Below are 115,343 nucleotides of genomic sequence, written 5' to 3' on the forward strand. Positions count from 1 at the left end.
ACGCATCATCATCCAGAAATCATCTTCCGAGGTATGTACCGCTACCTGGTTCAATACCGCAACAGGCGCCAGCACATGCCGGTAGAAAGAGAGCCTTTCGGTATGAGAGCGCTGCCGGTACTGGAGCCATATTTCCCGGAAACTGTTCCGGTGCTGGATAAATGTATGCGGCAATGATTGTTGCAGGAACTGAATGGTATCCTGCTCGGCATAACGCTGTAACTGTTCCCTGATATTTTCTTCCAGCGGCGTGACCGGTTTGTCGAACAGCTCATGTACATGCAGTCTTGCCTGCAAGACCGGCAATGGCTGCTCCCACATACCCGCCAGCAACATCGGTCGTTTCCTGAACAGGAGTATCACCGCCTGCTTCATCAGCACGTCCTGCCGTTGTTGCTGCAGGCGGCTGAACCAGGACGGTAAAGGCTGTCCGGTGATGAATGCCCGGAACAGGGTCACTGCCTGCTGCCACACCTCTTCCCTGTCTTCCCTGACGGGTATCGTGTCATAGTTGATCCATAACAGGGGAAGCGGTATATCTGTATGGGGTACGCCATTCAGCGGTAACAGCCTGGGTACATTGACATGGTCATTGCCGTCATAAGGCAATACGGCATACGCCGAACCACTATCCGCATGGATGCCTGCAGCCGCATTTTCTTCATACAATACCTGGATGAAGGTGACGAAAGAATCAGAGGGGATGTATTGCCGGTAAAGGTCTATAGCTTTACGGAAAATGTACAGCAGATGGATATAGTCCGCATTGAAGTGGCGGGCCAGCCGTTCCAGGTGCCGGCGGATGAACTGCTTACGGTTGAACTGTCCGCTGTTGTCTGTGACCAGGTAGGTCAGTACAAACAGCCATACCGCCCTTTCAAATTCATTCTGTGCATGCGCGACGAGCGCCTGTTTGTTGTGTAGGGTAATGACGCCTGTTATATAGCCTAATATAAAAGTCGCCTGCTCTTCTTCCAGGGAAGTGATGATCTGCTGCACGGCATGTTTGGAGAAATGCCAGGCAATCCTCCTCAATACATATTCCTGCCGGGCCACATCTACAATGAAGACAGCAAACTGTGAAGGAGATGCTGCAATCAGTTTTAGCAGGATCGCTTCCAGGGAACTTCCTTCTTCCGCGCTCGCCCACCAGGGCATACTGCCCGTCAGCAGGTAATGGGAAAGCAGGGCGTAATGCCGTTGTTCAGTGGTGTTGAAACGCAGTACACCATTATTACTATCCGGTGTTTGTCCTGATTTAGCGATCCGGTCACACAATGCCTTTTCCAGTGCCTCCGGCAAGATACGCAACAGGTCCTGCTCGAAATTGCTGTAGTGTATAGTGCCCAGGTCCAGCTCCAGCTCGGGTATCCAGCAGCTTTCTCCCGGCAGTAATACCTTATCAATAACCTCTTCTGCGGCAGCAGACAAATGATGATTAAAAAGCACACTGAATTTATCCTGTAACTCCTTTGCGCGGTCCTTGTCCGCATACCGGATATCAAACATCCATCGCCGGATCATATGTGGCGTCTCACTCATCTAGGGCTTTTTCGGCTTTGACAGGAAATCGAGCATGCTCAAACGTTGCGGCGGAATGATATTCTGCAGATACAGATCAGGCAATGCCTTGAGCCACGGAAAGTAGATACCTTCAAACTGGCGCATCTCTGCAATTCCCAGCCAGCGGAAGGATACTTTAAAATATACCGGTGTCTGCTCCCGGATGAGGTCTTCTGTAAACTTCCTGAATTCTGCATACTGAAATCTGGCAGGCCAGGATGGTAACACGATCGTCAGGGAGGGTTTATAGAAGGTATCCGGCAGCGCCTGACCATTACCTGAATCTACATAACATTCCAGCCTTGGATAGGCCGCATAATGCCCTGTGGCTATCAGACCAATAGCATATGCCAGCTCCTCCATATCCGCGTCTAACGTGGACGGCTGCGTGTGTACATAATAGTCCCTGATCAGCTGCTGGTACATATCCGCAGGGGCTAGTTGTGCCCAGTCGGTTTCCATCAGCTGTTTCAACAGCTGCTCCCGTTCATCAAAGGAGCACATGGTACGTTGTTCCAGCAATGCTCTTTTTCCGTATGACAACAACCGGAAACCATAACTACGCATACGCAGGGTTGGCTTCAGCAGGGCATGTTCCACAATATAAAACCCTTCGGAAGCGGTACTGATGTCCTGCAGATGTCTGATCATATGGTGCAGTGCTTCCACGGCCGCCGGACGGTCAAAGTGTTTGGCCACCGCATGCCAGGTATGCTGGCCGGGGGCCTTGTACAGCACAATGAAATGACCCTTTGCTTCATCCTCAATGATCCGGTAATGCGTAGTGTCAGTGCCATACTTCAGTAAGGAAACCGGTTGATGACCGAAGTAGAACTTTTTCGTACCTGCGGCATCGTCGGTGATATCATCATTGAACCAGATATGCTCTCCATTGATATGAAGGTTCCTGGCTATAGGCACCGGATGCCAGTTGCCCGTCACCCGCATATCCAGATACTCCTGGTCGAATACAGCTGTTAAAGGCTGTGTAGTCTCACGTTTGATATGCAGCAACCGGTACAACCATTGCTGGTACCCGGAGAACGCGCCGGTGGCCTGCGGGTCCTGTAAATAATTGAAAGACTGGATCTTTCCCCTCAGTAATACAGGCATTTGTTGCAGGAGCTCCGCTTTCCAGTGTAGCTCACAATTGATACGTTCCTTCTCATCAGGAGGATGATACAGCATATCATACAGGTTCACCGGATACCTGGGCGCCACGATATTAAAACGTGCCAGCAGGTGATCGAAAATGCGGATCTTGCGCTGTTGGTATAAAGCATCTCCTTCAGAGATCCGTTGTAAGGTCGTTATGTATTCATTGCTTTTATCTTTCTTAAACGCCTCCCAGCTTTGTCCGCTTTCTGTGAATGCTTTCAGCAGCTGACTAACATGCGGCACATCGTACAGGGGTTGCGAAAAGTAGGTCGTTGCAGGAATATTCTTTACATCCGGTGAGAACAGGTTAGACAGATTGCCCAGCTGGGCGAGATAGTCCGCCAGTAGCTGCTCGAAGAACAATAGATAGGCCTTCAGCTGCTTCGCCTGTGCCTGCCGTTGCGGGGTTTCCCGGTGCGAGATCTCCTCCTCCCCTGTTCCGTATATCATGGGGAGGAAATGTTGCAGAGAATAATACTGGCTGGAATTGCGGTATGCCGCTTCCAGGGAATGGTCCGCAAGCCCTCTTTCCTGCGCGGTATAGTGCCGCTGCCGCATCTCCCTGATCTTGCGAAATACGTTCCAGAACACCGCATCTCTTGAATGCTGTTCAAACTGATCACTATAGATGCCAATGTCATTACTGCCATCCGTAATATCTACATAGGGATAATAGCCGGGTTGTATGATGACAGGGCGGTTGCTGAAGTTTACCCCATCAGCCGATACATGCAGGTATTTTACCTGGATCACACCCGCTACCTGCGAGATGGCCTTGACCATTTCTGAAGGATCGATCTGCTGTTTTCTTTCCCGCAGGTCTTCATCGGGTATAAAGCCCCTGGTGAGCAGCGGCCCCTGATACACCTCTTCGGTGGTGTAACCGGCTTCCAGCAGTTCACTTTCCGAGATAAAACGCACCGGTGGATGTACCACCTCTTCAATCGCATTACAGATATAGGCCAGCGTCTCCTTGACGGGATGCTGGGCATCCACAATGACAGAGGCTTTGATAGAGATATGCTGCGCCTTGAGAATAGTGATCTCTTCGAAGTTCTCTCCCAGGTTACGGTTACGCATCAGGCAGTTCCTGACCGTGGCTATCAGTTTCTCTCCCGCCACCCTGTTCGTCTCCAGCTCTTTCGTAAGCATATCATCCGGTTGTACATATACCCTGTACATCCCTTTGGATACGCCTGGTGTATATTTCGATAATACGGGTTCTATCCATACATTCCCAAGATGTTCTATCTGATCAAGCAACAGCTTTCGAAAATCGGCCACTGTCACCGCACCGCCATTCAGGATCTCCGCCTTACTGAAAAACACGTTATGCCTGGCACTGATGCGCCCATGTTCATCTGCCAGGATTTCGTTAACGGGAAAGTCGGTTTTATAAGCCAGGTCTGTCAATGCAAAGCAAAGCTGCTCCAGCAGTGTCACACCGGGATCATGCAGGTTGTAGTCCGTCCAGACATGACCAGAGAGCTCCTGCACAATGCTCAGTGCTTCTGCCCGCAGGGTAGAAAACTCCAGTGAGGTGTCTCTGTTCTTATCACGCGCGATCTGTAAAGGAACCTTCATGAGAATCAGGAATTAAGCATTAGGAATTGAGCATTAATTGTTTGAAAAGAGGTCAGGGAGCTTTCCACAGATAAGGCTTTACCTGGAAGACTCCTTATGGAACAGAAGCAGGAAGCATCGCTAACATCATTCACACTTCCTGATTTACTAGTGATAGTATTCTTTCGGCATAAACGCCGTATCATCCCATAAACGGGTGATCCTGTAATATATCTCCACATCCGGACCGTAGTTACTGTTCGTACGCAGCTGCAATGCATAATGATGGTTCCCGCCCTTCCAACGCAGGCGCAGACGGTTCCAGAAGAAGCCATAGTGAGAGGATGCTTTCCGGATGCTACCGCAGGACCTGCCAAAGGCGCTGACAGCAAATGCGTGCAGGATAGCAAACCGACCGGAATTACGTTTACCTGTACGTGCGATGACTTCAAATGCCTGACAGTTATCCAATCCGCTGATGATGGGATACCAGTTGCCATCTGCTGGTACCTTCCCAATCAAGTAAGTCCCTACGCGACCTTCCATGGCCACAAACCCTGAGACTTCCAGCTTATAACAGGGATTACATCTTGTGCCTACTCCCATATTTCCATTCATATGAAAGAAGAAACTCTTGTCGTCATTCCTCGCAACATCAGCTGTATCAATATGCGGCTGCATCCGCAGCCCCGGATACTCACGCTCGTCTTTCTCCATCAGGAAAAAAGGTTCCAGGTCATCGTTGGTACGATAGAAGGAGACCAGCCGTTTAGAAGTCCCCAGTGCAGCGACGACCATACCATTCTCCTCATCTTTCGAAAATCCGTCCTCCTGTTTATTGATCGTGGAATCGATCAGGTGTGCGAAGTGATGTTCTGTTGGCAGCTTCCCGTTCCTGAAATGCTCTTTCAGTTCCTCCCTGCCGTATATCTTGGTGTTATTTTTCGTCCCCATCAGCTGTTATTTAGGGTGTATGGTGAGTGAAATAATTTCTCCGTCTGTATAATATGAGTCATCATCGCCTTTGTATTCCGTTCTTTCATGTTGCCCAACGATCATTTCCTCGCCGGCAATGACTCCACTGATACCAATAGGCGCCGGCTCACGGTAATCCCATTCGCGCACCACCTGAATCGAGTGATGTGGCGCAGGTATCAGTACGGCTTCTGCGGATGAAGCCCTGACGTATTCTACATTGCTGGCGGCCGTATCCAGCATACAGTTAATATAGTTACCGTCTTCGTCCATCTCTTCAAAGAAGTGTACCATAGAGAACCCTGTCACATAAGAGACATAAGGCAGCTTCTTGATGAAACTAAGCATGTCGGCTGTATACATCGCTCCTCCCATCGTCACCTCAGGTGTCGTATCAAACAGCCAGGGGGAGAGATACTGACTGATGTCCTGTTGTAACCGGTTCAGGTAGTAACTGGTGTCAATGTTACTGATGTCTTCCACAAAACATACGTCACATACGATCTTCACCTTTTCATACACCGGATGATGTATATGCACGTTGATGAAAGGCGGCAGCAGTTTTTTCAGGAACTTGTTGATCCGGTACAGGGTAGCGATATCCACATGCGGTTCCATATTCTCATACCGCCCGTTGTTCGCAGGTTTAGGTACGGCCACCAGCAGCACGTCTGCATAGGATATGTTGCTGACGCATTTCACGATCAGTATTTCCGGAAATGCCTCCAGTATCAGCTGAATGATATCCATGCTGGTCAGCGGGCGGTTCTTATGCCGCAACCGTTCACTGACGCGTACATAGTATTCTTCCTTTGTCTCTGCCGGCCGGCCGCCGAACGAAGGGAACAGTTGCCACACGCGCTGCACACCTTTCATTTCCTGTTGGAAGGCTTTGATAGACATCGCAGGTAATGTGGTAGAGACGATCGTATCCGACTGCTCCCGGCAGGCGATCCCTGCATTGACAAAAATGCCTTTTACCATTGGCCGGAATTCCATTTCCTCTACGGAAGACAGCCGGATCCATTGCAGACGCTGATCCAGCCGGGTGTTACCATAGGAATTCGCGGACGGCATCTTCAGGGTGATGATACCACTGTTGATAAACAACTGGGTGGTATCTGCCAGCATTTGCGATTTATTAAATGGTTCCCAGCGGTCGTTAGCCAGGTAACTCCAGTGTAACTTCGGCGCCTTCGTGATACGGGTATGATTCCGGTGCTTTTCTTCCAGCTGAAAGAGGATAGAGATCTCCTCCTGTGGCCGCATACCGTCCAGCCCAATATACATGCTCGCTTTATCATCAAATGTTGGCAACAACGAAAAGTCACCTTGCACAGAAGAGGGATAAACTTTCCTATGCCCGAATGGATACAGGTGAAACAGCTGTAACGAAGGAGACGGATCTTCAGCTTTCTCCGGCTTCAGGATCTCCGCCTGTTCCAGTACATAATCGATCGAGATCGACTTCACCAGTGGCGTATACGGCATATTCGGGATCGGCTTCTTTTTCACCCAGCGGCCGGCATTATGTGTCAGTATTTCGGGAAATAACCGCACGTAGGTCCGGTGCCCAAACGCGTCCTTCGGCCCCGCCAGTTCCAGCCTGACTGCGCCGTCATTATAAAACCCATCCGCTATAAAAGGTTCTTTATCCAGCAACGGCCTGTTATGAAAGTTTATCTTTTTCAGATCGATGTTCGTCAGCGTGGACTTATCAGACAACCTGATCCTGCCTTCTTCATCCCGGTAGGTGCTGAACAACTGCAACTGCTGCTGCTGATTGCGTTCCGGTTGTAATTGTCCGCCGTCAAATGCACTGATGCCTGCCACAAATGACTCATTCGTCATGCCCGCTTCATATGCTGCATAGTATTCATCGAACCCATTCTCGACATGCGGCAGTTCCAGCCATTCCAGGTTCACACGGAATGTCCTGGTATAGATATTAAACACATTGCTATCCCGCATATCGAGGAATGAACCGGTGGACGGCTGCGGACCAAACAACTGAAAAGGGTTGGCCGGACTGAGTGGTCCGGCATTATTAAATAGTTTGACAGAGCGGTAACCTTTTACCTTCGCGCGGATACTGATCCTCTCCAGCCATAACAGCGGCAGGAAAGAATACGGGTGATGCGCACTGTTATTGTTCAATAGCAGCCGCAATAAAGGATAGTTCGTCTGATACGCGCCCCCATGTAACGCCGGATCATAAATAGCTGCCGCAGGCGCATTGACATCATATACGATCGTGATATAAAATGCATTGGTACCTCCGGCAGTCGTACTACTGCGAATACTATGCTTAGGCAATGTATTCCATCCTTCCGCTGTCGTATAAGAGATGATAAATGCAGACGAGAGCAGTTCATTCATCACCAGCGTGTCACGCTTCCCTGTTACCTGGGAAAAGTTACTGATATAGTCAAGCAGCTGTTTAAAGGAAGCAGGTTCAAAGAACAGCGACAGTTCTATTGTGCGCTTTCCTTCCGTCAGATACAGCAGTGGAGATGCCAGCAGTACGCCCATATCTACTTCCTGCATGGTACGTTGCTCCCTGGCCAGTTCATGCTGCGGTTCTCCGAATATCGACCAGGAATCGACGGTTAACGTACCCGGTGCATAGTCACCCGGCGAATGTACCGGATGTGTCGCCGCATATACCTGCGATTCTATAATATCATTGACGTGTGCTCCCTGCGCTGAGATCTGTTTATAGGAGTTCACATAGACTGACTTCAGCGTCTTTATCTGTGCGTGACTCACACGCAGGTCATTATTCAGCTTATATGTCACCGGTGGTGCGCCATTGCCTGTTTCTACCATCATCGCTGTTCCCCGGGGTACCGTGAAGGGCATACTTTGTGGTTGAGCATCTATGAAGATGTGTACCTGATCAGGCACTGCGGGCTTCTGTTGTAGTCCAAGCACATGCCGGTAGTAGTAGTCAAGATGCTGCCCTGTCAGTCTGTTCAGTTTATCCTGCAGGTGACTGTACAACCGCGTAAAAGCCATCATCAAACCGATATGCGGATGGTGCTGCAGCTCATCCGGCCGCCTGCGCAGGTAAAACTGTGCTGCGCTGGTGATCTGATAGAACTGCTTCCGCAGGCGATTATATACCTCATTCAGCGACTGATAGCCAAGGAAGACAGGTGGTGTGTGCGCCCTCTTTTTAGCCAGTGAAGGGAAGTTAGCTGCCAGCTCGTCCGTCACCTGAATGGTACGGAAATGTGTCACCGGTGTGAAGAGCTGCATGGCCTGTTCCTCATACTGCAGCATCTGCAGTACGTCTTCTGTGATCCCCTCTATCAGCTGATCGGTGTAGGTCCATGTCAGGCCCTGCTGATCGGCCTTCCTCAGCTGATGCAGGTGTGAAGCGATCTGGTTGGCGATGTTGAAGATCAGGTTAAACAGTGCTGCGAGCAAGGCATGTAATCCGGCATCTCCTGCTACCGATTCCAGGGCAGTCTGTATACGTGAATGCTGTTCCTGCCAGCGGGTGAAATCCAGCCGCGAGATGGCTGTTACCATGATCAGCACATCCGCCTGCAGGAATTCGCTCCAGTCGCCTTCTATCTCGTGTTGGAAATTATAATAGTTAAATTGTGTGGCCAGTTCAGACAGGAATAGCAACAGGTCTTCCTGACTGCGTTCATCAATCTTCACATAGGAAGGCAGCAGCGCGTCCAGCTTTCGCTCAGACTGGCTGACACCATCCCTCATATAGTCGAATAGTTTGTTCATCGAGTATACACGCTATGGCAACAGGTTGGGGGAATCAATGTTAGTCCCTTCCAGGAAATAAAAAGGATAGACCATGTTATGCCGGGTGTTGGTGGCAATGATGCGATAATTGATCTGGATATGTACCAGTCCTTCCAGCTCTTTGCGGAGGAGCAGTTCCGCACCCATGAAATCTATCCGGGGTTCAAAGTCCAGCAGGGCATGCGCAATCAGATCGTTCATCTCCGTGATCATCGCAGTATCTGCCGACTCAAATACAAACCGGCGCAGGTTACAACCAAAGGTAGGTTGCATGAGCCGTTCGCCTGGACTCGTGCCCAGTATGATGCGTATACTCTCTTCTATGTCAGCGACAGCATGGCTCATGAGCGCACTGCTGCCGGCTTTATCGAATGACGGCGGGAATGACCAGCCGGTACCGAGGAATGAATCTATTGCCATTATAAACACGTTTAACCGCCAATCAATACTGTTGGACAACCAATCACAATCGAGCCGCCATGTGCGGTCGTATCGCCCATACGGGCGGCCGGCTTGCCCCCTATCATCACAGTGGCAGAACCTTTAACGATGGAGTCGGGCGGCCCTACGCAGACACACATATCACCCACCACGGCTGCCGGCAGCATGCCGATGAGCACAGTCGGTACGCCGGGGCCGGCTACCGGTCCGCCGACATGTGGTATAGGTGGTAAACCCGGCGTCTGCATCGGGCAGGTATGCATATCAGTTAGTCTTGCTGCGGGTGTTCCCATGATAAGCTGTTTTTAGTTGATCATTACCATACCTCCCTTGACAACGGTTTGTCCGGAGGCCGATAACTCCGCCGTGGCTGTACCTTTCGCAGTAAAGCCGATCTGGGCGGTCTGTTTAATGTTCATACCAGTCAGCTCCATATCCTGCGTAGCTTTGAAGGTGGCTTTACCTGTCGCCTGCAAACTGATATTGCCGGTTGCTTTCAGGGTGATATCCTTCGGACTGTTCATCACAATACCACTGTCGTCCAGTTTAATGGAGTTGCTGTTCTGGTCTTTTATTTCGATAGATTTACCATCGTCGCTCAGGGTGATCATATTATTACCCGGCGTGGTGATCTTAATGATCTTTTTGTCGTCGTCGAAGTTGATCTGCAGCAGACTACGACTATAGAATGCCTTGGTATTGTTCTTCTCATCGGCCTGTGTCACGGGTGGCACTTTAGCCTTGCTGAAGAGTGAGCCCAGTACGACAGGGTAACGTGGATCACTTTCCAGGAATCCGAGTATGACCTCGTCGCCCACCTCAGGATAGAACACTGCTCCGGCATTACCAGTTGCGTACAAACTGGCCAGTCTGGCCCATATGCCTGACTGTTCCGCGGCGTTGGACGCCGGCTTTACCTGTATACGGTATTGCGATCCCGGGTCTTCTGAGATCTTCATCACTGTAGCCAGCTGCAGACCGTGAACGGCTGGCATCTGCCCATTGGCAGGCGCATAGGAAAAGTTCTCTTTTTCGAAGATGGGTTTATCGGGTACGCCGAATTGTACGGAGGTCGTCCACCTGCCGTCTTCCAGCTGGTGACGTACCTGACTGATAAAAGCGTTGCCGTTAAAGCGGGGTCCTACTCCTTTTAGTTCGAGTATTTTACCAGGCCTGGGCAGGGCGTTACCGATAAAGGATACCCTTCCACGGATGGCATTCATACGCATGCGTAAGAGCGTACTATCTGCCCAGACTTTCAGGTCGCTCTGTGCGAGTGGCGTACTGGAGATCAGTTTCAGTTGCTGCTGTCCCAGTTTCGCCGGCAGGTCTTTCACCTTTACATCTCCCTGCACATTCAGCGACGGTTCTGCTGCTGAAGCATTGATCAGTGCCAGCGTCTGCGGGTCCCAGGCATAGGCGTCCAGGGAAGTAGGCTGTTTTTCTGCATTGATCTCTGCATCAAAAGAGATGATCGATTCCCCATATACAACAGACAACACTGCTGCTTCATCAAACTTAGGTTGACCAATAACGATCTGGTCGTCTTCCAGTGTTACAAGATGCCCGTTAAAGGCTGCTCTCGCCAGCACGAAATCCCAGTCGGTGGACATGCGCTGAAACAGTACTTCCATCTGTGGTGTGGTGGCATCTGCAGTGACGGACAATCCGTGGGCCCTGACGAGTTGCTGGATAACGTCACTGTCCTTCGCGGAGAAGAACTGATCTTCCTTCTGCCCCATCGTCATTTTCACGGCATTATGCTTACAGGTGAGCAGCATTTCGAAGCCTGCATTGCCGGTACGTAATGACTGTTTGACGATGACACCGGAAAAGATGGACACTTCTGTATCATCGCCATACCCTGCGGTAATACTAACCGTACCGCCCGGCTTCATATCCGGGCTGGTGGATTCACTGGCCGGGAAACTTCCAGCGTCACCATCCTGGCCAATATCACCCGTACCTTCCACAAACAGGATCTCCGCATAAGAGATCTTGTTGACTTCGTGTACAACATTGACAGAGATGACCGCTATTTTCTCCTGAACGGCGCTGCCATTCACACTTACCGTGAATTTAAGTGTAGGATCGCTGATATTTAAAGGACCTGTTACTGGCATTATGCTTTCTTTAGAGGTGGGAAATAAAGCTCATCTCCCGGACGGATCGCATGAATGCTACTGAGTCCATTGAGTCTGGCCACTTCCATATAGTAAGAAGAGTCCCCATAGATACGGTAGGCCATCATCGGCAATGTATCACCGGCTTTGACGGTCCTGATATGTGTCAGGTCGGGCGAACTCTTTTTCGATTTCTGTTTTTTGGTCTTGAAATCCAGCGACTGGGCAATCACCAGTTTTACTTCCGCGCGCAGCGCCGTACCGTCCGCATTAAAGAGTTTATAGTTGGTCGTCAGACTGGTACATACGCCTCTGTATACCAGGTTTCCCCAGGTGATCTTCAGAAAGTTGGGCCTGTGTACATTTCCCTGGTAGGAGAAGATCAGGTTTGTGAGCAGTGTGATATAACCATCCACGGTTGCGGCGTTTGGAATGGTAATAATACCCGTACCATCTACCAGCAGGTCGAGGTTAAAATCGGAATGCCCCATGCCCTTGAAGATCTGGGTGGGTTCGCTGGCAGCGCTTTCCTCGGAAAGCCCATATTCCGCCTTGTAGCTCAGTGAATAGCTGGCAGGATTGATCATGGCCGTAATGGAGCCCAGCTCCTGATTTACGCAGGCAGCATCTCCATAGGCGGTGATCAGTAATTTCTTTATCTCTCCCATAAGCTATCGGTCTGCCTCGGTTTTCATAGTACGCAACACTTTCTCCACACACTCCCTGATAATACCTTCTTTCAGCCTCCTGAGCGTCTTCTCATCAGGCAGCGCAGTCGTTGTGCTGGCAGCATCGGAAGAAATGGTCACCTTGATGACGAGTTCTCTTATTTCAAGCGGCATCGTGTAGCTTTATACTTTTTCAAAATATTTATAAGCCAGTTCCAGCGTCTCTACGACGATCTCCCCGGGCCAATTGGCTTTTAGTCCGGAGACCTCCAGTTTGACCGGATATGCATCGTAAAACTTCCAGGAATAGAGTACTTCACCCGACAGGTCCAGCAGCATTACAATGATGGTGGTCGGCGTAAAGGTGAAAGAGGACAGACTGGTAGTGACCCAGTCTGTCACCGTCGACCCGATCAGCATGCCCCTCCGCAATACGAGGTTACTGTATTTGGGAGGGGAAGGGAGTTTATAAACAAATTGGTTTTCTCCCCCTTCCCTGACCTCTTCCGGTGTGATGGTGACAGATATGCCACTGACATCCTGAAAACTGCCTTCCTGCTTACCTGTATAATTGATGAAGTTCACTTTATAGTAAAACCCCACCGGTGGGTATGCGGAATCCATATAAGATACTATTCAGTCAATGTTAAACCTTCGTGTGCTACTTCCATCGTCTCAACGGCGATCTCGTTAGCATCCGACTTCATATCTGTTACTGTGATCTTGGCCGGGAATGCGTTCTTCAGCGTCCAGCTCATAGCGATGTCCTGCTTTTCATCGAGCAGGCTGATCACGATATTGATACGTTTGTAGGTGTTCATGGTGATACCCTTGTATTTGTCCCACAGCGCCTTGTCGCCTTTGAAGATCCCCTTCTTCAGCGTCACGTTAGAGAACTTCTGTATACCGGGCATTTTCACAGTAGAATACACCGGGCTGCTACCGCCGCGGTATTCAATGATCTGTGTTTCTGATGATAATCCGGTTACTTCCTGGAATATCAGTTCTGCACCGTCCCACATGACCTTAAAGGAAAATTTCACTAAAGGCCACGTGGACTGGGCCTGGGTAGAGCCGTCATCTGCCATTTTTATAAGCTTTTAAGAGTAAACAATAAGAGGTTCCGTTGTATCGGTTTATGATTGCTGCATCATCTGCTGGAATGTGATCACAATGAATTCAGCAGGTCTTACCACCGCTACTTTCACATTGATCAGCATCTTACCTTCCAGGATGTCCTGTGGGGTCATGGTAGTGCCCAGCCCGAGCTGTACATCGTACGCCTGTTCCGGTGCGGCTCCTGCCAGTGCACCCTGTTTCCAGAGGTTATTCAGGAAGTTGTCTATCATGGCTTTTACAGTCACCCAGGTGGTCGCATCATTCGGCTCAAACACATAGGTACGTGCCGCCAGTTTGATAGACTGTTCTATCATGATGAGGGTACGGCGTACGTTTACATAACACCAGTCCAGACTGTTACCGTCCAGTGTTCTGCCACCCCATACCAGTGTACCTACGCCCGGGAAAGGGCGGATCACGTTGATGGACTTACCGGCGAGAACATCCACGTTCAGTTGTTTCTGCTCATCCGCAGAAATATTCACGGAAGGAGCGTTCACCATGCTGACAGATACGTTAGCCGGTGCCTTCCATACACCACGGCTGCTATCCACCAGGGTATAGATACCTGCCATTGCACCACTTGGCGGCAGTTCGTTCAGTTTGGAGCGGATCTCTTCCAGGATACTCACATATACCGGGCTGGATGCTCTGAGTGACTGATGATAGTTCTTCTTGGCGTTGGCGTCCGGTGCAGCTATGGCCTTATAGGCAGTCACTACTTTCTTCGCCAGTTCTTCCGGCAGCAGGGTACCCAGGTCAACGCTGGCGTCGAGGTTTTCAAAGTCGATCTCATTTGCCTGTACGATCGCCGTTTTCAACCACGGATAATAGGCCGCACCGTAGTTAAGTGCATTGATACCGATCTTGTCTCTGAAAGCAGCTACGATCGCATCGGTTGTGTCGGTAGGACCCTGTTGTGCCAGGTCGAAGATGCCGAAGCGGCTCTGTGTTTTCGCACAATGCGCCAATACTTTTGTGTAAACAGTATTGTAGGCATTTTCACCCAGGGCGATCACGTCAGGGATCACCACGAGCGTAGGTTCAAATTCCTTTTCGAGCAGCAACAGGATGTCGGGTTTAGTGTCCGATCCGATGAAGTCGTCCAGCGATACTTCCAGCCCGTCTGGTTTATCACCATAGGTACCTACGGAAACGATGTAACAGTTACTGCCACCGTTCGCGTAGAACAGGCGGATACTGTTGTACAGATAGAAAGTGTTCTTTTCCTTGATCTGTACAGTCTTTGGAGCGCCATTGACAATAAAGGTCTCTCCTTTGTAGTCAGCAGCGGGATCAGCGATGCTGAATTTGGGATGAAAGCCCGCGCCGAACATTTCCACAAATTCCGCGAAGGAAGTCACACGGGTCGGCTTCTGCAGAAGCGATTTACCGAACCGTTCGGCTTTGTGTGTGTAGCCGATAAAGACGGGAACTGCTGTTTCGACGGCGACGGCAGAACTGGGGAAGGCGTTTTTTTCTTCTATGTAAACGCCCGGAGTCATGAGTGTTGAAGCCATAGCTGTGCGGATTTGATTTAATATAAAAAGATCTCCGAGTATGCCTGTGTACGGTCATATACAGGCATTGCTGCGGCAGATAGTCTTGTAATATCAGGTGAAGGCAATGCGTGAATGATGGTATGGAATTGTTCACTATCCCCGATCCTGTCTATGAGCTGGAAGGTATAAGCCGGCCGCTGTGATAACGTCAATGCCTGTCCGGAGATAAGTGCGGGAACACGTCTTCCGTCGGGCAGATCTATCAGCTGCGGTGCAGTGAATTGTACACTGCCCCTTGCATCAACAATGGATGGGTTTGTGAGCGACAACAGGTTGCTGCTCATCAGGAAGTAGCACCACCTGGTGGCCTTTGCGGTAAAGCAGATGTCGTATACGGGTAGCAGCGCAGGTGTAAAGGCAAGTACGATCCTGGCAAACGGGCGGGCAGCTATACCCGCGCTTTCTGCAGGGATGAGATCATCCGCAGATACAGTTGCCTGTCTGTGTAATGTACCTGGTGCACATGCGTGCTGATTGCTGAACAGTAACATGGTTCCTGTCACATCCGTCTGTTCCAGTGCGGTATAGTTATAGAAATGCGCATCCTGCAGCTGCATATCAAACACGAGTGTAATACCCTGTTGCAATAATGCGGACCGGTCAGTACTGCCGTCATTACTGAGTATGGCAATCCTGTCCGGCAATCTGCGGAAAAGCAATTCGTAACGTCGCATCTCTGTTGCTGTTTGTTGTGGCAGGAGCAGACGTATGTTTCTGAAACAGTTATCAGCATAGAACCCGTGACGGAAATAAATTTCCGTCAGCAAAGTGAATCCCATTACTGTAATGTTGTTTACAGAAGTTTATCGTTTGTAGTGATGTCCGATACAGCCGGCCTGTATTCTCTGATAATGCTGTCATCGAATGTGAGCATGCGCATCTTGTATATGACGGATGGCATATACTTGGCGCCAAGCGTTGCCCACACGTTGTTTAAACGTTCGGGCCCCATACTTTCCATTTCAAAAACCAGCTTGTCTATACGTCGGTCCAGCGATGGCGTGTTGTCTGGTGTAAGCACATTGCGCGACTGAAAAAAAGCCATGACAAAGGAAATAAACCGCAATGCTTCCGCATAGTTATTCGCGGTAAAATATGCCGAGAACAATACATACAGGTTAATGCATACAGGCGGCGTTGTCTTCGCCTGTACCATGCCTGCGTTATAACCGGGCACACCTTTCCCCATCGCTTCTTTCTCAATGTTTATCAGCGTTACAAGTACCTTGTTCTCACCTTGTACAGCTACACTTCCATCCTGGTTTACGATACCGGACAATATCACTTTATCCTCATTGACATGCAGTTGCCTGATGAAATGACTATTGATCACTTCAGTGACGCATGATAAGGTTTCGTAAATCATATGGCTATTATTTTATCAGGAAGTACTCAGTTGATCTGAGGCTCACAATGTGCTACCAGAGGCAGTTCACAGTGTCGTGCTTTATAATGACATAACGGTTGTAGTTAGTCTTCATAGTCCCGTTCTACCGGGTGGAATGTCAGGGTGTTAGGATCTTTTAACGGATTTATTTTTTTGGTTATCCGGCACAAGATAGCAGTTAAATGAAACTAATAAAAATTTTATTTAAATGAATAATTACCTATTTTTTGTTAAATATTATTGTTACACTTGCTCCTGCGTTGTCGGTAAATTTCATCTTTTATGTATTCCATTTACAAAAGTATACCCGGTATATTTTTGTTCCTTTTTCTATTCTTTCTGAACGGAACGAAAACATACGGTGGAGTATATACGTATACTTACGACACCACGCAATACCAGCAAACGATCACACTACCGGCCTTTCAGAAGGATACTACCGGAAAGGTGAAGCTGTTACAGCGGATCCTCTCCTCCCTTCAGTTCAGGCGTAACGCCCGGGCCAGGGAACAGCAACGTGTCATTACCATTATCCGGTCTGTGATGGCCGATTCCCTCGTGGCCACTGCTGCCGATATCAAAGCGCTGAACGAACAGTTATCCCTCCAGCAGAATCAGCATTTCGACTCCCTGCGCGCACTGATCGATAAGATCATGGCGAAACAGGACATTACGCCTGCAACATCCGAAGAAACGGCAGAGGAAGAGCCTGCAGCTCCCGTCACTGAAACAGATATCGCGGCACTGATCAGTAAGATCGTGCCTATCCTGCAACAGAAGGAAGTGGAGGAAAGGAACAGTGCCGCGCAACAGCAACGCCTGCAGAAAATACGGGCGCTGTATGGCCGTTCTCCCCTGCAGATAGACACCCTCAGTTTCAATGACAGCACCGGCAGGCAATTCACTGTTCAGCTGGGACATAAGGCGGTGGTGATGGGCATACATCCCTACTGGATGGGCGACCGGTATCTGCATTACAACTTTACCACGCTCAGCGAGGCTAACTATTACGGCTACTCTACTTCGGAGAAAGCGCCTCGTGTACCCGACTCAGTCTCGTTATTTAACTTCGCAGGAAGCCGCACCTTCACCTTCTACGAAACAGATGTAACACGTGTGGAAGCACTGCTAAGAGATGAAGCATCGCAGCTACACTGCATAGACTCATTAACGGCATTACTGCGAAAACACAACGCCGATGGTATCAATATATGGCTGGCCACGCTGAACGGTACACACCGGAAAGCATTTACTGACTTTGCTACCTTGCTGTACAATCACCTTAGCAGTGGCAGCAAGCCATACCGCATTGCCATTACCATTCCTCCATACGATGAAAGCGCTGCCTATGACCTGCGGGCACTGCATCCGGTATGTCATTATTTCCTGGTTGATTTCACAAAGGCTGGTGGCGCTGCTGCGGGTCCGTTGTCTCCTATGAAAGGCGACGCCAGGAGAGCGATAGAACCCGTTGTATCCCGGTTGCTGAATCAGCAAATTGCACCAGCTAAGTTTATCCTTCTGTTATCTTATTACGGTACTGAATGGAAAAAAGGCAAGGATGGCAGAGATCTCTTTACCCGGTATATCTCTTATGCGGATATTAAGAACAGGTTCCCTTCTGATACCTCCGTTAGCTATGATGAAGATGCGGTAGCAGCTGTCATCAGACAAAGAGATGCCCTGGGCAATCTCACGTCGGAGATCTGGTTTGATGATGCGAATACACTGGATGTAAAGTATGACTACATCCTGAACACCGGACTGGGAGGCGTGGCCATCTGGCCACTGGGCGCAGACGATGGTTATGGGGAATTATGGGACGTGCTCACTGATAAGTTTGTCCGCATAGATACCACCTTCCTGGATACAATCGCGCTGATACCGCGTACAACGCCCAGACCGGGCTGGTGGGCCAGGATGGTGCAACGCCTCGAACATGAAGCGTTTATCCTGAAACTTATGTTCAGCGATCCGTGCGAACTGGTAAAGGACCGTGAAGAAGATGATGACGATTTCTTTGCTTATGTTGCGCTGTTCTTCCTGATCATCACCCTGCTGATAGCATTTTACTATGCGTATCATCTGCGGATGAGCGGTACGATATGGAAATGGCGGAAGACGGTATTACGGGTGTTACTGGGGTCGATATTTGTCACTGCCTTCTTCGCCATAGTGGCAGGTTTCCTGAACCGGGAAGTACCTTTCGGGATGACGCCGAAAATGCAGACGGGCGCTACCTGTGTCACTATTCCTTTGCAGGATGCATTACTGATATTCGCGGTGGGGATTGTACTGGGGCTGCTGATCAGCAGGTTCCTGATCCGCCCGATGATCACACATGAAGATAAGCCGTAGGCTTAGAGACGAAAGTTGGGCTAAAGAGGATCCTCAGGCAAGAGTCCTGGGGAGAACAGTTGAAGATCTTCGACGACTCGTTCAAATGCCGGATATATATTTCGTCCTACATTTACTATTCTAAACATTCGAAGCAACGCTATCTGCGATCCGCGGATGTTGGGATAGATCTGTCTGTTTAGACCAGGCTTCTTCCCGTCGTTTCTTCACCTTTATATAACGTAGATACCTATTATCCGGGGCATGAGGGCTTATTTTCCATTAGTGTTTCGGAAATGCCATTATTATTGGTCATAATAGCATCAGCTTCCCAACCCTACACTCTTCTGTCCCATCACATCTGCTTCAGCCTCCAGTCCCGCATCATCATTCACCGGTACATTCTCCTTCAGCTGTGTAGTGGCCTGCACCCTCCCCTGTTTCTGTTGCACAACATGCCACGCTTCATGCGGCAGGTGTTGTTCCTGTCCGGGTGCGACATGTATATCAGTGCCCTGCGCATAGGCATGCGCATTCAGTTGCGCTGGCTGAGATGAGTTATAGTGAACTTTCACATCAGACATGTCCATCCCCGAGAGTGATTCCACACCCGACTTCAGGTTGTCCGGCATGCCTGTATTATTTGCTTTGCGCTGTATGGCAGATTTCGCCTGTACCGGCAGTTCTTCTTCTTCCAGCGCAGCCATCTGCACAGGTTCCTCTTCTTCTATGGCCGCTAACTGAGCAGGGATTTCCTCTTCTGGCAAAGCCTGTTTCTGCACAGGAGTAGTATGCAGAAAGCCGGTTACAGCTTTGCGTTGCAGTCCCTGGGAAGATAGGTTACTGGCGTTGGCGCGACTGGCGGATTGCTCGCGCTCACTATACTGATGTTGTGTCATAGATCAAAGGGTTAAGAAAGGATAAAAGGTACAGCTTTTTTACTGTATTGTCCCTGGTCAGGGAAATAAATCTTTGCTCTTATCAATTATTTGCGTCAGCCGGCGGGTAAAGGTGTCGCAGCAGCTTTTGCTATAGTGATAGAGCACTATGTCTCCATCTTCTGACCTGGATTCTATGTTCATTTCCACTCTGTGATCCGGATGCGATTTACAGCATTCGTCACTGAACTGGTGGGTCAGATAGGCGGCTATTCTCTCTGCTTTGGAATTGTTATAACGGGCAGGAAGATTGTTAATATAGTCGGCCATCGTGTTATCAGGTACCAGGGACCTTTTAATTGCGCGGAATTGTATCATAAACAGGTGTTTATGTGGGGAGAAAATACGATACTATGAAGTTACGGATTAAGAATCAGGAATCAGTAATAATAATTGGTTGTCGCAAAGTGAATAGTCCCGTCATTCCAGCCAGGATGATCATCTTTATAAATCTGGCTGCTTTGATCTGCTCAATTCCCGATCCCTCATCAAATTTGCTTTCCCAATTAGCGGTTTCTGTTGTCTATCTGGTGCTTTATTTTTCCGTATGCTGATTCTTTCCTTAATTTTGCCTGTTAAATAAAAAACGTATTCATGAAGCATCTTATTTTATTACTTCTCCTGGGAACCGGTTTTTCTTCCTATGCGCAGAAAAGCGACAAAGAGCCGGTGAATGTTCCTGCAGCCGTTACCAAGAGTTTTCAGCAGCAGTTTCCCAAGGCCACAGGTGTTAAATGGAAATTAAAGGACAACCAGTATAAAGCTGAATTTGAAAAGCATGATGTATGGTATGACGCCACGGGTAAACTCGTGAAGCAGAAAGAAGACGTCAAAGACGCCGATCTGCCTGCTGCAGTTAAACAGGCCGTACAGCAACAGTTCGCTGGTTACACCATCCATGATGTAGATAAGCATACTGCGGGTAGCACCGTTACCTATAAGGTAGAACTGAAAAAGAAACCGGAAGAGAGAAACGTGACTTTCAGCGCTGATGGTAAGGTGATTAAAAACGAACTTGATAAGAAAGATAAAAAAGACAAGAAAGATAAAAAAGACGGCGCACAGTAGATCCGTTCTCCATATGACCCCGGCCCATCCGGGTAGTCCCGTACAGCAAAAAGAATCTTATATGGCTCGCTAACGCGGGCCATTTTTTATAGCAGCTATCAGTCACTATATCAGGGAAAAATCTATTAATCGCACTTTTCGGTCAGACTAACAGCAATTCCTTCACCGTGTCCCTGCCGGGCAGGTCCTCAGCTATTACGATGATCTTCCCACCGGCAGGCAGCGTCTTCGCCTTATAACGCCATTCTATGCCATTCCAGCTCAATTCCGCCTTGCCGCTCTCCTTAATGACACCTGCTGCATCAACGACCTTCACTTCCACTGCCGCTACGCGGAATTCGTCGATCGCTGTCACGACCACTTCCGTGTCTTCCAAACGGATATTCTGCACTTCCGGAGAACGATAGGCATCCTTCACTGCCATATTATAGGCATTCTGGCCAGGTCCGGCCTTCGATTTATAATACGCCTTTATTGCCGGATCAGCGATCATCTCTTTAGCTAATTCACTGGCTATCAGCATCCTATGCCTAGCTTCCAGCTGTTTTTGTGTTGGTTTTTTATTGGAAGGACCGCGCTTCTTCGCCATAATGATCTGCCCGTTCCGTTCGTATATAGTGATTTGCCTGCCGATGGTGCCCCGGACAAGCTGTAACAGGATGTTATCCTTAACAATGGCCATACAAGTTATTTTGAGGTTACAGTAATGCTTACAAAGTTAAGCAGTTAGTTTCAAACCGGCAATACAAATTGTTACAAATTAGTCAGTTAGAGGTCACTTCAATATCCAGTGGATATATAAATAACAAGTAGCTGATACATTGGTAACGAATAGCATTCATCTCTTCAAGCTGTTTCAATACCCTGTTCACCGGAACTGTGACCTGACAGGATAAAACCGGCTTCGGGCCCTTCTTTCTATCTTCGTTCGGACAAGGGCTTTCGGGTAGTTTTCATAGCAGCTGATGTTTTATTGCTAAAAAAGGCATAACTTAATAGTAGAATGCATCCTTAAATCTTTTGTCATGGATAAGGTTAGAGATATCCTGCAGATAAAAGGAAACATGATTTACACAATCTGCATCACCTGCACTGTGTACGAAGCATTGGAAGTTCTTGAAGAAAAAAATCTTGGCGCACTAGTAGTTGTGGACGAAAGTGGAAAATTGATAGGCATATTCACTGAACGGGATTACGCACGCAAAGTCGTCCTGAAAGGTCGGTCCTCCAAAGAGACACATGTAAGCGACATCATGACCGATGATCCTGTATTTGTATCTCCAGACACCGAAATTGAATATTGCATGCAACTGATGACGAATAAGTTCATCCGCCATCTCCCCGTTATTGAAAACAATGAACTGACCGGCATTATCTCCATCGGTGACATCGTCAAGCATGTCATCAACAGCAAAGACTTCATCATTCAACACCTGGAACATTACATCGTTAGCTAAGCACGTTAGGGCAAACAGCACCATTTAGCGCCATCAACAGTTTTACTTTAGGGATTGGAAAATCATCTTTCTTTTTAATTAAAAGATAGAATACGCCCGTATTCATCTTCAGGGAAAACTTATTGTTTATGGGAAACGAATCACTCAGTGTTCCCTTATGGCCCCTGTTGCTATATGCATGCCTGGTAGTCGTACTGCTTGCGGCCATACTAACGTTGTCCTATATACTGGGACAGCATCATAAAGAGCGTGCCACCGGACTGCCCTATGAAGGCGGTATCGAACAAACCGGCAATGCACGCATCCGCTTCTCCGCACAGTTTTATCTTGTCGCCATGCTTTTCGTCATCTTTGACGTTGAAGCTGTATTTATCATGCTGTGGGCGCTCGGCTTCTACGAACTGGGATGGCCCGGGTATATTGGTGCAGCTATATTCATTGCCCAGCTGGTAGTTGTACTGGTCTATGAATGGGGCATTGGCGCTTTAGATATAGGTGCTGACGCGAAGAAGATCTTAAAAATTCACAAACAAAAACAACTGCAGCATGAAATGGTGGTTAAGCAAACCGGGTGAACCCTCCGGGCACACATCAGGCAATGGCAGCATGGAAGAAGCCGTCAGCAGAAGCATCATGCTCACCTCTGTCCAGGACCTGCTGGCCTGGGGCCGGAAGAACTCCATGTGGCCCTTTCACTTTGGTCTTAGCTGCTGCTTTGTAGAAATGGCTACCAGCATTACCAGCAAGTACGATGTAGCCCGCTTCGGTGCTGAAGTGATCCGTGGCACGCCCCGCGAGGCCGATGTGATGGTGATCGCCGGCACCGTATTCATCAAAATGGTACCTATCATCAAACGGCTACACGAACAGATGATGGAACCCCGCTGGGTAATATCTATGGGTAGCTGCGCCAACAGTGGTGGCATGTATGATATCTATAGTGTCGTACAGGGTGTAGACAAATTCCTGCCTGTGGATGTATACGTTCCCGGTTGTCCGCCCAGACCTGATGCGTTTATGCAGGGCCTTGTACTACTCGCCGATTCCGTTGGCAAAGAAGTCAGACCCCTTAGCTGGGTCATCGGGGAACAAGGCGTTATCAAACCTGCACAACCATCCATGAAAGAGCAGAAAAGGGAAGAACGTGCAAAGATGACCACCTTCAGAAGCATAGACGAAATTTAAACGCCGCGACTTTATGGAGACTGCCATACATGACATATTAACCGATCTGCAGCAACGCTTTGGCGCTGATGCCCTTCAGCAACAGCGTACGGTTGACGGCATATTGACCTTATGGATCAGTAAAGCCAACATTGTCGCTGCCGTCAGCTTCCTGCAGCTGCAGGGCTACTCGTCGCTATACGACCTTTGTGGTATTGATGAACGCGACAGGGCCCGCAAAGAGCAGCTCCCCGTCGCAGACTTCTCGGTAGTCTACCTGCTCTTATCCTATAAAGAAAATAATTTCATCCGCCTCAAAGTGCCGCTGACCGGTGAATACCCTACCCTCCCCTCCATCACTTCCGTCTTCCTCAATGCAAACTGGTACGAACGCGAAATCTATGATATGTTTGGCATCCGGTTCGATGGCCATCCTCACCTGCAACGGCTGTTAATGCCCCTCTCCTGGCCAGGACATCCTTTACGCAAGGAACACCCTGCCAGGGCAACTGAAATGGGGCCATTCCGCCTGTGGGATGAAAAGCAGGATGCTGAGCAGGAAGCATTACGCTTCAAACCAGCAGAATGGGGGCTGCAGTCACATAGTGAAGACGCCGATTTCATGTTCCTGAATATCGGTCCGCAACACCCCGGTACACACGGTGTACTACGCATCATATTACAACTGGAAGGCGAAGAGATCGTAGATGCTGTGCCTGAAATAGGCTTCCATCACCGCGGGGCGGAGAAAATGGGAGAACGGCAAAGCTGGCATACCTATATTCCCTATACCGACCGCATTGACTATCTCGGTGGTGTCATGAACAACCTCTCCTATCTGCTGGCGGTAGAACAGCTGGCGGGAATCACTATACCTGACCGTGCAAAGGTGATCCGGGTGATGCTGTGTGAGCTGTTCCGGATCAACAGTCACCTGGTATGGTTCGGCACCTTTGCGCAGGACCTCGGGCAACTATCACCTGTTTTCTACATGTTCACCGAACGGGAGAAGATATTTGATGTGATAGAGGCAGTGTGTGGTGGCAGAATGCACCCCAACTGGTTCCGCATCGGCGGCGTAGCTCAGGACCTGCCAAATGGATGGGACCAGCTCGTACGTGACTTCGTCAAACGCTTTCCGGCAAAGCTCAAGGAGTTTAATGATATGGTGATGCGCAATAGCCTGATAAAGGCCCGCACGAAAGGCATTGGTGTGTACACCCTGGAAGAGGCCATAGAATGGGGGGTAACCGGCCCGGGTATCCGCGCCTGCGGATTCGACTGGGACTTCCGCAAGAAACGTCCCTACTCCGGTTATGAAATGTTTGACTTTGACATCCCCATTGCCCAGCACGGCGACTGCTATGACCGGTCTGTCGTAAGGGTCGCCGAAATGCGGGAGAGCCTGCGCATCATTGAACAGTGCCTGGATAATATGCCTGCAGGCCATTATAAGGCGGACCATCCGCTCACTACGCCGCCCATCAAGAAACATACGATGGAAGATATAGAAACGCTGATCACCCATTTCCTGAATGTGAGCTGGGGACCGGTCATCCCGCCGGGAGAAGCGATGAGCTGTGTGGAAGCGACCAAGGGAGCCACCAGCTACTACCTGATCAGCGATGGTAATACCTCTTCCTACAGAACGCGTATACGAACGCCGTCGTTCCCACATATGCAGATGGTGCCATTGATCAGCAGAGGATACACAGTGGCCGACCTGCTCTCAATTTTAGGAAGTGTTGATTATGTGCTGGCAGATATTGACAGATAGTCAAAACAGATCATTATGCTAAGTATTACTGAAAAGGAAGCGATTGATCACGAAATCGGCCTGGTGCCTCATAAGCGGGCGACCGTGATAGAGGCCCTGAAAATAGTACAGCAACATCGTGGATGGATCAGCGATGAAAGCGTAGCCGAAATAGCGGAATACCTGGAGATCAGTCCGGCGGAAGTAGACAGTGTGGCTACCTTCTACAACCTCATCTTCCGCAGGCCCGTTGGCCGGCACGTTATTCTGCTCTGCGACAGCATCTCCTGTTATGTGATGGGATACAAACAATTATATACTGCCCTGCAAAGCAAACTGCAGATCAGTTTCGGACAAACAGGTCCCGATAACCGTTTCACACTTTTACCCAATGCCTGCCTGGGTTGCTGTGACCATGCACCGGCATTGATGATCGATAAAGACCTGTACAGGGATGTAACGATCGAACAGCTGGATGATATCCTTCAACAATATACATGATCATGGAACGCCCGCTTACACGTAATATCCATCCGGACCGTCCGCCGCTCAACCTGAAAGAATACGAGCGGACAGGTGGCTATGTCGCATTACGCAAGGTATGCAGCAGTATGAATCCTGCTGCTGTCCAGGAACTCGTAAAGGATAGTAACCTCAAGGGACGTGGTGGCGCAGGTTTCAGTACAGGCATGAAGTGGGGCCTTATACCGATGGGTGATAAAGCCGCCCATCCGACATATCTGATCGCTAACGCGGATGAAATGGAACCCGGTACATTCAAAGACCGGCTGTTACTCGAAGGAAATCCGCATCAGCTCATAGAAGGGATGATACTCGCTGCCTATGCCATACAGGCCGATATCGCCTATGTCTTCCTTCGCTGGGCCTATCATAAGGCCGCCGGTCTGATACGGAAAAGTATCCAGGAAGCGTATGATGCCGGCTATCTCGGAAAGGATATACTTGGCAGTGGCTTTCACCTGGAGATGCACCTGCACACGGGTGTAGGCCGTTACATGTGTGGTGAGGAAACTGCGTTGTTAAATGCGCTGGAAGGTAAGCGTGCCACACCAAGGGCGAAACCGCCCTTTCCACAGATCAGCGGACTGTTTGGCAAGCCCACTATCGTCAATAATGTTGAGACACTTTGCTGCGTACCGCATATTGTCAATAATGGTGCGGACTGGTTCAAAGGGCTGAGCTATAGTGATGATGGCGGTACCAAAGTGTATGGTGTGAGTGGTAAGGTAAAGCGCCCGGGCGCCTGGGAACTGCCCATGGGGGTGACGATGCGGGAGCTGATAGAAGAGCATGCAGGAGGTATGAAAGCCGGCTGTTCGCTGAGAGGGGTCTTACCCGGAGGGGCATCGACTGACTTTCTCACTACGCAGCACCTGGATATTAAGATGGATTATAAGTCCGTAGCAGCTGCCGGCAGCAGACTAGGTACCGGCACTATGATCGTATTAGACGATTCGACATGTCCCGTTGGGTTCGTACATAACCTGCAGCACTTCTTCGCACAGGAGAGCTGCGGATGGTGCACACCATGCCGGGAAGGCCTGCCATGGGTAGAGAAAATACTGCTGTCGCTGGAAAAGGGCGAAGGGAAACCGGAAGACCTTGAACTGTTACAGCTGCATACGCAGTATCTCGGTCCCGGTAATACGTTCTGCGCACTGGCGCCGGGAGCGATGGAACCATTACAGAGTGCGCTGAAGTATTTCAGGGAAGATTTTGAAAAGCATGTGGAGCACAAAAAATGTCCGTATGACTAAATCACTGAGCAATGCCACGCATCTACCTAGATAATGTGCCGTATGAAGTCAAGGCAGGTAAGAACCTGCTGGAAGCCTGCCTGAGCCTGGGCATGGACCTTCCCTACTTCTGCTGGCATCCGGCCATGGGCAGTATCGGCGCCTGCCGGCAGTGCGCTGTAAAGGTATTTAAGGACGAAGAAGACACCAGGGGGCGTATTGTGATGAGCTGCATGGAAGGGATCAGAGACGGCCTGCGTGCTTCCGTCAGCGATCCTTTTGCGAAAGCCTTCCGCGCACAGGTCATTGAATGGCTGATGACCAATCACCCGCACGACTGTCCCGTCTGCGATGAAGGAGGCAGTTGTCACCTGCAGGATGTAACAGTCATGACAGGCCATGAATACCGGCGTTACCATTTCAGGAAAAGGACTTACCCGAACCAGTATCTCGGTCCGCTGATCAATCATGAGATGAACCGCTGTATACAATGTTATCGTTGTGTGAGATACTACAGGGACTATGCAGGTGGCAAAGATCTGAATGTGTTCTCGGCACATAATCATGTGTATTTTGGCAGAGAAAAAGATGGCGTACTGGAAAGTCCTTTCAGTGGTAACCTCGCCGAAGTATGTCCTACAGGCGTATTCACCGATAAAACATTAAAAGAGCATTATACCCGCAAATGGGATCTGACGAATGCACCGGCCATCTGTCAGCATTGTAGCCTGGGATGTAATGTGATAGCCGGCGAGCGGTATGGAAAACTACGCAGCATCATCAACCGGTATAACAGTGAAGTGAACGGCTACTTCCTTTGTGACAAGGGCCGTTTCGGCTATGAGTTCGTGAACAGTGAGAACCGCATCCGGCAGCTGCTGATACGTAAGCGTGCCGCGGAAGCTGTCGATGAAAGGACCCTGGTCGCACACCTGCCGAATATACTATTGGGGCATACTGTTATCGGCATCGGATCGCCCAGGGCATCTATTGAAAGTAACTATGCATTAATGGAACTGGCGGGTAAGGATTACTTCTATCAGGGGCTGCCGGACAACCAGGTATTTCTAGGACAGAAGATCGTGAGCATCCTTCAATCCGGCAGCATACATACCCCCTCACTCAAAGAAATAGAACAGGCAGATGCCGTGCTGATATTGGGAGAAGACATCTGGAACACTGCGCCGATCATGGCATTAGCAGTACGGCAATCCGTGATCAGAACAGCAGCCGCGCACGTACAGGAGCAGGTACCCCTGCCCTCGTGGCATGACGCCGCCCTGAAAGAATTAGTACAGGAAGAGAAAGGGTTTCTTGTGAATACGGGGGTACTGCCTTCCCCCCTCGATGAGATCGCAGCATGTAATATACACTGTGCCCCCGACGATATCGCCCGACTGGGATTCCAGATAGCGCATCTGCTGAATAATGCATTGCCTGCTGTGACGCAGCTTTCCAGAGGACAGGCAGCACATGCCACGATGATCGCGCAACGGCTGCAGCAGGCAAAACATCCGGTGATTATCACAGGTACTGCTGCGTGCAGTGAAGCGCTGATCAGGGCCGCATATGATATCGCCTGCGCGTTGCAAACAGCGGAAAAGGCAGGGCTTGCCTTTGTAGTACCGGAATGTAACAGCCTGGGGCTGGCGATGACCGGGGCCGCGTCTTTCGAAAAAGCATTGGAAGTAGTGCAACGGCATAGCGATGTAACAGCAGTGATCCTCGAAAATGATCTGTACAGAAATATTCCCACTGCACAGGCAGATGCCTTCTTTAAAGCCTGCCGGCAGATAGTGGTGCTTGATATACTTCATAACCCCACCACAGAAAAAGCGGATGTACTGATACCGGTTGCCAGTTTTGCAGAAGGCGATGGTACATTCATCAACAATGAAGGCAGGGCACAACGTAGTTACCAGGTATTCATGCCGCAGGATGCACCGCTGAAGGAAAGTTTCAAATGGCTGTTTGAAATGAAGACGATCCGCAGGGCGATCTCCAACGGCCATGACGTACATCCGGATGAAATGCTGTCAGGACTGGAAAAGGCCTGTCCGCAGTTCAGGGGTATCTCCACTGTTGTGCCGTCACACGATTTCCGTATACATGGCGCACGTATACCACGGGAGTCACAACGGTACAGTGGTCGTACAGCTATGCAGGCCAATCAGGCGGTGAGTGAGCCGAAACCACTACAGGATGATGATTCCCCCTTATCATTCACCATGGAAGGATACAGGGGCATGCCACCGGCACCGCTGATACCTTACTTCTGGGCGCCAGGATGGAACTCGGCCCAGGCAGTGAATAAATACCAGCAGGAAACAGGCGGCGCACTGAAAGGAGGCGATCCGGGAGTACGGTTGTTCGAGCAGACAGGCGCTGCCCCGGTATTCTTCCAGGATATACCGGAGGCCTTTATCCCCCGGCAGGGGAAGTGGTACCTGCTACCACAATATCAGTTGTTTGGTTCCGGAGAACTGAGCATGTATACAAAAGGTATTGCGGCACTGTCACGCCCACCGGCCATCCTGCTGTCACAAAAAGATGCGGCAGCGCTGCAGGTCAATGCCGGAGACACCGTATCGTTACAAACCAACAATAACGTATATACATTTCCGCTGGAGATACCCGGACACATGCCCGATGGCATTGTGATACTCAGGGCAGCGCTCAATCATATGGAAGCCTTCAACTGGGGCACATGGGTAAACGTTTTTAAATAACAAGATATGACAGTCATGCAACATATCTGGATCGTACTGGGTGTACTCTTCGTACTGCTGAATATTGCAGCGGGCCTGATATGGGTGGAACGAAGGCTGCTGGCCGTATGGCAGGACAGGCTGGGTCCGAATAGAGCGGGGCCGTTAGGACTGTTCATTGTATTGGCAGATACGCTGAAACTGTTCTTTAAAGAAGACTGGATACCACCGTTTGCAGACAAGTGGGTGTTCATCCTTGCGCCTGCTATCGTCGTGGCCAGTGTGCTGATGAGCTTTGTGATCGTGCCCTTTGCACCGGGCATCGTCGTAGCCGATCTGAACGTAGGGCTGCTGTTCTTCCTCGCCATGTCTTCATTGGGCGTGTACAGTATAGTACTGGGTGGATGGGCGTCTAACAATAAGTACTCGTTACTGGGTGCATTGCGCGGCGCTTCGCAGATGATCGCGTATGAAGTATTTATGGGCCTGTCATTAATGGGTGTGGTGATGCTGAGCAGGTCTTTCAACCTGGCAGAGATTGTCGCCGCGCAGGAAAAGATGTGGTTTGTTGTATTGCAACCGGTGGGGTTCGTGATCTTCTTTATTGCCGGACTGGCGGAGACGCACCGTTTGCCCTTTGATATACCGGAAGCAGAAAGCGAGCTGGTAGCAGGGTTTCACGCGGAATACTCGGGCATGAAGTTCGGCATGTTCTTCATAGGAGAATACCTTGGCATCACCCTGATCTCTGCGATGACGGTAACACTTTTCTTTGGCGGATGGCTGGGACCTTCATTCCTGCCACCGGTAGTCTGGTTCTTTGGCAAGACGTTTTTATTTATCGCGCTGTTCATCCTGTTACGGGCGTCACTGCCACGTCCACGGTACGACCAGTTGCTGACATATGGCTGGAAGCTGTTATTACCACTGGTATTACTGAATTTACTGGTAACCGGTGCGATCGCGCTTTCATTGAAACACTAACAGATCCATTTAGCAATCATCAGGAATCGGGCATCAGGAGCCAGGAACTGAACGCCCTTCCCGTTATGAAGCGTCAAAACTGAACACAATGATTAGTCATCTGCGTACAATGTGGCTGGTATTTCTGCATCTTTTCCAGAAGAGGGCCACGATTCAATATCCGGAGGAAAAGGTGCCGCTACGGCCCCGCTGGCGTGGACGGATCGTACTCACGAAAGATCCGGATGGCGGAGAACGCTGTGTGGGTTGTTACCTGTGTGCGGCTGCCTGTCCGGTGGACTGTATCGCGTTACAGGCTACGGAAGATGCGAATGGCCGGCGGTACCCGGAGTTCTTCCGTATCAACTTCTCCCGTTGTATCTTCTGTGGGTATTGTGAAGAGGCTTGTCCGACGTATGCTATTCAGCTGACGCCGGACTTTGAAATGGGCGAGTACCGGCGGCAGGACCTGGTGTACGAAAAAGAAGACCTGCTGATAGATAGTCAGGGCAAATACCCTGGTTATAACTTCTATAAAATGGCAGGGCTGAGTGCCGGCGTGAAAGAGAAAGGAAAGGGAGATAATGAGGAAGCCCCGGTAGACATCAAAAGTTTATTACCCTGAAAACTATAAACTATGGCCCTCCTGTTCTATATATCGTCCGGTGTAGCCGTCGTGTCTACCATTATGGTCATCACACGCTATCACCCGATACATGCATTGATATACCTGGTGGTGTCATTCCTGGCTATTTCCATGGTTTTCCTTTCACTGGGAGCGCCCTTTGCGGCAGCGCTGGAAGTGATCATCTATGCAGGTGCTATCATGGTACTGTTCATCTTTGTTGTGATGATGCTGAACCTGGGTAGGGAGACCGCGCAACAGGAAAAGCAATGGTTACGGCCGGCCGTATGGATAGGCCCGGGTATACTCACACTGGTGTTACTGATGGAGATGGCGATCCTGTTGTTACAGCAATCGCAGCAGGAAGTAGCGACAGCTGTGGTGACACCCCGGGAGATTGCCGTGTCCCTCTATGGAGAATACATGATTGCCGTTGAACTGATCGGCTTTCTTTTAACAACCGGTATTGTAGGCGCGGCACATATAGGGAAGCATAAGAAAAAGAACCTGCACCGGTATTTACAAGCATAGACCATGGTACCTGTATCAGCACATACTGTCCTGATCGTAGCCGCCATCCTGTTTACACTGGGATTGGCGGGTGCACTGACGAGAAAGAACATCATCTTTATGCTGATCTCCATCGAGATCATGCTGAATGCAGCCGGGCTGGCGTTCATTGCTGCAGGCTCCCGCTGGCACCAGCCAGACGGACAGATCATGTACCTGTTCATACTGGCGATGGCGGCAGCAGAAGTATCCGTTGCACTCGCCATGGTATTGCAGATCCACCATCAGCATAAAACGCTGGACGTGGAAGATCTACGGGAATTAAAAGACTGAATTATGCAACAGTATCTGTACCTGATTCCGGCCCTGCCGTTGGTAGGTTTCCTGTTGTTAGCAGCAGGTGGCGGGCAATTCCGGCGGCATATCACAGCCATCATTGGCGCGGGCAGTGTATGCCTGTCTGCAGTGATCGCCATCACGCTCGGCGCACAGTTCCTGCTATACCCACCGGTGGAAGGCGCGTATCATCAGCTATTGTGGCATTGGTTCGATACCGGGAAACTACACGCTGATATTGGTCTGCGGATGGATGCGCTGTCACTCGTATTCATCTGTATCATCACTTTCATTGGCGCGCTGATACATATTTACGCCACCGCCTTCATGCGTCATGACCGGGATTATGCCCGTTTCTTTGCGTGTATGAACCTGTTTGTATGTTCGATGCTGCTGCTGGTCATGGCGGATAATCTTGTTTTATTATACCTCGGCTGGGAAGGCGTTGGGCTATGCAGCTTCCTGCTGATCGGTTTCTGGTATGAGAGCCCGGCTAACTGCCAGGCAGCGAGAAAAGCGTTTATCGTCACACGTATAGCCGATACTGCTATGATCGTCGGGTTGTTCCTGCTGTTCCGGGAACTGGGGACATTGCATATCCGGGAGATCCTGCAACAGGCGCCGCAACATTTTACCACCGGAGATCATGCTGTTACCTGGATCGCATTATTACTACTGCTGGGAGGAATGGGCAAATCGGCGCAGCTACCATTCCAGACGTGGCTGCCGGACGCCATGGCAGGGCCATCACCCGTCAGCGCATTGATACATGCAGCAACCATGGTGACAGCAGGCGTATACCTTATCGCCAGGATGCATACATTGTTTGAGCTGGCGCCGGTTATCATGGAGCTGACCGCAGTTACCGGAGCGTTGACGCTATTGGTAGCAGGTTGCAGTGCACTGGTGCAAACAGATATAAAACGGATACTGGCCTATTCCACTATCAGCCAGATCGGCTATATGTTCCTGGCACTGGGCGTAGGCGCCTGGGAAGCAGGCATCTTTCATTTCTTCACACATGCATTCTTTAAGGCGCTGCTGTTCCTGGCAGCAGGCAGTGTGATAGAGATACTGCATCACGAGCATAATATTTTTAAGATGGGCGGATTGCGCAAGCAGCTGCCACTTATCTTCCGCACATTCACTATCGGAGCCGCCGCATTGGCAGCGTTACCTTTTTTGACGGCGGGATTTTACAGTAAGGATGAGATCCTGTGGTATGCCTGGAGCGCGGCCGGCGGGCATCCATTGTTATGGGCAGTGGGTTTGCTGGGCGCTTTCATCACCGCATTATATTCCACCCGGCTGATTCTCGTGGTGTTCTGGGGAGAGATGAAAACCACGCCCGGCGCATTGCCACCACCCGCGATGAATGTACCGCTGGTAATACTGGCGTTGTTCTCTGTGGCCGCAGGCTGGATGCATTTACCACAGCTGCATGACGTATTGCCGGAGACGGCGTTACGTGCAGTGCATCCGCCGGAGATCATCTTACAGGGCGTCGCCATATTGATCACATTGCTGGGTATACTGACCGGGTATATGTTGTACTACCGGTATCCACATACGATCAGGGAGTGGCAGCAATCGGCAGGGCTGATGTCTGTCCGGAATTTCTTGTTCGCAGGCTGGCAGTTTGACCGGTTGTATGATGCGTTATTTGTACAACCATTTGTCTTTATCACGCAGCTTAACCGGAATGACGTTACAGATCAGCTCTATACAGGTATAGCAGGATTGCATATGCGTTTAAGCAAGCTGTTCTCCGTTTCACAGAATGGTTCCCTGCGCTGGTATGTAGCCGGCTTGCTGATGGGGATCTTATTTATCATCACCTTAGCATTACTACGATGATACTGATATGGATGATCATACTATTACTCGCGGGAGGTGTATTGTGCTGGCTGGCAGGCAGCAAGGCACCTGCTTTGGGCAGATGGATAGCGTTACTGACAGTCACCGCGGATCTGTTACTCGCATGCTGGCTATGCTGGTGCTATCATAAGTTTCCTGATCAGTCTTCCTGGTTCATCAACTATCAGACCACCTGGATCCCTTCAATGGGTGTGAGCTTCCATGTGGCACTGGATGGTTTGGGGATGGTGTTATTGCTGCTTACTTTTTTTCTTGGCATCCTGGCGGTGGCGTGTTCATGGAATGAGATAAAAGAGAAGACCGGGTTTTATTTCTTTAACCTGTTATGGACACTGGCAGGCATCAGTGGTGTATTTGTAGCGATGGACCTTTTCCTGTTTTATTTCTGCTGGGAAGTGATGCTGATACCGATGTATCTGCTGATCATCATCTGGGGAGACAGTCGCCGGCAGTATGCAGCGTACAAGTTTTTCCTGTTCACGCAGGCAGGTAGTTTGCTGATGTTGTTATCTATACTGGCATTGTATTTTATACACGGGCAACAAACCGGTCAATACACCTTCGATTATTTCGAGCTGTTACGTACGACGATCAGTCCGCAGGCAGCTGGCTGGATCATGGCAGGTTTTATGATCGCGTTCCTGATCAAGCTGCCGATGGTACCTTTTCATAACTGGTTACCGGATGCGCATAGCGAAGCGCCGACAGCGGGGAGTTTGTTGCTGGCGGGGTTGTTACTGAAAACGGGCGCCTATGGGATGATCAGGTTTGTGCTGCCTTTATTTCCGGAGGCGGCGGTATCTGTTTCGTGGTGGGCCATGCTGCTGGGAGTGGCCGGTATACTGTATGGCGCATTTCTGGCATTCTCACAAACGGATATTAAACGGCTGATCGCTTATACTTCGGTGAGTCATATGGGGTTTGTACTGCTGGGCATTTTCTCGTTCAGCCAGATTGCCATGCAGGGAGTGGTGATGCAGCTGCTGACACATGGACTGAGCACAGGCGCGTTGTTTGTGATGGCGGGCATGTTAAAGGAAAGGCTGCATACCAGGGATATCACCAGGATGGGCGGGTTGTGGACGTCCATGCCGGCAATGGGAGGCGCCGCGATCCTGTTTACGATGGCGTCTTCGGGACTACCGATGCTGGGTAATTTTATTGCGGAGCTGTTCATTCTGCTCGGTACATTCAATGTGAATGTGTTGTTCAGTGTACTGGGTGCTACCGGACTGATACTATCAGCACTCTATGGATTACGGTTGCTGCAAAAGGTCTTTATGGGGGCGCTCGTCGTCACGGACCCGGTGCGCGACCTGAGTATGCGGGAGATGGTGATCATGGCCGCGTTAAGTATCTGTATTGTGGCGCTGGGATTATATCCGCAGCCAGTAATAGATACCGTACATCATTTATCGTTCACCCTTCAGCCGTTACACCATGAATGAACTGCAATTATTATCGCTACTGCCTTTTATGGTACTGGCGGCGGCATCAGTCGTGGTGATCCTGCTGATCGCGTTTAAGGCCGGTCATACCGTCATACAGGTCACGGGGTTCATCATGATGTGTCTTGTCGTATTGGCTATGTGGTATGTGAAGGATACGCTGCCGATGCTGGTGCCACCGTTGTTTATTGTGGACGGGCAGGCAGCGCTGTTCACAGGACTGATCATATGCTGTGTACTGGTGGTGGGGTTACTTTCCTATATCTATTTTGAGGAGCGGGAAGAGAATCCGAAGGAGTATTATATCCTGTTGTTCCTGGCAACGCTGGGGGGCGCGATCTTAACGATCAGCCAGCATTTCATCTCGCTGTTCATCGGGCTGGAGCTACTGAGTGTGAGCCTGTATGGCCTGATAGCCTATCTGCGTACCCGCAATCATGCAGTGGAAGCCGGGATGAAGTACCTGGTGCTGGCGGCGATGTCTTCAGCTTTCCTGTTGTTTGGGATGGCACTGATCTATATGGAAACGGGCAGCATGACATTTGCGGGTCTAAGCGCTAAAATGGCGGGGCAAACAGGTACGCCGGTATTTTTACTGGGAATGGGTATGATGATCGTCGCAATCGGCTTTAAAATGGCATTAGTGCCATTCCATTTGTGGGTGGCAGATGTATACCAGGGAGCGCCGTCGCCGGTGACGGCATTTATTGCGACGAGTTCCAAGATCGGGACGTTTGCGGTGTTACTGCGGTTTGCGCACTCAGTGGATCTGCAGCAGTACCCGCTGATGATCACCGTCTTTTCGGTGCTGGCGATTGCATCGATGGTATCGGGGAATATACTGGCATTGCGGCAGAACAACCTGAAGCGGTTGCTGGCTTATTCGTCAATAGCGCATTTCGGCTATCTGCTGGTGGCATTTCTGCCAGGGACGGAAGCAGGTACGGAGGCGACTATTTTTTACCTGGTGGCCTATGCCGTGACATTACTGGCCGCATTTGGGGTAATCGTATTATTGTCTAACGGAGAGGACGAGGCGGACCAGCTGGAGGGATACAAGGGGTTGATATGGCGCCGGCCGGTTTTAGGTGCGGTGCTGACCATTGCGCTTTTCTCGCTGGCGGGCATACCATTGACGGCGGGATTCCTTGCGAAATTCATGGTGTTGTCAGCAGGTGTAGAGCGGTCATTGTGGCCGTTACTGATCGTGCTGGTGCTAACCAGTGTGATCGGGTTGTATTATTACCTGCGGGTGATCAGTACATTATTTGCGCGTCCGGAGCCGGCCATCCAGACACCGGGGCCAAGACATCCGTTCTTTTATTTCTCTACCTATGCAGCGCTGATCATCATGGTGGGGGCGCTTTGCTGGCTGGGGGTCTTTCCGGGATTGATATTACAGGGCATTCGCAGCTTTTTACTGTTGCATTAATGCTGTACCGGGGCATAATAACGACAGCCGTCGCGCCTATGGCGGACGGCTGTCTCAATATATGGCTGGCTGTATGTCAGAATTTGGTATTACTATTTGTGTGATCGTTGGTAAGTATCTTCTCCGCTGTGTTCCAGTGTTCAGCTACCCTGCCATTTTCCAGTCTGAAGAGATCGTAGAAAGCAGTATGCGTATCGGCGCGGCGTCCTTCACTGACGACCAGTACGAAGTTTCCTTCACCCAGTACCCGGTGTATCTTATTATATTTAATGTTGCTGTCATTACCGGTGCTGTTTGTGTGCCGGCAGGTATAATGCTGAAATTGCACGTTATCGCGGAAGTAGTACGGGCATCGGGAGTTATCGCCGTTCAGCAGGATATCTTCAACAGTATATCTGGCGAGTTGTTTGTTAGCGGCTGTCCTGTTTCTTTCCTGAATGGTTACGGATCCGGCGGTCAGGGAGCTGATAGGGTGATGAGCAGGTAATAGCTGAAGGTTATCCCAGTGCTCGACTATTCTATCATCCTGAAACCGGAAGATGTTAAATCCGGCAGCGACAGAGGCGGAGAAATGATATTCTGCATGTGCGAATACATAGTCACCATCTTCCATGAGGCGGACGAGTTTAACGGTCAGTTTTTCGGAGAATTGTTTCAGGTACAATTTAAAGCCCCGAAGGCCTTTACCTATATGCTGACTATGCTGGATGTAGTGATGCGCATCAATGAATGTCAATGGCATTCTGAGGCCGGTGCCCAGGCTGGTCAGCAGGGAGGCGACTATTTCTTTTCTTGATAATTCAATATGCATTTTACAGGGTTATTAAAGAGGCGGCGAATGAATGCGTGCGCCTGCAGCTAAAACCGATCTTGTTATGCTAATCCTGCATTCGTTGCTATCGTTGTCTGCTGTATGTGATGTATTACAACTTATCAGTGTTACCCTTCGCTTACAATAGACTATTCAGTCTTTTTTCAGACATTTAAAAAACAGCGATACTGCTGTTCATCCTATAAAGATCGATAGATCGAATAATATCGAACAAATGTAGACCATCTGGTCTATCTCACCAAATAAATCTTCGTTAAGTGTTAACATGTCGTTTAAAAATTCTTTAACCATGCATTAACAGTTCAGAATAGGACATTTTGTATTATGCAGTCTCAAACAACAGTAATATTTTTTGTCAGGGCGAAGTCGGGGGACGGCTTCTAATTACTAGCTAAGATTGAGCGATCAACCAATCAGATAAGCACTATTTGCGGTCATTTCGGATATCAAAAACCTACCACTCTATGAAAGCCAGGGACATTATTCTGCTTGCGTGTTACTATTTGTTCACGAGTATGTTTCTTTATGCAGCAGTGACAAAGCTAATGACGTTCCAGGTCTTTGTGGGGCAAATGCAACGTCAGCCTTTTTCTGATGCCTACGGCCGTTTTCTAAGCTGGGCAATTCCTTCAGTGGAGATACTATTGGCGCTGATGATGGTAACAAATGCGTTTCGTAAACTGGGGCTATATCTTGCTACGTCGCTAATGATCTGTTTTACGGGTTACATTATACTCGTGCAGCTTAAATTCTATGGTACGATACCTTGTAGCTGTGGGGGTGTTATCTCAAAACTTTCATGGACGCAGCATCTTATTTTTAATCTATTTTTTGTCGCAATCGGTTTTGCCGGAATATATCTCGAAAAACGTGCAGATTCATACTATGCAATGTAGAACTAGCTAAATAAATACTTTAACGTAAACAGACATCATGGGACAATTAAAGTTATGTCTTGCCGGGGGCGGGACACGGGAATGCTCATGTCCTTCCAGGGCGGGTTAACGGGCATCTACTTCATCAATCTTTAGTAATTACAACAGTCACACTTTTTCTTCCTGACATTTTTCCTGACACTTTCTTTAATCACCTAACTACTAACTACTTCTTATGAAAAGAATCAAAATCGCATTGGCACTGGCAGCTGTGCTGACAGGCGTTGGCACTGCCATTGGTACTACCGGAAAACCTGCAGCTAAAGCGGAAATCTATCGCAACTGGATTGACTGGAACAACCAGCTTGTTTTGGTGAATGTGCCACAATCAACAGCACAGGCATACTGTATTTCCTCCATAGAAGTATGTCTACGGGCGCAGGATAACGTGTACATCTACACGACAGGATTTATATGGGAATAACATAAGTAACGCATGTGCATCAGGGAGCTGATCATCCCCTGATGTATGTAATTTTTTATATCTTTTTCATATAGTGTATTTACGCCGATATGCAAATTTACTCAGAGAATTATCTAAACGATAAAACAGTCTCCTTAACATTGAGAAGAAATATATCTGCACGAACAGTTTTCTGTTCGATGGCGGCTTGTGTTTCGATGTACACACTGTCATTTATAGCCTTTATTTTGCAATAACAAAGGGTTTAACATAATCTCAGAAGCAGGTATCGGCCATAGTGTATCTGTTTCTACCCAGTGATCAGGCTTTGTAGTCTTCATGACTTCATTGATCCTGTCTGTTCGTTTAAGATCATATAGCCGATATCCGAATTCTGCGAATAACTCTACCCTTCTTTCATGTTGAATTTTCTCCGCCAATTCGTTTGCCGGAATAGAAGGATATTCCACTGCGATCAGCGGTAGGCCAGCTCTTTGCCGCACCATATCCAGGTCGTTTATGGCATCTGGTAGTTGTCCCAAAGCGGTTCTGGCTTCTGCCCTCGCAAGATATATCGCTGCTAGTCTTAGTACAGCTGAAAATTCAGTCAATTTGAAATTGGAAGAAAAGTCCAGCCGCTGCCTGTATTTGAATACATACTCATAGATACCTGAGCTGACAGTCTTTGAACCAATCCATCCTTTTTTACGTTTATCACCACTTTCAAATGCAGCCGACAAGGAGGTTGTCAGCGCGAAAACAGGTCTACCTGTGCCTGAAGGCACAAGCCAATTAGCTTCCATTGTATTATGTCCAATCAGTACAGGCTGTAGCTGGAATATGGCCTCTTTGCTACCTGAGAGAAAAACTTTCTCAATGTCTTCCAGGTGGTAATATCCAGCATTGATCACCTCAGAAGCCTCTTTATCGGCCAATGCCCACTCCTTCCTGTACAGGTAGAATTCCGCCAGTAATGCCCCGGCACACCATCTGTTTGCCCGTACCCGGTCAGCCGACGGATACGCAGAAGAAAGTAGTGATTTAGCCGCTTTAAGATCTTCTATGATGAAATTTTCAACTTGCCCTACACTAGTCCTTGGCATCTGCTCATTTTCCATGTACAAAGTGCTCTGGACTAATGGCACGTCCCCGAAACAGCGGATCAAGTTGAAGTATAACAGTGCTCTGAGAAACTTACATTCACCGGTCAGCTGATTTTTCAGTTCTGAAGTAAGTTCATCACTTTCCGCTAATCCCTTGATGCAGGCATTCGTGCTATATATATACTTATATACCGGCGCCCAGAAGATTGTTTGTAAAAGGGTATTATCTGTGGCGATATTGGATACGTAAAAATCGTTGATCTGCCGCTGCGATCCTGTATAGATCAAATCATCCACATAAACACTATTAAATACAGATGCCGCACCAGAAAGGGGATTATTCGTTGAGGAGATCGCTGCGTAAATACCGAGGACTGCTGCTGTTGCAGAGTCTTTATTATTGAACACCTCCCGGCCGGTGGTCTTCCCGTCCGGCACAGGTACGTCCAGCAGTTTAGCGCATCCTGTCCAGCAGCTAGCCGGCAGGATCATCAACAACAAATATTTCAGGATGATTTTCATTCTGTTCATAATATCAGTGTTAAAATGTAGCCTGTAATCCGAGTGTGATCGTTCTTAATGACGCCAGAGAAAGCGGGCTGGCGGTTTCCGGATCGCCTCCTTTATATTTCGTCATTGTGAACAGGTTCTGCCCCTTACAGTAAATTCTCAGGTTCTCTACTTTTATCCGTACTAGTCCGGGACTGTTCAATGTATAGTAGACATAGAGGTTCCTGAGTTTAAAGAAGCTGGCGTCGGAGTATGCCCTGTCTGAATTAACCATCAGTCTTCTGTCGGCGTATACTTCTCCTCCCGGGGATGTGGAATATCTTGGATACTGTGCGATATCGCCCGGTTTCTGCCAGCGGTCGAGGACTTCTACCGACTGATTGAATGCCGTGCCAGGCATCACATTATTGATGTAGATGGCGTGCAGGTAATTGGGCGCCATCTGCTTTCTGAAATCGCCCAGCATAGTAACAGACAGTGCTTTCCAGGTAAGTCCGAGACGCACACTTCCGTAAAAGGAAGGATCCAGGTGACCGATCACCTCATAGTCTGTTGCGTTATATGTGTCGTTGTTGTCTTTATCTCTCAGCGTGAAAATGCCTGTTTGCGGATTGACACCTTCCGAGCGCAAACGGTTCAGTACTTCCACTGACTGACCTATGACATAGGTACCGTAATAGGAAGTGGTGGCCAGTTTATCGAAACGAAGTAAGGTATTCTGTGGTAAGGTAAAGTTAAACCCTCCTGATAATCGGAAATCACGGGTGGTATATAGGGAGGCATCCATTGTAAACTCCCATCCGCGATTGCGTATAACCGCGTCTATGTTCTTAAGGATGCTGTTGAAGCCCGTTTGTGATGCCAGATTATATTTCACGAGCTGATTGGAACTGCGGTTATTAAAGTAACTAACAGACAGCAACATGTCGGCCGGCTTCAACTCGAGGTCCAGTCCCATTTCGATCTTACGGCACGTCTCCCAGGAGTACGCGGGATTATACAATGCGTCCGGCGACAGGCCGGGGATACCCTGATAAGGCCCGCCCGGAACAGGCGACCAGGTGTCCAGGTATTTATAATTGGCGATCTTGTCATTGCCGGTTACGCCGATGCTGCTACGTAGCTTGGCATAGCTCAGCACAGATCTCCAAGAATCAAAGAATTTTTCATTGGAGAATACCCAGGCGCCGCCGGCTGCCCAGAAATTGCCGAAGCGACGTTCCGGGCTGAATTTACTGCTACCATCCCTTCGGAATGTCAGGTCAACGATATATCGACCTTTGTATTGATAGTTCAGCTGCGTGAAAAAGGCACCATACTTATATACATTGTGGTCGGGGACTGTTGCTATTTTGTAGGTGGCACTATCGATAATCCGTAGATAGTTGTCATTCATATATCCAAGGCCGGTTTCTGAAGTGGTGACAGAATTAGCATACTGGAAGGAATACCCAGCTAACATGACAATGTCACCAATGCGGGTCTTTCTGGTATACTCAGCTACCGGATCGATCAGTACGCTTCTGTATTTACCTGTTGCGAAAAACGAGCTACCCGTGCGGGTGCTGTCAGCGTCGGGATTCTGCGCAGCAATAGGTATTCTGCTGTTTTCATACACGTTGATACCTGTGCATCCGATACTGGTTTTTAATTTAAAGCCCGCAAACAGTTCATATGACGGCGAGACGTTCACGATAAGATTGTTCTTTACGATAGCGTACTGTTTTAGCCGCTCTGCCATTGGATTGGCGATCTGTTCTCCCCCCTCCTGCCATACGAGGTTATTATGTTCATCGTATGGGCCTGCCGTATTTGGCGGCAGCAGTTCGCCGGGCGAGGATGGATTAAAGAGCTGGTTATTATCTACGGAGTAGTTGGCATACACGCCCATTTTGAACTTACTGTTCTTAGAGCGGTGATCAACGGCCAGGTTGATCGTACTACGGAGGTAGGCCATATCTTTCGAGTAAACGGTTTGCTCGTTGTAGACACCGGTACTCAGCAGGAGTCTTGTGTATTCGGTACCACCGGAGACGCCGATGTTCAGGTCACTCAGGGAGGCATTCCTGCCGGTGAGTAGTTTGGGCCAGTTTGTGTACCGGGTAGTGTCCCACAGTAAGATGTCGGGAGCGTACCCGGGAGTACCGGGCGTCTTATTGAGCGTAATGCCATCGTTCCGGAAAGCTTCTTTTCTCATGGCCACGTATTCCCGTGTGTTCAGGAGGGATAATTTCCGGGAGACATTACTGATGCCCCTCATATAGTTGACAGTTACCCGGAGTTTACCCGGCAGGCCTTTTTTTGTATTGATGATAACAACACCATTGGCACCCCGGCTGCCATATGCAGCGGTGGCAACCGCGTCTTTCAGGATGTCGATGGATTCAATGTCGTTCAGACCGAACATGCTAAAGGGCGTAATGCCCCCATTTTCATTCTGGGAGGCCACAGAGGACAGCTGATTGATCTGCTCGCCGTATATAGGCAACTGTACACCATTGACAATATAAAGGGGCTGAGAGCCATTAAACAGAGAATTGACACCTCTGAGGTTCACCCTGATGGAAGCGCCCGCCACTCCGCTGGACTGGGTGAGGATAAGACCGGGGACTTTCCCCTGCAGTGAGAGTAACGGATTGCCTACGGGGCTGCCTTCTATATCGGCCGCGGAGATCCGGTACACGGAGCCGGTTGTATTTCGTTTAGAGGTCCCCATATACCCGACGATGGTCACCTCGTCGAGCCTTCTATTGGACTTCCTCAATACGATATCAATGGGCTTACCCGCCAGCACGGCTACTTCGATGTTCTCGTATCCAATGTAAGTACTGATCAATACCAGCTGGTTTTCGGGGACAGAGAAAGCGAAATGTCCGGTCGAGTCTGCACCGATACCGATAGTAGTTCCTTTCACCTGAAGGGTGGCCCCGGGTAAGCCATTGCCTTCCTCGTCCATCACGCGGCCGGAGATACGATACCTATGACCGGGAGATTCACTCCGGGCAACAGAATTTTTTGCGGAGTCAGCACCTTGGCGGGGTACGACCTTGATGATGCTAAGGTGATCCAGGACGATGTAATCGGCCTGCTGTTTTCCGAAAAGTTTGTCGAGGGCTACACGCAGCGTGATATTTTCACCTTCGAGCGTGGAAAGTTGTTTTCCATCTCTTGGGGTGTTGATCAGCCAGTGTGTTTGTCTTTCCAGTTCTTCCAGAATGTGGTAAAGTGGTGCATTCTTCTTCGAAATTGTCACTCGTTTTGTGTCCAGTACGGAGTTTCCAGGTTGTGCCTGCGTTCTTTCAGCACTGAACAATGACAAGTAAAGCAGCAAGAGATATAGGATGCTGGCATGTTTCTTCAGAAGTAGCGATAAGTACATGTCGTTCATCTAAAAAAATCTTCCCCTTTAATAAAAGACAAAGCTGATGAGGTCAAAGGATCTGGTTGTGTCGAAAAAAAACACGCTGGGGATACAATTTGTTGTTGAATTCTAATGGTTCAAATATTACAATTCTTTGGACAGCGTTTTCCGGTTCAACCTGTCAGCATTGCATATTAATATGAGTGTCATAATGAACATAAGCCATTTAGTTTGAATAAAAAAATATTTTCCTGACACTCTCTCATCGAAAAGCTACTTTTGTTTTGTCTTATTATTAAAGTCCCCTCACAGTAACCGTATTGTTACTGCCTATGAAACCCCTATTAATAATAAGAAGTAGCTAAAAATTAAAGAAGTAGCCAAACAAGTAAATACAAATGAATAGTACATGTTGGGAAACGAATAGTACACGTTGGAAAATGACTAGCAGAATAACGGTAAGAAAGGACCGGTTGGATTTCAGTTGATGATCGAAATGCCAATTTGAGGGCCATAGGAAGAGTATTCTACCTCATGCTGACCTATCAAATGCCAATTCCGGACCGGACCTGTAAAAACGCCCCGGAGCGGTGTGTTTTTCTTAAACCAACAAAAACATTCTGTAAACATATGGAGCACATCGAGGATGACCTATTACTGCTGGAACTACGTGAAGGCAGTGAAAGCGCACTGAATACGTTTTATAAGAGATACTCAAAGGATGTATATCTTCACGCGTACCGCAGGCTGCAAAACGCCGACGACGCAAAAGATGTGCAACAGGATGTCTTTGTCACTATCTGGCGTAAACGGTCTGACCTGGAGGATATCAGAAACTTCAGGAACTTCTTTGTAAAAGTTGCCATTAATCTTGCGCAGAATAAACTCGAAAAGAAACATACAGACATTATCAGGGAAAAAAAGTACATGATGGGTGGACCATTTATGGAAGACCCACGGCATGAAGACAGTTCAAAAATGGATGAACTCCTGGTCGCGATTGACACACATTTACCGCCAATACGTGCGGCGGCCATGAAGAAGGTCTATTTTGACCGGGAGAAACAACAAAAGGTCGCGAGCGAATTTGGCATCACGGTACCTATCTTAAGAGGCTGGATTGTCTCGTCAATTAAGATACTCCGCGAAAAGTTTAAAAAATAATCGCGCTCCTTCGTCAATTTCGAATTTTAGTTCTGTCTTTTAATTACACAACCATGGAAAATATGCCCTTGGAAATTGAGATCCTCATCATAGCAGAGATAGCGCAAACTATCACACCAGATGAGCAGAAGCGGCTGAATCAAATCAGAGATAGCGATCCTGCCGTCAGGCAATTCTCCGCAGAACTGTATCAATCACTCGGAGATGTGCAGACTGAAACCGAAGAACAAATGGATATCTCTGTGAAGAAAATAATTGCGCTTGCTGACGCACCACAAAGACGCAAAAGAAATATACTGGTGAAAGTCCGCTATATTCCTTTACTGCTGGCAACAGCAGCCTGTGTAGTGATTGCCGTAGTGATCTACGCAGTGATCAACATGAATGACAAAAAACAGGTACCTGTCTTCGCTGAACAGCAAACAGGGGAAGGTTATCTGTTTGATGGTGTTAAAAGAACAGCATTACAAAATAAAAAACTTACGCTCACCGGGGATGGCCATGTCTATCTTGACGGAGTGTTACAACAAATATCTACAGATAATAACAGCGTACAGCAGTTTGAAATCAATACCGGGAGAAAGAAAATTTTCTCCATTGAGTTGGCCGATGGAAGCTTCATCATTGCCAACGCAGGCTCCACTGTGAGAATACCCAGACAGTTCGACAGTAAGGAAAGAGCTGTCTTCATAAATGGGGAAGCCTATTGCACAATAGCACCCAAAGCCGGCCATCCATTCATTGTTAATTACCCAACAGGAAAGGTAGAGGTACTAGGTACTGAATTTAACATCAATACCTATGGATCGGAAAAGCCCAGCGTTGCTGTAGTTACAGGCAGCGTAAGAATGAACAACGAAGGAATAAGCAGACAGCTGAACAAAGGAGAAAAAGGTACATTTTCTAATGGTGGTTATGCCGTCAATACATTTGACGTAGAAGAAACCACCTCCTGGCAAAAGAACAAACTAGTATTCCAGAACGCCACTAAAAAGAATGTGGAAGACGCATTCGAAACTTTCTACGGGAAGAAGTTGTCTTTCGACAATTCCGTTCCTGATGGTCTGGGCAGGATCAATATTGTGCGGACAGACAGAGAAGAGGATTTCATCCTGCAGATTCCTTATCAACTCGACATCAGCGTCTCTAACGATGTATACTATGTCAAAATGAAATGATATTAGTTCCCATGATGTACATATTCACCTGATGAAAACGCTGTTTCCCTAGAAAGAGCTATCTAATTTGTAATGATTTTTCATCAACTCCATTGTCGCGTTAGCCTCAGATATTTAATATTTAGCTAGTAATCTCAGAGCTGGTAAGTTTCTTACCGGCTTTTTTTTGTTTGTCAGGCAGCCGTGCATTGCTGGAAGACCGCTCATTTTTTTGTAGGTTGCACAGCTTAAATAGCTGTTATGGAATATCTGACACCCGCTCAAGACGCACTGTTTGAGGAATTTAATTATACAGGATATCTGTTCTCTTCCGACAAGTCAAAGTTACAGCCAGCGGTGATCCATCACTTTCTTGATCATGATAGTTACTGGGCAAAGGGAATACCTCTTGATACAGTACTGACTTCCATCAAACATTCCATCTGTATAGGTATTTATGCCCCCAATGGTGAACAAGCCGGCTTTGGCCGCATGATCACAGACAGGGCCACCTATGGCTATCTGTGCGATATTTTCGTGCTGGAAGCACATCGCGGAAAAGGACTGTCCAAAGAACTGATGAAAGTCTTCTGCAGCCTGGCAGACCAGTTTGGTCTCAGAAGATTCACGTTAACGACCCAGACCGCTCATGATCTCTACAGGCAGACGGGATTCGAGGTATTCCCGCATCCTGAAAGGCTGATGAGCAGACCCGGTGTCGTCTATAAGCAGCATAGCTAAACGAACAGCTCATTCACGCTTACATCCACGGTTCGTATGCAGTAACGGTATATCCGGCCTCTTCCAGCAGCTCCAGGAGCTGCTGGAAGAGCTGTTCGTCCTTCTTCCCTCCTGTTATATGCAACCAGAAATGAGGTACCTTATCCGTCGTCTCTGTTTCTTCGCCGTCGTAATACTGTATCATCTTACGCTCGACCAGTTTGCTGGTGTTAAAAAGCAGCATACCATCTTTACCTAACGATCTCAGTAGCCGAAGGGGAACTGCCTGTTCTTCGACCCAATAGCCTTCTGAGCCGGGCGTCACCCCCTTTATAGTGACCGTCAGCGTACTGTCCTTAATCGCGAAAGGCCGGATGAGCGTCAGTGTGTCGTCGCTGCTGCCACGGGTACGCAGGTGTTCCTTCATTTCCTGACGGATCTGCTTGTTGAGTAACCGTTCCAGCTTCTGCAGGGATTGTGCTGAAGTCGTCTGCATGCCGGCACATGCGATCAGTAGCAAAAAGAGGCGGATAAACTGCTGTTTCATATTCATACAGGTAACAGGGTAAAAATGTAAAAATAGCAGCTGCAGGAGGATATACAATAGTCTTTTAGGGGCATTTCATATAGGCATGGTGACCGGTCGTCCCGGGTATCTTGATTTTGAATAAAAAACCTGTATTTTGTTTCACATATCACCCTTACTAATATATTCCACGATGAGAACATGCACTTGCCTGCTTTTGTTGAGCGTCCTACTGATTCACAGCGTCTTTATACAACAATCTGTCGCCCAGGAGGCCAAATTACCCACACAATGGACAAAGGAGGCGATGACATCAGTTGTGCCTTTCCCTGAATATCCCCGTCCGCAGCTGGAAAGGAAGGAATGGCTTTGCCTGAACGGCACGTGGGATTATATGGGAGGCAAACAGGTGGCCAGTGCCCTCCATCCTGTTAAGCCGGTTACTTTCAATGCACAGCCAGAGAAGATACGGGTGCCTTACTGTCCGGAGTCGGTGCTGTCAGGGATTGAGCGCAAACAGGAGATCAATATGTGGTATCGCCGGACGTTTGAGCTCCCCGCTGCCTGGAAAGGGAAGCAGGTACTTATGCACTTTGATGCGGTGGACCATGATGCGACACTATTTGTCAACGGAGAAAAAGCCGGATCACATGCCGGAGGCTATAGTTCCTTTCAGCTGAATATTACTCCCTTCCTGAAGGCAGGTACCAATACCCTGGTTGTCGCCGCGCATGATGCGAATGATGGCAGAACTCCTTCCGGAAAAAATGGTCCCCGTGGTGACTATACCTTTACGTCGGGGATCTGGCAAAGCGTATGGCTGGAACCCGTTAATGCGCATTACATTAAAAATATCCGGTTGTTACCTGACCTGGAGAACAGCCGGCTGGAAGTATTTGTAGATGCGGCTCCCGGACAGGTAACAGCTACCGCCACGGAAGGTAAAAAAGTCGTATCAGCAACGACAGGACGCGCCGGTACCAGGTTGTATATCCCCATAAAAGAACCCAACCTATGGTCTCCTGATGCGCCGTTCCTGTACGATCTGCAGATCACCCTGGCAGACAGCAAAGGACATATCACCGATGAGATCAGCAGTTATTTTGGCATGCGTGATATTAAGCTGGGGAAAGTGGATGGCGTCATCAGACCGCTACTCAACGGTCAGTTCGTCATGCAGGTAGGATTACTGGACCAGGGTTATTGGCCGGACGGTATCCTGACAGCTCCGACAGAGGAAGCATTAAAATACGACATTGAATTTACCAAGAAGGCTGGCTTCAATTTAATCAGAAAACATATGAAGACTGAGCCCAAACGGTTTTATTACTGGGCGGATAAAGTCGGGCTGCTGGTATGGCAGGATATGCCCGCCATCTGGTACCAGCATGAAGATACCGCCAGGAACAGAAGCGTTTTCCGGAAAGAGCTGCATGAACTGATCGACGATCTTTACAACGCGCCTTCTATCATTACCTGGGTGCCTTTCAACGAAAACTGGGGCGCCTTCGATGTAAAAGAGATCACCGACTGGGTGAAGCAGCTCGATCCGTCAAGACTGGTCAACGGTAACTCCGGCTTTAACAATAACCCTGACTATCAGCAACCAGCCGGTGATCCCGGAAATGGTGATTTTGTAGACACGCATATTTACGTTGGTCCGTATGGGGCCTCAAAACCTGACGGGAAACGTGCTGCGTCATTGGGAGAGTTTGGTGGTGTAGGTTTGTTCGTACGGGGCCATATGTGGCCGGTAGAGAACAATGCGTATGCATATGAACCTACTAAAGACCGGCTAACGGACAGGTACATACTCCTGATGGACCAGGTGGAACAATTGATGAAATATCAGGGCCTGAGTATCGCGATATACACGCAAACGACTGATGTTGAACATGAGGTGAACGGTATACTCACGTATGACCGGGCTGTTGAAAAAATGGATATCAAACGGGTGCGGGCAGTGAATGAAGCAGTAATTAAAGCTGCAAAAGATACAGGTGTTTTTTCAGGTGGTTCCCGCTCCGTAAGCAATTGATGGATGACCGGACCGGGGTTTATATAAACGACAGAAGCAAAACGGGGTTCTGCCAGTTTACAACAAGGGTGATGTGAGAAGATGTTTTATGCCATTCGCATCACAAATGCAATTTCGTCATCTCCTGGTCCGGTAATCGCTTCATTTGGTTATAAATGTGATTGTGTCCTTGCGTTATTCGGCGCATAATATGCCAAAAAACAAAAAAGGATCACATCTTACGATATGATCCTTTTAATTTTGTGACCTCGTCTGGATTCAAACCAGAAACCTTCTGATCCGTAGTCAGATGCTCTATTCAGTTGAGCTACGAAGCCATTCCCTCGTTGGGATTGCAAAAGTAGCTAAAAATTTTAAACCTCCAAAAAAATATTCCTGTTCTGCAAAAAAACTGCGATATCCATTTATTTTAATCAGTTAATTAAACTGACTTACAATAACTTACACCTCAAAGAGAACTACTTTCGCGCTCCTCAGCAACCCCAAACCTACCTCTTTCCAGTGAAAAAGCAAGCAAACAGATCATTTAGCCTATTTTTCAATTGGATGAAATAAAAAGAGGGACAATCCGCTCCTTTCTGCAAAAGCCATTAATCCGACATCACAATATCAACATCTGCAGAATTTACACGCTTTCATAAAAATACGAAATGTCGTAACGAAGCCTCATTCATTTTATTAAACGACTAATTTATAATCAACATTTTAATTGTTTGGTGCTAAAATTGACTACTCTGATTTAATGTAAATGCGATACGGTTAATTCAAACGTTTTAAATGGCCCGTCGAATACCGCATTTGAGATTTACCAAATAAAATAAACATCAAATTACTAAACAATGTCACAGCAAAACAAGAAAGGAGAAGGCTTCGGAATGCCCTGGGAAGATATCTATGGATATGCGCAGGCAATAAAGAAAGGAAATACTGTCTGGATTTCCGGTCAACTTGGTCATAACGAAAAAGGAGAACTGGCGGAGGGAATGGATGCCCAGATGAACCAGACCTATGCGAATATCAAAGCGTTACTATCACGATTTGGGATGACAATGGATAATGTTGTGGAAGAGGTTATTTATACAATGGATATGGCCACCGCATTTGAAGCAAGAAAAAACTTTAAAACGGTATACTATACTGACCCTAAACTGGTAGCGAGTACTATGGTCGGAGTAACAGCGCTTGCCTTACCAGGACAATTGGTGGAAATTAAAATTATTGCAACTGAATAATATACTTGTTGCCATTGTACTATCGGGGACGTCTATTAATAGGATGATCAGCCATTCAATATTATAGCGAAATCTTATCAAATGGATGCTTAAGAATGGTTTGGATGTACAATCCGAGCCATTCTTATTTTGGAATGCTGCCGGGCAGACAACAAAAAGGACAAGATGAAATTCATCTTGTCCTTTCTTCGTGACCTCGTCTGGATTCAAACCAGAAACCTTCTGATCCGTAGTCAGATGCTCTATTCAGTTGAGCTACGAAGCCATTCCCGTTTTGGGATTGCAAAGATGCACAAAAAATTTAAACTTCCAAAAAGAGTTGATTTTTTTTGCGTGTAACCGTTATATGCAGTCTATATATTCAGATTACATCCACATATGCAGATACTTCCCCCTGTCTTTGTACACTATGTGCCGTCACAATCATCGGTATTCGTACTAACCAAGGTATAGCATCCCGGAAATTACAGCGGCTCCAGCGGCAGCGGCACGATGAAGGCTGGCTTAAACACGGGCGTTGGCTGCCGTGCGTGCCACACTTGCCCTTATGCTGCATGATATACCGGAAAAGGAATTTAATTTTAAGTTCAACAGGTCGGCTTCCTCATTAAGAGATCGCAGTTAATCACTGGAACAGCATCTGCGCTGATGGCGTGATAATGATCTGACAGTTACTGCAGACGGACTATATCAGGTGGGGATAAAAATAAAAAGATCGTCTCTTACGGGACGATCTTTTTATGTTGTGACCTCGTCTGGATTCAAACCAGAAACCTTCTGATCCGTAGTCAGATGCTCTATTCAGTTGAGCTACGAAGCCATTCCCGTTTGAGGGGCTGCAAAGATGCACAAAAAATTTAAACTTCCAAAAAGAGTTTTATTCCTGTTAGTACATGCATTAAATATCAGGCCATAGTTATGCTTACAACAGCTAACTTTTGCTATCATCAAGGTGCTACAACAACCACCTTTATATCACCTTCCATCTGAAAGCGTGTCGATAATATTACCATCCTCCATAAATATAATTCTGTCTGTACGGCTGGCAAAATCCTGATCGTGCGTGACAATTAACACTGTCTGTTTACGCTCACAGGCCAACTGCCTGAAAATATCAAAGACGATCTCACTGTTCTTCTTGTCGAGATTGCCCGTTGGCTCATCTCCCATAATAATACAGGGTTCATTAATGAGTGCCCTGGCTATAGCCACCCGCTGTTTTTCGCCACCCGACAGCTGATTGGCTTTTTTATTTGCCAGTTTGCCGATGTCAAGTAGTTGCAGCTTTTCCATTGCCTGGTGCGCTATTTGATCCTGGGCATATCTGTTAAGTTTCAGCCCGGGTAACATCACATTCTGTAACACACTAAATTCATTCAGCAGATAATGAAACTGGAATACAAATCCGATCTTTTCATTTCTTATCCGGGCTAGTTCAGGCTCCGACTTATTCTTCATGGATACATTATCTATGAACAATTCTCCGTCATAATCCGTGTCCATAGTTGACAGGATATATAGTAACGTTGACTTACCACAGCCAGACTTGCCGGTTACTGTTACAAATTCACCCTGACTAACAGACAGGTTAATGTCATTCAACACTTTGACATCAACCGGATCATGGAAGAACTTGTCAATGTGTCGTGTTTCAAGAATAGTCCCGCTCATGGTCATTTCCCTCGGATAATGACTACCGGATCTACTTCACTTGCCTTCCCTGACGGCTGCCAGCCGGCCAGATAGGTAGATATCAGCGAAAATGTAAAACCGATAAAATAAATGAAGGGATTGTAGCTTACCGGATATGTTCTCATCGTTGGCAAAGATGCAGTTCTGAAGGGCAGCTGATCTATACCCAACGATGCAAGAAAACCGGCAATCAGCCCAGCCAGTCCTCCTGCGACGCCAATACTCATCGCAATAAAAATGAATATCCGTTTTACATCGCGCCCTGCAAATCCGGTAGCTTTCAGAATAGCGATGGAGTCCATTTTCTCATATATCATCATATTAAGTATGTTAAAGATCCCAAATCCTGAAACTGTAAGCAGGGTTACCCCTACAGCATAGGATATCAGTGACCGGATAAAACTGCCGGTCTCGAACTCCGCATTTAACATCTTGAGATCCTGTGCACTGACGTTAAAAAGCCGGCTATATTCCCTTGCGATGCCAGGGGCCGCGGCAACAACCTTTATTCTGAGCTGAATATCGGTAATGTAGTTAGCCGTTTTACCAAGTAATTTCTGGGCGGTAGGCAGGGAAACAAAACTCTGTACTTTGTCAAAATCCCGGATACCGGACTGCCAGAGTGCCACTACCTTCAGTGAAAAACGCTCGCCCTCTGCTGTGGTAAGCTGCACCATATCTCCAATATCAACCAACAGACTTTCCGCAAGGGCTTTGCCAAGGATAATCGTGTTAGGCGATCTCCCGATCAGAGAGGGATCGCCTGCTACTACATAATCTTCAAAATGGAACAGCGAACTTTCGAGACCTTCATCAATACCACTCACAGTAGCTGTTATGTCGACTGCTCCCTGCCTGAAGAAGGCCTGGGTGAGTATTTTCGGTACGATACCTGTAACCCGATCATCACGACGCAGGGTCTCCATAATAGCAAGGCTGTTATAGATACCTGTTCTGCTACCTGTCGCCTTTATAGAATGAATAAAATGATGTCCTCCACGATAGGAAGGCGACATGGCTATTGGCTGAAGAGGCATGGGCCTTATCTCATTGTAGAGGCGGATATCAGGCGTACGGTTCAGAAAGAGACTATCCATCATTTCATTCAGTCCGCTCATGAATCCCAGCAGCGCGACGAACATCATGATGCTGAACGCTACGCCAATAGCGGCTACCAGCGTCTGCCGCCAACGTGCCAGCAGTAATGACCAGGCTATGCTGACAATAAGATTCATGGCGCAGGTTTTATTATAACATCATTGAAAGTCAACCCCCCAAGAATTTCGACCTTCTGATAATCCATCAGCCCCGTAACGACAGCTCTTCTTTTCATGTCAGCCGTCAGCACAGTATTACCATCCCTCAGGCATGCCCTCGGAATGGTGAGCGTCTGCGCCTTTTCCGCTACAATGATATTAGATTCACAGGTAAGATTAGGATATAGTATTGCCGGCGGGCGCAGGAACTGTGCTTCCACTGTAAACGTCTTCGATCTTTCGTGCATAAACGGGACCACCTTAGTGATCACGCCCTCAAATATCTGCCCTCTGTAACTATCCATAGAGATCAATACTTTCTGCCCGGTTTTTATACGGGCAATATCATATTCATCGACCTGTAGTTCCAGCAGGAAAGAGGCGGCATCACCAACGACGGCAACTGGCTGCTGCGTATTCACCATCTCCCCTTCTTCAACAAGCAAATCATATAATTTGCCATCATACTGGCTTCTGATGGTGTAATCATTCGCCACTGACCTTGATATCTCGAGATTCTTCAGCGCCTGCTTTTCTCTGAAGCCGATCTCACGCTGCAGTTCAGCATACTGCAGACATGCATTCTCATAGTTATTTTTTGAGGTTTTCCAGGTAAGCTCACGCTGTTCCAGTTCTGTCCGGCTCCCTATCTGCTGGTCCCACAGGCGTTGCTGACGCTGCATGCGCAGGGCGTCCTGATCCAGTTTATTTTTTGCTTCCTCTATATCTATACGTAATGCCTCCAGCTTGCGAAAATTAGCTGCATGCGCAGCGTTATCGGCGACAATATGCGCACTTTCCGCCTGTAAACGTGCTGTAACACCGGAGAGTTCAATGATCGGATCATCTTTACTGATAGTCATTCCTTCTTTTACCAAGCGTCTTTTCACGATACCATTCACACTGGAAAATACTTCATATTGATGATTGCTTTTTACATAACCGGATGCATATACAGACTCCGTGATTTTTTCAAGTACGGGTCTCACCTTCTCTTGTTTGCCATTGCACGCAGAGAGGGAAATTATACATATCATCAGGATTAAATGCTTCATAAAGGAGGGCATTTGATTACACAAACTATAACAGATATCATCCATCGGGCCCTTGCCCGTGACGTAGTCAAAAATACAACAGAACAACAGCGGGGAGAATGAGACTCATCACCGTGGATGATGATTGTCATTTCTTCCGGTGGGCACTGCTGTTATTTTTGAACTGGATTAAACAGTTATCAGGAAATATCCCAATATAATGTCGACTCCAAACAGAACCGGACATCTATCTTCCGCCCCCATCCGGCAATTGTATGACGAATTAACGTGTACCGAAACCGGCTTGTCCTCCCCCGAAGCGGGACGCCGGCTTGGTCAGCAACGCGGCCTGGCAAAGCATGAGACCCGTTTGCAACGGGAACTCCGATTACTTTTCCGGCAATTCTTCAATCCGCTGGTCTTCCTGCTGGTGGTAGCGGTTGTGTTGTCTGCGCTGTTGGGAGCGTCTTCTGATACCTATATTATCCTGTTTATACTATTAATTTCCGGTTTATTAGGTTTCTGGCAGGAAGCCAATGCAGGCAGGGCATTTGATCAGCTGAAAAAAATCATAGCAACCAGACACAATGTGTTACGGGATGGAAAAGCGATAAGTGTTGACACCGCAGGAATAGTAACCGGCGATATATTTTCCTGCTTCTATTTGTCTACACTATTACAGCTGAATGGGTCAAACGTTGGTTTTTCATCTGGCAGCGACGTAGACACTAACCTGGCTGTGTGCTTTTCAGTATGTCTGAAGTGGCATGGATGTCTTGATTAAGGTGATGCTGATAGCTGTCCTGTCTTCCAAGTAGCCGACCACTCAGCAGTAACCAGATAAATGGCTGCTGGCGTCCCTATAAAACTAAATCTGTATAACTGCCTGTTAAATGATGAAAATCAACATTGCCGGTGATGGCCCTCATTTAATATTACCGGCCAACGACCGTTATTTGAAGAAAAGTTCTATATGGCAAAAGAGACCGTTCCACCGCATCCACAGGAAATCCTCTCTCCTGCTAATTCAAAGATATCATCAGGCGAATAAACCTACAGTTATGGGCTATCAAATACGCGCAGGTATGTTCGTACTATTTTTACCAGTACTGCTAACAGCCAGTGTCCCTCCCTGCTATAAAAAAAGTATGACGCATCATTCGCAGGCTGCACTTACGTCACTGGTCAACATCCCTGTACTCTGTTATCACAACATTGATACAGCCCAGGACAAAGAAGACATTTACCATATCTCTGCCGCTCATTTTGAGCAACAGGTAAAAGCATTGCATGACAGTGGTTATCATGCAATACTACCGGATGAACTATATGATCACTTTAAAAAGGGATTATCACTTCCGGAAAAAACATTCATGTTCACATTCGATGATACACATAGCACTCATTTCACCGTGGCGGCCCCTGTTCTGGAAAAATATGGATTCAGAGGTACCTTCTTCATCATGACGGTATGTATTGGAAAGAAGCACTACCTGACAGCTCAACAGATCAGTGCTCTATCGCGACGGGGGCATACCATCGGCTGCCACAGCTATGATCATCTTCCGGTAGCTTCACTTACCGGTGAACAATGGAATGAACAACTGGACAAGCCGCTGAAAAAACTTACGATTATAACCGGTACAGCTGTCTGGTATTATGCCTATCCTTTCGGAACATGGAATGATCAGGCTATTACAGCACTCAAAAAACGGGGATTAAGAGCGGCGTTCCAGTTGTCAAACGGGGAAAGTACAAGTGAGCCAATGTTTACGATAAGGCGTATGCTTGTGTCAGGTAATTGGACGGCGCCAATGCTGCTTAAAAAGATACGGACATCGCCGGGAAGGCCCTGATATTATGAGATTGTTACGAATAATTAGTCAACTCCTTTAAAATAATGTGTTATGAAAAAGATACTCTTATCATTTGAAGGCACCGGATATTCAGAAGGTGCATTTGAGTTCGCCAGAAGAATAAATGAAGATGAACCGGTTCTGCTGACCGGCGTATTCCTTCCGCAGGTCGATTTCGCCAGTACGTGGAGTTATGCGTATGGAGGCGGCAGTATGTATATTCCATTGATGGAAAGTGTGGATGCTGAACTGGTGGGCAGTAACATTAATAAATTCAAAGCAGCCTGCATACGATATGGTATCGAGCACCGGGTACATACCGATTTCAGTTCATTCGCACTACCGGAGCTACAGAGAGAAACACGCTTTGCAGACCTGATGATATTGGGAGGAGAGCGCTTTTACGATAATCTCGGTACTGAATCTCCCAACGAGTACCTACGCGATATACTACATGATTCAGAATGCCCTGTCGTGGTAGCCCCTGAGAAGTTCAGCTATCCGGAAAGCGTTGTGCTTGCTTACGATGGCAGCAGTTCTTCCGTCCGTGCAATCAAAAACTTCGCCTATTTGTTCCCTGAACTGTGCAAGGTACCGGTTACCCTGGTGTATGCAGCCAGCAGATCCGGCAAAAGTATTCCCGACGAAGATTATATCAAGGAACTGGCTGCGCGACATTTCAGTGACCTGGTATTCTATGAGCTGGAAGCTGATCCAAAGGAATACTTCCCCACATGGCTGGCAGATCAGGATAGCCCCATACTTGTCAGTGGTGCCTTCGGACGCTCCGGTTTCTCCCAGATCTTCAGTCGTAGCTTTGCTGCCGACGTGATAGCCGAACACCAGTTCCCGGTATTCATATCACACAGATGATGCGATAAATGGGAAAAGCTGGATATCAGATCATCTAAATAAATATCTATGATACCGTCAACAATGCTGGCGATGGTACTGGAAGCCCCGGGCACCCCCCTCCAGCTGAGGGAGGTGCCGGTACCTGTCCCGGGCGACAACCAGGTGCTGATCAGGATAATAGCCTGTGGTGTATGCAGGACAGATCTACATATTATGGATGGAGACCTGCGTTCTCCCAAACTTCCGTTGATCCCGGGACATGAGATTGTGGGGGTGATCGTCGCCTCGGGCAGAGATGCCGGCCACTTTAAAGCGGGTGATCTGGCCGGAGTTCCCTGGCTGGCATTTACGTGCGGTCAATGCAGGTATTGCAGAAAGGGACAGGAGAATCTTTGTGAAAATGCCCTTTTTACGGGCTATACGGTCAATGGAGGATATGCAGAGTATGTAACAGCCCATGCCCAATATTGCTTCCGTATTCCGCCTGTTTATGCCGCTCCTGAGGGAGCGCCGCTATTGTGTGCAGGACTCATCGGATACCGGTCATGGCGAATGATCGACCCTATGGCGCAGTATATTGGTTTATACGGATTTGGGGCAGCTGCGCATATACTTACGCAGATCGCCCGATATGCCCATAAGCAGATCTATGCATTCACCCGCAAAGACGATATCGGGGGACAGGAATTTTCCCTGCAGCTTGGGACTATATGGGCCGGGAGTTCTGATCAGCAACCACCTGTCAAACTGGACGCCGCTATCATATTCGCACCTGACGGGCGCCTGGTACCTGCCGCACTTTCATCACTCGACAAAGGCGGGCAGCTCGTCTGTGCAGGTATACATATGAGTGATATTCCTTCTTTCCCGTATCAACTGTTATGGGAAGAAAGGTCTGTCAGATCTGTGGCAAATCTGACCAGAGAGGACGGAGAATTATTCTTTGATATTGCTGCGAAAGCTACTATTCAGACCACTATAGAGCGTTTCAAGCTATCGCAGGCGAATGAAGCATTAGAACGTTTACGTAGCGGCCTTATCAAAGGTGCGGCTGTACTGGTACCCGATGCGCAATATCAGATGCTGTAATGCCGGGACCGGCAGCACGATCATATACCAGCGTTCCCGTGTCCATGCCGGTGTAGGGCTGCCCGCCATGTTCCCGGGTTACGCCGTGGGATCAATGCAATACATGCCGCGATAAGCAAAAAAGCGCCGGGTAATATAAACCCTGGCTGCAGCCGCACCAGCACTATCAGAAAAACAATGGCTCCAGCCAATCCGATCTTCTGAGCGACGCCGGGCATACACAGTAATAGCCCTATCATTAACTGACAGGCAGCGGTGGCCAGTAAGGACTCAGTCATATACTTCCCCCAGAAAAAATTTACCATATCGGTATACAGATTACGGGCGCCTGTGCCATTATCGATGATATACCATTGCTGCACGGACAATACTGAAATGGCATTTAACAGTGCGGCAGCAATGAATAAAACGGAAAGAATTACCCTGCCTCTCTGTGGTCTCATCACGCAGATCACAAAGAGCACCAGCCCTATAAACGCTGATATCATATATAGGATCGAACCGTTCATGGCTATGGATTTAAATGAAACAATCAGCTTACACTTCAAAGCTAGGTACCCGCCGTTTCACCAGCGATAACCCCCGTTACCAGTTGTTGCATTTGTTATCAAACAAAAGAATGACAACGGTCATTTCATGGTGTTAATCTGTATGCGTTAATGCGGCAATTTATCCCTGAAGAAACCGTACGTCCAGGTACCGGCAACAGCACTTAACAATACAACCAGCACAATCATAAATCCCGTACCGATCTGCGCAAATAAAGGGCCGGGACATGCTCCGGTAAGCGCCCATCCCAACCCGAAAATGAGCCCTCCATAGATCTGACCTTTATTGAACTTCTTAGGATGAAAGACGATTTCTTCGCCATGAATTGTCCTGATATTATATTTTTTAATCAGCCAGACTGCTGCCATCCCAACGATCACTGCTGACCCGATCACACCGTACATATGGAAGCTTTGTAAGCGGAACATCTCCTGTATGCGGAACCAGCTGATAATCTCTGCCTTGACAAACACAATACCGAAAACGATGCCTACCGCCAGGTATTTAAAATTATGCCACCATGGATGTTGCTTGGCTGATTCATTGATACAGATAGTATCTAGTGACCGTACTTCAAAATCTGTGTCTTTATGCTGATCTGTAACAGCTTGCTGTACTCTTTCCATTGTTTTGTAGTAACGTTGATTATAAATGAAGTATTAACGGCAGGATCAGATTGGACATGATAAATCCTCCGGCCATAAACATCACTGTAGCTACAAGTGAAGGCCATTGCAGGTCGCTTAATCCCATTATTGCATGTCCGGAAGTACATCCACCTGCGTACCGCGCTCCGAAACCGACCAGGAAGCCACCACCGACGAGCATGATCACTCCCCTCAAGGTCAACAGGCTATGCCATGAAAACAGTTCCTGCGGTAGTAGTGTACTGTGATCGGTGATGCCGTAACCTGCCAGCTCGCTGGCTAGTGCAGGGGCAACTGTTATTGGCCCCTGGGCAGGGAAAAGGTGTCCTACTATGACGGCTCCCACCAGGATGCCAGCTACGAAGAACATATTCCAGACTTCTTTTTTCCAGTTATACTGAAAGAACGGAATACCTGCCGGAAAACAGGCAGCGCAGGCATGACGGAGGTTTGCAGATATTCCGAAATGTTTATTACCAAGTAACAGTAGTGCCGGTACAATGAGACCAATAAGTGGTCCTGCCACATACCATGGCCATGGGTCATATATTAGTTGATGCATGTTGATTGATTTCAGCATAAAATTATCACGACGTCAGTAAGTATTCAGTGACTAATATCAATGCGTAATAATGAAACGGTATTCAGCTGCTTTGCCGGTAGCCAAACGGTTCCACTACCAGGGAAACTGAATTGAGAGGCCCTCCGTTATGGAGGGCTTTACAATAGATGTTAATTAATTCACCACAGGATTTTGTGCCTGTATCCATTTATTCATTCCTCCCGAAAAGTTCAGTATGTTCTTATATCCTTTCCGGGCGAGGAGAGAATAGGCGATGGCAGCACGATCTCCGCCCTGACAGTGTATCACTACTGTTCTGTCTTTGCTGATCAAATGGCTATGCTCAGGTAACGTGCCGATAAACAGGTGTTGGGCCCCTTTGATATGACCGGCTTTATATTCAGCTTCTCCACGCAGGTCTACCAACTGTATGGCATCATGCTGATAGAGCTGCTTAAATTCGTCGATCGAAATAACCGTTCCTTTTTCCAGTGTACCACCTGTGTCCTGCCAGACTTTCACATCGGGAATATACCCGTATATATTATCCAGACCGATGCGCATCAGTTTGCGCGTGATCTCGTCCAGCTCAGCAGGGTCTGCCAATAGTACAAATGGAGTACTGTAATCAAGGAACCATCCGGCCCATGTATTAAAGGAGTTGTTATGCTGAATATTGATACTTCCGGGAATATATCCGGCAGCAAAATCAGTTTTATCACGGGTATCGATCAGTTTATACCCATTATCAAGAGCAGTCTGCAGTTCGGTTGAACCGAGTGGCTTTAATACCGGTACATGTGTCAGCAAAGGCCGGTCTGTTTTATTGAGCTTTTTCATCATCGCGAAATACCTGGGCGGTTCCGGCTGATCCGCGAGCAGGTACTGCACAAAACCCTGCTCATCATCCTCATAACCGAAGGCCCAGTTCCGCTCCAGTTCATAACCCGTTGTCGTAGACGGTACAGACCCCAGCGCTTTACCACAGGCAGAACCTGCGCCATGCCCGGGCCATACCTGTATATAGGGCGGCAACGCACGAAATTTTTTAAGAGAGGCAAACATCTGGTGGGCACCGGGTTCCTGTGTACCTTTAATGCCTGCAGCTTTTTCAAGGAGATCCGGCCGGCCGATATCGCCCACAAATACAAAATCACCAGTGAACAACATAACGGGGCGATCTGTGGCAGGTTTATCTGTCAGCAGGAAGCTGATACTCTCGGGCGTATGTCCCGGCGTGTGTAATACCCGGAACTCAAGGTTACCCAGGGTTATCACACTGCCCTCCTTTACACCTACATGATCAAATGCATATTGCCAGTCAGGACCACCCTCGTCAGATAAATACATTTTTGCCCCGGTAAGTACTGCCAGTTCCCGGGAGCCGGTCAGAAAATCTGCATGTATATGCGTCTCCAGGATATGTGTGATCTGCATGTTCTGCTGAGCGGCGATCTCCAGATAGGTATCTACGTCTCTCTTAGGGTCGATCACGGCAGCCACGCCTGCTGCCTGACATCCTATAAAGTAGCTGCCCTGTGCCAGGCTCTTATCGTAAATGTGTTGAAAATACATCGTTTGCTGGTTTGGTTAATACAAAGATGTATTAAAACAGCCGCGCTGTCAGTGACAACAGTCACAAAGGCGTTACATCAGGATCTTATCCATTCAAATGAATTCCGGTGGATAACGATCCAGCCATTTTTCTCCATTTTTTTCATTAATCTGCTTACCACCTCTCTGGATGTATTGAGATCACTGGCTATCTCCTGGTGTGTAAGCTTGATATGACGTCCTAATTTTTTTACCTGCCCCTCAATGTAAAATTCCAAGCGTTCATCCATATTTTTAAATGCGATCGCATTGATGGTGTTCAGTAATTCATCATAGCGGGCCCTCCAGGTCCTGATGACGAAATAATGCCAGCTTTTGTATTTACCAAGCCATTCGTCCATGTAAGAAAGCGGAATGGTCAATACCACCACATCTGTCAGCGCCTTCGCCATTACCTGGCTACTCTCCTGACGGAACGCACATAACATAGATACAGCACAGGCCTGCCCGGGTTCAATGTCATATATAAAGAACTCATTGCCCTGATCGTCTTCCTGATACAGTTTAACGATCCCGTCGAGTATCAGCATAGTTGACCGGATGACCTGCCCTTTTCTCAGCATGGTGGTACCGGCGGAAAAACTGCGTATATCACCATGCTTTTCCATTTCTTCGTAAAGCGCTTCTTCCAGATCCGGGAATAACTGGCGGATGGAGTAGATTTTTTCCATTGGATCAAATTACAACATTAACGTCAACATGTCGAGTTTGGTCAGAAAGGCCGGCTCTTCACTTTGAACCAGATAGCATTACCGACCGCCCTTCAATAAGACGGCAGAATTACAAATATAAGTAATACTTTAAAGTGACTTTAGTCACACAGTGAATGTGACTACATCCAGCCAACTTGCCTGAAGAACAACTCAAAATCTATTTTAAAGGCGGCCAGATCGAAATTCCGGATTTTTCTAACGTGCTGGATTGTGTCAATAGCATATAAAATATCTCTTGCCAGCAGTGCGCTGATATCGTCCACCCTACGGTATTCATTATAATTTAACAGCTGTCCGTAGGACAAACTTTTGCTATGGCGATCTACGGAATTTGCAATATAGATGTATTGCACATCATGAACCTCTGCAGGTCGGGATGTTTCCTGCCTGACAGCATGAACAAGCTTACCTGCTTTACAAACCAGGCCGATATATAATATAGATAAACCAGGGCCATAGTTCCTGTTTTTAAAGAACTGATGTATTAACGGATGAATGAATGAGAGCAGACCGAACTTGTCCGATATATCAATGGAAAGTTCCTGTGTTAAATAGATTAACATAAAACAGCATTTAGAAAGTCTGTCTGAGCTAAAGCGAGATGACTGATCCAGTGCATTCAAAATAAAGGCAACGCCGGCATGAATAGGGTTTGCTATCGTTACAACATCTCCTGGCTCCATTATCCTCACTTTAAAACAATTGCCAGTTTCGAACGCATGTTATGCCGATAAAATGGTTGCAATAAAACCGGGTGAAATGGTTTGTGTCTTATTTCCGTAACAGGCATTTTGCAGGTATGATCGAGAGCGGTTCATGTGAGTTGGCGCATTGAACTAATGATAAAACTCAGCTGGTGGTAACATACTGTGTCCGACCTGCCATATAAGTTGCAAAAAGCCGAGTCGAGCAATGAAAACAAAGATAATAAATAAGGAGGAATATGAAAATATCTGCCTGCAATTATCAGCCGGGTGAAGGGGCTCTTATGGACGTCGTTCGGTAGCAATGCCAGTTGTGGAAGCTGGTTTCTTCAGGATATCATTATTTACCATATAAGCCACAATATGTAAGCTACAGCGGGAAGAATAACTTACAGATGATTACCATCACTGCTGATAGAGATCCTGCTCACCGCTTGATATGTTGATGCCAATTATGGACCCGCTCCCTTAGTACGCAAACAGGTCGGGTTAGTGAAAAGCTGTCCTACACCAAACCATATTACATATTAATTATAAAATGGTCAGATGTGTAAAAATATAGTTTACCATCCGGTATAAATAGGTTTCACCCGGCGCTGATTAATTTCATCGCTGTCGATGACAATCGTTCTTCTTCTTTCCGGGATTGAAAAGGAACTTTAGGCATGTTCTGGATATTAATGATAACGCTACCCTTGTTACTACTGATAAGCTGGTTCTTATTTGCGCCGGTAACATGCTGTATAGACACGCGCATCCCGGTTATGTCGGTGTGTTGGGCAGGTATTGGTACGGCCGACGTTTGGTACAGCAAAGGCAAATGGTGGCTGGGCGTGAGGATATTGCTCATCCGGAAACAATGGCCCCTTGAATCAATCATTACATCAGCTACCCGTAAAAGGAATACCTCGCCTACGCGCGCGAAAGGAGCAAGAACAAAGAAGAGAATCACTGCGGGGAAGACGCTGTCACTCATCCGGACATTTCAAGTGATGCAGTGTCAACTGGCGATTGACAGCAATGACGTTGTGTTGAACGCATGGATGTATGGGCTCAATTTTCTACCTGATATGCGAAAGCATCTCTACGTTAATTTTCAGGATATTAATTTCTTTACGATAACGATCCGCAACAAAGTATGGCGACTGGTATATGCCTGGTTCAAGTAATTAAATCATCACACGCTAAATCAAATTTTATGTCAGTTAATCTCGAAGAAACAGCTAAGCAACTAATTGATTTTCTGAAAATGGAAACAAAGACCGAAACTATTGTCGGGCAGGCATTCCAACTGGGAGAATTCACCTGTGTTCCGGTAGTCAGACTTGGAATGGGACTGGGGTATGGAGGCGGAGAAGGACAGGGCGACATCTCCGGTAAAGGTAAGGGAGAAGGCACAGGTACCGGATCCGGCGCTACCGGTGGGATGGGCATATCTCCTATCGGATTTCTCGTAACCCGCGGAGATCAGATCTCCTTTATCCCCACACATACAAGCAGAGGACTGGGCGCAGCCTTTGAAAAAGTGCCTGATTTGCTGGAAAAAATGCTTGAAAAGAAAAATGGTAAAGCCACCGTATCTTAAACTCATCCACTGTGGCCATGTAACGTGTCAAGCCCTCTTGTTTGAACAACCAGAAACCGGATAAGCAGTATTCACTGCACTATCCGGTTTCATTATATTAATGCAGGCGTATACCTGTCTAAAAGAAAAACATCTCACACCTGTGCAACACAGACTTTACAACCATCTTTCCTCAGACCAGCTCCGGTATACAACGCATGATGCTGCCGGGAACTATACCTGAATACTGTTATTCCCTTTAACTTACTGCGCCATGCATTCATGTAAATATCGTCGATCGCTTCGCGTGAAGTACCCTGTGGCAGATTGATCGTTTTCGAAACCGCATTGTCCGTGTATTGCTGAAATACTGCCTGGTGTTTCAAATGCCACGCGGGATCAATTTCCAAGGCAGTCTTGAAAAGTCGCCGGACCTCATCAGGTAAGACGGATGACGAACCTGCTACGCCCGATTCGAGTATAGGGCCAATCACTTCAGGAATGTCGAGATGATGTTTTTCAATATAAGTGAGAAAGTGCGTGTTCACAGAGGTAAGTTCCATATCATCTGCAACCTGCCTATGCCGGAAGGCCAGTGCGAATAACGGTTCAATAGAGGAAGATACGCCTGCTATCAGTGAAATGGAACCTGTGGGCGCGATGCTCACCATTGTAGCGTTACGCATCGGTTTACCGGGGTGGAATATACTCTGTGACCAGTTGGGGAATGTACCTCTCTCTGCCGCCAGTTCAGCAGAAGTGTCATAACAGACGCGCTGAAAGAACCCCATCAATTTATGCGCTAATGTGATGGCCGCATCATCATCATATGGAATCTCCAGCATAAGTAACAAATCAGCCCACCCCATTACACCAAGTCCAATTTTACGGTTCCCTTTTACCATAGTAGTAATTTCCGGGAAAAGGTGGTCACTGACCTCAATCACATCATCCAGGAACCTCGTAGCCACCTTTATGGTCTTCTCCAGACTATCCCAATCAATACCATCACCACCTTTCCTGCCGGTCACAAATCTCGTGAGGTTAACAGAGGCCAGGTTACACGCCTCATATGGTAATAAGGGCACTTCTCCACAGGGATTTGTCGCTTCTATTCTTCCCAGTCCGGGCGTAGGATTGGCGGAATTAATAGTATCGAGGAATATCAATCCGGGGTCGCCTGTAGACCAGGCTGCGTAAATGATCTCATCCCATAACTGTTGAGCAGAAATGGCTTTTACCACCTTTCCGGTGACAGGGTGCTTTAACTGCCAGGCAGCGTTCCTTTCCACTGCCATCATAAATTCATCTGTTACACCTACAGAGATATTGAAGCCGGACAACTGCCCTTCTGTTATTTTGGATGAAACAAACGTCTGGATATCCGGATGATCGACATTAAGGATACCCATATTTGCGCCCCTCCTTCTTCCTCCCTGGCGGATATTCTCTGTAGCAGCATTGAATATTCTCATAAATGAAACCGGACCGGAAGCGATCCCCCCATGACTACTGACATAATCATTCTCCGGTCTCACATGCGAGAAGTTAAAACCGGTACCGCCGCCACTTTGCTGTATCAGCGCCGTTTGCCTGAGTGTACTAAAGATACCGTCGATACTGTCTGGCACCGGCAAAACGAAACAGGCACTCAATTGACCGACCGGCGTACCTGCATTCATCAATGTAGGGCTGTTAGGCAAAAAATGCAGCTGGCTCAATGCATCAAAAAAGATCTCCTGCCATTTAATGACAGCAGCTTCGCCCCCCCAATGCACCTCTGCACCAGCAACAGCTTTTGCTACCCGCAGGAGCATATCTACTGGTGTTTCCATCACCAGCCCCTTTTCATTTCTGGCGAGGTATCTTTGTTGTAGCACCCTGATGGCGTTTTCAGTGAGTTGGATGTCCATCTTTTTTACTGAAAGTTCCCTATTCCGCATCAGAATAACGGTGATAGCCGTCACCTGTTAACTGGTATTATGTCATCAAATGCAGATATGATTACTGATGAGCGCTATATATTTCAGCACGCAAAAAAACTACTGTTTATCTGTTTATTCGTCACAGGGTTTAGCTTCACGCTGTATGTCCAGCAGGATTTGCCGGAAGTAACAGTGCGGGCAAGAAATTATATGTATCTCAAATCAATGGATCAGAGCGCAGCTCAGCCGGTACAGTTACTTCGCCGACAGATGGCTGCCTACGACGTGAAAGAATCGGAGATCTACCAGGATGATTACGATACGTATGCTATCACTTTTTATCTTCCACGTGGCTATATTCTTGCGGTATATGATTCTACCGGGCAACTGATCAGCACTGCGGAAAAGTTTAAAAATGTAGCCCTTCCTCACGCCGTAACAGCGGCAGTGTCAGAGCGATACCCAAACTGGGGGATCACTAATGACACCTATATAGTCAATTACAAGGATGGGAAAGAAGCACATATCATTTATAAGCTCATTCTGCAAAATGGAAATAAACGCCTGCGCGTGAAATTAGATGAGAAAGGAGACTTTAAAGATTGATGACCGAATACAGGGGAAACATCAGAGACGGCGATGCTGCATCGACAATACCAGCAATGGATATGATCGCATGATTGACCGTCTCACGCTGATCGACGATGCCAATCGCCGGCATCGTTGATCAGCCATATTTGCCCGAAAGAATCTATTCACGTTATTTATGGCAACCTCTTACTTCATCAAATTATGCAGCTATGGAAGGTGAGGGCGTATTATAATCGATCTCCCGGTAAGCCTCGAACAGCTTATATAGTAACGAAGCTACAAATGCCCAAGCACACGCTCCATCGATGCTCTCACTTCTGACGCGAAATTGGTTAGATTGGGATCATATATTCTCTCTACCATCTCTTCAGGATTCACAACAGATACTTCCACTTTACCATCCGTATGCTCCTGCACCACGATGTTACAGGGAAGGAATACACCCACTTTATCGTTGAGCAGTAACGCTTTATGAGCGTAATCAGGATTACACGCACCAAGAATGATATAATTTCTGAAAATGACGTTGATCTTTTTACGGAATGTTTCTTTCAGGTCAATTGAGGTAATGACACCGAATCCCTCCTTCTTCAGCTCATCAGTTACTTTTCCAATAGTCTCCGTAAAGTTCAGATGTACTGTTTTGCTAAGATGATACATAACACGTGTTTTAATATTTGACTGTTAAACGTCCGCAACAGGTATAATCAGCATTCTTCTGCATCAGTAATAATGGTCACTCCTTCCTTTTCCGGTTTTCCAGCTATAATGTAATCCGTAGTGATCAGTTTTCTTCAAATATCGGCCGATTCTATATTCGGCGAAATGAGTGTAATCATCGGAGGCGTTGATGTCTGTCATCTGAAAAATGAGGTTATAGTTCTACATTCAGGTTATGTTATTTTTAGCTGAACAGGTCCTATTACTTGAGGCTGTTTAATAGCAACATACATCATCTTAAATCAGCTACTGTGGGATCAGATAATCATAGCGGGAAAGATTTGCGGCAACCACCCGTTCCTCCAGGCACTAATCTGGGCTGGTTATTGTTTCTGACGGGGCTACTACTTTTTCCTGTCATGCTGAGTCACTCCGGCAGATACATGCAGGAAATAAGCTGGGCAGAATTTGAAAACAGGATCCTGGGACGGGGTGCTGTAGCGAAAATGATTGTGGTCAACCAGGACTATGTTAAAATATATCTGAAGTCTTCCTTTAAAAACGATACGGCATTCGCCGCTGTATTCCATCCGGTATCTGGCAATGAACCTAATAAGGGGCCCCATTACATGATGACAATTGGTTCTATAGAAAGCTTCGAACGTAGGTTGGACGCGGCAGAGCAAAAACTTATTCCGGGAGAGATCATCCCTGTCACTTATGAAAGAACGAAAGCGGGTCTGTGGAACCTTGCAGGCTGGATATTACCTACTATTTTATTGCTTTTGCTCGGCCGGTATTTTCTCAGGGCCCAGGGCCGGGGCAATCAGTCAATGTTTAACTTCGGAAGATCTACCGCCACGCTGATCGAAAAGGAAGATACACATAACATTACGTTCGATGATGTGGCCGGACTTGATGAAGCAGAGCTGGAAGTAAAGGAAATAGTTGATTTTCTTAAGAATCCCGGAACTTTCACCAGACTGGGTGCCAAAATTCCAAAGGGCGTGATGCTTGTTGGTCCACCGGGTACAGGTAAGACGTTACTTGCAAGAGCTGTAGCGGGAGAGGCACAGGTACCATTTTTCACCATTTCCGGGTCCGAGTTTGTAGAGATGTTTGTTGGAGTCGGTGCCTCCCGTGTGCGTGACCTATTTAAAAATGCGAAGGAAAAAGCGCCCTGTATCATCTTTATAGATGAAATAGATGCAATTGGCAGATCAAGGAGCCGGAATGCCTTCTTTACGGGCGCTAATGATGAGAGAGAAAGCACCCTTAACCAGTTGCTGACAGAAATGGATGGATTTGAGACAAATGCTGGCGTCATCGTACTTGCTGCCACTAACCGGGCAGACATGTTAGACCCCGCTCTGTTGCGGCCAGGACGTTTTGACAGGCACATTTACCTGGAGCTGCCTAACCTGAAGGAACGGGAGGCTATATTCACCGTGCATATGCGGCCACTGGTACTGGATAAAACTGTAGACAAGCATTTTCTTGCCGCCCAGACACCTGGCTTTTCCGGTGCAGATATTGCCAACATATGTAACGAAGCAGCGCTGATCGCTGCACGTGGGAAAAAAGCACAGATAGGTACTACTGACTTCCTCGAGGCAATTGACCGTATCGTAGCAGGTCTGGAAAAGAAAAGTAAGATCATCTCCCTGCAGGAAAAAAAGATCATTGCTTTTCACGAAGCAGGACATGCACTGACAAGCTGGTTATTGCCAAATGTGGATCCGCTGATAAAAGTATCTATTATTCCCAGAGGCAAATCACTGGGAGCCGCATGGTATCTTCCTGCAGAGAAAAGCTTACAGACCAGAGCCACTTTCCTGGAGCAACTTTGTGCCACATTAGGCGGCAGGGCCGCAGAAGCGTTGGTCTTCTCCGATATATCTTCCGGGGCATTAGACGACCTCGAAAAAGTAACCAAGGCAGCTTATATGATGGTGGCGTACTATGGTTTCAACGAGAAAATCGGCAACATCAGTTTCTATGATTCTTCTGGTCAAAAGGACACAGGATTCCAAAAGCCGTATAGTGAATCAACAGCCAGGGTGATCGATGAAGAAGTGCGGAAACTGGTAGACGGCGCTTATCAGAAAACCAGTGCGTTATTATCAGAACACAGGGAACAACTTACCGCAATAGCTGAATTGTTATTAAAAAAGGAAACTATTTATAAGGAGGACCTGGAACATATCCTTGGCAGCAGAGAGGAGTCAGAAAAAAGTATGTCGAGGGCTGTTTAAACGAATAAATTCGCTGTAAATCGGAAAGCCAAAAGAACAATCGTAACTAGCGTAAACACAAAGAGATTATTTCTTTCGAAATAATCTCTTTATTCTGTGACCTCGTCTGGATTCAAACCAGAAACCTTCTGATCCGTAGTCAGATGCTCTATTCAGTTGAGCTACGAAGCCATTCCCGTTTGGGGATTGCAAAGATGCACAAAAAATTCTAACTACCAAAAATATTCTGTAAAATAAGTGTGTATTATCCTTACTGGGATATATTTATGCTCAAACCCCTACCAGCCAGGTACTTCGGGAGGCACTTTAATGCATAAACGATAGACGTAACTTTTACTAATCCTGATAATCTGCGATCGCAAAAAGCAGTTTACATGATAACGTACCAGGAGATTGTAATCGGGTACTGCAGGCAATAAAAAAAGGAACTACAGCAGTAGTTCCCCTTTTTTGTGACCTCGTCTGGATTCAAACCAGAAACCTTCTGATCCGTAGTCAGATGCTCTATTCAGTTGAGCTACGAAGCCATTCCCGTTATTGGGATTGCAAAGGTAGGATTATTTTCATATCTACCAAATTTTTGAAATACTTTTTTTATTACATCCATAAAGGACAGGTTCCGTAAATTTACCGCCCGTCGTTAACCGGCGGGATCTATTATTTAAACAGTAGCAAGTGAAGATACAACTCTGGAGCATAGGAAAGGAAAATGACCCATATATCAGGGACGGCATCGCCATCTTTCAAAAGCGTCTCCAACATTATGTGGATTTTGATCTGAAGCTGATTCCGACAGTAAAACAGGCCGCCAGCCTTTCCATTCCTGAACTGAAGAAAGCAGAGGGCAAGATGATACTGGATATGCTACAGCCGCAGGATTACCTGGTGGCGCTGGATGAATATGGGAAAATGCAGACGACCATACAGCTGGCCGATTTCCTGCAGCAAAGGGCGAATGCCGCTACTCGTCAGGTGATCTTTCTGATCGGAGGAGCGTTTGGTCTGGACAGTGCGGTACTGGACAGGGCACAGCTAAAACTTTCGCTCTCTCCCCTCACCTTTCCCCACCAGCTGGTCCGGCTGATCATGACGGAACAGCTTTACCGGGCATATACTGTTCTGAACCGAGAGAAATATCATCATCAGTAAAAAATTAGTATAATTACAACCGGATTAAATTAACTGTTTAGAATGGAACTGACACTCAGCATATCAATAATTGTGATCACCTGCCTGATTTCTATCCCGGCTTTTAACAATGGGAAGATGGTCGATGACCTAAGTATGTGGCCTTACATGGTGAAAGAAAGGAATCAGTATTACCGCTTTATTACCTCGGGATTTGTACATGCAGATTTCATGCACCTGGGTTTTAACATGTTAACCCTGTATTTCTTTGGTAGTGCCATAGAAAATGCGTTTGATTTATTATTCGGGAGTAAACTATATTTTCTGTTTTTTTACGTACTGGCGCTGATACTGTCAGATACGCCCACGTTTATAAAGCACAGGAATCATTCCTACTACCGCACGATCGGTGCTTCAGGCGCGGTGTCCGCCGTTGTGTTTGCGGCGATCCTTTTCGACCCATGGAATAATATCTACGTATACTTCATCCCTGTACCAGCAATTGTATATGGTGTATTATACCTTGGCTATACGATTTATATGTCCCGTAGTGAGAACAGGGATGGGATCAATCATGATGCGCATCTCTGGGGAGCCGTTGTTGGTATTTTGTTTCCGATAGTCTATAAACCAGAGATAGCAAGCTATTTTCTTGAGGCGCTACTGGCAGGGCCCGGAAGAAGATAGCGACTTCTTCCCTTTCCGGTTTGTTTTTTGTAAGGGCAATGGCGGACAATATGCGCCATTACTGCAAAACAAGCCACACATATGAAGCTAGACACAGCTAAAATCTTACAGAAAAGGAAAAAACAGATTCTCGAACTGTGGATGAAGAATCAATTAGTGGATTTTTCTCTACGGGAAGACCTCATGTCGAACGATGAACTGTCGGTACAGTCAGAAGAACTTGTAGACGTTTTACTACAGGCTTTAAGCAGTGGTAACCTCGATGACATACAATCCAGCTCGCTGGAACCTGTCTATGAGGTATTAGAAGGTATATCTATTTCCAGGGCTAAACAAGGTTACTCTCCCAGGGAAACAGGAACGTTTGTATTCAGCCTTAAAGACGCACTCTTGTCTATTCTGCAGCAGGAGATCAAAAATGACCCGGTTCAGCTATTGGAGGAGAGCCTGAAAGTCAGCAAACTTGTTGACAGTCTTGGCATCATAACATTTGAAACCTTTATCAAGGGAAGGGAGGAAGTTATACTTCGTCAGACAGATGAAATAACTGAGATTTCCACCCCTGTTATACGTGTATGGGATGGTATCGTAGCCATGCCTATCATCGGCACACTTGACAGCGCCCGCACACAGGTCGTTATGGAAAGTTTGCTGCAGGAGATCGTAGAAACCTCCAGTGGTATAGCGATCCTGGATATTTCCGGTGTACCAGCTGTCGACTCACTGGTTGCCCAGCACCTTATCAAAACCGTCAGCGCCACCCGCCTCATGGGTGCAGAGTGTATTATCAGCGGTATCCGTCCTGAAATTGCGCAAACGGTCGTTCACCTCGGCATTGATCTTTCCGGTATCATCACTAAAGCTTCGTTGGCAAGCGCTTTAAGGCATGCCTATGCACTTATGCAGCTGGAAGTTAAAAAAGTAGTCGTTAAGTAAAAGAAGTGATTAATGGATAAAATACCGATTCTTAAAATTGGGCATTTCCTGATGGTGGCTATTCAGGTGGATCTGTATGACCGGCTGGCGCTCAACCTGGAAGCAGACCTCGTACAGGCAGTCAGCAAGACCGGCGCCCGAGGAGTGTTAATAGATATATCAGCTGTATCCATTGTAGACTCTTTCATGGGAAGAATACTCGGTAATATAGCTGGTATGAGCAAAATACTGGATGCAGATACGGTCATCGTTGGTATGCAGCCTGCTGTTGCTATCACACTGGTTGAGCTGGGACTCCCGCTGAAAGGCGTCCAAACGGCACTGAATGTAGAAAAGGGAATGGAATTGCTCCAACAGAAAATAAAAATCACAGAAGAAGAAGAACCAGAGGAATGATAGTACTATCCAGCGATAATATGCGCATTGCGAAAGAGTTGGATATGGTCGTTTTCAGGAACAGATTAAAGGAATTTGCCGTTAAAATAGGCATGGGCCTTGTCAATCAAACTAAACTGATCACTGCCGCCAGCGAACTTTCCAGAAATATGCTCCGGTACGCCGGAGAAGGTACTGTCCTCATTGAAATAGTTAACGGCCAACGTCAGAATGGTGTCCGTGTCACCTTTTCAGATAAAGGCCCTGGCATTCCGGATATAGATCAGGCCATGAAAGATGGCTTCTCTACCGGCAAAAGTCTGGGACTGGGATTACCAGGTGCAAGGCGCCTGGTGAATGAATTTGACATTAAAAGTACGGTGGGTAAAGGAACTACCATTACGATCACTAAATGGAAGAATGGATAACCGGACGGCAAATCAGTTTTAATATAGAGGACAGAAGTTATCTGGCCCTGTTAAAACGTGAAATACACCGTCTTTCTGTACAGTGCGGCCTGACTGAAAAAAGAGTAGCTGAGATAGATATTGTGATAGCTGAAATAGGGTCTAATATTATTAAACACGCAGGTAGTGGAGAGGTACTGGTCATGCTGACCGATCAACCACAACCGGCTATTGAAATTATAGCCCTTGACAGTGGTCCGGGTATCTCTGACCTCGCGAGAATGATGCAGGATGGTATATCCACATCCAAAACACTTGGACATGGACTGGGTGCCATAAAACGACTGTCAGATTTTCTTCAGATATATTCTGTTAAAGGCTGGGGAACTATACTGCTATGCAGATTTTATCTCAGGCCTGCGGAACAATATCCTCCTAAGCCGGGCCCGGAAATAAGAACACTGCTCCTCGCCAAACCTGGTGAAAGAGCTTGTGGAGACGGCTATTTTATCAACGCCGACAAAACAGGTATCCGCATGTTCCTTGGGGACGGGCTCGGACATGGCATAGAAGCTAATAAAGCCGTAAGTGCCGCTATCAGTTCTTTCAGGTATTGCATGCTGTCTGATCAGGGGGATATTTTAAGACAGATGCATGAAGATGTCAAACGTACACGCGGACTGGTGGGTTCTATCGCTGTTTATAATAACCGGCTCAGACACTGGCGCCTCTGCGGTGTGGGTAATATACATACCCGTTTATGGACAGCTGCTGTATCCAAAACATTCCTCCCCTATAACGGCATCATCGGTCATAACCTGCCCCGTACTATCAATGAACAGGTAGCAGAGCATGCTGAGGGAAAAGAGCAGATCCTGATCATGTGTTCCGACGGTATCAAAACGCGATGGGAAATGACGCGTTATCCCGGAATTTTCAGATACGACATGTCTATACTGGCAACAGCCATTTACAAGGACAATGCTCGTAAAACAGATGATATGTCAGTAGTAATTGTTAAAATAAAATAAGGACAATGCAGGAAATAACCCGGATCACGCTCGAAACTGACATGGACCTGGTGCTGGTGCACAAGCGTACAATGAAGCTGGGAGAACTTGCAGGCCTGTCTCTGGCATCTCAGACCACATTCGCAACAGCCGCTTCTGAAGTGGCCAGGCACGTGATTGAATATGGCCACAATGCCGTATTGCTGCTCGGAGTAAAGGCAGACATCAAAGATCCGGAGAAATTCCTCGTAGCAAGAATACTGGACCGTAATATCAATCTGACTGAAAAGATCAATGAGAGCATGGTATATGCCAAGAGACTGGTGGACCTGTTCACACTGGAACAAACGAATAAAGGCATTGAGATCACCCTTCAATTCCGGATACCAGGCGTACAGAAGATCATTAGCAGCCGTATTGAACAGTGGATCTCCGCCTTCAGTGTTGAGCAACCTCTTTCTCCGTATGATGAGATCAAACGAAAGAACAGACAGCTGCAGGAGCTGGCGGAAAAGCTGAAAGAAAGCGAGACGCAATACCGGGAAGTCACCAACGCATTACCGCTGGTGATCTTTTCAATCAATGAGGAAGGTGAGTTACTGTATGCCAACAGCTGGCTTAGATCCTTTACAGGCTACGATCTCCATCAGTTGAATGAAAACAAATGGCGGCCCGTCATCAGAGATGAGGAATTCATTGCTGCCTGGGAATACTGGTGGCAGCATCAGCACGCACCTTTCAAAAGAGAAATGGAACTACGGAATCAACAGACCGGTGATTTCATCTGGCATCTGATCTCAGTTACACCTGTCATGAAAGATAACGGTGAGATCATTTACTGGACAGGTTCTATGGTAGATATCCATGCGCAGAAGGTAATGGAACGGACGCTGCGGGATAACAAGGAACTGAAGGAAATGAAACTCCTGCTCGAAGAAAAAGTGAAAGAACTAAACAGGAGTAATCAGGAACTGGAGCAGTTCGCCTATGCCGCGTCGCATGACCTGCAGGAGCCGTTACGGAAGATCGTTTACTATAGTGACTATCTGAATAAGCACTACGCCGAGGAGATCGATGAAAGAGGTAAACTTTATTTTGGTAACATGATGAGCGCCAGCCAGCGCATGACACAGCTGATCCACGACCTGTTGAACTTCTCCCGTATTTACAGAGAGAATCTGCACCTGGTCAAAACAGATCTGAACCTGCTCGCAACAGAAGCGATGAATGATCTGGATATGGCCATTAAAGCCAAACAGGCGCATGTCGAAGTAGGCGATTTACCTGTGATGGCAGTGTATCCAATGCAGATGCGGCAGCTATTCCAGAACCTGATTTCGAATGCGATCAAGTTTTCAGACGAACACAGATCACCACTGATCAAGGTATATGCCCTGGAAAACAGTCAGCACACACAATTGATCTTTGAAGACAATGGTGTCGGCTTTGAAGAGAGATACCTTGATAAGATGTTCAGTCTGTTTCAGCGGCTGCACTCACGGGAAAAGTATGCCGGCACTGGAATAGGGCTCGCAATGTGTAAGAAGATCGCCGACCTGCATAATGGTAGTATTACTGCCAGCAGCAGTCCGGGACAAGGAGCAAAATTTATATTGACACTGCCGCCCGTTGCATAAGCCGGCAGGAATATTTGGTTTTATTTAAAGAAAGAATTTATCAGTTATGGATAATACTGTAAAGATATTACTGGCAGATGACGATCTTGAGGACCGTTTCATAATGCAGGATGCCTTTAACGCGATAAATCTGCCGGAGGTACCACTACTGGTGGAAGATGGAGAAAAAGTGCTGGAGTATCTTTCGGAAACACACCGGAACGAAGGCCAGTTGCCTTCGCTGATAGTACTTGATCTCAACATGCCACGATTAAGTGGCACACAAACACTGCGTGAGTTGAAGAGCCTTGACGCCTATAAACATATACCGGTTATTATCTTCTCCTCTTCACTGAACGTGATCGAGATGCATGAATGTAAACAATTAGGGGCTTTATCTTATATGGTGAAACCTTTTACCTATGAAGAGTATCTGTTGTCCGCCCAGCATTTTTATGACTTCTGTCTGAAGAAGCATTCATTTCCTGAGTTCAACAGTCTTATAAATAACTTTAAATGAAGTGGGGGCTTATAAGGCCTCCCACTCTATTGTCAGCTGATCTTTTGTGTGTTGTGTAACCTTAAACCTGTCGTCTATCCTCAATCCTACGATCCATACCACCCTTTTGGAAGACTCAAGTACCCATATATTTTCCTTCTGCGGAACAGACAATTTCTGATCTATAAAAAATCTGCTCAGCTTCTTCTTTTTACGCATACCCAACGGGTAAAAGTAATCACCCTGTCTCCATCTGCGCAGCAGTAACGGATATTGCAATGATGCTTTGTCCAGACAGGCAATAGCAGCTGATGCAGGTATAGGTGTTTGCTCTTTCCTGACAACAGTCCTCAGTCTTAATATGCCGTTGGCGGTTGCCACTACACTCCTATCCTTTTCTATTACAATAACTGCCGCTTCCGTTTCCACGAGGGGTGTAATGAGTAACCACTGTCTATCCCGGATAATGCGGTGTGTAGCGGTTTCTACTATTTTCCCGGAAGTGCTGTCCAGCAGCTCCAGTACCTGCGGAAGCTGGGGAGGTGTGCAACCATACTTGCGGAATATTTCCCAGGCGACCGTCTGCATCGGAATAGTCTTCTGTAATTTCAGTACAGGTACCATGTACATATTCCCTTTCTGTTCAACCAGTCTTCTGACATGTTTTTCCAGGGCCTGCTGGTAGAGCACTTCTGCTTCCCGGAAACGTGCTATGCTGGCGGCAATATTGGGCACCGTGCCAGGATTAGCCTCCTGCATGACGGGGATCACCTTATGACGGAAGAAATTGCGTGTATATTTGGTGGTAAGGTTGGAACTGTCTTCTACATAGCTGATGCCGTTTTCCTGTGCATATGCCAGCAGGTCTTCCTTCTGCGCAAACAGCAGGGGACGGATTATTTTACCCTGAGCAGGCAGGATGCCATGCAGGCCGGAGATACCGGTGCCTTTGCTGAGATTCATCAGTAAAGTCTCCACACTATCCTGCATATGATGTGCTGTAACGATAAAGCTATATCCTGCTTTTGTCCTGGTCTCTTCCAGCCACTCATAACGCAGTTCCCTGGCGGCCACCTGGATGGATACACGTTTGGATTCGGTGTAGGTCAGCGTATCAAAGCGTATATGATGAAAGGGTACCTGGAGGACATCTGCAAGGGTCTTCACAAATGATTCATCACGTACGGATTCTGCTTCGCGCAGCTGAAAATTACAATGTGCGATAGCGAAGCGGAAGCCGGCGGCTTTAAAGAGATGGGCCATTACCACAGAGTCCAGCCCCCCGCTGACAGCGAGTAGCAAAGACTGGTCAGGTGCGAACAGCTGCTCTTTTTCTATAAAAATTTTAAATCCTGTCAGTAAATCCATTTGCTGGTAGTTAAATTAAATCAGATCATCCAATGCCGCCTGTAATTCGTTGTACGCGTGCCTGTCATTGGCTTCTTTTGCCATCTGCATTCCCTTTTCGTAGACAGCAATGGCTTCCGTGGGAAGACCGGCTCTTTCCAGCAGGCGCCCCAGCTGATAGTAGGAGCCCACATAGCCTGGCTCGTGGGCTAGCAACTCCTCAAACAGCTGTCTGGCGCCAGTATCATCACCTAGTTTTATGTACTCAAGTGCAAGCGCATGCTTAAGAAAGCTGTCATTGGGGCTGCTTTTAAGAAATTCCTTTATCCTGGCTATTCTATCCATTATTTAAATATATTTGCTCATACCGCTTTAAAAAATAAAACAGTTTAGGCCATGAAGATTTTAGTTTGTATCAGTAAAACTCCGGACACGACTGCAAAAATAGCTTTCACAGACAACAACACGAAATTCAATGAAGCGGGTGTACAATTCATCATTAACCCCTACGATGAATGGTATGCCCTGGTTCGTGCCCTTGAACTGAAAGAAACGCTGGGAGCAACCGTTCATCTTGTAACCGTTGGCGGCGCAGATACGGAGCCGATTATCCGTAAAGCCCTGGCACTGGGCGGCGATGAAGCATTCCGTATCAATACAGATAACCAGGACAGTTTTTATATTGCCTCACAGATAGCGGAACACGCCCGTAAACAGGGTTATGATCTGATCTTTACCGGTAAGGAAACCATCGACTACAATGGCGCAGCTATCGGCGGAATGGTAGCTGAACTGCTGGACCTTCCCTTTGTATCTATTGCTGCAAAATTCGAGCTAAATGGAACGGAGGCGACTATTCACCGTGAAATAGAAGGTGGAGAAGAAATCGTAAAGGTGGCATTACCAGTAGTGGTCTCCTGCCAGAAAGGTATGGCGGAACAACGCATACCGGGCATGCGTGGTATCATGGCTGCCCGTACAAAACCACTGGCTGTTGTAGAACCTGTCGCTGTGGAGGCGTTAACTACCTACACAAGCTTCGAACTACCACCAGCAAAAGCAGGTGTGAAACTTATCAGTCCGGACAATGTAGCGGAACTGGTAAAACTGCTGCATGAGGAAGCAAAAGTGATCTGATCATTTTTAGCAGATGCAGTCTTCCCTATTTTTTTAGTACTTAAATTCTACGTCAAACATGTCAGTTTTAATATTCGCAGATCAGGCTCACGGTAAGATAAAGAAAGTAGCATTTGAAGCAGTTCAATATGGTGCCAGGGTTGCACAACAACTGGGCGTAAGCGCTACAGCGCTGGTATTGGGCGAGGCAGACAGTGCGGAGCTGGAAGCATTGGGCAATTACGGTGCTGCCAAAGTGCTGCATGTCCCAGATGCCAGGCTGAATGAGGTGGAAGGCACCGTGTTTACCAGGATCATTGCTGACGCTGCCGCACAGGAAGCAGCGCAGGTTGTTATCTTCCCACACAATTTTGATGGCAAAGCAGTTGCTCCACGTGTTGCCGCCAGACTTAAAGCTGGTTTTGTCTCAGGAGCTGTTTCCCTACCAGATACCAGTAATGGTTTCGTAGTAAAAAAGAGCGTATTTTCCGGCAAAGCATTTGCCAATGTCAATATAACGTCAGCCAGTAAAGTGATCGCTATCATGCCAAACACTTTTGCACTGGAACAGACCGATGCGAAGGCCGCTGTTACCGCCTTCTCCCCCGCTATCAACGATGCCGATTTCAAAGTGAAGGTGACCAGTGTGGAAACCGTTAGCGGAGAGATCCCATTAACGGAAGCAGAGATCGTGGTAAGCGGAGGAAGAGGACTGAAGGGCCCCGAGAACTGGGGACTGGTAGAAGATCTGGCAAAGGAACTCGGTGCAGCTACAGCATGTTCCCGCCCGGTGGCTGATACCGGCTGGCGCCCGCATCACGAACACGTGGGCCAGACGGGCCTGACCGTACGTCCGAACCTGTATATTGCTATCGGAATTTCAGGCGCTATTCAGCACCTGGCAGGTGTGAATGGTAGTAAAGTGATCGTAGTCATTAATAAAGACCCTGAAGCACCGTTTTTTAAAGCGGCAGATTATGGCATCGTTGGGGATGCCTTCGAGGTGGTTCCTAAACTGACGGCGGCCATAAAAGCAGCGAAATAAGGAAGTGCCAGGCGCACGAACTTATTATCTGTTTTTTAGATAAGGAATATTTTTTCTAACTTCACGGTCTTATAAAATATTCAGCGACAACGCAGGACAGATATGAGAAAAATAGAACTGGAAATAGTTGCTTTATCGCACAGTATAACGCAAACGCATTCATACGCCGTAGTTTTGGGAGAAGTGAACGGTTTGCGACGTCTGCCTATTGTAATAGGCGGGTTTGAAGCCCAGGCGATTGCTGTGGCGTTAGAAAAAATGCAACCCAGCCGCCCGTTAACACACGATCTGATGAAAAACTTTATGAATGCGTTTAATATTGAGCTTCATGAAGTAGTCATCAGCAACCTGCAGGAAGGAATTTTCTACTCTAAATTGATCTGTTACAGTAACGACGAAACGATAGAGATAGACTCCCGTACTTCTGACGCCCTGGCGCTGGCTGTACGATTTGGCTGTCCGATTTTCACTTACGAAAACATTCTCAATAGTGCAGGTATCCTGCTTGATGACCCTGCCGGCAAGAAAAGTGGTGTAAAACCGGTTACACCGACTATCTCTGAACACGAAAAAGGTGCGGAAGATGATCTGAAAGTATTGAACCTGGAAGAGCTCACCCAGCTGCTGCAGGAAGTGTTGGAACAGGAAGATTATATCCGTGCGATCGCCATTCGTGACGAGATCAATAGTCGCAAGAGCATCTGATAATCAATTTGACAGATTTTATTATTCATAATTTATTCCATAAACCATAGTTCACCGCTATGGTTTATGGTTTTTTATATCATGATCGTCTTCCCAAACTGCAAAATTAACCTTGGTCTGCATGTCGTAAGTAAAAGAGCGGACGGGTTCCATGAACTGGAAACAGTATTTTACCCGCTTCCCCTTACAGATGCACTGGAAGTGATCAGTCCGGGAAAACTGGCATTTACTACCTCTGGGATTGCAGTGCCTGGTGACAGTGCTGATAATCTTTGTTTGAAGGCCTGGCGCCTGCTGAAGCAGGATTTCCCGGAGATACCTGAGGTGAACATCCATCTGCACAAGCACATTCCCATAGGCGCAGGTCTCGGTGGAGGCTCTGCTGATGCAGCGTTTATGTTACAGCTACTGAATAACCGTTTCCAGCTGGAGCTGACTAAAGACCAGCTGATCAGCTATGCGGCTATCCTGGGGAGCGACTGTCCTTTCTTTATAGAGAACAAGGCTGTTTATGCCACCGGCAGAGGAGAGATCATGACCCCTATAGACCTGGACCTCTCTGGCTGGAGCTTTGTACTGGTATACCCAGGTGTACATATTAATACCGGCTGGGCGTTTGGAAAAATCACGCCTAAAGCACCTGTGTTATCTTTACGGGAGAGCATCATGCAACCGGTTGAGACCTGGCGGGAAACTGTTTCCAACGACTTCGAAGCGGCTGTATTCCCTGCACATCCGGAACTGGCACTCATTAAAGAAAAACTATATACCGCAGGGGCCGTCTATGCATCTATGAGCGGTAGTGGATCTGCCTTTGTTGGTATCTTCCCTAAAAATAAGGTGGGTGCGCTTTCTTTCGATGAGACATATAAGGTATATTTTCTGTGACGTCTTTACGCCTGCTTCTCCCCTATAGTAATTGTTGACACCCCTATAAAGCCAATTTAGATGAGGGGGCATCATCACCTGTCATATATTGATCCTGTTGTTTAATGCCCGTCACTGACAGCTATTCAGATACCTGAACTGTGTTCCCCTTCCCTACACTTACGTCCGTCACCTGTATATTATTTTATCACATCTTCATGCGTCCTGCGAGACTCGCTGACACGATACCTTTCATTCATTAATTATAATATAAAAAGAAAGGCGCCCCGGAATAACCGGGACGCCTTTGCCTATTGTACTTTACACTTCTTATCTGATAGCGGTTACTTCACCTTTCACAACATTCACAGCTCCACCAAGCACCTTCTTGTAAGACAGCATCCAGACATAGGTGCCATTTTCCACGAGCGCGCCTTTATAGCGACCATCCCATCCGTTCTTCTGATCTTTACTCAGGAAGATCAGCTCACCCCAACGGTTGTAGATACGTAAGTCGTAGTCATACATCGGGCCACGAACGATCGGCTTGAAGACGTCGTTATGTCCGTCACCGTTAGGCGTAAAGCCTGTCGGGAATTGTGGTTTAGGTTCACATGCCTGGTAACGTACTACGATCTGGTCTGACATAGAGCCACAATCATTGGATACAGTTACCGTGTATGTACCCGGAGTAGTTACCTTGTAAGTCAGGGATGTAGAGCCATCCTGCCAACGAACCTGGTTACCAGATCCTGGGTTTACTTTCAGTGTCAGATCTTCGCCGATACACAGCAGGGTGTCACGACCCAGATCGAATGCAGGAATACCAGCCACAGTTACATTTACACTATCCATGGTTATTCTTGAACAGAATCTGTCCATAACAGACACGATGTATTTACCAGCGCCAGTGATCTCTTTCACCGGATTCGTATCACCGTCATTCCAGAGGTAAGAGATCGCATCAGGGTGAGTAGCGTCAACCACTACACGACCACCATTACAGAACTCTCTGTCTGGTCCGAGGTCAATATCCAGATCAGGTCTTTGTGTGACGGTCACTTTATCAGTTACCACGCAACCATCGCGGGTTACAGTCACAGTATAATCACCTGGTCTTGATACAACAATTGAATTGGTTGTTTCACCATTGCTCCATAAGATGGAACCACCATCAGGATCAACTGTCAGCAGGGCAGTTTCGTTCGGACAGATCTCCATGTCGTCAGTCAGGACAACCGCAGGAGGCGTACCTACGAGTACTACTGCTTCCGCGTGTGTTGTACAACCATTTACAGTCACATCCACACTATAAGTACCGGTAGTATTTACAGTAATAGAAGCGGTGGTAGCACCGGTTGACCATACATAGCTGCCACCTTCCACGTAAGCGTTCAGCGTTAAGTTTTCACCCTGACAGATGGCAGTGTCACGGATGTTAACTACCGGCGGCATATTTACGATCACCTTCACAGAGTCTGTGGTAGCACAGATACCGTTGGTAACAGTTGCATAGTAAGTACCGGCAGTGTTTACATTAATGGTCTGGGTGGTAGCACCGGTAGACCAGCGGATTGGATAAGCAGCGTTAGCAGCACCGGCATCGAGGGTCACAGTACTACCCTGACAGATAGTTACATCGTTACCCAGTTCTACATCCGGTTTAGGCACATACTGCAGATCATATGTTACAGGATCAGATACACAGCCCGTTACACCATCTGTTACGGTGAAGGTAGCCTGAGTAGCACCATTCAGATCAAACACGTTGCTGCTCTGAGTCAGCGGTGCAGGAACTGCGGTAGCCGGAACTACGCTCACGAGGGTGAATTTAGGTCTGCTTACTTTATTCAGTAACAGGACCGCGAATTTGGTATTGTTTGAACAGTTGGCAGGCATGTTAGGATCCAGGGCCGGTTTCGGACAAGGATTAACGGTGATTGTCTGCACACGTTCTATTGCCTGGTTACCACATGCGTCGGAGATAGTCCATCTTCTGGTGATGGTATAACCATTACACAGATCTACAGTGAACGGATCCTGGACCATTGTTGCCTTCTTAGGGAAGGTAGCGTCACAGTTGTCACGTGCGTAGAGGGTAGCCGCAGCAGGGATAGCATCACTACAGCTCAATGTTACGCTTGCCGGAGCAGGATCGATCACTGGTCTGGTTGTATCCGTTATGGTGATTACCTGACGGATAACAGTAGTGTTGTTACATGCATCTTTAGCAGTCCAGGTACGGATCAGGCGGTAGTTGCTTGCGCAGGCGCCCTGTATGTTCTCGCGTATCTGGGTGTAACCGATCTTCACAGTGCTGCAATTGTCGGTAGCTCTCAGGTTAGTCGGAGGAGCAGGAACCGCGTCACAGCTTACGGTGGTATCGGCAGGAGGTGCTATTACGAACACCGGCCTTGTAGTATCCTGTACAGTGATCACCTGCTGCATTACGTTAGTGTTACCGCAGTTATCAGTAGCTGTCCAGGTACGTGTTAATCTGTAGCTGCTTGTGCAGGAAGAAGACAGGTTATCTCTTCTCTCTGTCACTCTCACCGCTACGGTTGAAGTACAGTTGTCTGTAGCTGTTATAGTTTCAACAGACGGTACCTTATCACAATCAACAGTCAGTGATGGAGGTACAGACATGGAGAATCTAGGCTTGATAGTATCCTGAACAGTGATTGTCTGCGTCAGTACGGTTTTATTACCGCAAAGGTCAGTAGCTGTCCAGGTACGGATGATCTGGTAGTTGTCTGTACACTTGCTACCGGAGATATTCCTACGGGTATCAACCGGGATCACAACGATAGCACCAGGAGTACAGTTGTCAGTAGCGGACAATGTGTCGCCTGCAGGTACTTTATCACAATCAACAGTGATGTTGGTTGGAGCAGTCACCGTGAATACAGGAGGCGTCATGTCTCTTACAGTGATCACCTGTCTCAGGGTATCGCTGGCGTTACCACATCCATCAACTGCCACCCATTTACGGATCAGCTGATAGTTGCTTGCACATGCACCTGGCTGGTCTACTCTCACCTCGATCGGAGTGATCGTCATTGTGCCGTTACAAGCGTCGTTTGCAGTCAGGTTTACTGCAGCAGGCACCTGGTCACATTCTACAGTGATGTTAGCCGGAGCAGTACCTGTGAATACAGGAGCCGTTCTGTCAACAACTGTGATAGTTTGCTGTGCCTGAGTAGTCAGACCACAACGGTCAGTAGCTGTCCATGTACGCATGATCGTGAAGGTACAAGCGTCAACAGTTACAGTTACATCGTTATGAGAGATGCTCAGTGGCTCATTGTCGTAAGGAGCATGGCTGAACACCGGAGTTCCGAAACGCTGGGTGTAGTCAGTACCCTGTGCGCAATCCACAGTCAGCGGACCAGGCACGGATATAACCACCGGAGGAATGTTCATCAGGGTCAGCATTACTGCGTTGCTGATGTTACCGGTACAAGCACCGGACATTACCACACGTCTATACCAGGTATTACGGGTGATCATCGGAGGAGTGAATGTTGCATTGGTACCACCTACGGTTACGTTGGCGAAACCAGTAGTTGCATTCGTGGTACTTACCTGCCACTGATAAGTGAAGGTCCCGTTACCACCAGTCAGGGTACCGCCCTGCAGCATTCCAGGAGTTTCATTTGCACACAGCAGCTGATCAGCGGTGATGGTGTTACCCAGGATTGCAGCCTGGTTAACCAGTACAACGTCATCAGGAGTTGATGTACAGGTTCCGTTTGTAATTGTCCAGCGCAGGGTTACTGTCTGACCGGAAGCAACTCTTACGGTTGTAGAAGGATTATTTGGATCAATGATCGTTGCAGTACCGCTTACGATAGTCCACATACCTCTTGCAGTAGCAGGAGAAGGAACGTTAGCAGACATAATGAACATATCATCATCACAATGAGTCTGATTAGGACCAGCATCCGCGTTAGACGGCATTGCATAGTTAGTCAGTCTCACGGTATCTGTCGTTGAACATAGACCGTTAGTAATGGTCCATACCGCGTCGACTACTACACCGGCAGGTACGTTAATTACCGCGCTACGGTTAGTACTGTCGGCAACCGGGAAGGAAGCACCTGTACCGGTAACGGTGACCAGGCTCCATTTACCAGTGCCTACGGATGGCGCCTGGGCGGACATTACGAAACCAGCGTCATTACAATGTGTCAGATCTCCACCGGCGTTAGCAGGCGCAGGAGCCACAAAGTTGGTCAGTCTCACAGTGTCTCTTGTTACGCAGACACCGTTAGAGATGGTCCATACCGCATCTACTGTTACGCCAGCAGGTACGTTGATCACTGCATTACGGTTAGCACTGTCAGCAACCGCGAAAGATGCACCGGTACCAGTAACGGACACCAGGCTCCATTTGCCCGCTCCTACAGAGGCAACGTTAGCAGCCATTCTGAAGGCAGGTGTGTTACACTGTGCCTGGTCAGGACCGGCAGCAGCAGTAGTTGGCATGATAAAGTTGGTCAGTCTTACAGTATCGCTTGTTACGCAGACACCGTTAGAGATGGTCCATACCGCATCAACCGTTACACCAGCAGGTACATTAATGACTGCACTACGGTTAGTGCTGTCAGCCACTGCGAAGGAAGCGCCCGTACCGATTACAGGTATCAGGCTCCATTTACCAGTACCTACAGAAGCTGCATTAGCATTCATCGTGAAGGCAGGTGTATTACACTGTGCCTGGTTAGAACCGGCAGCAGCAGTAGTTGGCATTACGAAGTTGGTCAGTGATACAGTGTCTCTGGTTTCACATACACCATTGGTGATGATCCACACAGCCTGTGCTGTTACACCTGCAGGAACATTAAATACTGCAGATGGATTAGTACTGTCAGCTACTGCGAACGAAGCAGTAGTACCAGGTACCAGGTTCCATTTACCAGTACCTACGGAGGCATTGTTAGCCTTCATAGTAAAGGCAGGTGTGTTACACTGTGCCTGGTCAGGGCCAGCAGCGGCAGCAGCCGGCATAACTCTGTTTACCAGTACTACTTCATCAGAAGTGATACACACGCCGTTAGAGATGGTCCATGTTGCTGTTACTGTCACACCCGCAGGTACGTTGATCACAGCATTAGGATTGGTACTGTCGGCAACCGCGAAGGAAGCAGTGGTACCAGGAGTCAGGCTCCATTTACCTGTACCTACAGAGGCAGCGTTAGCAGCCATCAGGAAGCGAGGATCGTTACAGTGTTCCTGATCAGGACCAGCAGCAGCATCTGTTGGCATCACATCGTTAGTCAGACGTACTGTGTCAGCAGTCGGACAGGTACCGTTAGTGATAGTCCAGATAGCCGTTACAGTAGTACCTACAGGAACATTGATCAGTGCACTTGGGTTATTTTCATCACCCGCATTGATCGAACCAGGAGAACCAGCCGCCAGTGTCCAGGTACCGGTAGCACCAGGAACATCCGGAGCGTTCGCTCCCATATAGAATGTTGAGATATTACATTCACGCTGATCAGCACCAGCAGCAGCAGGAGCTGGTGTCAGGTAGTTGGTCAGCTCAACCTCATCATAATTAGAACATGTTCCGTTGGTAAGCGTCCAGCGCAGGATAGCACTTTCACCGTTTGGCACTGTGACATGCGCAACCGGATTGTTAGCCTCACCCGCTCTGATAGAGGCGTTACCACTGATCACCGTCCATGCACCGGTCGCACCTGCAACTGTTGGCGCGTTAGCGGCAGTTATGAAGTCGGCACCAGCACATTTTTCCTGGTCAGGGCCAGCATCAGCTACATTTGGTTCCTGGAAGTTGGTCAGCGTAACATCATCGGTCGAAGAACATACACCATTGGTGATGGTCCATCTTAATGTCACTACAGAACCTACCGGAATGGTGATACCCGCGGTTGGGTTGTTCACCTGTGCAGCAGGGAATACATATCCGACAGGAGTTGAAGATACCACGCTCCAGCTACCGGTTGCACCAGCAACAGAAGGTGCGTTGGCAATCAGTGAGAAAGTAGAGGTATTGTTACATTCCTGTTGGTCAGCACCAGCATTTGCAGGCGCAGGCGCTGCATAGTTGGTCAGTACTACATCGTCATACGCGGTACATGTACCATTGGTAGCAGTCCAGCGCAGCGTCACCGTTGTACCAGCAGGTACAGTGATAGGCGCGGTTGGATTGTTTACACTCGCAGCAGGGAATATGAAACCAGCAGGAGCTGAAGATACAACGCTCCATGCACCCGTTCCTACTGTGATAGCATTTGCTCCCAGCTGGAAGGATGATGTGTTACACTTGGACTGGTCTTGACCAGCGTCAGGTGTAGTTGGCGGCGCGTCATTTCTCAGTACAACATCATCAGTAGATGTACACACACCGTTGGTGATCGTCCAGCGCAGCGTTACTGTACTACCTACAGGAACAGTGATCGTTGCAGTTGGATTGTTCACACTTCCCGCAGGGAAGACATAAGTGCCAGGAGTAGAAGATATTACGCTCCACGCACCCGTTCCTACTGTTGGCGTATTAGCACCCAGTCGGAAAGAAGTATTGTTACATTGTGCCTGATCAGCACCAGCTGCAGCTGTTGTTGGCAGTGGTCTGTTTGTCAGGACTACATCATCTGTTGAAGTACATGTGCCGTTCGTGATGGTCCAGCGCAGCGTCACGGTAGTACCTACAGGTATAGTGATCGCAGCGTTACGGTTGCTCATCTGAGCGGCAGTTAAGGTAAAGCCTGCAGGAGCAGAAGAAACTACGCTCCATGCACCTGTACCTACAGTTGGTGCGTTACCTGCCAGGGCGAAGGCAGCAACATTACACTGTTCCTGATCTTTGCCTGCATCTGCTGTAGTAGCTGGTGCATAGTTAGTCAGGGTAACAGTGGAACTAGCAGAACAAGTACCGTTCACTACGGTCCAGGTAGCCACTACGGAAGTACCTACAGGAACGTTGATCACCGCACCAGGATTGTTCTGCTGACCAGCCGTGATAGTGGCAGTGGAACCTGCTGGCAGGGACCATGTACCCGTACCTACAGTTGGTGCAGTTGCACCCATCGTGAAGGCAGTGATATTACACTGCTGCTGGTTACTACCTGCAGTAGCGGTCGGCTGTGCATAGTTGGTCAGTGTCACAGTGGAACTAACAGAACAGGTACCGTTCACTACGGTCCAGGTAGCCACTACGGAAGTACCTACAGGAACGTTGATCACTGCATTGGGATTATTCTGCTGACCGGCAGTGATGGTCGCAGTAGAACCTGCTGGCAGCGTCCACGTACCGGTACCTACAGTTGGTGCAGTTGCACCCATTGTGAAGGCGGTATTATTACACTGCTGCTGGTTACTACCTGCAACCGCAGTTGGCAGTACATCATTTCTGAGGACAACTACGTCGCTGGTTGTACATGTACCATTTGTGATGGTCCATACCGCGTTTACAGTTACACCCGCAGGAACGTTGATGGTAGTGGTCGGGCTATTCACACTTCCGGTGATAGTAGCACCAGTACCAACTACAGGTACCAGTGTCCATGTACCTGTACCCACAGACGCGGCATTTGCACGCATTGTGAAGGTAGGCGTGTTACACTGAGACTGGTCAGGACCGGCATTAGCGGCTGTTGGCGCAACATAGTTTGTAACTACTACATCATCTGAAGAAGAACAAAGGCCGTTGGTAATTGTCCAGCGAAGTGTTACAGTAGTACCAGCAGTTACACTGATATTAGCTAGTCTGTTATTTACCTGAGCGGCAGGGAAAATATACCCGGCAGGAACAGAAGAAACTACGCTCCATGCGCCCGTTCCCGTAGTTGGAGCATTAGCTCCCAGCGTAAAGGATGGATTGTTACAGTTTTGCTGGTCAGTGCCGGCAGCAGCAGTTGTTACAGGTGCATAGTTGGTCAGTACAACATTATCACCAGCAGAACATGTACCATTGGTAGCAGTCCAGCGCAGCGTCACCGTTGTACCAGCAGGTACAGTGATCGTTGCGGTTGGATTGTTTACACTCGCAGCAGGGAATATGAAACCGGCAGGAGTTGAAGATACAACGCTCCAAGCACCCGTTCCTACTGTAATAGCATTCGCTTCCAGCAGGAATGATGACGTATTACACTTGGACTGGTCTTGACCAGCGTTAGGTGTAGTTGGCGGCGCGTCATTTCTTAATACAACATCATCAGTAGATGTACACACACCGTTGGTGATGGTCCAGCGCAGCGTTACTGTACTACCTACAGGAACAGTGATCGTTGCAGTTGGATTGTTTACACTTCCCGCAGGGAAGACATAAGTGCCAGGAGTAGAAGATATTACGCTCCACGCACCCGTTCCTACTGTTGGCGTATTAGCACCCAGTCGGAAAGAAGTATTGTTACATTGTGCCTGATCAGCACCAGCTGCAGCTGTTGTTGGCAGTGGTCTGTTTGTCAGGACTACATCATCTGTTGAAGTACATGTGCCGTTCGTGATGGTCCAGCGCAGCGTCACGGTAGTACCTACAGGTATAGTGATCGCAGCGTTACGGTTGCTCATCTGAGCGGCAGTTAAGGTAAAGCCTGCAGGAGCAGAAGAAACTACGCTCCATGCACCTGTACCTACAGTTGGTGCGTTACCTGCCAGGGCGAAGGCAGCAACATTACACTGTTCCTGATCTTTGCCTGCATCTGCTGTAGTAGCTGGTGCATAGTTAGTCAGGGTAACAGTGGAACTAGCAGAACAAGTACCGTTCACTACGGTCCAGGTAGCCACTACGGAAGTACCTACAGGAACGTTGATCACCGCACCAGGATTATTCTGCTGACCAGCCGTGATAGTGGCAGCGGAACCTGCTGGCAGGGACCATGTACCCGTACCTACGGTTGGTGCAGTTGCACCCATTGTGAAGGCAGTGATATTACACTGCTGCTGGTTACTACCTGCAGTAGCGGTCGGCTGTGCATAGTTGGTCAGTGTCACAGTGGAACTAGCAGAACAAGTACCGTTCACTACGGTCCAGGTGGCCACTACGGAAGTACCTACAGGAACGTTGATCACTGCATTGGGATTATTCTGCTGACCGGCAGTGATGGTCGCAGTAGAACCTGCTGGCAGCGTCCATGTACCAGTACCTACAGTTGGGGCAGTTGCACCCATTGTGAAGGCGGTATTATTACACTGCTGCTGGTTAGTACCTGCAACCGCAGTTGGCAGTACATCATTTCTTAATACAACATCGTCAGAAGAAGAACAGGTACCGTTTGTGATAGTCCAGCGTAATGTTACGGTGGTACCAGCAGTTACAGTAACAGGTGCCTGACGGTTGCTCATCTGTGCAGCGGTCAGGGTAAATCCAGCCGGAACAGAAGAAACCACACTCCATGCGCCGGTTCCTAAGGTTGGTGCATTACCATTTAGGGTAAAGGATGAATTATTACACTGGAACTGGTCAGCATTAGCATTTGCTGTAGTTGGCTGTTGATAAACAGTTACAGTTGCGCTTGCGCAGGCTGTATTTCCGCAGCTACCTGTAGTGCTCTCAGCACGTACATAATAGGTAGTGGTAGCAGTAATATTATTAACAGTGATGGAAGGTCCGGTACCGATAGCAGTACCTGTTCCGCAACCACCAGCATACCATCTCCATACAGCATTTGCGCCACCACCAGGTATTGTTCCCAGGCTGCCACCAGTGACAGTCAGGGTAGTTGAACCTGTTACGCAAATATTTGGCGTTCCCACTGCAACAGCTGTCGGAGCCGTTGGCGGAGTTGCCACAGGTACAGTAAATGTGATAGTAGAGTCACAACCTGCAGCCTGGCTGTTTCTATAACTCAGGTTAAAGTTATAGTTACCAGCAGGAGTATTAGCAGGAATAGCGAAGGTCATTGGCCATGCTCTGATGGTATCATTACTGATAGCCACAAAGCCAGGCATTGCTGCAGCGCCACCTAACGCACTGGTTGTTATAGTGTAGATATTCGGATTTCCTTTGGTAGAGAGTGTATCTATAGAGAAGGAAGTTGCCGTATTACAGATGGCAGTGATAGGACGCAGTGTGATAACCGGACGTGTAGTTTTTGTCAACACAACGGTATCAATACTTGGTTTACAACCAGCAGCGTTTCTGATCGTCCATTCCAGTACTATTTTCTGCTCGTTAACAAGAGAGGTAACAGTAGTGTTATAGGCACTCGGATTCGCAATGGTCGCATTACCACTGATAAGTCTCCAGCTACCGGTTTCTGCATAGTACCCTGTAAGGCTGGCATCCGGTGGACTTGCCCTCATGGTAAATACATTGTCAGTACCACACTTGGTAGTGTCCGGACCCGCATCAGCATAAGAAGGATCGTATACAAGAGACAGTACTACAACGTCGCTGCTCGCACAGGCGTTATTTACTGAATTCTTAACGGTCCATTTCAGTCTTACACTGGTACCGCCTTTTTTAACGGTCACTCTTGTGTTACGAAGAGTAGGCAGCAGGATCTGGGCATAATCTCTCAGGTTTACACCCACTGTATCAGGAGGTGCACCAGGCCCCCAGATGGAGTCGATTGTCCATGTTCCGGTTTCACCAGTACCCAGCAGTGCTGCCATGGTAAAGTTACCGGTCGTATTTGTGCTCGCACAGGCTACCTGATCAGGGCCCGCGTTGGCAACAGGAATTGGCGTTACATTAATAATGAATGGAGCAGATTGAACACGACAGATATTACCTGGTGTGCTCACGACTACAGTAAATACGCCTTCAGCAGGAGTATTGATCTGTACCTGAGACAGGGTGGTCATATCATCGTAATCAGGTAATGGCGTCAGCGTTCCACCGGCATCAGGCCCCTGGAACCATCTGATCTGATTTGTACCATTATTAATAGCGTCGTTAATACGGATATCAACAGAAGAACCGGCACAGATATTCTGTGACGTAGAAATTACTTCCACGATCGGTGCATCCACAGAGCTGATAAACGCAGTGTTGGAGTCGATACAGGTATGTCCGTCAGCATAGTCTACATAACCGTACACCATGATAGTGGTATCTCCCAGTACCTCAATAGTACGGGTATCGCCAACATATCCTGGCAGGTCTCTCCACGTAAACCTGTCAAAGCCTCCCGAGGCTTGTAATTCAACAAAGGCGCCCGCACAGACCTGGCTCTTTGTCAGGTATAGCTGAGGCATCGGTAGTATCGTTAACCGGACGTATTCCGAGGGAGCAGCACACGTGACGGCGTTACTACCTGTTTCATAGATACGTACACGGAAACGGTAAGAAGTCGGAACGTTCCTGGTACCTTTCAGTTCACCAGGACCGATCACCAGTTCTTTTGCCTTGTTAGTACCAAACGGAACGTCGGTATAAGTGAGACCTTCGTCGTCACTCATCTCCCACTGGTAAGCAGGATTTACGAAGTAATCAGTTGGCGTATAATTTGATGTCAGGGTAATTGGCGCACCCTCGCAGACAACTTCCGCGAGATTGTCGGTCTTACCTTTAATAGATGCAGTGATGGAAGGGCTACAATAAACAAATTCGATATCGTCAATCGCGATATCGTTACCACAACCACCAGGTTTGTTATTAATAATCTGTACTATAACGTCCGTAACACTGGGCGGTACCGTAAAAGAGCCACCATATTTCTGCCAGCTCGACTTCGGGTTACTCAGGTCCATTGATACGTTATAGGTAGGGAAGTTCGCCAGGACCTGTGACGGGTTCGCCGCGTTCACAACCTGGAAGGTCACACCTGCATACTGGTATTGCGAGTTACAGGTACCTTCAAATACGGCGCGGGGGTTGAGGTTGGTCAACCACGCACTAAAGTTATAGACAGCTCCTCTACATAGGCCAGTAATTGTTTTCTGATAAAATTTTCTCGGCTGATAGGCTGAGTTGGCAACCAGCATCGCACCCCTGGTGTTACCAGTGTGGTCAGTGTTGTCTACCCAGTCTGGCTTTTGCTGAGTTGAACTCGCAATCGTATAGTAGTTGTCTGCAAGTTCTCCCGTCGCCTGATAATCATAAGTAACTACCCCATCAATAGGGTATTTTCTACGGTTTACACCAGCAGGCATCGTACCAAAGTCTTCAAAGAAACCTGGTTTGTCATTAGCCTCATTAGAGCCGCAGACATTGATGGTACAGTCCATCGCAACGATGGTCTTTCTCCTGGTAATAGGTGTCTGAGCAACCCCGTTATTACTGTACGGGATGCTGATGTCCAGCGTGTAGATACCCGGCTGCATGAACTGGAGGGTCAGCGACTTTGTATTAGTCAGCTTGCCCGCTTTTGTCGTAGCAGCGGTATTACCCGTGTACAACACCTCGTAGTCAGCAGCGGTGCCGGAAGGTCCGGTAATCGTCCAGCTGGCATTCGTGGGCGTAGTAATCTTGCCGCTGGCAATTACCATCGCATTGACGCTCAGGTATTTTGTTTGACCGGCAGTACTACTGGCGGTCGATACGCAGACGGTATCCGGTGTGTTAACATATACGGTCTGCGCTTGCACCCCGATGGCGCAACACAGCATCATATATATAAGGATTAGAATCTTTTTCATCAGTAGGTGTTTTGTGAAAAAAGTATCAGATGCGATGCGATTAGACGTCGCGCCAACTGACGGATTTACAATAGCATACCGATCGTTCGTAGTTCCAATCCCTCTCCGGAATGGTCTTTTGAGAAGTGTAAAGTGTTTCCATAGGCTTGATCATTTTTTACTTGATATGGCTAAGAAATGAGACTATTTTAAAATTAAAATTATAACTAATATAGGAAATATAAAAAATATGTATATATTCTAAATCAATAAACGGAAGGATAATTGGAAGTAAGAGGGCAAGGGGAATTTGATATTCAGTATCTTAGCGGCACGAAAAAAAGTTTGTCTATGTGTGTAAAAGTTATCCACATAGCAGATACGTGAATAAATATTTTATAACACGTGCTTGTTGTTTCAAATATTTACCTACCTTTGCAGACCAAATTTGATGTAAGATGCCCAAAGTAAAGACTCATTCCCGGGCGAAGAAGACCTTCAAGGTTACCGGGAGCGGACAGATTAAGCGGTATAATGCTTTCAAAAGTCACTTGCTGACCAAGAAATCTACCAAGAGAAAACGCCACCTGAGGGGTAGCAGCCTTGTTGATTCGGCTAACCTGAACCTGGTAAAAAGAATGCTTGCTCTCAGATAATGAGAAGTGGTGTTGTAATTAATTATTAACCTGATCAAAAAAGCACTATATGCCTCGTTCAGTAAATGCTGTTGCTTCAAGAGCCCGCAGGAAGAAAATTTTAAAGCAGGCCAAAGGCTTCTACGGTAAAAGGAAAAATGTTTATACCGTAGCTAAAAACGTATTGGAAAAAGGTCTCACGTATAGCTACGTAGGCCGTAAACTCAAGAAAAGAAACTACCGTCAGCTGTGGATCGCTCGTATCAACGCTGCTGCCCGCGCTGAAGGTTTAACTTATTCTGAGTTTATCCATAAATTGTCTGAAAAGAATATCACCCTTAACAGGAAGGTATTAGCTGATCTGGCAATGAATGAACCAGCGACTTTTAAAAGCCTGATCGCTTCCGTTAAATAATCGGAAAAGCGTAAGCATAAATACTGTAGCCGGTGTTGATTTCAACACCGGCTATTCCGTTTGTACTAACCTCATCCCCCTGAACGCGTTTATACTGCGATATAAATAACCCACTCATATTACAGGCAGATATACTTTGTTTACAAGCCGTTTGCCATCATACCAACCACCCCACGTCATAAGTCATTCCTATTCAGATATCAACAATAACATCAGCATATCCCTACTGCTTCTTTCCGCTATCTACACCCACCCATCCTACGCCCGCCAACCATCCCTGAGTATTGAACAGTTTTAAGGTGGACCTATAAGGATTTTTACTTATCTTGAAAAAGATAGGTAACCTATACCACCCTCTTCATAACCAGTAAATTTTGTCTCGTATGACAATCCACGTTCTCCGTTACAAACGGATAATGCGCGTAATCGCATTATTCCTGCTGCTGACTGCAGCTTTCCATGCACAGGCTCAGACACCCCGTTTTAAGGTCATTGCGTTCTACAATGGCACCTGGGATGCTGCCCACATCAACTTTGTACAGGAAGCCAACCAATGGTTTCCTACCATCGCCGCCCAATACAATTTCTCTTATGAAGCGACCACCAACTGGAATAACCTGAACGCGACCTTCCTGTCGCAATACCAGGTTGTCCTGTTCCTGGATGACCTTCCTGCTGGTACCGCTCAACGTGCTGCCTTTCAGCAGTACATGCAGAACGGCGGTGCCTGGATGGGCTTCCATGTATGCGCATTTACCACCAGCGCCTCCGGATGGAGCTGGTATCACAACACGTTCCTCGGCTCCGGCAATTTCAGGAACAACACATGGGGTCCGACTACTGCCACACTCCGCGTAGAAGACCAAACACACCCCAGCACACTACGGCTGCCTGCTACCTTCACGTCTGCTGTCAGCGAATGGTACAGCTGGAACAATGACCTGCGCACAAACAGCAATATCAGGATCCTCGCGTCTGTCGATCCTGTGAGCTTCCCGCTGGGAACCGATCCTAATCAGTCCTGGACCAGCGGTTATTATCCGATCATGTGGACGAATAATAACTACAAAATGCTGTATGCCAACTTCGGTCACAACGACATGAACTACAGTAACAACACGCCCAAATCCTCCACATTCGCCAGCGAGATCCAGAACAGATTTATCATTGACGGACTCTTATGGCTGGGTGGCGTTAATCCCGGCCCCGCTCCTGCCCTGCCAATACCTGGTACCATACAGGCAGAGAGTTATACAAACATGAGCGGCATTCAGACGGAAGCAACGACTGATGCGGGTGGCGGACAAAACGTTGGTTACACCGACACCGGCGACTGGCTGGACTACAAAGTGAATGTACAAACTGCCGGTACATACAATGTACAGTTCAGGGTGGCCAGTCAGACTGCTGGTGGCAATATAGAGCTGAGAAAAGATGCAGCCGTACTGGCAACTGCTACTGTGCCTGTTACTGGCGCATGGCAAACATGGACCACTGTCAGCACAACTGCTACCTTAGCTGCCGGTGAACAGACACTACGTCTTCATGTAGCAGCTGGTGGCTTTAATCTCAACTGGGTACAATTCTCTACAGCCGCAAACCCGACCAATATTCCTGTTGGTCAGATTATCACACTCAGAGGTAACAACAACTTATACGTAAGCGGAGAAAATGGTACGAAAGCCATGACCTGCGAAAGAACGGCGCCGCAAACCTGGGAACAGTTCTCCGTATGGAATGCAGGTACAGGTAAAGTTAACCTGCGTAGCATGGGTAAATATGTATCTTCCGAAAATGGTACGCAGGCCATCACATGCAACCGCACCACTGCTGGTGCTACTGAGGTATTTGACTGGATATCTAACGCCGATGGTACGATCTCGTTAAGAGGTAGCAACGGCTTATACGTATCTTCTGAAAATGGTGCAGCAGCCATGACATGCACACGCGCGACAATCGGCGGTTGGGAAAAATTCAATTTTGCCATTGTTGGTCCTGTGCCTGCAGCTGCCACGCTCGCTGTTGCAAAATCAACGGAAGAAACTGTAAACAACAACGCTGTTATCGTATATCCGAATCCGTTTGGTACACAACTGAACTACAACGTTCCTGCCTCCTACTCGTCACATATCGCAACCATATATGACCTGAATGGCAGAGCAGTGCTACGTTCTGTGGTAAAAAATAGACAATCTGCCTATTCAATCAATACAAGTAATTTACCAAGGGGAATATATATTCTCGACATTACAAGTGGTGCCTATCATAAAAGAATTAAGATCCAGAAAGCAGAATAATACACTGCTGATATCAATGCCAAGCATATAAAAAAGGTTGCACATCCATCATGGTGTGCAACCTTTTCTACTGAACAAGCACTGTTATTAGTATAACAATCTTGTCTTAATAGTATGGTTAACATCCTTCAGTAAAGAGAATGCTTCTTTCGATAATTTGCTGTCCACGTCCAGTACCACATAACCAATCGCATCATTCGTTTTCAGGTACTGCCCCAGGATGTTGATCTTGTTCTGTGACAATACGGTATTGATCTCAGACAGTACGCCTGGTACGTTCTCGTGAATATGCAGGATACGGTGTGTATGATCTACTGCTGGTACGCTGATAGCCGGAATCGTATGAGAACCAAAGCTCGCACCTTTCTCCAGGTAGTTCAGCATCTTCGCACTTACATCCAGTCCAATGTTATGTTGCGCTTCTTCTGTGCTACCACCGATATGAGGGGTCAGTATCACGTTAGACAATTTCTGCAATGGCGTAGAAAATGCTGCACCGTTCTTCTCTGGCTCAACCGGGAACACATCGATCGCCGCACCTGATAACTGACCACTGGTCAGCGCATCTTTCAGGTCATTCAGTTCCACTACTTCGCCACGTGCATAGTTGATAAAAATAGCGCCCTTCTTCGCATATTTCAGTGTGTCTTTATTGATCATATTTGCAGTGGTCTTTGTAGATGGCACATGCAATGATATAATATCTGCCTGCTCGAACAACGCTTCAAGAGAACGGAGCTGTACGGCATTACCCAGCGGAAGTTTGGTCTCTACATCGTAGTAAAAAACATTCATACCCAAGGCTTCCGCCAGTACACTCACCTGGCTACCGATATTACCATAACCAACGATACCCAGTGATTTCCCGCGTAATTCATAGCTGCCCTTAGCTTCCTTCATCCAGATGCCCTCATGCGCAGCTGCGTTCTTATCAGGAATACGGCGGATCAGCATGATAGACAAGCCGATCACTAATTCCGCTACTGAACGGGTATTAGAGTAAGGTGCATTAAATACAGCTACCCCCATCTCGCGGGCACTCTTCAGATCTACCTGATTAGTACCGATACAGAAGCAACCCACCGCCTGTAACTTGGTAGCCGCTTCCAGTACTTTCCTGGTCACCTGTGTCTTGGAACGGATACCCAACAGATGAACGTCCTTCACCTCACGGATCAGATCTTCCTCGCCTAATGCGCCCGACAATCTTTTCACGTTGGCATATCCCGCCGACGTGAATTCCGCTGCTGCGGCGTCGCTGATATTCTCCAACAATAAAATATTGATCTTCTCCTTAGGATAACTTGTCAACTTTTGCTGATCCATTGATTATATTTTATGCGTTACCAATTGCAATAAACAATTGGCTTAATAATTGTTATATGGCGAAACGAAGGCACAAACCTAAAAGATGTTACGCAATTATCAAACAGTCTGGCCTCCGAATTTGATTTCGTCAAAATTTAAGTCGAATTTGACCCTTTTTTAAGGGTTTTAGGGCTTTAAATCTTAAAATACCTTTAAAATCGTCTTCGGGGAACTGTTTTTTTTGTGTAACAATTGATTAGGGGCTAATTTTAGCACCTTTTACAATTAAGCAGAAACAGAATCGACTCTAACTAGCAGAATGAAAGCAGCTTATATCGTATTAACAATTTCTGGTATGGCCTTGTATGCTATCACCGCATGCCAGAGCAATGCAGCAAACAACAAAGATAAAAAGAACCAACCAGATACTCCCCGGACCGAAGTGCTGAGTGAATCTGCTCTGGCCCTCCTCAACGCTCCTGTTACCAAATCACAGCAGGTAGCATTAAACAGCTTTTACCAGAATATGGTGCGCGCTGGCTTTAATGGCGCTATGATCGTCGCTAAGAAAGGTGTGGTGATCTTCGAACAATACCATGGCCTGGAGAATTACCGGAATAAGAAATCTGCTATCAACGACAGTTCCTCCTTTCAGCTGGCCTCTGTTTCTAAAACCTTTACCGCAATGGGTATTCTGTCCCTGATGGAAAAAGGTAAACTCAGTCTGCAGGATTCCATACAGAAATATTACCCTCAGTTTCCATATAAAGGGATTACCCTGCAGATGCTGCTCTCCCACCGTAGCGGCCTGCCGAATTATCTCTATTTCTGCGACAGCATCTGGCCTGACAAGGATAAATTCCTTTCCAATGATGATGTTATTCAGCTGATGATCACCCACCGTCCGCGTATACAACATACGCCTGGTACACATTTCCAGTATTGTAATACCAACTATATGCTGCTGGGGGCGATCATTGAAAAGGTCAGCGGACAGCAATACGCGGAATTCATGCAACAAACGTTTTTCAATCCGCTGGGCATGACCAATACATTTGTATATGATCCGATGAGTGCGGTGCGTCCTCATCAGACGGCCAGCCACAAATACAACGGACAGCTCGAACCAGACACTTATTTCGATGGCGTCGTGGGTGACAAAGGCATCTATAGTACAGCCCGTGATATGCTGAAATGGGACCAGGCCCTGTACAATGGACAGTTGTTCTCTCCTGAGACCATTAAAGCGGCCTACACACCCTATAGCCATGAAAAGCCAGGTATCCGTAATTATGGGCTGGGCTGGAGGCTGATGGTTTACCCGGACAGCAGCGAAATTGTCTACCACAATGGCTGGTGGCATGGCAATAACACCGTATTCAACCGCATCATCAAGGATACATCCACTATTATCATTCTCGGAAATAAATACAACCGGAATATTTACCGTGCAGTAAAACCGGTAAGCGCCATTCTGGGACATGGCACTGAAGAGGGGGAGGAATAATTACTCCCCATGCTTCCTGTTAGGCAACACATTTTCCCTCTTCCACGTTATTAAACCCGTAAATTCATCCTGCCTCACCGGACAGTTCTCCATCTGACAATAATGACAGCAGGAAGGAATACAAGGGTCCGTATGGATAAAAAACTCTACCTCTCCTGAAGAAAACGCCTCATTCACGAGGTGCTCTATCGCCTTCAACTCATCATGTGCCTCGCTTAACTCCAGGTAATAAGGCAACGTCAGGTGACAATCTATATGATAGTTACTGCCGTACTGCTGTACACGCATGTTATGTATATCGATCCATCTGGCTCTTCTATGCGCAGCCAGCACGGCTATCACCTTATCCACTACACGCATGTCCGTTTCATCCATCAGCCCGGAAATAGATGTGCGCATCAGCTGATATCCCTGTTTCAATATCAGCACTCCCATCAACACAGAAGCCGCCGGATCTATCCATTCCCAACCGGTAAAATGCATGATCAGCAACGCTGCTATCAGACCAATGCTACTATACACATCCGTCATAATATGTTTGCCATTACCGGAAATGGTCAGGGAACTTAACCGCTTCCCCTCCCTCTCCAGGAACAGCCCCAGTAAAAGATTTGCCAGGGTCGTACCAGCAATCAGCCACATGCCTTTATCCAGTTTAATCAGCTCCGTGGGAATAAAAAAATACTGCCCTGCCTTGAACAAGATCAGGCAGCCGGCAATAAAGATCATCGCTCCCTCAAAACCGATAGAAAAAAACTCCACTTTCCCGTGCCCGTAAGGATGATTCGCATCCTTTGGCTTGCTGGTCAGGTAAATACTATAACAGGCAAAAGCACCTGCTACCACATTGATAATAGATTCTAATGCATCCGATAGAATAGCGACAGAATGGGTCAGGAACCAGGCAGTAAATTTGGTCCCCGTTAAAACAAAACTGACGATCAGTGATACCAGTATAATACGTAACTCTCTTCTCTGCAAAACATGGCGGATTGATTCACAAAGAAAAGGAAAATATTGCGTAAGTTAGTAGAGGGTTCGGGGTGACTGACAACTGTATGTAGACTTTTAATTTTATCCTAACGTAGCAATCATCGTAAGTATATATAGAATTATCCTTTTCAGCCCGTTGACGGCAAACCAAAATCGCTAGTATGTACATTCTACACCCAAAAGCAAAGTGGCTATGCCTGCTAATATGCAGCGCATGCTGCAAAGTGCATTTGAATGCAGCCCCTGTGACGAGCGAAACGATCTCTCCGGGTACCTATGGGCTCTTCCAGCAACCTGTTACTGAAACTGTCACCGGTGTGGTCCGTGTGTATGGCAAGAATGGGCGTCCGGAAGCTATTCCCGGCATCAATGTCATTGAAAAAGGTACTACTAACGGTACCGTCACTGATGCTGCCGGCGCCTTTACGCTGAAAGTTAAACATGGAGCCACACTCACCTTCTCCATGGTCGGATACAAACCACAGGAAGCCAAAGCCTCCGCCAGGGATGCAGTGAACATTATTCTCGAAGAAGATATCAGCGCCCTGAAGGAAGTCGTGGTAACAGGTTATCAGACCATAGACCGTAAACTCTTTACCGGCGCGGCCACCAATGTGAAAGCCTCTGATATTAAACGTGACGGTATTGCGGATGTCAGCCGTATGCTGGAAGGTCAGGTGGCAGGTGTCACGGTACAAAACGTATCAGGTACTTTCGGTGCGGCGCCCAAAATACGCGTGCGCGGCGCCACCTCCATCACCGGCGATAACAAACCGCTCTGGGTAGTGGATGGTGTTGTACTCGAAGACGTGATCAATGTATCCAACGAGCAGCTCTCCACCGGTAACCCTGCTACCCTGCTGGGTTCCTCTGTTGCAGGCCTTAACTCCGACGATATTGAAAGTTTCCAGATCCTGAAAGACGCTGCTGCTACCGCTCTTTATGGCGCCCGTGCGATGAACGGTGTAGTGGTTGTCACCACCAAAAAAGGAAAGGTGGGTAAACCCGTGATCTCCTATACCGGCAACTTTTCCAGCTACCTGAAGCCCACCTACAACCAGTTCGACATCATGAACTCGGATGATCAGATGGCTTTCTATAACGAACTGGCCCTGAAAGGATGGCTCAACCATTCCGATGCGACCCGCGCGGAGAATGGTGGGGTATACACAAAAATGTATAATCTCATTGACAAATATAACGCTACCAACGGCGCATTCGGTTTGTATAACAGTCCCGAGACCAGACGCGCTTTCCTCGAACGATATGCCAAAGCCAATACTAACTGGTTTGACGTACTGTTCCGCAACTCGTTCATGCAGGAACATTCGCTGAGTGTCTCTTCCGGTACTGATAAATCGCAACTATATGTATCTACCAGCTTCCTGCAGGACCAGGGCTGGACACTGGCTGATAAACTGAAGCGTTTCACAGGTAACGTAAGAGCTAACTACAACATCAGCGATAAAGTATCCTTTGGCTTTATCACCCAGGCTGTGATCCGCGACCAGCGCGTGCCGGGTACGCTGAACAGGAACAGTAATCCCGTAAGCGGACAGTTCGACCGCGACTTCGACATCAACCCCTACAGCTATGCACTGAATACCAGCAGGGCGCTGACGGCATATGATGAAAAAGGCAACCTGGAATACTTCACCCGCAACTTCGCTCCCTTCAATATCGTAAATGAAATGAGCAACAACTACATTGATCTCAGTCAGCTCGATATTAAGTTGCAGGGCGATCTCTCTTACAAGATAAGGAAGAACCTGAAGTATACTTTCCTTGGTAATATCCGCTATGTGAAGTCAACCCAGGAACACAAGATCAAGGAGAATTCCAATATGCCACAGGCCTACCGTGCCGCAGGCGATGCCACCATCCGCTCACGTAACCGCTTCCTCTACCGTAATCCCGATGATCCGGAGGCAGAACCTGTCGTAGTACTGCCTTATGGTGGTATCTACACCACAGAAGATGACTACCTGGTCAGCTATTACTTCCGTAATATGCTGGAATGGAACAAGACATGGAATGACGTACATATGGTGAATTTCCTCGGCTCCCAGGAATTACGTTATGCAAACAGACAAAACAGGCAGTTTGACGGATACGGCTACCAGTTTGATAAAGGTGGTGTTCCTTTTATTGATCCGAATATCATCAAACAGAATATCGAGAACAACTTCAATTACTACAGCATCAGTCAGAACTACGACCGCTATCTCGCTTATCTTGCCAATGCTGCATACTCCTACAAAGGGAAGTATAACTTCAATGCGAGTATCCGTTATGACGGCTCCAACCTGCTAGGTGAGTCACGTACCGCACGCTGGTTGCCTACCTGGAACGTAAGCGGTTCATGGAATGTGGATACCGAAGATTTTATGCGCAGACAGGAAACAGTAAACCGCCTTACGCTCAGGGCCACCTATGGTCTGACCGGTAGTATGGGCAATGCCAGGAACTCCAGTGTCGTGTTGCAGAACCGTAGTGCAAACCGGCCTTATCTCTCAGAAATAGAATCTACCATTTACATACAGAGCCTGGAAAACTCCGAACTGACCTGGGAAAAACAATATGAGACCAACGTCGGCATTGATGCAGGTTTCTTCCAGGACAGGCTCACCTTTACTATTGATGGTTACCTCCGTAACGGCTTCGACCTGATCGGCCCGATCCGTACATCAGGCATCGGTGGAGAGAGTGTCAAAATTGCCAACTATGGCGATATGAAATCGCATGGTGTGGAAGCGACGATGGCTTATAAAATTGTAGATGAAAAGAAATGGGGACTGCGTACGCAGCTGACTGTCGGCTATAACAAAGGCAAGATCACCAAACTGGAAAACATTCCTATTATCTGGGACCTTGTCGTAGCAGAAGGAGGCGCAACTGTCGGACATCCGGTACGCGGACTCTACTCCATTCCGTTTGAAGGACTCAATCCCAAAGATGGTACGCCACTGTTCACAAACCAGGACGGACTCAAGAGCGGTAATGTGTACCTCCAGAGTGACCAGATACAACACCTTGTTTACAATGGTCCGGTAGACCCGACACTGACCGGTGGCTGGTATAACACCCTTCGCTACAGTAATTTCTCGCTCTCTGCACTGGTAACCTATAGCACCGGTAATAAGGTTCGACTGAACCCGGGATTCAAACAGGAATATAACGATCTGGATGCCAGTTCCAATGACTTCCTCAACCGCTGGACACTGCCGGGAGATGAGAACCGTACCAATGTACCTTCCGTACTGGATAAACTGGGTAACTCCCGCCTGGACGGCGCGTATCCCTACAACAACTATAACTACTCAACTGCGCGTGTAGCGAATGGCGATTTCGTTAGACTGAAACAGGTATCCCTGTCGTATAACCTTCCGCCTAAAGCGATCCGTCGTGCCGGATTCAATAATCTGTCTGTCAGTCTGGTGGCCAATAACGTATGGCTGATCTACTCAGATGACCGGCTCAATGGCCAGGACCCCGAGTTCTTCAACTCCGGTGGTGTGGCTCTTCCGATCCCCAAACAGTTCACGTTTTCAGTAAAGGCAGGACTATAACGTTAAAACCATCCAACGATGAAAAAAACAACTTTCTATATACTGGCTGCGACGGCGATCATTTCTTCCGGCTGTAAGAAGTACCTGGAGCAATCGCCCGACCAGCGTACCCAGCTCAATACGGTGGAGAAAGTGGCTGAGCTACTGGCCACTGCCTACCCGCAGGCAGATTATGCCACCTTCACCGAAGCAGCGTCCGACAATGCAGCTGACAAAGGCACAGGAGGATTCATCAGTGACCCGACCAATACCAATCCCTTTTTCTTCCGGGATGTGCTGGAAAGAACACAGGGTACACCGACGAATTACTGGAATGCCTGTTACCAGTCGATAGCTGCCTGTAACCAGGCGCTGGAGGCTATTGCAAAAGCAGATAATCCGGCAGACTATAATGCCCAGAAAGGGGAAGCACTTGTGGCCAGGGCCTATAATCATTTTATGCTGGTAACACTCTACTCGAAAGTATACGATGCAGCTACTGCCTCCCAGGACCCGGGTATTCCCTACGTCACGGTGCCTGAGAAAGTCGTTAATGGAAAATACGACAGAAAGACCGTTGCTTACGTATATGAACAAATTGAGAAGGATCTGCTGGCGGGCATGCCGTTGATCGATAATAACGCCTATAAAGTGCCTAAATATCATTTTAACAAGGCGGCCACCAACGCCTTTGCTGCCCGCTTCTATCTGTTCAAAAAAGACTATCAGAAGGTACTGACTTATGCCAATAACGTATTCCCCGGTGGCAACTTCAAAAACAACCTCCGCCCCTGGGTGACGGTATATAGTCAGCTGACAGGCACAGAGGCAGAAGCTATCTATACCAAAGCTTCTGAAACCGCCAATCTGTTACTGGTTGAAGCCCCTTCCGACTGGGCACGCAATGTGGCCAGCTTCCGCTATGGGCTCCGTACTGACCTGGTTTATTCATTATTCATTTATCCGAATGTGACCACTGCCACCTGGGTACAACCACTCTACTACCGGGGTAGTACAGAGAACTGGGTTGTGCTGAAGTTCCGTGAGCATTTCGTACGCTCCAGCGCCAATGCCGACATCGGTGTACCCTACACCATCTTTCCGCTGTTCACGGCTGAAGAAGCACTGTTCAACCGCGTGGAAGCGAATATCTATCTGGGGAATCTGACGGCGGCCAAAAACGATCTGAATGATTATGCCAGCATGCGTATTGAAGACTACACATCCAACTACCGGTTGTCTGACGCCAGACTGCGGAACTTCTACGGTACGCCTGATCTGAAGACGGCCCTCATCTATACATTGCTTGATTTCAAGCAGGCTGAGTTCATCCAGGAAGGCATGCGCTGGTTTGACATCCTGCGCTATGATATTCCGGTGACCCATACAAGTGTAGGTGGAGAAACGGAAACACTCACACCCGGTGATAAAAGACGCCTGTTCCAGTTACCACAGGAAGTAGTATTGGCCGGCATCCAGCAGAACCCCCGTTAACACGGTAAAACTAATTGACTATGAAACAAATGCAGATAAAATTGCTACTGGTGGTCATCTTCCTGGGAAGCCTCATGGCCTGCTCCAAAGATGATAAAATAAATAGTGTGAACATTCCCGGACTCGGTGGTGAGACATGGACTAAAGGTCCGCTGGACCTCTGGCTGGATTCTGTCTTTACGAAACCTTATAACATAGAAGTGAAGTATCGTTTTGAGCGTTATGAACTGACGCTCGACAAGACGCTGGTACCCGTGATGGAGAGTAAGGTACGTCCGGTGATGAGTACTATCCAGAAAACCTGGATCGAACCTTACATGGCGGAAGCCGGTGAAACGTTCTTCAAAACGTACTGTCAGAAACAATTTGTACTGGTGGGTAGTCCGCAGTTCAACTCCAACAATACCATTACCCTGGGAACAGCAGAAGGCGGCCGTAAAGTGGTCCTGTTCTGGCTGAATGATTTCCTGATCACAGACAAGCCCTTTGTAAAGGAAATGCTGCATACCATTCACCATGAGTTTGCACACATCCTGCATCAGACCATTATGTATCCGGTGGAATACAAACGTATCTCCACCGGTTATACCGGCAGCTGGAACGATTATACCCTGACAGAAGCACTGGCTAAAGGGTTCATTACACAATACGCCCGCAGTGCACCGGACGAGGACTTTGTAGAGATGATCGCCACCATGCTCGTAGAAGGTAAAGATGGTTTTGACGCCATCGTGGAAAGTGCCCCGGATGATGCACAACCGAAACTGAGACAGAAGGAAGAGATCGTTGTACGCTACTTTATGGAGAATTACAACATCGACTTCTATCGTCTCCAGACCCGTGTACAGGAGGCTATTGATAATCTGTAAAACAGGAAACATGCTTTATAACAGACTATATATCTTACTGCTGGCAATACTGTTTGCCGCCTGCTCGAAGGACAAGACGGAGTCCCTGTTCGGCGAGAAACCGGAAGAGCGGATGGAGGCCGCCATAAAGGAATACAAAGCAACGCTCGCCGGCAGCACCTACGGATGGAAAACCGTTATCTATCCTGACGCAGGCGGAGCTTATGCATTCTATTTTAAGTTCGGTACGAATGACCGTGTCACGATGTTCAGTGATGTGACGCTGGATGCAGCCGGCCAGTCTATGGAAAGTACCTACCGGCTGAAAGCAGTGCAACGCCCGTCGCTGTTGTTCGATACCTACTCCTACCTGCACCTCCTGGCAGACCCGGATCCGAATGTATTCGGCGGCGTAACAGGAGAAGGCTATTCAGTTGATTTTGAATACAGTATAGACGATGCCTCTGCTGATACTATCAGGCTGACGGGTATTGCAAAAGATACCAAAATGGTATTGGTTAAAGCTACGCAGGCAGAAGCGGAAGCCTATGCGGCCGGTGACCTGGCAACGCTGATCGATGCCACGGAAAGCTATATGCTGCAAGAGCCATGGCTGTATCTGCAGTTTTCAGATGGCGTCAGATTACAGGTAAGTGTAAGCACCTTCTATAAAACATTTACGCTGCTTTATATTGATGGCAGCGGACAGGTACAGAAGCTGTCTACCCCTTACTACTACACACTGAATGGTATACACCTGAAAACGCCGATCACGTATAACGGTAATATGTTTAGTGAAATATTATGGGACCCGGTCAAAAAACTCTTTTATGTAACAGTGAACGGTCAGCGGATAGAAGTAAAGACCGCTTCCGGTTCTGTGGTACCTGTACACCGGCTCATCGGTATTGACTTCTCTTCCCTGATCGTAACACCCGCACCCATGCCGGGATGGGCGCCTGCATACACAACGATCTCGGCTAACATCGCTGATGGATTGATCAACGGGCCTTACACCCTTCAATTGTATTATACGGAGTATGCATTTGACGTTGCCCAGCAGGTCATGAATGTGAACGTGGTTGTCACTCGAAATGGCAACCAATACCTCGCACAATATCCCTTCACCTATACCAAGACCAACGATGGCGTATTTAACTTTACCGGTCAGGCTTACAGTGGCAATGCGGCCCTTGTCGCAACGACCATGAAGCCATTGCTTGACTACATCCGTAATGACCGGTTTACGATCGATTATTATGTAGATAGCCAGGAGGGAAAACTGGGGCAATTGAAAAGTGTAGAACACCCCGATTTCTACTTTACCGGTTATCCGCAGTAGATCACCGAAGGATGAATGACATGACAATAAAAGAGGGACTGGTTTACCGGTCCCTCTTTCTATTGAATAATAAAATATAGCGCTTATCAGGCAGGTAATATGACTGTAAAGGTCGCCCCTTCGTTGAGTCTGCCGCTCGCTCTGATCACGCCATGATGGTTCTCAACGATCTTCTTACAAAGAGCAAGACCAATACCAGTGCCAGCATATGCCTTTCGTTCATTCAACCGCTGGAAGATGGCAAAGATCCTTTCTGCGAACTGCTGTTCGAAGCCGATACCATTGTCCGAAAACTCCAGTTTCACATAGGCAACATGCTCCTGTAATCCTGGATAAAACGGCACTTCGGATGCAGGCATCATTGTACCATAAATCGTTATAACAGGCTGCTTATCAGTAAATTTAAGCGAGTTGCCTATCAGGTTGGTAAAGAGCTGCTGCAATTGTAGCGGAATGCCCTTTACTGTTGGTAATGTATTGTTATTGATCGTTGCCTGTTTCTGTTCAATCAGCAGGTCGAAGTCTCCTCTCACCTGCTGTAGTATGGTGTTAAGATCTATCTGTACAAAGTTTTCCTCTTTATTGGACAGGCGGGAATAATGGAGTACATCCTTGATCAGCTGTGTCATCCTTTCGGCGGAGGACTGTATCTTCTCAAAGTAATTATTGGCCGTATTTCCCTTCTGCAGACTTTTCTGCAGCAATTCAGAGAACGTCCTGATCTTACGTAACGGTTCCTGCAGGTCATGACTCGCGATATAAGCGAACTGTTCCAGTTCAGCATTCTTCTTCAGCAGTTCTGCAGTACGTTCTTCTACTTTCTTTTCAAGTTCCTCCGCACTGTGTTGCAGGATGTCTATCGCATGTCTGTGCAGTCTGGAAATACGTATCTGTGCACGCACCCTCGCCAGTAGTTCCTTCGCTGAAAATGGCTTTGTAAGGTAGTCATCGGCACCTATATCATAGCCTTCGATCTTCGCTTCCTCCCCTGCTCTTGCAGACACCAAAATAACTGGTAATGAATTAGTTGCCTGGTCATGCTTAATGCGATGCAGTAACTCGGTGCCATCCATTTCAGGCATCATAATATCACTGACGACCAGGTCGGGAATATGGGTACGGATTTTCTCCAGCGCCAGTTTACCGTTGGCTGCCGTCTCAACATTATAGTGTTTTTCGAGCAAGCGTTGCAGATAGTCGCGCATGTCTGCATTATCATCAACAATGAGAACGCGCGCCTTTTCCTCACCCTCTGTGATCTGCTCTATAAAATGATGCTCACTCTCACGGCTAAAGAACAGCGCCTCGTTAACAAAGATGTCGCTGAGGCTGGAACCGTTCTCACTGACAGCTGTTTTCACGATCTGGTCTTCGGGAAGATGTGCACTGCCGAGCGGTATGCGGACAGTAAATGTACTGCCTGCACCTTCCTTGCTGTCGACAGTGATCGTACCCTGGTGCAGGAGCACCAGTTCCTTTACCAGTGAAAGACCGATACCGGTACCTTCAAACGTGCGTCCCTTGCTGTTCTTAACACGGTGAAAGCGTTCGAACATGTTCGGGAGCTCGTCAGCAGGAATACCGACACCTGTGTCGCGTACGCGAAGTATCGCATAGTCATCCTCCTCTTTCAGTGTAACAGTGATACCGCCCTCTAAAGTATATTTGAATGCATTGGACAGCAGGTTCAGCAGGATCTTTTCCCACATGTCCCGGTCTACGTAGGCGGCCGTAGAGAGTGCCTGGCAATCTACGGTCAGTTGCAGTCCCGCATGCTCTACAGCCGCCCTGAAGGTACTGGCTATATCCGCAGTAAGGTCGGCAAGATTGACCGGGAAGTAATGTGCCCTGACCTTTTCTGCTTCAATACGGCTGAAATCAAGCAGTGTGTTGACCAGTCGCAGGAGTCGCATCGCGTTACGGTGCGTAGCGGTCAGGTTCTCTTCCTGTTGCGGCGTGAGGGTACCATCTGTTTGTGACAGCATCTCTTCCAGCGGGCCAAGCATCAGTGTCAGTGGTGTTCTGAACTCATGGCTGATATTACTGAAAAAGGCGGTCTTGGCACGGTCTATTTCCTGTAAGGCATCGGCTCTTTTACGGGCTTCTTCCACCGTGTGTACGTTGACGATACTGCCCGCGATCTGGTCGGCCACCAGCTGAAAGAAGCTGGTATATTTCTCGTCCAGTTGCCGGTGAGGGCTCAGTCCCACGATGAGTAATCCGAATGGACAATCACGTCCATTCTGCATCACCGGTAAGACCAGGGCCTGATCAGGGCTGGTATTCCAGCATCCGGAAGGCAATACACCATATTTCTCCACCAGCCCGTTAATAATAGCTGGCTTAAATTGTTCTATGACTTCTCTGAAATGCCAGTCGGCAGTTATTGTATCAGCCAGTGACAGTGTTTCGGGCAATGGTGTTGTTCCGGGCCATTTGTCGGTCTTCGCAGCCATTGCCATACTACCTTTTCCTTCATCCAGCTGATAGAGGCAGGCAAAAGGGAAATCTGCCGGATTCTCTTTCAGTATCTCGATGCTCCTGTTATAAACATCCGCATCATTTCTGGACGCTGCCAGGTACTTACCAAGGTCCTTCAGTGTCCTTAGCTGGCGTTCACCCAGGATACGTTGTGTATCATCGGTATTCGCGCAGATGATACCATTGGTGCCTCCTTCATCGCCCGGTACGGGGCTATAGGAGAACGTATAATAAGTCTCTTCAGGATAACCATTCCGCTCCATCATCAGCAGCAACGATTCATCATAGGTGCCGATGTTCTTTTGCATACATACCTCAGCCCTTGGGCCTACCTGGTCCCATATTTCCTTCCAGACTTCCCTCGCGGGTAAGCCCAGTACTGACGGGTGTTTACCTCCTAAGATACTTCTGTAAGCGTCGTTATACAGGTTAATGAGGTCATTTCCCCACCAAACAAACATGGGTTGTCTTGAGGTTAATATAATGCGAATACACGTCTTCAGGCTTTGCGGCCACGCTTCTACAGGTCCGAGTGGTGTCTTTGACCAATCCCTGGAGCGAATCAGTTCCCCCATTTCACCACCGCCAGCAAGAAATTCAGGGGTCACGGTCTTGGTTAGTTCCATAAAGTGTCTAGATCGTCTTATTTCATCTTCTTCAAAACTTGCTCCAATCTTTGGACAAGTATGGAGATACTGGAAGGTTTCACGATATAATCAGCTGCCCCAAGCTGCCTTGTTTCAGTAATGTCTTTCTCCTGAGAGGAAGTGGAGTAAATAATGACAGGGGTAGTATTCAGCCGGGAGAGTTTCTTTATTTCTGTCAGGCATTCCCGCCCGTTCATGCGTACCATATTAAGATCCAGGAAAATATAGTCGGGCACAAAGCCGGCGTCCATATTCAGCCTGTTCAAGGCGTCTATTCCGTCATTAGCGGTAATACAAGTAATATCAGTACCTATTGTGTTGAGTGCCAGCGAGAATATTTCCTGGTCATCGTCATCGTCGTCTATTAAAAAGCAAATGATCTTTTCCTGCATATTGTGTCAAAACTTACCCAATATAATGATTATTAGGCAACAGTCTAAGGGTTATAAATTAATTGATAAGATGGCGTTTATTGAGACTTCCCTTTAGAAAACAGGTATTTCCTGCGGTATAAACATAAAAAAACCCGGAACAGTTGTCCCGGGTTCATTTGATATAATTGCACCAAGTAAATAAAGCGCGATAGACAGCGATTACTCAGGTGTACCTTCTGATGGCGTAGCTGCAGGGCGGGATTCAGCTGCTGGACGCGGCTCTCTCGGCTGCTGCGGACGATCTTCCTTCGGACGATCGTCTTTTGGACGATCTTCTTTTGGTTTCTTCTTCGCTGCCTTAGGCGCGAAGATAGCGATCATACGTTTACCTTCCATTGTTGGCATACCTTCCAGGCCACCTACTTCTGCCAGCCTTTCAGCGAACTTCAGCAGGATCAGCTCACCACGTTCCTTGAACATGATCGCACGGCCTTTGAACTGTACATATGTTTTTACCTTGTTACCATCCTTCAGGAACTTTTCAGCGTGTTTCGCCTTAAAGTCGAAGTCATGGTCATCGGTATTCGGTGTGAAACGAATTTCCTTCACCTCGCTCTTATGAGCATTTGCCTTCATCTCCTTTTCCTTCTTCTTCTTCTCGTAAAGGAACTTATTGTAGTCGATGATACGGCATACCGGAGGCGCGGCATTTGGAGAAATTTCTACCAGGTCCAGTCCCTGCTCTTCTGCCATGCGCAGGGCTTCCTCTGTACGATATACCCCAACTTCGACGTTCTCACCTACCAGTCGTACTTCTGGAACACGAATCATTCTGTTCGTGCGGTGCTCTTGTTGCTGTTCTCTACGGAAGTTAGGATTTCTACCCCTGTTGGGATTGTTACTGTTAAAACTTGGTCTGGGTCCTTGTGGCATTAAAAAAAATAAAGTTACTAATTAATAATTGTCAGTAGTGGTCCATAGTCCATGGACAGTGTCTTCAAGATTTGTCGCCCGGCGGGAGATGCCATCTGCAGACCGTCATCGCGATCTATGGACTATAAAGCAATTAACGTACCCGAAAATACAAAAGTTCAATTAGTTAAAAATATATTTTATGACCTTTTGTATATAATTGAATTATTCGAATGGTCTTCTGCTAACTACTTCTTCTTTTACAAGCGCAATAAACTGTTCAAGGTCCATTGCACCGAGATCACCTTTCGCTTGTCTGCGTACCGCAACTTTGCTTTCAGTCATCTCTTTTTCACCTAAAACGAGCATGTAAGGTATCTTCGCAAGTTCGGTTTCCCTGATCTTCTTACCTATCTTCTCGCTACGGTCATCTATTTCAGCGCGAATTTCCGCATTTTTTAACAATTCTGCTACTTTTTCTGCGTACGCCTGATTTTTGTCACTGATCGGTAGGATCTTCACCTGTGTAGGTGTCAGCCACAGCGGGAATTTACCGCCACAGTGTTCGATCAGTACCGCGATGAAACGCTCCAGTGAACCGAACGGTGCACGGTGGATCATCACCGGGCGGTGCTTCTGGTTATCTGCACCTACATACTCCAGCTCAAAACGCTCAGGCAGGTTGTAATCCACCTGAATGGTTCCCAGCTGCCATTTACGGCCCAGGGCGTCTTTTACCATGAAGTCCAGTTTAGGTCCGTAGAACGCCGCCTCACCGTATTCCACTACCGTTCTCAGGCCTTTCTCGGCTGCTGATTCAATAATGGCCTGTTCAGCCAGGTTCCAGTTCTCATCTGTACCGATATACTTCGCCCTGTCTTCCTGGTCACGCAGGGAGATCTGCGCGGTATAATCGGTGAAGTTCAGGCTCTGGAATACATATAATACCAGGTCGATCACTTTACAGAACTCTTCTTTCACCTGGTCAGGACGACAGAAAAGATGCGCATCGTCCTGTGTAAATCCACGTACACGGGTCAGACCATGCAGTTCACCATGCTGCTCGTAGCGGTATACTGTACCAAATTCCGCAAAACGGACTGGCAGGTCTTTATAGCTCTTCGGGCTGGATTTATAGATCTCACAGTGGTGAGGACAGTTCATTGGCTTCAGCATGAATTCCTCACCCTCTTCAGGGGTATGGATCGGCTGGAAGCTGTCTTTACCGTATTTCTCATAGTGACCGGAAGTGATGTACAGGTTCTTGTTACCGATATGTGGTGTTACTACCGGCATATAACCACTCTCAATCTGTGCTTTCTGCAGGAAAGACTGCAGGCGTTCGCGCAGCATCGCACCTTTAGGCAGCCATAAAGGCAGCCCCAGACCTACTTTCTCAGAGAAGGTGAACAGTTCCAGTTCCTTACCCAGTTTACGGTGGTCACGTTTTTTAGCTTCCTCTACCAGGGCCAGATATTCATCCAGTTCCTTCTGGGTAGGGAACGTGATACCGTAAATACGGGTCAGCATCTTGTTCTTCTCATTACCACGCCAGTAAGCGCCGGCAATGTTGGTCAGCTTGATCGCTTTAATGACACCAGTGCTCGGGATATGTGGTCCACGGCAAAGGTCAGTAAAGTTACCCTGTGTATAGAAAGTGATAGTACCGTCCTGCAGGTCCTTGATCAGGTCCAGCTTGTACTCATCGTTCTTTTCGGTGAAATACTTTTCTGCATCAGCCTTACTTACCTCGCGGCGTTCAAATGTGCTGTTCTGTTTTGCCAGTTCAGCCATCTTATCGCTGATCTTCTGCAGATCTTCATCGGAGATACTACGGCCTCCCAGGTCAATATCGTAATAGAACCCGTTCTCGATCGCAGGTCCGATACCAAATTTCACTCCCGGGTACAGTGCCTCCAGGGCTTCTGCCATCAGGTGAGCAGAGGAGTGCCACATAGTAGCCTTACCGTCCGTGTCTGTCCATGTCAGTAGCTGAAGGGTACCATCCGTTGTAATTGG

General features: G+C 47.7%; 92 protein-coding genes, 5 tRNA genes and 2 pseudogenes (2 of these 99 only partly in view). 51 read left to right on the forward strand and 48 right to left on the reverse strand.

Annotated elements, in window-relative coordinates:
- From GWR21_RS04315 to GWR21_RS04380, 14 genes are all read right to left on the reverse strand, one after another.
- On the reverse strand, positions 1-1,542 hold the 5' portion of the coding sequence (locus GWR21_RS04315) for a contractile injection system tape measure protein (RefSeq protein ID WP_162330554.1). Its footprint begins 987 nt before the window's first position; only the first 1,542 of its 2,529 coding nucleotides appear in the window; its start codon is at positions 1,540-1,542; the stop codon falls past the left edge of the window.
- Positions 1,543-4,305, reverse strand: a complete 2,763-nt coding sequence (locus GWR21_RS04320; RefSeq protein WP_162330555.1) for a hypothetical protein — start codon at positions 4,303-4,305, stop codon at positions 1,543-1,545.
- 147 nt (positions 4,306-4,452) lie between these two features.
- Positions 4,453-5,238, reverse strand: a complete 786-nt coding sequence (locus GWR21_RS04325; RefSeq protein WP_162330556.1) for an adhesin — start codon at positions 5,236-5,238, stop codon at positions 4,453-4,455.
- A gap of 6 nt (positions 5,239-5,244) precedes the next feature.
- Entirely contained in the window at positions 5,245-9,009 is a 3,765-nt protein-coding gene (locus tag GWR21_RS04330; RefSeq protein ID WP_162330557.1) for a baseplate J/gp47 family protein, read from the reverse strand.
- Positions 9,010-9,021: 12 nt separating this feature from the next.
- Positions 9,022-9,450, reverse strand: a complete 429-nt coding sequence (locus GWR21_RS04335) for a GPW/gp25 family protein (RefSeq protein WP_162330558.1) — start codon at positions 9,448-9,450, stop codon at positions 9,022-9,024.
- An 11-nt stretch (positions 9,451-9,461) separates the two neighbouring features.
- Positions 9,462-9,764 carry a PAAR domain-containing protein gene (locus GWR21_RS04340; protein WP_162330559.1) on the reverse strand — a complete coding sequence of 101 codons (303 nt, stop codon included), beginning with the start codon at positions 9,762-9,764 and terminating at the stop codon, positions 9,462-9,464.
- Between the two features lie 12 nt (positions 9,765-9,776).
- Positions 9,777-11,594, reverse strand: a complete 1,818-nt coding sequence (gene vgrG, locus GWR21_RS04345) for a type VI secretion system tip protein VgrG (RefSeq protein WP_162330560.1) — start codon at positions 11,592-11,594, stop codon at positions 9,777-9,779.
- A complete protein-coding gene (locus GWR21_RS04350) occupies positions 11,594-12,262 on the reverse strand; it encodes a CIS tube protein (protein WP_162330561.1) in 669 nt (222 codons plus the stop codon). Before GWR21_RS04350 ends, vgrG begins: the two co-directional genes overlap by 1 nt.
- 3 nt (positions 12,263-12,265) lie before the next feature.
- On the reverse strand, positions 12,266-12,436 hold the full coding sequence (locus tag GWR21_RS04355; protein ID WP_162330562.1) for a DUF5908 family protein: 171 nt from the start codon (positions 12,434-12,436) through the stop codon (positions 12,266-12,268).
- 9 nt (positions 12,437-12,445) lie between these two features.
- On the reverse strand, positions 12,446-12,886 hold the full coding sequence (locus GWR21_RS04360) for a phage tail protein (protein ID WP_162330563.1): 441 nt from the start codon (positions 12,884-12,886) through the stop codon (positions 12,446-12,448).
- A gap of 8 nt (positions 12,887-12,894) precedes the next feature.
- Positions 12,895-13,350: a phage tail protein gene (locus GWR21_RS04365; RefSeq protein ID WP_162330564.1), complete on the reverse strand. Its 456-nt coding sequence runs from the start codon at positions 13,348-13,350 to the stop codon at positions 12,895-12,897.
- Positions 13,351-13,398: 48 nt separating this feature from the next.
- Positions 13,399-14,901, reverse strand: coding sequence for a phage tail sheath family protein (locus GWR21_RS04370; RefSeq protein WP_162330565.1), 1,503 nt, complete (start codon positions 14,899-14,901; stop codon positions 13,399-13,401).
- A 17-nt stretch (positions 14,902-14,918) separates the two neighbouring features.
- Positions 14,919-15,722, reverse strand: coding sequence for a hypothetical protein (locus GWR21_RS04375; protein ID WP_162330566.1), 804 nt, complete (start codon positions 15,720-15,722; stop codon positions 14,919-14,921).
- A 14-nt stretch (positions 15,723-15,736) separates the two neighbouring features.
- The gene (locus tag GWR21_RS04380; RefSeq protein ID WP_162330567.1) at positions 15,737-16,309 is read right to left on the reverse strand and encodes a DUF4255 domain-containing protein; all 573 of its coding nucleotides are present in this window, start codon (positions 16,307-16,309) and stop codon (positions 15,737-15,739) included.
- Between the two features lie 303 nt (positions 16,310-16,612).
- On the opposite strand from GWR21_RS04380, the gene GWR21_RS04385 reads away from it, so the two are divergent.
- Positions 16,613-18,688, forward strand: a complete 2,076-nt coding sequence (locus tag GWR21_RS04385) for a glycosyl hydrolase family 18 protein (protein ID WP_162330568.1) — start codon at positions 16,613-16,615, stop codon at positions 18,686-18,688.
- A 302-nt stretch (positions 18,689-18,990) separates the two neighbouring features.
- On the opposite strand, the gene GWR21_RS04390 is transcribed toward GWR21_RS04385, so the two are convergent.
- Together GWR21_RS04390 and GWR21_RS04395 are read right to left on the reverse strand one after the other, a co-directional pair.
- A complete protein-coding gene (locus GWR21_RS04390) occupies positions 18,991-19,566 on the reverse strand; it encodes an eCIS core domain-containing protein (RefSeq protein WP_202929042.1) in 576 nt (191 codons plus the stop codon).
- Between the two features lie 57 nt (positions 19,567-19,623).
- Positions 19,624-19,923: a hypothetical protein gene (locus tag GWR21_RS04395; protein ID WP_162330569.1), complete on the reverse strand. Its 300-nt coding sequence runs from the start codon at positions 19,921-19,923 to the stop codon at positions 19,624-19,626.
- A gap of 276 nt (positions 19,924-20,199) precedes the next feature.
- On the opposite strand from GWR21_RS04395, the gene GWR21_RS04400 reads away from it, so the two are divergent.
- A complete protein-coding gene (locus GWR21_RS04400) occupies positions 20,200-20,673 on the forward strand; it encodes a PepSY-like domain-containing protein (RefSeq protein ID WP_162330570.1) in 474 nt (157 codons plus the stop codon).
- A gap of 142 nt (positions 20,674-20,815) precedes the next feature.
- Here GWR21_RS04400 and GWR21_RS04405 read toward each other — a convergent pair whose 3' ends face one another.
- Positions 20,816-21,355 (reverse strand): hypothetical protein, encoded by a 540-nt coding sequence (locus GWR21_RS04405; RefSeq protein ID WP_162330571.1) that lies wholly within the window; start codon positions 21,353-21,355, stop codon positions 20,816-20,818.
- Between the two features lie 343 nt (positions 21,356-21,698).
- On the opposite strand from GWR21_RS04405, the gene GWR21_RS04410 reads away from it, so the two are divergent.
- The 14 genes from GWR21_RS04410 (at position 21,699) to GWR21_RS04475 (ending at position 36,707) form a co-directional block, all read left to right on the forward strand.
- Entirely contained in the window at positions 21,699-22,130 is a 432-nt protein-coding gene (locus GWR21_RS04410; protein WP_202929043.1) for a CBS domain-containing protein, read from the forward strand.
- Positions 22,131-22,258: 128 nt separating this feature from the next.
- Positions 22,259-22,705 carry an NADH-quinone oxidoreductase subunit A gene (locus tag GWR21_RS04415; protein ID WP_162330572.1) on the forward strand — a complete coding sequence of 149 codons (447 nt, stop codon included), beginning with the start codon at positions 22,259-22,261 and terminating at the stop codon, positions 22,703-22,705.
- Positions 22,677-23,315 carry an NADH-quinone oxidoreductase subunit B gene (locus tag GWR21_RS04420; RefSeq protein ID WP_162330573.1) on the forward strand — a complete coding sequence of 213 codons (639 nt, stop codon included), beginning with the start codon at positions 22,677-22,679 and terminating at the stop codon, positions 23,313-23,315. Before GWR21_RS04415 ends, GWR21_RS04420 begins: the two co-directional genes overlap by 29 nt.
- A 13-nt stretch (positions 23,316-23,328) precedes the next feature.
- Complete coding sequence (gene nuoC, locus GWR21_RS04425) at positions 23,329-25,071, forward strand: NADH-quinone oxidoreductase subunit C/D (protein WP_162330574.1); 1,743 nt, start codon at positions 23,329-23,331, stop codon at positions 25,069-25,071.
- A 15-nt stretch (positions 25,072-25,086) separates the two neighbouring features.
- A complete protein-coding gene (nuoE, locus tag GWR21_RS04430; RefSeq protein WP_162330575.1) occupies positions 25,087-25,551 on the forward strand; it encodes an NADH-quinone oxidoreductase subunit NuoE in 465 nt (154 codons plus the stop codon).
- 2 nt (positions 25,552-25,553) lie between these two features.
- A complete protein-coding gene (gene nuoF / locus GWR21_RS04435) occupies positions 25,554-26,828 on the forward strand; it encodes an NADH-quinone oxidoreductase subunit NuoF (RefSeq protein WP_162330576.1) in 1,275 nt (424 codons plus the stop codon).
- Positions 26,829-26,839: 11 nt separating this feature from the next.
- Positions 26,840-29,536: an NADH-quinone oxidoreductase subunit NuoG gene (gene nuoG / locus GWR21_RS04440; protein ID WP_162330577.1), complete on the forward strand. Its 2,697-nt coding sequence runs from the start codon at positions 26,840-26,842 to the stop codon at positions 29,534-29,536.
- Between the two features lie 6 nt (positions 29,537-29,542).
- On the forward strand, positions 29,543-30,499 hold the full coding sequence (gene nuoH / locus GWR21_RS04445; RefSeq protein WP_162330578.1) for an NADH-quinone oxidoreductase subunit NuoH: 957 nt from the start codon (positions 29,543-29,545) through the stop codon (positions 30,497-30,499).
- Positions 30,500-30,587: 88 nt separating this feature from the next.
- Entirely contained in the window at positions 30,588-31,103 is a 516-nt protein-coding gene (gene nuoI / locus GWR21_RS04450; protein WP_162330579.1) for an NADH-quinone oxidoreductase subunit NuoI, read from the forward strand.
- 12 nt (positions 31,104-31,115) lie between these two features.
- Positions 31,116-31,634: an NADH-quinone oxidoreductase subunit J gene (gene nuoJ, locus GWR21_RS04455; protein WP_162330580.1), complete on the forward strand. Its 519-nt coding sequence runs from the start codon at positions 31,116-31,118 to the stop codon at positions 31,632-31,634.
- A 3-nt stretch (positions 31,635-31,637) separates the two neighbouring features.
- Positions 31,638-31,946 carry an NADH-quinone oxidoreductase subunit NuoK gene (gene nuoK / locus GWR21_RS04460; protein ID WP_162330581.1) on the forward strand — a complete coding sequence of 103 codons (309 nt, stop codon included), beginning with the start codon at positions 31,638-31,640 and terminating at the stop codon, positions 31,944-31,946.
- A 3-nt stretch (positions 31,947-31,949) separates the two neighbouring features.
- Complete coding sequence (gene nuoL, locus GWR21_RS04465) at positions 31,950-33,806, forward strand: NADH-quinone oxidoreductase subunit L (protein ID WP_162330582.1); 1,857 nt, start codon at positions 31,950-31,952, stop codon at positions 33,804-33,806.
- A gap of 11 nt (positions 33,807-33,817) precedes the next feature.
- Complete coding sequence (locus tag GWR21_RS04470; RefSeq protein WP_238430182.1) at positions 33,818-35,275, forward strand: complex I subunit 4 family protein; 1,458 nt, start codon at positions 33,818-33,820, stop codon at positions 35,273-35,275.
- Entirely contained in the window at positions 35,268-36,707 is a 1,440-nt protein-coding gene (locus GWR21_RS04475) for an NADH-quinone oxidoreductase subunit N (RefSeq protein WP_162330584.1), read from the forward strand. The genes GWR21_RS04470 and GWR21_RS04475 overlap by 8 nt, the downstream gene beginning before the upstream one ends.
- A 76-nt stretch (positions 36,708-36,783) precedes the next feature.
- On the opposite strand, the gene GWR21_RS04480 is transcribed toward GWR21_RS04475, so the two are convergent.
- A complete protein-coding gene (locus GWR21_RS04480) occupies positions 36,784-37,518 on the reverse strand; it encodes a nuclear transport factor 2 family protein (protein WP_162330585.1) in 735 nt (244 codons plus the stop codon).
- Between the two features lie 485 nt (positions 37,519-38,003).
- On the opposite strand from GWR21_RS04480, the gene GWR21_RS04485 reads away from it, so the two are divergent.
- On the forward strand, positions 38,004-38,435 hold the full coding sequence (locus GWR21_RS04485; protein WP_162330586.1) for a MauE/DoxX family redox-associated membrane protein: 432 nt from the start codon (positions 38,004-38,006) through the stop codon (positions 38,433-38,435).
- A 214-nt stretch (positions 38,436-38,649) separates the two neighbouring features.
- Complete coding sequence (locus GWR21_RS04490; protein WP_162330587.1) at positions 38,650-38,898, forward strand: hypothetical protein; 249 nt, start codon at positions 38,650-38,652, stop codon at positions 38,896-38,898.
- A gap of 209 nt (positions 38,899-39,107) precedes the next feature.
- On the opposite strand, the gene GWR21_RS04495 is transcribed toward GWR21_RS04490, so the two are convergent.
- Together GWR21_RS04495 and GWR21_RS04500 are read right to left on the reverse strand one after the other, a co-directional pair.
- The gene (locus GWR21_RS04495) at positions 39,108-40,511 is read right to left on the reverse strand and encodes a RagB/SusD family nutrient uptake outer membrane protein (RefSeq protein ID WP_162330588.1); all 1,404 of its coding nucleotides are present in this window, start codon (positions 40,509-40,511) and stop codon (positions 39,108-39,110) included.
- Between the two features lie 10 nt (positions 40,512-40,521).
- The gene (locus GWR21_RS04500; protein WP_238430184.1) at positions 40,522-43,878 is read right to left on the reverse strand and encodes a SusC/RagA family TonB-linked outer membrane protein; all 3,357 of its coding nucleotides are present in this window, start codon (positions 43,876-43,878) and stop codon (positions 40,522-40,524) included.
- 603 nt (positions 43,879-44,481) lie between these two features.
- Between GWR21_RS04500 and GWR21_RS04505 the strand changes: the two genes are divergently transcribed.
- From GWR21_RS04505 to GWR21_RS04515, 3 genes are all read left to right on the forward strand, one after another.
- Positions 44,482-45,015 (forward strand): RNA polymerase sigma factor, encoded by a 534-nt coding sequence (locus GWR21_RS04505; RefSeq protein ID WP_162330590.1) that lies wholly within the window; start codon positions 44,482-44,484, stop codon positions 45,013-45,015.
- 53 nt (positions 45,016-45,068) lie between these two features.
- Positions 45,069-46,193, forward strand: coding sequence for a FecR family protein (locus tag GWR21_RS04510; RefSeq protein ID WP_162330591.1), 1,125 nt, complete (start codon positions 45,069-45,071; stop codon positions 46,191-46,193).
- Between the two features lie 240 nt (positions 46,194-46,433).
- Entirely contained in the window at positions 46,434-46,913 is a 480-nt protein-coding gene (locus tag GWR21_RS04515; RefSeq protein WP_162330592.1) for a GNAT family N-acetyltransferase, read from the forward strand.
- A 19-nt stretch (positions 46,914-46,932) separates the two neighbouring features.
- Here the strand turns inward: GWR21_RS04515 and GWR21_RS04520 are convergent, their stop codons facing one another.
- A complete protein-coding gene (locus GWR21_RS04520; protein WP_162330593.1) occupies positions 46,933-47,439 on the reverse strand; it encodes a hypothetical protein in 507 nt (168 codons plus the stop codon).
- Between the two features lie 172 nt (positions 47,440-47,611).
- Between GWR21_RS04520 and GWR21_RS04525 the strand changes: the two genes are divergently transcribed.
- The gene (locus GWR21_RS04525; protein ID WP_162330594.1) at positions 47,612-49,456 is read left to right on the forward strand and encodes a glycoside hydrolase family 2 protein; all 1,845 of its coding nucleotides are present in this window, start codon (positions 47,612-47,614) and stop codon (positions 49,454-49,456) included.
- A gap of 243 nt (positions 49,457-49,699) precedes the next feature.
- Here the strand turns inward: GWR21_RS04525 and GWR21_RS04530 are convergent.
- Positions 49,700-49,773 (reverse strand) — tRNA-Arg (locus GWR21_RS04530).
- Positions 49,774-50,295: 522 nt separating this feature from the next.
- Here GWR21_RS04530 and GWR21_RS04535 point away from each other — a divergent pair.
- Positions 50,296-50,688, forward strand: a complete 393-nt coding sequence (locus GWR21_RS04535) for a Rid family hydrolase (RefSeq protein ID WP_162330595.1) — start codon at positions 50,296-50,298, stop codon at positions 50,686-50,688.
- Between the two features lie 191 nt (positions 50,689-50,879).
- On the opposite strand, the gene GWR21_RS04540 is transcribed toward GWR21_RS04535, so the two are convergent.
- The 5 genes from GWR21_RS04540 to GWR21_RS04560 form a co-directional block, all read right to left on the reverse strand.
- A tRNA-Arg gene (locus tag GWR21_RS04540) sits at positions 50,880-50,953 on the reverse strand.
- A 481-nt stretch (positions 50,954-51,434) separates the two neighbouring features.
- Positions 51,435-51,508: transfer RNA gene (locus GWR21_RS04545), tRNA-Arg, on the reverse strand.
- A 155-nt stretch (positions 51,509-51,663) separates the two neighbouring features.
- Positions 51,664-52,359, reverse strand: a complete 696-nt coding sequence (locus GWR21_RS04550) for an ABC transporter ATP-binding protein (protein ID WP_162335641.1) — start codon at positions 52,357-52,359, stop codon at positions 51,664-51,666.
- A gap of 2 nt (positions 52,360-52,361) precedes the next feature.
- Entirely contained in the window at positions 52,362-53,615 is a 1,254-nt protein-coding gene (locus GWR21_RS04555) for an ABC transporter permease (protein ID WP_162330596.1), read from the reverse strand.
- Positions 53,612-54,691, reverse strand: a complete 1,080-nt coding sequence (locus GWR21_RS04560; protein ID WP_162330597.1) for an efflux RND transporter periplasmic adaptor subunit — start codon at positions 54,689-54,691, stop codon at positions 53,612-53,614. Before GWR21_RS04560 ends, GWR21_RS04555 begins: the two co-directional genes overlap by 4 nt.
- A gap of 199 nt (positions 54,692-54,890) precedes the next feature.
- Between GWR21_RS04560 and GWR21_RS04565 the strand changes: the two genes are divergently transcribed.
- From GWR21_RS04565 to GWR21_RS04580, 4 genes are all read left to right on the forward strand, one after another.
- A complete protein-coding gene (locus GWR21_RS04565) occupies positions 54,891-55,454 on the forward strand; it encodes a cation-transporting P-type ATPase (RefSeq protein ID WP_162330598.1) in 564 nt (187 codons plus the stop codon).
- Between the two features lie 277 nt (positions 55,455-55,731).
- Complete coding sequence (locus GWR21_RS04570; protein ID WP_162330599.1) at positions 55,732-56,526, forward strand: polysaccharide deacetylase family protein; 795 nt, start codon at positions 55,732-55,734, stop codon at positions 56,524-56,526.
- A gap of 51 nt (positions 56,527-56,577) precedes the next feature.
- Entirely contained in the window at positions 56,578-57,399 is an 822-nt protein-coding gene (locus GWR21_RS04575) for an adenine nucleotide alpha hydrolase family protein (RefSeq protein ID WP_162330600.1), read from the forward strand.
- A 48-nt stretch (positions 57,400-57,447) separates the two neighbouring features.
- Positions 57,448-58,470, forward strand: coding sequence for a zinc-dependent alcohol dehydrogenase family protein (locus tag GWR21_RS04580; protein WP_202929044.1), 1,023 nt, complete (start codon positions 57,448-57,450; stop codon positions 58,468-58,470).
- 20 nt (positions 58,471-58,490) lie between these two features.
- Here the strand turns inward: GWR21_RS04580 and GWR21_RS04585 are convergent, their stop codons facing one another.
- The 6 genes from GWR21_RS04585 to GWR21_RS04610 all read right to left on the reverse strand — a co-directional run bounded on the left by GWR21_RS04585 (position 58,491) and on the right by GWR21_RS04610 (position 63,238).
- Positions 58,491-58,979: a hypothetical protein gene (locus GWR21_RS04585; protein ID WP_162330601.1), complete on the reverse strand. Its 489-nt coding sequence runs from the start codon at positions 58,977-58,979 to the stop codon at positions 58,491-58,493.
- A gap of 147 nt (positions 58,980-59,126) precedes the next feature.
- Positions 59,127-59,645, reverse strand: a complete 519-nt coding sequence (locus tag GWR21_RS04590; protein ID WP_162330602.1) for a YeeE/YedE family protein — start codon at positions 59,643-59,645, stop codon at positions 59,127-59,129.
- A 19-nt stretch (positions 59,646-59,664) separates the two neighbouring features.
- Positions 59,665-60,228 (reverse strand): YeeE/YedE family protein, encoded by a 564-nt coding sequence (locus tag GWR21_RS04595; RefSeq protein ID WP_162330603.1) that lies wholly within the window; start codon positions 60,226-60,228, stop codon positions 59,665-59,667.
- A gap of 174 nt (positions 60,229-60,402) precedes the next feature.
- Positions 60,403-61,803, reverse strand: a complete 1,401-nt coding sequence (locus GWR21_RS04600; protein WP_162330604.1) for an MBL fold metallo-hydrolase — start codon at positions 61,801-61,803, stop codon at positions 60,403-60,405.
- Positions 61,804-61,880: 77 nt separating this feature from the next.
- Positions 61,881-62,513: a Crp/Fnr family transcriptional regulator gene (locus GWR21_RS04605; protein ID WP_162330605.1), complete on the reverse strand. Its 633-nt coding sequence runs from the start codon at positions 62,511-62,513 to the stop codon at positions 61,881-61,883.
- A 161-nt stretch (positions 62,514-62,674) separates the two neighbouring features.
- Entirely contained in the window at positions 62,675-63,238 is a 564-nt protein-coding gene (locus tag GWR21_RS04610; protein WP_162330606.1) for a hypothetical protein, read from the reverse strand.
- Between the two features lie 785 nt (positions 63,239-64,023).
- Here GWR21_RS04610 and GWR21_RS04615 point away from each other — a divergent pair.
- Both GWR21_RS04615 and GWR21_RS04620 read left to right on the forward strand, forming a co-directional pair.
- Positions 64,024-64,428, forward strand: coding sequence for a hypothetical protein (locus GWR21_RS04615; RefSeq protein ID WP_162330607.1), 405 nt, complete (start codon positions 64,024-64,026; stop codon positions 64,426-64,428).
- A 29-nt stretch (positions 64,429-64,457) separates the two neighbouring features.
- Positions 64,458-64,844: a GerW family sporulation protein gene (locus GWR21_RS04620; RefSeq protein ID WP_162330608.1), complete on the forward strand. Its 387-nt coding sequence runs from the start codon at positions 64,458-64,460 to the stop codon at positions 64,842-64,844.
- 134 nt (positions 64,845-64,978) lie between these two features.
- On the opposite strand, the gene GWR21_RS04625 is transcribed toward GWR21_RS04620, so the two are convergent.
- Entirely contained in the window at positions 64,979-66,736 is a 1,758-nt protein-coding gene (locus GWR21_RS04625; protein ID WP_202929045.1) for an adenosylcobalamin-dependent ribonucleoside-diphosphate reductase, read from the reverse strand.
- Positions 66,737-66,973: 237 nt separating this feature from the next.
- Here GWR21_RS04625 and GWR21_RS04630 point away from each other — a divergent pair, with 237 nt between their 5' ends.
- Positions 66,974-67,354, forward strand: a complete 381-nt coding sequence (locus GWR21_RS04630; RefSeq protein WP_238430187.1) for a nicotinate-nucleotide adenylyltransferase — start codon at positions 66,974-66,976, stop codon at positions 67,352-67,354.
- A 261-nt stretch (positions 67,355-67,615) separates the two neighbouring features.
- Here GWR21_RS04630 and GWR21_RS04635 read toward each other — a convergent pair whose 3' ends face one another.
- A complete protein-coding gene (locus GWR21_RS04635; RefSeq protein WP_162330609.1) occupies positions 67,616-67,999 on the reverse strand; it encodes a DUF302 domain-containing protein in 384 nt (127 codons plus the stop codon).
- 311 nt (positions 68,000-68,310) lie between these two features.
- Between GWR21_RS04635 and ftsH the strand changes: the two genes are divergently transcribed.
- Positions 68,311-70,254, forward strand: a complete 1,944-nt coding sequence (gene ftsH / locus GWR21_RS04640) for an ATP-dependent zinc metalloprotease FtsH (protein ID WP_238430189.1) — start codon at positions 68,311-68,313, stop codon at positions 70,252-70,254.
- Positions 70,255-70,351: 97 nt separating this feature from the next.
- Here ftsH and GWR21_RS04645 read toward each other — a convergent pair.
- Both GWR21_RS04645 and GWR21_RS04650 read right to left on the reverse strand, forming a co-directional pair.
- Positions 70,352-70,425: transfer RNA gene (locus GWR21_RS04645), tRNA-Arg, on the reverse strand.
- A gap of 282 nt (positions 70,426-70,707) precedes the next feature.
- A tRNA-Arg gene (locus tag GWR21_RS04650) sits at positions 70,708-70,781 on the reverse strand.
- Between the two features lie 148 nt (positions 70,782-70,929).
- Here GWR21_RS04650 and GWR21_RS04655 point away from each other — a divergent pair.
- The 8 genes from GWR21_RS04655 (at position 70,930) to GWR21_RS04690 (ending at position 76,933) form a co-directional block, all read left to right on the forward strand.
- Positions 70,930-71,403 (forward strand): 23S rRNA (pseudouridine(1915)-N(3))-methyltransferase RlmH, encoded by a 474-nt coding sequence (locus GWR21_RS04655; RefSeq protein ID WP_162330610.1) that lies wholly within the window; start codon positions 70,930-70,932, stop codon positions 71,401-71,403.
- A 42-nt stretch (positions 71,404-71,445) separates the two neighbouring features.
- On the forward strand, positions 71,446-72,069 hold the full coding sequence (locus GWR21_RS04660) for a rhomboid family intramembrane serine protease (RefSeq protein WP_202929046.1): 624 nt from the start codon (positions 71,446-71,448) through the stop codon (positions 72,067-72,069).
- A gap of 81 nt (positions 72,070-72,150) precedes the next feature.
- On the forward strand, positions 72,151-73,005 hold the full coding sequence (locus GWR21_RS04665; protein WP_162330611.1) for an STAS domain-containing protein: 855 nt from the start codon (positions 72,151-72,153) through the stop codon (positions 73,003-73,005).
- A gap of 12 nt (positions 73,006-73,017) precedes the next feature.
- Positions 73,018-73,401, forward strand: a complete 384-nt coding sequence (locus tag GWR21_RS04670) for an STAS domain-containing protein (RefSeq protein ID WP_162330612.1) — start codon at positions 73,018-73,020, stop codon at positions 73,399-73,401.
- Positions 73,398-73,808, forward strand: coding sequence for an anti-sigma regulatory factor (locus GWR21_RS04675; RefSeq protein ID WP_162330613.1), 411 nt, complete (start codon positions 73,398-73,400; stop codon positions 73,806-73,808). The genes GWR21_RS04670 and GWR21_RS04675 overlap by 4 nt, the downstream gene beginning before the upstream one ends.
- Positions 73,793-74,818 carry an ATP-binding SpoIIE family protein phosphatase gene (locus tag GWR21_RS04680; protein WP_162330614.1) on the forward strand — a complete coding sequence of 342 codons (1,026 nt, stop codon included), beginning with the start codon at positions 73,793-73,795 and terminating at the stop codon, positions 74,816-74,818. The genes GWR21_RS04675 and GWR21_RS04680 overlap by 16 nt, the downstream gene beginning before the upstream one ends.
- Positions 74,819-74,823: 5 nt before the next feature.
- Positions 74,824-76,434 (forward strand): sensor histidine kinase, encoded by a 1,611-nt coding sequence (locus GWR21_RS04685; protein ID WP_162330615.1) that lies wholly within the window; start codon positions 74,824-74,826, stop codon positions 76,432-76,434.
- Between the two features lie 46 nt (positions 76,435-76,480).
- Entirely contained in the window at positions 76,481-76,933 is a 453-nt protein-coding gene (locus GWR21_RS04690) for a response regulator (protein ID WP_162330616.1), read from the forward strand.
- A gap of 9 nt (positions 76,934-76,942) precedes the next feature.
- Here GWR21_RS04690 and tilS read toward each other — a convergent pair whose 3' ends face one another.
- Positions 76,943-78,280: a tRNA lysidine(34) synthetase TilS gene (gene tilS / locus GWR21_RS04695; RefSeq protein ID WP_162330617.1), complete on the reverse strand. Its 1,338-nt coding sequence runs from the start codon at positions 78,278-78,280 to the stop codon at positions 76,943-76,945.
- A gap of 15 nt (positions 78,281-78,295) precedes the next feature.
- A complete protein-coding gene (locus GWR21_RS04700) occupies positions 78,296-78,604 on the reverse strand; it encodes a tetratricopeptide repeat protein (protein WP_162330618.1) in 309 nt (102 codons plus the stop codon).
- Between the two features lie 51 nt (positions 78,605-78,655).
- Here GWR21_RS04700 and GWR21_RS04705 point away from each other — a divergent pair, with 51 nt between their 5' ends.
- From GWR21_RS04705 to ispE, 4 genes are all read left to right on the forward strand, one after another.
- Positions 78,656-79,396 carry an electron transfer flavoprotein subunit beta/FixA family protein gene (locus GWR21_RS04705; protein WP_162330619.1) on the forward strand — a complete coding sequence of 247 codons (741 nt, stop codon included), beginning with the start codon at positions 78,656-78,658 and terminating at the stop codon, positions 79,394-79,396.
- Positions 79,397-79,454: 58 nt separating this feature from the next.
- Entirely contained in the window at positions 79,455-80,420 is a 966-nt protein-coding gene (locus GWR21_RS04710) for an electron transfer flavoprotein subunit alpha/FixB family protein (RefSeq protein ID WP_162330620.1), read from the forward strand.
- 102 nt (positions 80,421-80,522) lie between these two features.
- Positions 80,523-81,125: a bifunctional nuclease family protein gene (locus tag GWR21_RS04715; protein ID WP_162330621.1), complete on the forward strand. Its 603-nt coding sequence runs from the start codon at positions 80,523-80,525 to the stop codon at positions 81,123-81,125.
- 66 nt (positions 81,126-81,191) lie between these two features.
- Entirely contained in the window at positions 81,192-82,013 is an 822-nt protein-coding gene (ispE, locus tag GWR21_RS04720; RefSeq protein WP_162330622.1) for a 4-(cytidine 5'-diphospho)-2-C-methyl-D-erythritol kinase, read from the forward strand.
- Between the two features lie 309 nt (positions 82,014-82,322).
- Here ispE and GWR21_RS04725 read toward each other — a convergent pair whose 3' ends face one another.
- Complete coding sequence (locus GWR21_RS04725) at positions 82,323-94,544, reverse strand: HYR-like domain-containing protein (protein ID WP_162330623.1); 12,222 nt, start codon at positions 94,542-94,544, stop codon at positions 82,323-82,325.
- A 437-nt stretch (positions 94,545-94,981) separates the two neighbouring features.
- Here GWR21_RS04725 and rpmI point away from each other — a divergent pair, with 437 nt between their 5' ends.
- The 3 genes from rpmI to GWR21_RS04740 all read left to right on the forward strand — a co-directional run bounded on the left by rpmI (position 94,982) and on the right by GWR21_RS04740 (position 97,870).
- Positions 94,982-95,179, forward strand: coding sequence for a 50S ribosomal protein L35 (gene rpmI, locus GWR21_RS04730; RefSeq protein ID WP_162330624.1), 198 nt, complete (start codon positions 94,982-94,984; stop codon positions 95,177-95,179).
- 49 nt (positions 95,180-95,228) lie between these two features.
- Positions 95,229-95,573, forward strand: coding sequence for a 50S ribosomal protein L20 (gene rplT / locus GWR21_RS04735; RefSeq protein ID WP_162330625.1), 345 nt, complete (start codon positions 95,229-95,231; stop codon positions 95,571-95,573).
- Between the two features lie 383 nt (positions 95,574-95,956).
- Entirely contained in the window at positions 95,957-97,870 is a 1,914-nt protein-coding gene (locus tag GWR21_RS04740) for a carbohydrate-binding protein (protein ID WP_162330626.1), read from the forward strand.
- 87 nt (positions 97,871-97,957) lie between these two features.
- Here the strand turns inward: GWR21_RS04740 and serA are convergent, their stop codons facing one another.
- Positions 97,958-99,196: a phosphoglycerate dehydrogenase gene (serA, locus tag GWR21_RS04745; RefSeq protein WP_162330627.1), complete on the reverse strand. Its 1,239-nt coding sequence runs from the start codon at positions 99,194-99,196 to the stop codon at positions 97,958-97,960.
- A gap of 301 nt (positions 99,197-99,497) precedes the next feature.
- Between serA and GWR21_RS04750 the strand changes: the two genes are divergently transcribed.
- Positions 99,498-100,685, forward strand: coding sequence for a serine hydrolase domain-containing protein (locus tag GWR21_RS04750; protein ID WP_162330628.1), 1,188 nt, complete (start codon positions 99,498-99,500; stop codon positions 100,683-100,685).
- Here the strand turns inward: GWR21_RS04750 and GWR21_RS04755 are convergent, their stop codons facing one another.
- Positions 100,686-101,666: a cation diffusion facilitator family transporter gene (locus tag GWR21_RS04755; RefSeq protein WP_162330629.1), complete on the reverse strand. Its 981-nt coding sequence runs from the start codon at positions 101,664-101,666 to the stop codon at positions 100,686-100,688.
- Positions 101,667-101,839: 173 nt separating this feature from the next.
- Between GWR21_RS04755 and GWR21_RS04760 the strand changes: the two genes are divergently transcribed.
- The 4 genes from GWR21_RS04760 to GWR21_RS04775 are packed head-to-tail and all read left to right on the forward strand — an operon-like array spanning position 101,840 to position 108,910.
- Positions 101,840-105,247 (forward strand): SusC/RagA family TonB-linked outer membrane protein, encoded by a 3,408-nt coding sequence (locus GWR21_RS04760; protein ID WP_162330630.1) that lies wholly within the window; start codon positions 101,840-101,842, stop codon positions 105,245-105,247.
- A gap of 18 nt (positions 105,248-105,265) precedes the next feature.
- Complete coding sequence (locus GWR21_RS04765; protein ID WP_162330631.1) at positions 105,266-106,720, forward strand: RagB/SusD family nutrient uptake outer membrane protein; 1,455 nt, start codon at positions 105,266-105,268, stop codon at positions 106,718-106,720.
- Between the two features lie 20 nt (positions 106,721-106,740).
- Positions 106,741-107,589 (forward strand): zinc-binding metallopeptidase, encoded by an 849-nt coding sequence (locus tag GWR21_RS04770; RefSeq protein WP_162330632.1) that lies wholly within the window; start codon positions 106,741-106,743, stop codon positions 107,587-107,589.
- 10 nt (positions 107,590-107,599) lie between these two features.
- Positions 107,600-108,910 carry a DUF4302 domain-containing protein gene (locus GWR21_RS04775; protein ID WP_162330633.1) on the forward strand — a complete coding sequence of 437 codons (1,311 nt, stop codon included), beginning with the start codon at positions 107,600-107,602 and terminating at the stop codon, positions 108,908-108,910.
- A gap of 86 nt (positions 108,911-108,996) precedes the next feature.
- On the opposite strand, the gene GWR21_RS31835 is transcribed toward GWR21_RS04775, so the two are convergent.
- The 6 genes and pseudogenes from GWR21_RS31835 to thrS all read right to left on the reverse strand — a co-directional run.
- Complete coding sequence (locus GWR21_RS31835; protein WP_394367270.1) at positions 108,997-109,812, reverse strand: sensor histidine kinase; 816 nt, start codon at positions 109,810-109,812, stop codon at positions 108,997-108,999.
- A pseudogene (locus tag GWR21_RS31840) lies at positions 109,795-110,271 on the reverse strand (response regulator transcription factor); the annotation flags it as partial. The pseudogene GWR21_RS31840 and the gene GWR21_RS31835, both read right to left, overlap by 18 nt.
- A gap of 42 nt (positions 110,272-110,313) precedes the next feature.
- Positions 110,314-112,017: pseudogene (locus GWR21_RS31845) on the reverse strand (sensor histidine kinase); the annotation flags it as partial.
- A gap of 17 nt (positions 112,018-112,034) precedes the next feature.
- Positions 112,035-112,430 (reverse strand): response regulator, encoded by a 396-nt coding sequence (locus GWR21_RS04785; protein ID WP_162330635.1) that lies wholly within the window; start codon positions 112,428-112,430, stop codon positions 112,035-112,037.
- 201 nt (positions 112,431-112,631) lie between these two features.
- The gene (gene infC / locus GWR21_RS04790) at positions 112,632-113,345 is read right to left on the reverse strand and encodes a translation initiation factor IF-3 (RefSeq protein WP_202929047.1); all 714 of its coding nucleotides are present in this window, start codon (positions 113,343-113,345) and stop codon (positions 112,632-112,634) included.
- Positions 113,346-113,549: 204 nt separating this feature from the next.
- Positions 113,550-115,343: the 3' portion of a threonine--tRNA ligase gene (gene thrS, locus GWR21_RS04795; RefSeq protein WP_162330637.1), read on the reverse strand. The gene runs 147 nt beyond the window's last position; 1,794 of the gene's 1,941 nt are visible here — the last part of the coding sequence; the start codon falls outside the window, past its right edge; the stop codon is at positions 113,550-113,552.

It is taken from the genome of Chitinophaga agri (assembly GCF_010093065.1).
GTDB lineage: Bacteria > Bacteroidota > Bacteroidia > Chitinophagales > Chitinophagaceae > Chitinophaga > Chitinophaga agri.

Coding starts and splice junctions, on each gene's coding strand:
- GWR21_RS04420 (WP_162330573.1), top strand. CDS start 22,677: ATGAAATGGTGGTTAAGCAAACCGGGTGAACCCTCCGGGCACACATCA.
- infC (WP_202929047.1), bottom strand. CDS start 113,345: ATGCCACAAGGACCCAGACCAAGTTTTAACAGTAACAATCCCAACAGG.
- GWR21_RS04325 (WP_162330556.1), bottom strand. CDS start 5,238: ATGGGGACGAAAAATAACACCAAGATATACGGCAGGGAGGAACTGAAA.
- GWR21_RS04595 (WP_162330603.1), bottom strand. CDS start 60,228: ATGCATCAACTAATATATGACCCATGGCCATGGTATGTGGCAGGACCA.
- GWR21_RS04660 (WP_202929046.1), top strand. CDS start 71,446: ATGGAACTGACACTCAGCATATCAATAATTGTGATCACCTGCCTGATT.
- GWR21_RS04610 (WP_162330606.1), bottom strand. CDS start 63,238: ATGGAGCCAGGAGATGTTGTAACGATAGCAAACCCTATTCATGCCGGC.
- nuoL (WP_162330582.1), top strand. CDS start 31,950: ATGCAACAGTATCTGTACCTGATTCCGGCCCTGCCGTTGGTAGGTTTC.
- GWR21_RS04395 (WP_162330569.1), bottom strand. CDS start 19,923: ATGATACAATTCCGCGCAATTAAAAGGTCCCTGGTACCTGATAACACG.
- GWR21_RS04770 (WP_162330632.1), top strand. CDS start 106,741: ATGAAACAAATGCAGATAAAATTGCTACTGGTGGTCATCTTCCTGGGA.
- GWR21_RS04505 (WP_162330590.1), top strand. CDS start 44,482: ATGGAGCACATCGAGGATGACCTATTACTGCTGGAACTACGTGAAGGC.
- GWR21_RS04700 (WP_162330618.1), bottom strand. CDS start 78,604: ATGGATAGAATAGCCAGGATAAAGGAATTTCTTAAAAGCAGCCCCAAT.
- GWR21_RS04525 (WP_162330594.1), top strand. CDS start 47,612: ATGAGAACATGCACTTGCCTGCTTTTGTTGAGCGTCCTACTGATTCAC.
- GWR21_RS04760 (WP_162330630.1), top strand. CDS start 101,840: ATGTACATTCTACACCCAAAAGCAAAGTGGCTATGCCTGCTAATATGC.
- GWR21_RS04415 (WP_162330572.1), top strand. CDS start 22,259: ATGGGAAACGAATCACTCAGTGTTCCCTTATGGCCCCTGTTGCTATAT.
- GWR21_RS04605 (WP_162330605.1), bottom strand. CDS start 62,513: ATGGAAAAAATCTACTCCATCCGCCAGTTATTCCCGGATCTGGAAGAA.
- nuoK (WP_162330581.1), top strand. CDS start 31,638: ATGGTACCTGTATCAGCACATACTGTCCTGATCGTAGCCGCCATCCTG.
- nuoE (WP_162330575.1), top strand. CDS start 25,087: ATGCTAAGTATTACTGAAAAGGAAGCGATTGATCACGAAATCGGCCTG.
- nuoC (WP_162330574.1), top strand. CDS start 23,329: ATGGAGACTGCCATACATGACATATTAACCGATCTGCAGCAACGCTTT.
- GWR21_RS04470 (WP_238430182.1), top strand. CDS start 33,818: ATGATCATACTATTACTCGCGGGAGGTGTATTGTGCTGGCTGGCAGGC.
- nuoJ (WP_162330580.1), top strand. CDS start 31,116: ATGGCCCTCCTGTTCTATATATCGTCCGGTGTAGCCGTCGTGTCTACC.
- GWR21_RS04405 (WP_162330571.1), bottom strand. CDS start 21,355: ATGGCCATTGTTAAGGATAACATCCTGTTACAGCTTGTCCGGGGCACC.
- GWR21_RS04715 (WP_162330621.1), top strand. CDS start 80,523: ATGAGAAAAATAGAACTGGAAATAGTTGCTTTATCGCACAGTATAACG.
- GWR21_RS04600 (WP_162330604.1), bottom strand. CDS start 61,803: ATGTATTTTCAACACATTTACGATAAGAGCCTGGCACAGGGCAGCTAC.
- GWR21_RS04380 (WP_162330567.1), bottom strand. CDS start 16,309: ATGATTTACGAAACCTTATCATGCGTCACTGAAGTGATCAATAGTCAT.
- GWR21_RS04550 (WP_162335641.1), bottom strand. CDS start 52,359: ATGAGCGGGACTATTCTTGAAACACGACACATTGACAAGTTCTTCCAT.
- rpmI (WP_162330624.1), top strand. CDS start 94,982: ATGCCCAAAGTAAAGACTCATTCCCGGGCGAAGAAGACCTTCAAGGTT.
- GWR21_RS04320 (WP_162330555.1), bottom strand. CDS start 4,305: ATGAAGGTTCCTTTACAGATCGCGCGTGATAAGAACAGAGACACCTCA.
- GWR21_RS04560 (WP_162330597.1), bottom strand. CDS start 54,691: ATGAAGCATTTAATCCTGATGATATGTATAATTTCCCTCTCTGCGTGC.
- GWR21_RS04355 (WP_162330562.1), bottom strand. CDS start 12,436: ATGCCGCTTGAAATAAGAGAACTCGTCATCAAGGTGACCATTTCTTCC.
- GWR21_RS04480 (WP_162330585.1), bottom strand. CDS start 37,518: ATGCATATTGAATTATCAAGAAAAGAAATAGTCGCCTCCCTGCTGACC.
- GWR21_RS04775 (WP_162330633.1), top strand. CDS start 107,600: ATGCTTTATAACAGACTATATATCTTACTGCTGGCAATACTGTTTGCC.
- GWR21_RS04520 (WP_162330593.1), bottom strand. CDS start 47,439: ATGAAACAGCAGTTTATCCGCCTCTTTTTGCTACTGATCGCATGTGCC.
- GWR21_RS04485 (WP_162330586.1), top strand. CDS start 38,004: ATGAAAGCCAGGGACATTATTCTGCTTGCGTGTTACTATTTGTTCACG.
- GWR21_RS04680 (WP_162330614.1), top strand. CDS start 73,793: ATGGAAGAATGGATAACCGGACGGCAAATCAGTTTTAATATAGAGGAC.
- GWR21_RS04535 (WP_162330595.1), top strand. CDS start 50,296: ATGTCACAGCAAAACAAGAAAGGAGAAGGCTTCGGAATGCCCTGGGAA.
- GWR21_RS04575 (WP_162330600.1), top strand. CDS start 56,578: ATGAAAAAGATACTCTTATCATTTGAAGGCACCGGATATTCAGAAGGT.
- GWR21_RS04690 (WP_162330616.1), top strand. CDS start 76,481: ATGGATAATACTGTAAAGATATTACTGGCAGATGACGATCTTGAGGAC.
- GWR21_RS04740 (WP_162330626.1), top strand. CDS start 95,957: ATGACAATCCACGTTCTCCGTTACAAACGGATAATGCGCGTAATCGCA.
- GWR21_RS04410 (WP_202929043.1), top strand. CDS start 21,699: ATGGATAAGGTTAGAGATATCCTGCAGATAAAAGGAAACATGATTTAC.
- GWR21_RS04670 (WP_162330612.1), top strand. CDS start 73,018: ATGGATAAAATACCGATTCTTAAAATTGGGCATTTCCTGATGGTGGCT.
- GWR21_RS04750 (WP_162330628.1), top strand. CDS start 99,498: ATGAAAGCAGCTTATATCGTATTAACAATTTCTGGTATGGCCTTGTAT.
- GWR21_RS04765 (WP_162330631.1), top strand. CDS start 105,266: ATGAAAAAAACAACTTTCTATATACTGGCTGCGACGGCGATCATTTCT.
- GWR21_RS04400 (WP_162330570.1), top strand. CDS start 20,200: ATGAAGCATCTTATTTTATTACTTCTCCTGGGAACCGGTTTTTCTTCC.
- GWR21_RS04675 (WP_162330613.1), top strand. CDS start 73,398: ATGATAGTACTATCCAGCGATAATATGCGCATTGCGAAAGAGTTGGAT.
- GWR21_RS04330 (WP_162330557.1), bottom strand. CDS start 9,009: ATGAACAAACTATTCGACTATATGAGGGATGGTGTCAGCCAGTCTGAG.
- GWR21_RS04350 (WP_162330561.1), bottom strand. CDS start 12,262: ATGGGAGAGATAAAGAAATTACTGATCACCGCCTATGGAGATGCTGCC.
- nuoH (WP_162330578.1), top strand. CDS start 29,543: ATGACAGTCATGCAACATATCTGGATCGTACTGGGTGTACTCTTCGTA.
- tilS (WP_162330617.1), bottom strand. CDS start 78,280: ATGGATTTACTGACAGGATTTAAAATTTTTATAGAAAAAGAGCAGCTG.
- GWR21_RS04365 (WP_162330564.1), bottom strand. CDS start 13,350: ATGGCAGATGACGGCTCTACCCAGGCCCAGTCCACGTGGCCTTTAGTG.
- GWR21_RS04360 (WP_162330563.1), bottom strand. CDS start 12,886: ATGGATTCCGCATACCCACCGGTGGGGTTTTACTATAAAGTGAACTTC.
- nuoI (WP_162330579.1), top strand. CDS start 30,588: ATGATTAGTCATCTGCGTACAATGTGGCTGGTATTTCTGCATCTTTTC.
- GWR21_RS04385 (WP_162330568.1), top strand. CDS start 16,613: ATGTATTCCATTTACAAAAGTATACCCGGTATATTTTTGTTCCTTTTT.
- GWR21_RS04555 (WP_162330596.1), bottom strand. CDS start 53,615: ATGAATCTTATTGTCAGCATAGCCTGGTCATTACTGCTGGCACGTTGG.
- GWR21_RS04630 (WP_238430187.1), top strand. CDS start 66,974: ATGGATCAGAGCGCAGCTCAGCCGGTACAGTTACTTCGCCGACAGATG.
- GWR21_RS04710 (WP_162330620.1), top strand. CDS start 79,455: ATGTCAGTTTTAATATTCGCAGATCAGGCTCACGGTAAGATAAAGAAA.
- GWR21_RS04390 (WP_202929042.1), bottom strand. CDS start 19,566: ATGACACAACATCAGTATAGTGAGCGCGAGCAATCCGCCAGTCGCGCC.
- GWR21_RS04500 (WP_238430184.1), bottom strand. CDS start 43,878: ATGAACGACATGTACTTATCGCTACTTCTGAAGAAACATGCCAGCATC.
- GWR21_RS04490 (WP_162330587.1), top strand. CDS start 38,650: ATGAAAAGAATCAAAATCGCATTGGCACTGGCAGCTGTGCTGACAGGC.
- GWR21_RS04625 (WP_202929045.1), bottom strand. CDS start 66,736: ATGGACATCCAACTCACTGAAAACGCCATCAGGGTGCTACAACAAAGA.
- GWR21_RS04725 (WP_162330623.1), bottom strand. CDS start 94,544: ATGAAAAAGATTCTAATCCTTATATATATGATGCTGTGTTGCGCCATC.
- nuoG (WP_162330577.1), top strand. CDS start 26,840: ATGCCACGCATCTACCTAGATAATGTGCCGTATGAAGTCAAGGCAGGT.
- GWR21_RS04510 (WP_162330591.1), top strand. CDS start 45,069: ATGGAAAATATGCCCTTGGAAATTGAGATCCTCATCATAGCAGAGATA.
- GWR21_RS04565 (WP_162330598.1), top strand. CDS start 54,891: ATGTCGACTCCAAACAGAACCGGACATCTATCTTCCGCCCCCATCCGG.
- GWR21_RS04375 (WP_162330566.1), bottom strand. CDS start 15,722: ATGGGATTCACTTTGCTGACGGAAATTTATTTCCGTCACGGGTTCTAT.
- vgrG (WP_162330560.1), bottom strand. CDS start 11,594: ATGCCAGTAACAGGTCCTTTAAATATCAGCGATCCTACACTTAAATTC.
- rplT (WP_162330625.1), top strand. CDS start 95,229: ATGCCTCGTTCAGTAAATGCTGTTGCTTCAAGAGCCCGCAGGAAGAAA.
- GWR21_RS04635 (WP_162330609.1), bottom strand. CDS start 67,999: ATGTATCATCTTAGCAAAACAGTACATCTGAACTTTACGGAGACTATT.
- serA (WP_162330627.1), bottom strand. CDS start 99,196: ATGGATCAGCAAAAGTTGACAAGTTATCCTAAGGAGAAGATCAATATT.
- GWR21_RS04580 (WP_202929044.1), top strand. CDS start 57,448: ATGATACCGTCAACAATGCTGGCGATGGTACTGGAAGCCCCGGGCACC.
- GWR21_RS04585 (WP_162330601.1), bottom strand. CDS start 58,979: ATGAACGGTTCGATCCTATATATGATATCAGCGTTTATAGGGCTGGTG.
- GWR21_RS04370 (WP_162330565.1), bottom strand. CDS start 14,901: ATGGCTTCAACACTCATGACTCCGGGCGTTTACATAGAAGAAAAAAAC.
- GWR21_RS04475 (WP_162330584.1), top strand. CDS start 35,268: ATGAATGAACTGCAATTATTATCGCTACTGCCTTTTATGGTACTGGCG.
- GWR21_RS04620 (WP_162330608.1), top strand. CDS start 64,458: ATGTCAGTTAATCTCGAAGAAACAGCTAAGCAACTAATTGATTTTCTG.
- GWR21_RS04495 (WP_162330588.1), bottom strand. CDS start 40,511: ATGAACAGAATGAAAATCATCCTGAAATATTTGTTGTTGATGATCCTG.
- GWR21_RS04570 (WP_162330599.1), top strand. CDS start 55,732: ATGGGCTATCAAATACGCGCAGGTATGTTCGTACTATTTTTACCAGTA.
- GWR21_RS04785 (WP_162330635.1), bottom strand. CDS start 112,430: ATGCAGGAAAAGATCATTTGCTTTTTAATAGACGACGATGACGATGAC.
- GWR21_RS04615 (WP_162330607.1), top strand. CDS start 64,024: ATGTCGGTGTGTTGGGCAGGTATTGGTACGGCCGACGTTTGGTACAGC.
- nuoF (WP_162330576.1), top strand. CDS start 25,554: ATGGAACGCCCGCTTACACGTAATATCCATCCGGACCGTCCGCCGCTC.
- GWR21_RS04335 (WP_162330558.1), bottom strand. CDS start 9,450: ATGGCAATAGATTCATTCCTCGGTACCGGCTGGTCATTCCCGCCGTCA.
- GWR21_RS04705 (WP_162330619.1), top strand. CDS start 78,656: ATGAAGATTTTAGTTTGTATCAGTAAAACTCCGGACACGACTGCAAAA.
- ispE (WP_162330622.1), top strand. CDS start 81,192: ATGGTTTTTTATATCATGATCGTCTTCCCAAACTGCAAAATTAACCTT.
- GWR21_RS04665 (WP_162330611.1), top strand. CDS start 72,151: ATGAAGCTAGACACAGCTAAAATCTTACAGAAAAGGAAAAAACAGATT.
- GWR21_RS04515 (WP_162330592.1), top strand. CDS start 46,434: ATGGAATATCTGACACCCGCTCAAGACGCACTGTTTGAGGAATTTAAT.
- GWR21_RS04340 (WP_162330559.1), bottom strand. CDS start 9,764: ATGGGAACACCCGCAGCAAGACTAACTGATATGCATACCTGCCCGATG.
- GWR21_RS04685 (WP_162330615.1), top strand. CDS start 74,824: ATGCAGGAAATAACCCGGATCACGCTCGAAACTGACATGGACCTGGTG.
- GWR21_RS04590 (WP_162330602.1), bottom strand. CDS start 59,645: ATGGAAAGAGTACAGCAAGCTGTTACAGATCAGCATAAAGACACAGAT.